The 112,861-nt window shown below is 72.6% G+C and carries 109 protein-coding genes, 2 tRNA genes, 1 pseudogene and 1 riboswitch (2 of these 113 running past the window's edge); of the genes and pseudogenes, 70 read left to right on the top strand and 42 right to left on the bottom strand.

Features of this window, described 5'->3' with window-relative positions; all coding sequences use genetic code 11:
- Positions 1-430 carry the 5' portion of a hypothetical protein gene (locus ACIGNX_RS04960; protein WP_396536413.1) on the bottom strand. Its footprint begins 356 nt before the window's first position, so the window shows 430 of its 786 coding nt (coding positions 1-430); its start codon is at positions 428-430; the stop codon falls past the left edge of the window.
- A 60-nt stretch (positions 431-490) separates the two neighbouring features.
- Entirely contained in the window at positions 491-1,699 is a 1,209-nt protein-coding gene (locus ACIGNX_RS04955) for a GNAT family N-acetyltransferase (RefSeq protein WP_396536411.1), read from the bottom strand.
- 85 nt (positions 1,700-1,784) lie between these two features.
- Between ACIGNX_RS04955 and ACIGNX_RS04950 the strand changes: the two genes are divergently transcribed.
- Complete coding sequence (locus ACIGNX_RS04950; protein ID WP_396536409.1) at positions 1,785-2,501, top strand: maleylpyruvate isomerase family mycothiol-dependent enzyme; 717 nt, start codon at positions 1,785-1,787, stop codon at positions 2,499-2,501.
- Between the two features lie 142 nt (positions 2,502-2,643).
- Here ACIGNX_RS04950 and ACIGNX_RS04945 read toward each other — a convergent pair whose 3' ends face one another.
- Together ACIGNX_RS04945 and ACIGNX_RS04940 are read right to left on the bottom strand one after the other, a co-directional pair.
- The gene (locus tag ACIGNX_RS04945; protein WP_396536407.1) at positions 2,644-2,988 is read right to left on the bottom strand and encodes a VOC family protein; all 345 of its coding nucleotides are present in this window, start codon (positions 2,986-2,988) and stop codon (positions 2,644-2,646) included.
- A gap of 607 nt (positions 2,989-3,595) precedes the next feature.
- Positions 3,596-3,666: transfer RNA gene (locus ACIGNX_RS04940), tRNA-Gly, on the bottom strand.
- Between the two features lie 61 nt (positions 3,667-3,727).
- Between ACIGNX_RS04940 and ACIGNX_RS04935 the strand changes: the two genes are divergently transcribed.
- Both ACIGNX_RS04935 and ACIGNX_RS04930 read left to right on the top strand, forming a co-directional pair.
- A tRNA-Pro gene (locus ACIGNX_RS04935) sits at positions 3,728-3,801 on the top strand.
- A 57-nt stretch (positions 3,802-3,858) separates the two neighbouring features.
- The gene (locus tag ACIGNX_RS04930) at positions 3,859-4,023 is read left to right on the top strand and encodes a hypothetical protein (protein ID WP_396536405.1); all 165 of its coding nucleotides are present in this window, start codon (positions 3,859-3,861) and stop codon (positions 4,021-4,023) included.
- Here the strand turns inward: ACIGNX_RS04930 and ACIGNX_RS04925 are convergent.
- Together ACIGNX_RS04925 and ACIGNX_RS04920 are read right to left on the bottom strand one after the other, a co-directional pair.
- Positions 4,020-4,271 (bottom strand): hypothetical protein, encoded by a 252-nt coding sequence (locus ACIGNX_RS04925; protein ID WP_396536403.1) that lies wholly within the window; start codon positions 4,269-4,271, stop codon positions 4,020-4,022. The two genes, ACIGNX_RS04930 and ACIGNX_RS04925, sit on opposite strands and share 4 nt — an antisense overlap.
- A gap of 90 nt (positions 4,272-4,361) precedes the next feature.
- Positions 4,362-5,267 (bottom strand): LysR family transcriptional regulator, encoded by a 906-nt coding sequence (locus ACIGNX_RS04920; protein ID WP_141978685.1) that lies wholly within the window; start codon positions 5,265-5,267, stop codon positions 4,362-4,364.
- A 1,163-nt stretch (positions 5,268-6,430) separates the two neighbouring features.
- Between ACIGNX_RS04920 and tig the strand changes: the two genes are divergently transcribed.
- From tig to ACIGNX_RS04895, 5 genes are all read left to right on the top strand, one after another.
- Entirely contained in the window at positions 6,431-7,783 is a 1,353-nt protein-coding gene (tig, locus tag ACIGNX_RS04915; RefSeq protein ID WP_396536401.1) for a trigger factor, read from the top strand.
- A 142-nt stretch (positions 7,784-7,925) separates the two neighbouring features.
- Complete coding sequence (locus ACIGNX_RS04910; RefSeq protein ID WP_396536986.1) at positions 7,926-8,504, top strand: ATP-dependent Clp protease proteolytic subunit; 579 nt, start codon at positions 7,926-7,928, stop codon at positions 8,502-8,504.
- 35 nt (positions 8,505-8,539) lie between these two features.
- On the top strand, positions 8,540-9,166 hold the full coding sequence (locus ACIGNX_RS04905; protein WP_396536399.1) for an ATP-dependent Clp protease proteolytic subunit: 627 nt from the start codon (positions 8,540-8,542) through the stop codon (positions 9,164-9,166).
- 208 nt (positions 9,167-9,374) lie between these two features.
- Positions 9,375-10,655 carry an ATP-dependent Clp protease ATP-binding subunit ClpX gene (clpX, locus tag ACIGNX_RS04900; RefSeq protein ID WP_396536397.1) on the top strand — a complete coding sequence of 427 codons (1,281 nt, stop codon included), beginning with the start codon at positions 9,375-9,377 and terminating at the stop codon, positions 10,653-10,655.
- A gap of 1 nt (position 10,656) precedes the next feature.
- The gene (locus ACIGNX_RS04895) at positions 10,657-11,244 is read left to right on the top strand and encodes an RBBP9/YdeN family alpha/beta hydrolase (protein WP_396536395.1); all 588 of its coding nucleotides are present in this window, start codon (positions 10,657-10,659) and stop codon (positions 11,242-11,244) included.
- A 47-nt stretch (positions 11,245-11,291) separates the two neighbouring features.
- On the opposite strand, the gene ACIGNX_RS04890 is transcribed toward ACIGNX_RS04895, so the two are convergent.
- Genes ACIGNX_RS04890 through fdhD form a run of 3 tightly spaced genes read right to left on the bottom strand, consistent with a single transcriptional unit; the run spans position 11,292 to position 14,205 of the window.
- The gene (locus ACIGNX_RS04890) at positions 11,292-12,158 is read right to left on the bottom strand and encodes an alpha/beta hydrolase (RefSeq protein ID WP_396536393.1); all 867 of its coding nucleotides are present in this window, start codon (positions 12,156-12,158) and stop codon (positions 11,292-11,294) included.
- A 59-nt stretch (positions 12,159-12,217) separates the two neighbouring features.
- Entirely contained in the window at positions 12,218-13,384 is a 1,167-nt protein-coding gene (locus tag ACIGNX_RS04885; protein ID WP_396536391.1) for a CaiB/BaiF CoA transferase family protein, read from the bottom strand.
- A complete protein-coding gene (gene fdhD, locus ACIGNX_RS04880) occupies positions 13,381-14,205 on the bottom strand; it encodes a formate dehydrogenase accessory sulfurtransferase FdhD (protein ID WP_396536389.1) in 825 nt (274 codons plus the stop codon). The genes ACIGNX_RS04885 and fdhD overlap by 4 nt, the downstream gene beginning before the upstream one ends.
- Positions 14,206-14,319: 114 nt before the next feature.
- Here fdhD and ACIGNX_RS04875 point away from each other — a divergent pair, with 114 nt between their 5' ends.
- Positions 14,320-15,840: a phytoene desaturase family protein gene (locus tag ACIGNX_RS04875; protein WP_396536387.1), complete on the top strand. Its 1,521-nt coding sequence runs from the start codon at positions 14,320-14,322 to the stop codon at positions 15,838-15,840.
- A 68-nt stretch (positions 15,841-15,908) separates the two neighbouring features.
- Here ACIGNX_RS04875 and ACIGNX_RS04870 read toward each other — a convergent pair whose 3' ends face one another.
- The 3 genes from ACIGNX_RS04870 to ACIGNX_RS04860 all read right to left on the bottom strand — a co-directional run bounded on the left by ACIGNX_RS04870 (position 15,909) and on the right by ACIGNX_RS04860 (position 19,813).
- A complete protein-coding gene (locus ACIGNX_RS04870) occupies positions 15,909-16,382 on the bottom strand; it encodes a hypothetical protein (RefSeq protein ID WP_396536385.1) in 474 nt (157 codons plus the stop codon).
- A 42-nt stretch (positions 16,383-16,424) separates the two neighbouring features.
- The gene (locus ACIGNX_RS04865) at positions 16,425-18,719 is read right to left on the bottom strand and encodes an FdhF/YdeP family oxidoreductase (protein WP_396536383.1); all 2,295 of its coding nucleotides are present in this window, start codon (positions 18,717-18,719) and stop codon (positions 16,425-16,427) included.
- 197 nt (positions 18,720-18,916) lie between these two features.
- The gene (locus tag ACIGNX_RS04860; protein WP_396536381.1) at positions 18,917-19,813 is read right to left on the bottom strand and encodes a hypothetical protein; all 897 of its coding nucleotides are present in this window, start codon (positions 19,811-19,813) and stop codon (positions 18,917-18,919) included.
- Between the two features lie 200 nt (positions 19,814-20,013).
- Between ACIGNX_RS04860 and ACIGNX_RS04855 the strand changes: the two genes are divergently transcribed.
- Genes ACIGNX_RS04855 through ACIGNX_RS04845 form a run of 3 tightly spaced genes read left to right on the top strand, consistent with a single transcriptional unit; the run spans position 20,014 to position 24,403 of the window.
- Positions 20,014-22,650 (top strand): valine--tRNA ligase, encoded by a 2,637-nt coding sequence (locus ACIGNX_RS04855; protein ID WP_396536379.1) that lies wholly within the window; start codon positions 20,014-20,016, stop codon positions 22,648-22,650.
- Entirely contained in the window at positions 22,647-24,011 is a 1,365-nt protein-coding gene (locus tag ACIGNX_RS04850; protein WP_396536377.1) for a bifunctional folylpolyglutamate synthase/dihydrofolate synthase, read from the top strand. Before ACIGNX_RS04855 ends, ACIGNX_RS04850 begins: the two co-directional genes overlap by 4 nt.
- Entirely contained in the window at positions 24,008-24,403 is a 396-nt protein-coding gene (locus ACIGNX_RS04845) for a DUF4233 domain-containing protein (RefSeq protein WP_396536375.1), read from the top strand. Before ACIGNX_RS04850 ends, ACIGNX_RS04845 begins: the two co-directional genes overlap by 4 nt.
- A gap of 3 nt (positions 24,404-24,406) precedes the next feature.
- On the opposite strand, the gene ACIGNX_RS04840 is transcribed toward ACIGNX_RS04845, so the two are convergent.
- Entirely contained in the window at positions 24,407-24,844 is a 438-nt protein-coding gene (locus tag ACIGNX_RS04840; RefSeq protein ID WP_396536373.1) for a DUF488 family protein, read from the bottom strand.
- Positions 24,845-25,061: 217 nt separating this feature from the next.
- Here ACIGNX_RS04840 and pulA point away from each other — a divergent pair, with 217 nt between their 5' ends.
- Positions 25,062-30,587: a pullulanase-type alpha-1,6-glucosidase gene (pulA, locus tag ACIGNX_RS04835; RefSeq protein WP_396536371.1), complete on the top strand. Its 5,526-nt coding sequence runs from the start codon at positions 25,062-25,064 to the stop codon at positions 30,585-30,587.
- Between the two features lie 103 nt (positions 30,588-30,690).
- Positions 30,691-31,101 (top strand): nucleoside-diphosphate kinase, encoded by a 411-nt coding sequence (gene ndk / locus ACIGNX_RS04830; protein ID WP_396536369.1) that lies wholly within the window; start codon positions 30,691-30,693, stop codon positions 31,099-31,101.
- Positions 31,102-31,149: 48 nt separating this feature from the next.
- Here ndk and ACIGNX_RS04825 read toward each other — a convergent pair whose 3' ends face one another.
- Positions 31,150-31,740 (bottom strand): GNAT family N-acetyltransferase, encoded by a 591-nt coding sequence (locus ACIGNX_RS04825; RefSeq protein WP_396536367.1) that lies wholly within the window; start codon positions 31,738-31,740, stop codon positions 31,150-31,152.
- Positions 31,741-31,796: 56 nt separating this feature from the next.
- Here ACIGNX_RS04825 and ACIGNX_RS04820 point away from each other — a divergent pair, with 56 nt between their 5' ends.
- The 4 genes from ACIGNX_RS04820 (at position 31,797) to ACIGNX_RS04805 (ending at position 36,377) form a co-directional block, all read left to right on the top strand.
- Positions 31,797-32,717: an ABC transporter ATP-binding protein gene (locus ACIGNX_RS04820; protein ID WP_396536365.1), complete on the top strand. Its 921-nt coding sequence runs from the start codon at positions 31,797-31,799 to the stop codon at positions 32,715-32,717.
- A gap of 1 nt (position 32,718) precedes the next feature.
- Positions 32,719-33,507, top strand: a complete 789-nt coding sequence (locus tag ACIGNX_RS04815) for an ABC transporter permease (protein WP_396536363.1) — start codon at positions 32,719-32,721, stop codon at positions 33,505-33,507.
- Complete coding sequence (locus ACIGNX_RS04810; protein WP_396536361.1) at positions 33,504-34,346, top strand: ABC transporter permease; 843 nt, start codon at positions 33,504-33,506, stop codon at positions 34,344-34,346. The genes ACIGNX_RS04815 and ACIGNX_RS04810 overlap by 4 nt, the downstream gene beginning before the upstream one ends.
- A 66-nt stretch (positions 34,347-34,412) precedes the next feature.
- Positions 34,413-36,377: a TIGR03960 family B12-binding radical SAM protein gene (locus ACIGNX_RS04805; protein ID WP_396536359.1), complete on the top strand. Its 1,965-nt coding sequence runs from the start codon at positions 34,413-34,415 to the stop codon at positions 36,375-36,377.
- 25 nt (positions 36,378-36,402) lie between these two features.
- Here ACIGNX_RS04805 and ACIGNX_RS04800 read toward each other — a convergent pair whose 3' ends face one another.
- Entirely contained in the window at positions 36,403-37,887 is a 1,485-nt protein-coding gene (locus ACIGNX_RS04800; protein ID WP_396536357.1) for a S8 family peptidase, read from the bottom strand.
- A 257-nt stretch (positions 37,888-38,144) separates the two neighbouring features.
- On the opposite strand from ACIGNX_RS04800, the gene ACIGNX_RS04795 reads away from it, so the two are divergent.
- From ACIGNX_RS04795 to proB, 6 genes are all read left to right on the top strand, one after another.
- Positions 38,145-38,888 carry a TIGR03936 family radical SAM-associated protein gene (locus tag ACIGNX_RS04795; protein ID WP_396536355.1) on the top strand — a complete coding sequence of 248 codons (744 nt, stop codon included), beginning with the start codon at positions 38,145-38,147 and terminating at the stop codon, positions 38,886-38,888.
- Between the two features lie 191 nt (positions 38,889-39,079).
- Entirely contained in the window at positions 39,080-42,301 is a 3,222-nt protein-coding gene (locus ACIGNX_RS04790; RefSeq protein WP_396536353.1) for a translation initiation factor IF-2 N-terminal domain-containing protein, read from the top strand.
- Positions 42,302-42,564: 263 nt separating this feature from the next.
- On the top strand, positions 42,565-42,879 hold the full coding sequence (rplU, locus tag ACIGNX_RS04785; protein WP_053722830.1) for a 50S ribosomal protein L21: 315 nt from the start codon (positions 42,565-42,567) through the stop codon (positions 42,877-42,879).
- 14 nt (positions 42,880-42,893) lie between these two features.
- Positions 42,894-43,157, top strand: coding sequence for a 50S ribosomal protein L27 (gene rpmA / locus ACIGNX_RS04780; RefSeq protein ID WP_073889563.1), 264 nt, complete (start codon positions 42,894-42,896; stop codon positions 43,155-43,157).
- 98 nt (positions 43,158-43,255) lie between these two features.
- On the top strand, positions 43,256-44,713 hold the full coding sequence (gene obgE / locus ACIGNX_RS04775; RefSeq protein ID WP_396536350.1) for a GTPase ObgE: 1,458 nt from the start codon (positions 43,256-43,258) through the stop codon (positions 44,711-44,713).
- Positions 44,714-44,727: 14 nt separating this feature from the next.
- Complete coding sequence (gene proB, locus ACIGNX_RS04770) at positions 44,728-45,840, top strand: glutamate 5-kinase (RefSeq protein ID WP_396536984.1); 1,113 nt, start codon at positions 44,728-44,730, stop codon at positions 45,838-45,840.
- A 3-nt stretch (positions 45,841-45,843) separates the two neighbouring features.
- Here the strand turns inward: proB and ACIGNX_RS04765 are convergent, their stop codons facing one another.
- Positions 45,844-46,230: a hypothetical protein gene (locus ACIGNX_RS04765; RefSeq protein WP_396536348.1), complete on the bottom strand. Its 387-nt coding sequence runs from the start codon at positions 46,228-46,230 to the stop codon at positions 45,844-45,846.
- Positions 46,231-46,312: 82 nt separating this feature from the next.
- Between ACIGNX_RS04765 and ACIGNX_RS04760 the strand changes: the two genes are divergently transcribed.
- On the top strand, positions 46,313-46,759 hold the full coding sequence (locus tag ACIGNX_RS04760; protein WP_396536346.1) for a MarR family winged helix-turn-helix transcriptional regulator: 447 nt from the start codon (positions 46,313-46,315) through the stop codon (positions 46,757-46,759).
- Here ACIGNX_RS04760 and ACIGNX_RS04755 read toward each other — a convergent pair.
- The 3 genes from ACIGNX_RS04755 to ACIGNX_RS04745 form a co-directional block, all read right to left on the bottom strand.
- A complete protein-coding gene (locus ACIGNX_RS04755) occupies positions 46,756-48,033 on the bottom strand; it encodes an MFS transporter (protein WP_396536344.1) in 1,278 nt (425 codons plus the stop codon). The genes ACIGNX_RS04760 and ACIGNX_RS04755 overlap by 4 nt on opposite strands.
- Before the next feature lie 193 nt (positions 48,034-48,226).
- On the bottom strand, positions 48,227-48,763 hold the full coding sequence (locus ACIGNX_RS04750) for a GNAT family N-acetyltransferase (RefSeq protein WP_396536342.1): 537 nt from the start codon (positions 48,761-48,763) through the stop codon (positions 48,227-48,229).
- 22 nt (positions 48,764-48,785) lie between these two features.
- Positions 48,786-50,864, bottom strand: a complete 2,079-nt coding sequence (locus ACIGNX_RS04745; protein WP_396536340.1) for a RecQ family ATP-dependent DNA helicase — start codon at positions 50,862-50,864, stop codon at positions 48,786-48,788.
- A gap of 141 nt (positions 50,865-51,005) precedes the next feature.
- Between ACIGNX_RS04745 and ACIGNX_RS04740 the strand changes: the two genes are divergently transcribed.
- From ACIGNX_RS04740 to ACIGNX_RS04675, 14 genes and pseudogenes are all read left to right on the top strand, one after another.
- Positions 51,006-52,271, top strand: a complete 1,266-nt coding sequence (locus ACIGNX_RS04740; protein WP_396536339.1) for a glutamate-5-semialdehyde dehydrogenase — start codon at positions 51,006-51,008, stop codon at positions 52,269-52,271.
- Complete coding sequence (locus ACIGNX_RS04735) at positions 52,229-52,837, top strand: TetR family transcriptional regulator (protein ID WP_396536337.1); 609 nt, start codon at positions 52,229-52,231, stop codon at positions 52,835-52,837. The genes ACIGNX_RS04740 and ACIGNX_RS04735 overlap by 43 nt, the downstream gene beginning before the upstream one ends.
- A 36-nt stretch (positions 52,838-52,873) precedes the next feature.
- Positions 52,874-54,070 (top strand): cytochrome P450, encoded by a 1,197-nt coding sequence (locus ACIGNX_RS04730; protein WP_396536335.1) that lies wholly within the window; start codon positions 52,874-52,876, stop codon positions 54,068-54,070.
- 4 nt (positions 54,071-54,074) lie between these two features.
- Complete coding sequence (locus tag ACIGNX_RS04725) at positions 54,075-54,296, top strand: ferredoxin (RefSeq protein ID WP_396536333.1); 222 nt, start codon at positions 54,075-54,077, stop codon at positions 54,294-54,296.
- A gap of 121 nt (positions 54,297-54,417) precedes the next feature.
- Positions 54,418-55,602: a cytochrome P450 gene (locus tag ACIGNX_RS04720; protein WP_396536331.1), complete on the top strand. Its 1,185-nt coding sequence runs from the start codon at positions 54,418-54,420 to the stop codon at positions 55,600-55,602.
- A gap of 4 nt (positions 55,603-55,606) precedes the next feature.
- Positions 55,607-55,828, top strand: a complete 222-nt coding sequence (locus tag ACIGNX_RS04715; RefSeq protein WP_396536329.1) for a ferredoxin — start codon at positions 55,607-55,609, stop codon at positions 55,826-55,828.
- A 197-nt stretch (positions 55,829-56,025) separates the two neighbouring features.
- Complete coding sequence (gene nadD, locus ACIGNX_RS04710; RefSeq protein WP_396536327.1) at positions 56,026-56,619, top strand: nicotinate-nucleotide adenylyltransferase; 594 nt, start codon at positions 56,026-56,028, stop codon at positions 56,617-56,619.
- A 70-nt stretch (positions 56,620-56,689) separates the two neighbouring features.
- Positions 56,690-57,076, top strand: coding sequence for a ribosome silencing factor (gene rsfS / locus ACIGNX_RS04705; protein WP_396536325.1), 387 nt, complete (start codon positions 56,690-56,692; stop codon positions 57,074-57,076).
- Positions 57,073-57,687 carry a histidine phosphatase family protein gene (locus ACIGNX_RS04700; RefSeq protein WP_396536323.1) on the top strand — a complete coding sequence of 205 codons (615 nt, stop codon included), beginning with the start codon at positions 57,073-57,075 and terminating at the stop codon, positions 57,685-57,687. Before rsfS ends, ACIGNX_RS04700 begins: the two co-directional genes overlap by 4 nt.
- On the top strand, positions 57,684-58,415 hold the full coding sequence (octT, locus tag ACIGNX_RS04695; protein WP_396536321.1) for a diglucosylglycerate octanoyltransferase: 732 nt from the start codon (positions 57,684-57,686) through the stop codon (positions 58,413-58,415). Before ACIGNX_RS04700 ends, octT begins: the two co-directional genes overlap by 4 nt.
- Positions 58,416-58,426: 11 nt before the next feature.
- Positions 58,427-59,269 carry a DegV family protein gene (locus ACIGNX_RS04690; protein ID WP_396536319.1) on the top strand — a complete coding sequence of 281 codons (843 nt, stop codon included), beginning with the start codon at positions 58,427-58,429 and terminating at the stop codon, positions 59,267-59,269.
- A gap of 86 nt (positions 59,270-59,355) precedes the next feature.
- A complete protein-coding gene (locus ACIGNX_RS04685) occupies positions 59,356-60,078 on the top strand; it encodes a ComEA family DNA-binding protein (protein ID WP_396536317.1) in 723 nt (240 codons plus the stop codon).
- A 28-nt stretch (positions 60,079-60,106) separates the two neighbouring features.
- A complete protein-coding gene (locus ACIGNX_RS04680; protein WP_396536315.1) occupies positions 60,107-60,265 on the top strand; it encodes a hypothetical protein in 159 nt (52 codons plus the stop codon).
- A gap of 61 nt (positions 60,266-60,326) precedes the next feature.
- A pseudogene (locus tag ACIGNX_RS04675) lies at positions 60,327-62,597 on the top strand (DNA internalization-related competence protein ComEC/Rec2); the annotation flags it as partial.
- A 728-nt stretch (positions 62,598-63,325) separates the two neighbouring features.
- Here the strand turns inward: ACIGNX_RS04675 and thrC are convergent.
- Complete coding sequence (gene thrC, locus ACIGNX_RS04670; protein WP_396536313.1) at positions 63,326-64,588, bottom strand: threonine synthase; 1,263 nt, start codon at positions 64,586-64,588, stop codon at positions 63,326-63,328.
- Positions 64,589-64,599: 11 nt separating this feature from the next.
- A riboswitch (SAM riboswitch) is annotated at positions 64,600-64,714 on the bottom strand.
- A 95-nt stretch (positions 64,715-64,809) separates the two neighbouring features.
- On the opposite strand from thrC, the gene holA reads away from it, so the two are divergent.
- On the top strand, positions 64,810-65,793 hold the full coding sequence (holA, locus tag ACIGNX_RS04665; RefSeq protein ID WP_396536311.1) for a DNA polymerase III subunit delta: 984 nt from the start codon (positions 64,810-64,812) through the stop codon (positions 65,791-65,793).
- A gap of 233 nt (positions 65,794-66,026) precedes the next feature.
- On the opposite strand, the gene rpsT is transcribed toward holA, so the two are convergent.
- Together rpsT and ACIGNX_RS04655 are read right to left on the bottom strand one after the other, a co-directional pair.
- Positions 66,027-66,287: a 30S ribosomal protein S20 gene (rpsT, locus tag ACIGNX_RS04660; protein WP_396536309.1), complete on the bottom strand. Its 261-nt coding sequence runs from the start codon at positions 66,285-66,287 to the stop codon at positions 66,027-66,029.
- Positions 66,288-66,413: 126 nt separating this feature from the next.
- Positions 66,414-68,693, bottom strand: a complete 2,280-nt coding sequence (locus ACIGNX_RS04655) for a glycoside hydrolase family 3 N-terminal domain-containing protein (RefSeq protein ID WP_396536307.1) — start codon at positions 68,691-68,693, stop codon at positions 66,414-66,416.
- A 164-nt stretch (positions 68,694-68,857) separates the two neighbouring features.
- Between ACIGNX_RS04655 and ACIGNX_RS04650 the strand changes: the two genes are divergently transcribed.
- Positions 68,858-69,661 carry a sulfite exporter TauE/SafE family protein gene (locus ACIGNX_RS04650; protein ID WP_396536305.1) on the top strand — a complete coding sequence of 268 codons (804 nt, stop codon included), beginning with the start codon at positions 68,858-68,860 and terminating at the stop codon, positions 69,659-69,661.
- On the opposite strand, the gene ACIGNX_RS04645 is transcribed toward ACIGNX_RS04650, so the two are convergent.
- From ACIGNX_RS04645 to ACIGNX_RS04635, 3 genes are all read right to left on the bottom strand, one after another.
- Complete coding sequence (locus ACIGNX_RS04645; RefSeq protein WP_396536303.1) at positions 69,630-70,409, bottom strand: VOC family protein; 780 nt, start codon at positions 70,407-70,409, stop codon at positions 69,630-69,632. The two genes, ACIGNX_RS04650 and ACIGNX_RS04645, sit on opposite strands and share 32 nt — an antisense overlap.
- An 87-nt stretch (positions 70,410-70,496) precedes the next feature.
- The gene (locus tag ACIGNX_RS04640; RefSeq protein WP_396536301.1) at positions 70,497-70,712 is read right to left on the bottom strand and encodes a hypothetical protein; all 216 of its coding nucleotides are present in this window, start codon (positions 70,710-70,712) and stop codon (positions 70,497-70,499) included.
- Between the two features lies 1 nt (position 70,713).
- Positions 70,714-71,637, bottom strand: a complete 924-nt coding sequence (locus ACIGNX_RS04635) for an SPFH domain-containing protein (protein ID WP_396536299.1) — start codon at positions 71,635-71,637, stop codon at positions 70,714-70,716.
- Between the two features lie 122 nt (positions 71,638-71,759).
- Here ACIGNX_RS04635 and ACIGNX_RS04630 point away from each other — a divergent pair, with 122 nt between their 5' ends.
- The 3 genes from ACIGNX_RS04630 to ACIGNX_RS04620 are packed head-to-tail and all read left to right on the top strand — an operon-like array spanning position 71,760 to position 73,714.
- A complete protein-coding gene (locus tag ACIGNX_RS04630; RefSeq protein WP_396536297.1) occupies positions 71,760-72,869 on the top strand; it encodes a winged helix DNA-binding domain-containing protein in 1,110 nt (369 codons plus the stop codon).
- Positions 72,870-72,873: 4 nt separating this feature from the next.
- On the top strand, positions 72,874-73,332 hold the full coding sequence (locus ACIGNX_RS04625) for a GNAT family N-acetyltransferase (RefSeq protein ID WP_396536295.1): 459 nt from the start codon (positions 72,874-72,876) through the stop codon (positions 73,330-73,332).
- A gap of 13 nt (positions 73,333-73,345) precedes the next feature.
- Complete coding sequence (locus ACIGNX_RS04620) at positions 73,346-73,714, top strand: VOC family protein (protein ID WP_396536293.1); 369 nt, start codon at positions 73,346-73,348, stop codon at positions 73,712-73,714.
- On the opposite strand, the gene ACIGNX_RS04615 is transcribed toward ACIGNX_RS04620, so the two are convergent.
- Together ACIGNX_RS04615 and ACIGNX_RS04610 are read right to left on the bottom strand one after the other, a co-directional pair.
- Complete coding sequence (locus ACIGNX_RS04615) at positions 73,691-74,287, bottom strand: class I SAM-dependent methyltransferase (protein ID WP_396536291.1); 597 nt, start codon at positions 74,285-74,287, stop codon at positions 73,691-73,693. The genes ACIGNX_RS04620 and ACIGNX_RS04615 overlap by 24 nt on opposite strands.
- Before the next feature lie 82 nt (positions 74,288-74,369).
- The gene (locus ACIGNX_RS04610) at positions 74,370-74,804 is read right to left on the bottom strand and encodes a type II toxin-antitoxin system PemK/MazF family toxin (protein ID WP_396536289.1); all 435 of its coding nucleotides are present in this window, start codon (positions 74,802-74,804) and stop codon (positions 74,370-74,372) included.
- Positions 74,805-74,953: 149 nt separating this feature from the next.
- On the opposite strand from ACIGNX_RS04610, the gene lepA reads away from it, so the two are divergent.
- Both lepA and ACIGNX_RS04600 read left to right on the top strand, forming a co-directional pair.
- The gene (gene lepA, locus ACIGNX_RS04605) at positions 74,954-76,801 is read left to right on the top strand and encodes a translation elongation factor 4 (protein ID WP_396536287.1); all 1,848 of its coding nucleotides are present in this window, start codon (positions 74,954-74,956) and stop codon (positions 76,799-76,801) included.
- A gap of 116 nt (positions 76,802-76,917) precedes the next feature.
- The gene (locus ACIGNX_RS04600) at positions 76,918-77,493 is read left to right on the top strand and encodes a Uma2 family endonuclease (RefSeq protein WP_396536285.1); all 576 of its coding nucleotides are present in this window, start codon (positions 76,918-76,920) and stop codon (positions 77,491-77,493) included.
- 55 nt (positions 77,494-77,548) lie between these two features.
- Here ACIGNX_RS04600 and ACIGNX_RS04595 read toward each other — a convergent pair whose 3' ends face one another.
- Positions 77,549-77,770: a hypothetical protein gene (locus ACIGNX_RS04595; protein ID WP_396536283.1), complete on the bottom strand. Its 222-nt coding sequence runs from the start codon at positions 77,768-77,770 to the stop codon at positions 77,549-77,551.
- 131 nt (positions 77,771-77,901) lie between these two features.
- Complete coding sequence (locus ACIGNX_RS04590; RefSeq protein WP_396536281.1) at positions 77,902-78,327, bottom strand: phosphohydrolase; 426 nt, start codon at positions 78,325-78,327, stop codon at positions 77,902-77,904.
- 108 nt (positions 78,328-78,435) lie between these two features.
- On the opposite strand from ACIGNX_RS04590, the gene ACIGNX_RS04585 reads away from it, so the two are divergent.
- The 3 genes from ACIGNX_RS04585 to ACIGNX_RS04575 all read left to right on the top strand — a co-directional run bounded on the left by ACIGNX_RS04585 (position 78,436) and on the right by ACIGNX_RS04575 (position 82,830).
- A complete protein-coding gene (locus tag ACIGNX_RS04585) occupies positions 78,436-79,941 on the top strand; it encodes a chitinase (RefSeq protein ID WP_396536279.1) in 1,506 nt (501 codons plus the stop codon).
- A 190-nt stretch (positions 79,942-80,131) separates the two neighbouring features.
- Positions 80,132-81,169: an NAD(P)H-dependent flavin oxidoreductase gene (locus tag ACIGNX_RS04580; protein WP_396536277.1), complete on the top strand. Its 1,038-nt coding sequence runs from the start codon at positions 80,132-80,134 to the stop codon at positions 81,167-81,169.
- Between the two features lie 17 nt (positions 81,170-81,186).
- Positions 81,187-82,830 carry a DUF885 domain-containing protein gene (locus ACIGNX_RS04575; RefSeq protein WP_396536275.1) on the top strand — a complete coding sequence of 548 codons (1,644 nt, stop codon included), beginning with the start codon at positions 81,187-81,189 and terminating at the stop codon, positions 82,828-82,830.
- Here the strand turns inward: ACIGNX_RS04575 and ACIGNX_RS04570 are convergent.
- Complete coding sequence (locus ACIGNX_RS04570; protein ID WP_396536273.1) at positions 82,801-84,237, bottom strand: amino acid permease; 1,437 nt, start codon at positions 84,235-84,237, stop codon at positions 82,801-82,803. The two genes, ACIGNX_RS04575 and ACIGNX_RS04570, sit on opposite strands and share 30 nt — an antisense overlap.
- Positions 84,238-84,367: 130 nt before the next feature.
- Positions 84,368-85,336: a zinc-binding dehydrogenase gene (locus ACIGNX_RS04565; protein ID WP_396536271.1), complete on the bottom strand. Its 969-nt coding sequence runs from the start codon at positions 85,334-85,336 to the stop codon at positions 84,368-84,370.
- 68 nt (positions 85,337-85,404) lie between these two features.
- On the opposite strand from ACIGNX_RS04565, the gene ACIGNX_RS04560 reads away from it, so the two are divergent.
- Genes ACIGNX_RS04560 through ACIGNX_RS04550 form a run of 3 tightly spaced genes read left to right on the top strand, consistent with a single transcriptional unit; the run spans position 85,405 to position 86,386 of the window.
- Positions 85,405-85,641 carry a hypothetical protein gene (locus ACIGNX_RS04560; RefSeq protein ID WP_396536269.1) on the top strand — a complete coding sequence of 79 codons (237 nt, stop codon included), beginning with the start codon at positions 85,405-85,407 and terminating at the stop codon, positions 85,639-85,641.
- Between the two features lie 11 nt (positions 85,642-85,652).
- Positions 85,653-86,120 carry a ribonuclease domain-containing protein gene (locus ACIGNX_RS04555; protein ID WP_396536267.1) on the top strand — a complete coding sequence of 156 codons (468 nt, stop codon included), beginning with the start codon at positions 85,653-85,655 and terminating at the stop codon, positions 86,118-86,120.
- A complete protein-coding gene (locus tag ACIGNX_RS04550; protein ID WP_396536265.1) occupies positions 86,117-86,386 on the top strand; it encodes a barstar family protein in 270 nt (89 codons plus the stop codon). The genes ACIGNX_RS04555 and ACIGNX_RS04550 overlap by 4 nt, the downstream gene beginning before the upstream one ends.
- A 21-nt stretch (positions 86,387-86,407) precedes the next feature.
- Here the strand turns inward: ACIGNX_RS04550 and ACIGNX_RS04545 are convergent, their stop codons facing one another.
- On the bottom strand, positions 86,408-87,181 hold the full coding sequence (locus ACIGNX_RS04545) for an enoyl-CoA hydratase-related protein (protein ID WP_396536263.1): 774 nt from the start codon (positions 87,179-87,181) through the stop codon (positions 86,408-86,410).
- 62 nt (positions 87,182-87,243) lie between these two features.
- Here ACIGNX_RS04545 and ACIGNX_RS04540 point away from each other — a divergent pair, with 62 nt between their 5' ends.
- Together ACIGNX_RS04540 and ACIGNX_RS04535 are read left to right on the top strand one after the other, a co-directional pair.
- Positions 87,244-87,867: a DJ-1/PfpI family protein gene (locus ACIGNX_RS04540; RefSeq protein WP_396536261.1), complete on the top strand. Its 624-nt coding sequence runs from the start codon at positions 87,244-87,246 to the stop codon at positions 87,865-87,867.
- On the top strand, positions 87,864-88,346 hold the full coding sequence (locus ACIGNX_RS04535) for a MarR family winged helix-turn-helix transcriptional regulator (protein WP_396536259.1): 483 nt from the start codon (positions 87,864-87,866) through the stop codon (positions 88,344-88,346). Before ACIGNX_RS04540 ends, ACIGNX_RS04535 begins: the two co-directional genes overlap by 4 nt.
- A 205-nt stretch (positions 88,347-88,551) precedes the next feature.
- Here ACIGNX_RS04535 and ACIGNX_RS04530 read toward each other — a convergent pair whose 3' ends face one another.
- Genes ACIGNX_RS04530 through ACIGNX_RS04490 form a run of 9 tightly spaced genes read right to left on the bottom strand, consistent with a single transcriptional unit; the run spans position 88,552 to position 96,833 of the window.
- Positions 88,552-89,283, bottom strand: a complete 732-nt coding sequence (locus tag ACIGNX_RS04530; RefSeq protein WP_396536257.1) for a sirohydrochlorin chelatase — start codon at positions 89,281-89,283, stop codon at positions 88,552-88,554.
- Entirely contained in the window at positions 89,280-90,152 is an 873-nt protein-coding gene (locus ACIGNX_RS04525; protein ID WP_396536255.1) for an ABC transporter permease, read from the bottom strand. The genes ACIGNX_RS04530 and ACIGNX_RS04525 overlap by 4 nt, the downstream gene beginning before the upstream one ends.
- Entirely contained in the window at positions 90,139-90,927 is a 789-nt protein-coding gene (locus ACIGNX_RS04520; RefSeq protein WP_396536254.1) for an ABC transporter ATP-binding protein, read from the bottom strand. The genes ACIGNX_RS04525 and ACIGNX_RS04520 overlap by 14 nt, the downstream gene beginning before the upstream one ends.
- Before the next feature lie 21 nt (positions 90,928-90,948).
- Positions 90,949-92,028: an ABC transporter substrate-binding protein gene (locus ACIGNX_RS04515; RefSeq protein ID WP_396536252.1), complete on the bottom strand. Its 1,080-nt coding sequence runs from the start codon at positions 92,026-92,028 to the stop codon at positions 90,949-90,951.
- 23 nt (positions 92,029-92,051) lie between these two features.
- A complete protein-coding gene (locus tag ACIGNX_RS04510) occupies positions 92,052-93,395 on the bottom strand; it encodes a sulfate adenylyltransferase subunit 1 (RefSeq protein WP_396536250.1) in 1,344 nt (447 codons plus the stop codon).
- Positions 93,396-94,301: a sulfate adenylyltransferase subunit CysD gene (cysD, locus tag ACIGNX_RS04505; protein ID WP_396536248.1), complete on the bottom strand. Its 906-nt coding sequence runs from the start codon at positions 94,299-94,301 to the stop codon at positions 93,396-93,398.
- A complete protein-coding gene (locus ACIGNX_RS04500) occupies positions 94,298-94,999 on the bottom strand; it encodes a phosphoadenylyl-sulfate reductase (protein ID WP_396536246.1) in 702 nt (233 codons plus the stop codon). Before ACIGNX_RS04500 ends, cysD begins: the two co-directional genes overlap by 4 nt.
- Entirely contained in the window at positions 94,996-95,154 is a 159-nt protein-coding gene (locus tag ACIGNX_RS04495) for an Insertion element protein (RefSeq protein WP_123743578.1), read from the bottom strand. Before ACIGNX_RS04495 ends, ACIGNX_RS04500 begins: the two co-directional genes overlap by 4 nt.
- Positions 95,151-96,833: a nitrite/sulfite reductase gene (locus ACIGNX_RS04490; protein ID WP_396536243.1), complete on the bottom strand. Its 1,683-nt coding sequence runs from the start codon at positions 96,831-96,833 to the stop codon at positions 95,151-95,153. Before ACIGNX_RS04490 ends, ACIGNX_RS04495 begins: the two co-directional genes overlap by 4 nt.
- 288 nt (positions 96,834-97,121) lie before the next feature.
- On the opposite strand from ACIGNX_RS04490, the gene hemW reads away from it, so the two are divergent.
- Complete coding sequence (gene hemW / locus ACIGNX_RS04485) at positions 97,122-98,336, top strand: radical SAM family heme chaperone HemW (RefSeq protein WP_396536241.1); 1,215 nt, start codon at positions 97,122-97,124, stop codon at positions 98,334-98,336.
- Here hemW and ACIGNX_RS04480 read toward each other — a convergent pair whose 3' ends face one another.
- Positions 98,337-99,071, bottom strand: a complete 735-nt coding sequence (locus tag ACIGNX_RS04480) for a GNAT family N-acetyltransferase (protein WP_396536239.1) — start codon at positions 99,069-99,071, stop codon at positions 98,337-98,339.
- Between the two features lie 109 nt (positions 99,072-99,180).
- On the opposite strand from ACIGNX_RS04480, the gene hrcA reads away from it, so the two are divergent.
- From hrcA to ACIGNX_RS04405, 15 genes are all read left to right on the top strand, one after another.
- On the top strand, positions 99,181-100,203 hold the full coding sequence (gene hrcA / locus ACIGNX_RS04475) for a heat-inducible transcriptional repressor HrcA (protein WP_396536237.1): 1,023 nt from the start codon (positions 99,181-99,183) through the stop codon (positions 100,201-100,203).
- Positions 100,204-100,285: 82 nt separating this feature from the next.
- Positions 100,286-101,437, top strand: a complete 1,152-nt coding sequence (gene dnaJ / locus ACIGNX_RS04470; RefSeq protein WP_396536235.1) for a molecular chaperone DnaJ — start codon at positions 100,286-100,288, stop codon at positions 101,435-101,437.
- Positions 101,434-102,168: a 16S rRNA (uracil(1498)-N(3))-methyltransferase gene (locus ACIGNX_RS04465; RefSeq protein ID WP_396536233.1), complete on the top strand. Its 735-nt coding sequence runs from the start codon at positions 101,434-101,436 to the stop codon at positions 102,166-102,168. The genes dnaJ and ACIGNX_RS04465 overlap by 4 nt, the downstream gene beginning before the upstream one ends.
- A gap of 179 nt (positions 102,169-102,347) precedes the next feature.
- Complete coding sequence (locus ACIGNX_RS04460; protein WP_396536231.1) at positions 102,348-103,058, top strand: alpha/beta hydrolase family protein; 711 nt, start codon at positions 102,348-102,350, stop codon at positions 103,056-103,058.
- A gap of 146 nt (positions 103,059-103,204) precedes the next feature.
- Positions 103,205-103,546: a histidine triad nucleotide-binding protein gene (locus ACIGNX_RS04455; RefSeq protein WP_396536229.1), complete on the top strand. Its 342-nt coding sequence runs from the start codon at positions 103,205-103,207 to the stop codon at positions 103,544-103,546.
- Positions 103,547-103,713: 167 nt separating this feature from the next.
- On the top strand, positions 103,714-104,790 hold the full coding sequence (locus ACIGNX_RS04450; RefSeq protein WP_396536227.1) for a PhoH family protein: 1,077 nt from the start codon (positions 103,714-103,716) through the stop codon (positions 104,788-104,790).
- A 5-nt stretch (positions 104,791-104,795) separates the two neighbouring features.
- Complete coding sequence (gene ybeY / locus ACIGNX_RS04445) at positions 104,796-105,350, top strand: rRNA maturation RNase YbeY (RefSeq protein WP_396536225.1); 555 nt, start codon at positions 104,796-104,798, stop codon at positions 105,348-105,350.
- A 14-nt stretch (positions 105,351-105,364) separates the two neighbouring features.
- On the top strand, positions 105,365-106,663 hold the full coding sequence (locus tag ACIGNX_RS04440) for a hemolysin family protein (protein ID WP_396536223.1): 1,299 nt from the start codon (positions 105,365-105,367) through the stop codon (positions 106,661-106,663).
- Positions 106,656-106,988, top strand: coding sequence for a cytidine deaminase (locus ACIGNX_RS04435; RefSeq protein ID WP_396536221.1), 333 nt, complete (start codon positions 106,656-106,658; stop codon positions 106,986-106,988). Before ACIGNX_RS04440 ends, ACIGNX_RS04435 begins: the two co-directional genes overlap by 8 nt.
- Before the next feature lie 240 nt (positions 106,989-107,228).
- The gene (gene era, locus ACIGNX_RS04430) at positions 107,229-108,125 is read left to right on the top strand and encodes a GTPase Era (protein ID WP_396536219.1); all 897 of its coding nucleotides are present in this window, start codon (positions 107,229-107,231) and stop codon (positions 108,123-108,125) included.
- Positions 108,126-108,878 (top strand): DNA repair protein RecO, encoded by a 753-nt coding sequence (recO, locus tag ACIGNX_RS04425; protein WP_396536217.1) that lies wholly within the window; start codon positions 108,126-108,128, stop codon positions 108,876-108,878. It abuts the gene before it with no gap.
- A gap of 52 nt (positions 108,879-108,930) precedes the next feature.
- Positions 108,931-109,749: an isoprenyl transferase gene (locus ACIGNX_RS04420; protein WP_396536215.1), complete on the top strand. Its 819-nt coding sequence runs from the start codon at positions 108,931-108,933 to the stop codon at positions 109,747-109,749.
- A complete protein-coding gene (locus ACIGNX_RS04415; protein ID WP_396536213.1) occupies positions 109,750-110,175 on the top strand; it encodes a YbjN domain-containing protein in 426 nt (141 codons plus the stop codon).
- Positions 110,175-110,447: a hypothetical protein gene (locus ACIGNX_RS04410; protein ID WP_396536211.1), complete on the top strand. Its 273-nt coding sequence runs from the start codon at positions 110,175-110,177 to the stop codon at positions 110,445-110,447. Before ACIGNX_RS04415 ends, ACIGNX_RS04410 begins: the two co-directional genes overlap by 1 nt.
- A 63-nt stretch (positions 110,448-110,510) precedes the next feature.
- Positions 110,511-112,861, top strand: the 5' portion of a protein-coding gene (locus ACIGNX_RS04405; protein WP_396536209.1) for a P-loop NTPase fold protein. 340 nt of this gene lie beyond the right edge of the window; the window shows 2,351 of its 2,691 coding nt (coding positions 1-2,351); its start codon is at positions 110,511-110,513; its stop codon lies beyond the right edge, outside the window.

Here is a 112,861-nt window from a genome sequence, read left to right as displayed (position 1 = left end):
AGGCCGCGTACCGGTGGCCCTCGACCGTGACGTCGCGCTCCTCCGACACCGCGCCCGCGCGGCTCTGGCCGGTGAGGTCGGGCAGCTCGGGACCGGGGTCGAGGTCCATCGCGACCCGGGCGGCCCGCACGTAGTACAGGCCCTCCATCGCGGTCTGCGTGACCAGGCGGCACTGCTCCACCGTGCGCGCCTGCTCCATCTGCGACCCGGCCGCGGTGAACCGCTCGGACGCGTCGGCCATCGCCTGCTGCGACGCCACGTCCGTGCCGGTCAGGTTCATCACCTGCCCGCCGAGCCGCTCCACCCAGCGCCGCGCCTCGGCCTGGGCGTCCTCCAGCTCGCGACGGCGCTTCTCGGCGGCGGACCGGGCGGAGTACCAGACCGCGCCCACCAGGACCAACAGCACGAGCAACACGATCGTGGTGGTCATCGACCCTCCCTGCTTGGTCTCCGGAGAACGAGGCGCACCGGACCGGGGTTCCCCCGACGGTCAGAACACCTCCGGGCAGTGAGGCTCACGATCACCCGAAAAGGCATGTGAGAGGGCCTTGAGCGCACCCTCGGTGACCTCACTCACCCGTTGTGCCCGGGCCAGGGTCGTCAACTTCGTCCCGCCGAGGTACGCGGCACCCAACGCCTGCACGTCCAGCACCACGTCAGGCGCGTCGTCCACCCGCTGCACGGTCGCCACGCCGTCCTTCACCGCGAACCGCCACCGGCCCGCGTTCCAGGGGCAGAACCCGTCCGCCACCTCCAGCACGACGTCCACGTCCGAGCCGTAGCGGCGCTGCGCGAGCGCGCGGTCGACGTCCACGACCCGCACCCACAGCGAGTCCGACCGGCCGCGCAACGCCAGCCGCGAGTCCTCCAGCAGGTGGACCACGGGGTCGTCGGCCGCCGTGTACGACTTCAGCTCGCCCACCATGTCGAGGTCCAGCAGGTACCGGTAGAGCGCCGCGTACGCCTCGTCCGTGCGCGCCGCGATCTCCCGCAGGTGCAGCTCGTTGCGCGGACCGCGCTCCTGCCAGTCCGGCTTGACGCGGTAGACCGCGTAACCCTCGGGGTGCAGCGCGAAGCGGTAGGCGGTCAGCCCGTCGCGGTCGTGCTCGGCGTCGGCGAACTGGTGGTCCCAGGCGGCGTCCGTGCGGCTCAACCAGCCCGTCCGACCCGGCCGCACGTCCTCGTAGACCGCCCTGGCGAACGGCATCGCCTCCTCGCGCGGCACCTCCCGCACCCGGTCCTCGCCGACCGACGCCCCGGGGTGGAACCGCGCGCCCCGCGGGATCTCCAGCCGGGTGAACTCCGCCGCGAGGCCGTACCCGAACCGGGGGTAGATCGCCGCTTCCGACGCCCACAGCGCGGCGATCGCCTCGCGTCCCTCCTCGTGCAGGCCGTGCAGCTGGGCCCGCATCACGCGCGTGAGCACGCCGCGGCGGCGGTGACCCGGCAGCACGGCCACCCCCGTGACCGCCGCGACGGGGTGCGGACCCGCGCCCGGCAGCGTGATGTCGCGGGTCTGGATGCCGCCACCGCCGATCAGCTCGTCGCCGTCGAACACCCCGCGGTGCCGTTCGGGCTCGAACAGGCCGCGCCACCGTTCGAGCCGGTCTTCCGCGCTGTCCAACAGGAACGCCGAGTTGACGACCCGCTGGAAGGGCGCGAGTTCGTCCGCGGTGAGGGTGCGGAGGGTGAGCGTCATGGTCCGTTCATACGCCGGTCGCCGGTAGGGCGCGACGCGGACCAGGGGGTCGCGGCGCGGTGGGGCGGTGCGCGATGCTGCGCGGATGGACGCCCACACGTTGGCCGACGCGCTGCGCGTCGAAGCCGAAGCGCTGGCGGTCGCCGCCGAACGCGCGCCACTCGACCGCGACGTGCCGGCGTGCCCGGGGATGACGGTCCGCGACCTGGTCGCGCACGTCGGCTCGATCCACCGCCTGGTGCCGCGCTGGATCGCCGACGGCGGTCGCCCGGCTGGGTGGGAGTGCTCGCCGGACGACGACCTGATCGCCTGGTACCGGGCCGGGGTGGTGGCGCTGCTCGCGGTGCTGGACCCGTCCCGTGCCGCCTCGCCCGCGGCCACGTGGTGCCCGTGGGACGGGACGCTCGTGTTCTGGGTGCGGCGGATGGCGCACGAGACGGCGGTGCACCGGGTGGACGCGCAGGCCGCGACCGGTGCGGCGGCGCCGTTGGCGGACGGGCTGGCGGCGGACGGCATCGACGAGGTGCTGCGGTTGTGGCTGGGCTGCCACCAGCCGCCCGGCGCGCACACGTCGGGGCGGGCCGTGACGCTGCGCGTGCCGGGCCGGGAGTGGACCGTGGCGCTGCACGAGGGGGTGGTCGACTACCGCGCGTCGGCCGGGGCGGCGGCCGTGGTCAGCGGCACGCCGTCCGCCGTGGACCTGTGGTTGTGGGGGAGGGCGGGGGAGGAGCACGTGTCGGTGGAGGGGGATGTCGCGGTGGTGCGCGCGCTGCGCGCCGCCGTCGCCGCCGCGACGCAGTGATCCGGAGGGGGTCGGGGGCGCACACTGTGCGCGTGGCGAAGCTGCGCGTGATCCTGAGGTGCCTGGTGTCGTTCACCATCGGCGTCCTCATGGTGGTGCTCGCGATCCGCTTCGGCGAGGCGCTGTGGCGTGCCGTGGCGCGCTACTGAGCCGGGCTGACGAAGCAGAACTCGTTGCCCGCCGGGTCGAGCATGACCTGGAAGCTGCCCTGCTCGTCGGTCCGCACGTCACCCCGCGGCGTCGCCCCGAGCGCGACAGCGGCGCTCCTCGCGGCGGCCAGGTCGTCCACGGCCACGTCGAGGTGGAGCCGGTTCTTCACCGCCTTGGGTTCGGGCACGGGTTGGAAGGAGATCCGGGGCCACCCGGGCGGGACGACGTGCGCCCACCCGTGCGCGCGTTCGACGGGTTCGCCGCCGAGGAGGCCGGCCCAGAAGCGCACGAGACGTGCCGGTTCGAGGCAATCCACGACGATCTGGTTCAACCGCATGATCCCATGATGAGCCGCCCGGGAAAGGCACGGGACATCGGCCCGGGAAAACAGGCGCCGCAACCTTCGAGGAATTCGGCTCCCTGACCCCTCCTGCGCCCACCACCTGCGGATTCACCGCGTTTTCGGGTTGCGGGAAGCGCCCAGGCCCTACCCTTGCTTCCCGCAACCGCGCGACGAGTCCGCACGTGCCAGAGGGTTGTCGGCAACAACTCGTCGCCGGGAGCATAAAGCCCTGCGAACCAGGACGGTCAAGCCGACGGGCATCCCCGAAAGCGTGAATCGCACTCGACGACATCCCGTCGGGGCAACGAATTCCGCCGATCCCCGCGGCTTCCGCACTACGGCGTGGGATCGCTTCCACGGAGTTCGGCCAGTCACTCGGCCAACTGCTCCGGGCCGTGCAGGTGCTCCCCGCCCGGCCCACCGGTCGACCTCGTCCCAACTGGCCGCACCGCTCAACAACCGCCCGAACTGCCGCTCGACATCAGCGCGCGAAGGTGGCTCCAACCCCCTGCCGCGGAGTACGACCGTCGGCACCGGGGACGTGTCACAAACCGTCCACTGAGGACGCCCGGCGGGATGTCGACCCGCGGGGGAGGAAGAGAGCGGGTGACGGGAATCGAACCCGCATGACCAGCTTGGAAGGCTGGGGCTCTACCATTGAGCTACACCCGCACCGCACCCACCGGGGTGGGCGCGTGGTCAGCTTAGCCGGTCGCGATAGGCTTGGGTGGACCGGGGCGTGGCGCAGTTTGGTAGCGCACCCGCTTTGGGAGCGGGGGGTCGCAGGTTCAAATCCTGTCGCCCCGACGGTCGCCCTGGCCGGCCTCCGGTTGGTCAGGGCCCTCCCGCGGGTAGTCCCCGCCCATGACGACGACACCGTTCGAGCCCGACCCCGGGTTCGGCGAGCCCCGCATCGCCGCCGCCGACCCCGGCCAGGGCGCACCCGATCCCGCCACCGGCTTCGGCGTGGAGGGCGAAGAGCCCGACGGCACCGACGACAAGCCCGGGGGCGACCCCGAGGGCGACTAGGCCCCCAGGTCGTTCACCGCGGTGGAGATGGTGGCCGCCTGGCGTTCCAGCTCGACGTCCGACGTCGACTCGTCGACACCGCGGCCCAGCAGCTCCGCCCTCGACAGCAGCAGCAGCGCACCGCGGTACGGGTCTGTGTCGAGGTCGTCCACCTGGACGACCTCGACCCGGCCCTCCACCTGGACCAGGGTCGGGTCCGGCAGGTCCGAGGTGAGCAGGGCTCGCAGGTCACTCGCCTTCACGGTCATGCGTTCGTCCTACCCGGCACCCGGGAAGCGAAACGCGGGCCGTTCTTGAGCACGCCCGCGCCCGGGTGCTCAAGAACGGCTCCCCCAGTGTCAAGCAGGCGTCGCCACCTGCTCGCTGACCACCTGCGCCGCCGCCGACACGAGTGCCGTCACCGACGGGTTGGTGGAGTTGTCCTGCCGCCACGCGAACTGGGTGTACACCCGGAACGGGGGCACCCAGGGCAGCCGGCAGAGCCTGCCGTCGGCGAGCTCAGCCGCGACCGTCACCTCGGGGACGAGCGAGATCCCCAGACCCGAGGCGACCGCCCGCTTGGCGGCGTCGATGGAGTCCAGCGCGAGCACCGGCGACTTCGACTCCGCTTCCTGGAGCCCCAGCGCCTGCTCGAACTGCTCGTAGTAGCTGGCACCGTTCTCGGCCCGGATGAGCGTGCTGCCCCGCAGCTCGTCCTCGGTGATTACCGAACGCCTGGTCAGGGCGTGGGTCGGGCCGGCGACCATGACCAGCGGCTCCGGGCACAGCACCGTCGTCTCCAACCCCTCGCGGGGCTCCACGGAGCCGATGAAGAAGGTGCAGTCCAGCCGCCCCTCACGCACCGAGGTCAGGTTCGCCTGGGTGTTGCGCGAGTGGAGTGAGATCTGGACGCTCGGGTACCGCCAGCACATGTACTCGATCAGTGGTAGCAGACGGTAGTCGGTCAGGCTCTGTGCGCTGCCGATGACCAGCTTGCCGTGCGGCTCGCCGTTCATCGTGATGGCTTTCCTGGCCTTGTCGGTCAGGGTGATGATGTTCCGGGCGAAAGGCAACAGCTCGACACCGGCAGAGGTCATCTGGATGCCGCGCGGAAGTCGCCGGAACAGCGGCACGCCGAGGGTCTCTTCGAGTGCCTTGATCCGAGTGGTTATAGTGGGTTGTGAGCAATTCAGCGTGGCGGCTGCCTTGGTGAAGCTGCCCGTTTGAACCACAGTTGTGAACGCCAAAAGCTGACGCGTCTCCATGGAGCTCCCCAACGGTGCGTTTAAGTGGTCCACGATGAGGTCGACAGGGGACGGCATCGTGATCTCTCGTACGTGGCGGCAGTCGATCTGGCTGCGCTTCCGCGAGCGCGTGGCCAGTGGTTGATCAACATCGCCGCGCTACCGCGAGGGGTGGGACGCGGTGTCCGGCAAGTGGTCCCGAGGTCCGTCGGACCCCGAAGTCACAGCCGGCGCCCTGAGACGGTCCTGGTTTAGTGTTCGGCAGCGGCGGAATGGATCTCATGGGGTCATCGGCACCTTGTCTGGTAGGTGGTTAAAGAGCTCGATGACATTGTCTCGCTCGTTCCTGTCGGTCCCGGTTGCCGGTTGCGTCCGCTGCTGACCCCCCAGAACGTCCGGCAACCTGAATTATCGCTGGTCCAACATGCGGATCCGGGCGTCACGCTACCTGAAACCCACACTAATGGACTACGGCGGTTGGAGTCATCTCGACCCGTGAAACTTTTCCGTCGAGCGCTACTCCAAACGGCCTCAATTCACTCTTTGTGGTGAACCTCCCCTCGCAGGCGGTTGCCGACTGTTAGTCGTCTCTACGGCATACGTGTTACACGACCTCGCGGTGACCTCGCTCGGTGATGACGCGCTCCGCCGTGGTCACGGCTCCCAGTGCCACTCGAACGGCCTAACGGATCGCCCTGTCGATCGACCGTTGGGCGGCATAGGTACCACCGATCCGCCTCTGGCGAAGCCGCGAAAATGCGGTCTCACTGCCCGGTCACCGTGCGTCGGGACCCTCGCGAACCGCCCGCCCGCCCCCGGTCACACCGTCGCGGCGCACCGCCGAAGGCGGGTTAGGAACCAGCGTTGTGATTTTCACCGCCCCCGCCGGAGGCTCGGAGGGGCGGCGCGGACAGCCCCGTCCAGCGACACGGACGGGTGATCCGAACGGGCGTGATTCCACGCATATCAGGAATTCCCGAAGTGTCCCTGTTAAGTGATTCCCGCCGACGGGGTATTGCCCGGACATTGGCCCCGGCGGTCCCGTCACGCCCGGTTGCGGCACCCGGAGCCGGGGTGCTAGCGCCACGCCGTCGGCCGACCGCCTAGACTCAGGCGGAATCCCGGCGCGCCCCGACGCGTTCCCGGGGTGTTCCGCACGTCCTGCCCGTTACGAGGAGACCACGTTGAAGAGCACCGTCGAGCACCTGAGCCCGACGCGGGTCCGGATCAACGTCGAGGTGCCGTTCGACGAGCTCAAGTCGGACTTCGACCGCGCGTACCGCAAGCTGGCCAAGCAGGTCCGCATCCCCGGCTTCCGCCCCGGCAAGGCACCCGCCCGCGTGCTGGAGAGCCGCATCGGCCGCGCGCCCGTGCTGGACGAGGTCGTCCAGGAGGCCATCCCGGCCAAGTACCTGGAGGCCGTCAATTCCGGTGAGCTGCGCACCCTGGGCCGCCCCGACTTCGAGGTGACCAAGATCGAGGACGGCGAGTCCCTCGCGTTCACCGCCGAGGTCGACGTCCGCCCCGAGATCACCGTCCCCGCCTTCGGCGAGCTGTCCGTCACCGTCGACGACCAGGAGGTCACCGACGAGGACGTGGAGACCCAGCTGGACGAGCTGCGCGCCCGGTTCGCGACCCTCACCGGCGTCAAGCGCCCGGCCGAGAACGGCGACTTCGTCGTGGTCGACCTGTCGGCGACCGTGGACGGCGAGGAGGTCGAGGAGGCCAAGACCACCGGCCTGTCCTACGAGATCGGCTCCGGTCAGCTCGTGGAGGGCATCGACGAGGCCCTCATCGGCGCCGCCGAGGGCGAGTCGAAGCAGTTCACGACCACCCTGGTCGCCGGCGAGCACGCGGGCCGCGACGCCGAGGTCACCGTGGTGGTGAACTCGGTCAAGGAGCGCCAGCTCCCCGAGCTGGACGACGAGTTCGCCCAGCTCGCGAGCGAGTTCGACACGCTGGACGAGCTGAAGGCCGACCTGCGCACCCGCCTGGGCCGCGTGAAGAAGATGCAGCAGGGCGTGCAGGCCCGGGACAAGGTGCTGGAGGCGCTGCTGGCCAGCGTCGAGGTGCCGCTGCCCGAGGCCGTCGTGCAGAGCGAGGTCGAGGCGCGGGCGCACGACGCCATCCACGCCCTGGACCACGACGAGGCCCGCTTCGCGGAGTGGCTGGCCGAGCAGGGCCAGACCCAGGAGCAGTTCGACGCCGAGGTGCGCGAGGCCTCCGAGCAGGCGGTCAAGACGCAGCTCGTGCTCGACGCCATCGCCGACGCCGAGCAGCTCAACGTGACCGACGCGGAGCTGACCGAGCGGATCATCTACCAGGCGCAGCGGTTCGGCATCAGCCCGGACGAGTACGTCAAGCGGGCCCAGCAGTCGGGCCAGCTCGGCGCGATCTTCGCCGACGTGCGCCGCGGCAAGGCGCTGGCGTCGGTCGTGCGCCAGGCCACGGTGACCGACGCGGCGGGCAACGAGCTGGACCTCGACGAGCTCTTCGGCGAGGTCAAGCCCGCCGAGGAACCCGCGAACGCGGAGTGAAGCCCTGAGCGAACGCGGGCGGTGTCGGGACGTCGACGCCGCCCGCCTTCGTTAAGGTCGTTGCTACGAGACTCTTTTCGCACAGCAAGTCGGCACAGTAAGGCAGGCAGACGTGACGCAGCACTCTTTCTCGGAGCCCGTGATGCGAGCGGCCTCGGGGATGAACCTCAACGACTCGGTCTACGAGCGTCTGCTCCGCGAGCGGATCATCGTCCTGGGCACGCAGGTCGAAGAGAACATCGCCAACCAGATCGTGGCCCAGCTCCTCCTCCTCGCCGCCGAAGACCCGGAGAAGGACATCACCTTCTACATCAACTCGCCCGGCGGCTCCGTGACCGCGGGCATGGCGATCTTCGACACGATGCAGCTGATCGAGCCGGACGTGGCCACCTACGCCATGGGCCTGGCCGCGTCGATGGGGCAGTTCCTGCTCTCCGCGGGCGCCCCCGGCAAGCGGCACGCCCTCCCGCACGCGCGCATCCTCATGCACCAGCCCTCCGCCGGCGTCGGCGGCACGGCCGCGGACATCGCCATCCAGGCGGACATGCTCACCCGCACCAAGCACGAGATGGCCGAGCTGATCGCCCAGCACACCGGTCAGCCGGTCGAGCGCATCATCGCCGACTCCGACCGCGACCGCTGGTTCAACGCCCAGGAAGCCCTGGAGTACGGCTTCGTGGACAAGGTGATCACCCGCGCCAGCCAGGCGTCGACCAACTGACCGCGACCAGAGCACCAGCCACCAGGAGACCTGAAGTGAGCCAGTTCCACGCGCCGCAGTCCCGGTACGTGCTCCCGTCGTTCGTCGAGCGGACGAGCTACGGCATCAAGGAGTCCAACCCGTACAACAAGCTGTTCGAGGAGCGCATCATCTTCCTCGGCGTGCAGGTGGACGACGCGTCGGCCAACGACGTGATGGCCCAGCTGCTCGTGCTGGAGTCGGAGGACCCCGACCGCGACATCCTGATGTACATCAACTCGCCGGGTGGCTCGTTCACCTCGCTGATGGCCATCTACGACACCATGCAGTTCGTCCGCCCCGACATCCAGACCTACTGCCTGGGCCAGGCGGCCTCGGCGGCGGCCGTGCTGCTCGCGGCGGGCACCCCCGGCAAGCGGCACGCGCTGCCCAACGCCCGGATCCTGATCCACCAGCCGGCCACCGAGGGCGTCTACGGGCAGGTCTCCGACCTGGAGATCCAGTCCAACGAGATCCAGCGCGTGCGCCGCCTGCTGGAGACCACGCTCGCCAAGCACACCAGCCGCACGCCGGAGCAGGTGCGCCAGGACATCGAGCGCGACAAGATCCTCACCGCCGATGAGGCCAAGGCCTACGGCATCGTCGACAGCGTGCTGCCGTACCGGAAGCTCTCGGCGAAGTAAGTCGCGGCGTGGTGCCCGACACGCCGAGCCGACCAGGGGTCCTGCCCGGTTCGGCGTGTCGGGGGCACGCTGGTCCTCCCGCACAGGCGGGTAGGGCAGGTACCGTCGAGGGGAACGGGCGGATCCCGCGCCCAGCGGGCACCCGCCACATCAGCAGTCAGGCGCACTTCACCAGGTCGTGCGCCGGAGGGGACAGAGGTCAGCGGTCATGGCACGTATCGGTGACGGCGGCGACCTGCTGAAGTGCTCTTTCTGCGGCAAGAGCCAGAAGCAGGTGAAAAAACTCATCGCCGGACCGGGTGTCTACATCTGCGATGAGTGCATCGACCTCTGCAACGAGATCATCGAGGAAGAGCTCGCGGAGGCAGGCGACGTCAAGCTCGACGAGCTGCCCAAGCCCGCCGAGATCCACGAGTTCCTCGACCAGTACGTGATCGGCCAGAACGAGGCCAAGCGGACGCTCTCGGTGGCGGTCTACAACCACTACAAGCGCATCCAGGCAGGTGACCGCGGGCGCGAGGGCCGCGACGACGGCGTCGAGCTCGCCAAGTCGAACATCCTCATGCTCGGGCCGACCGGGTGCGGCAAGACCTACCTGGCCCAGACGCTCGCCAAGATGCTGAACGTGCCGTTCGCCATCGCGGACGCCACGGCGCTGACCGAGGCGGGCTACGTGGGCGAGGACGTGGAGAACATCCTTCTCAAGCTCATCCAGGCGGCGGACTACGACGTCAAGCGCGCCGAGACCGGCATCATCTACATCGACGAGGTCGACAAGATCGCTCGAAAGAGTGAAAACCCGTCGATCACGCGGGACGTGTCGGGCGAGGGCGTGCAGCAGGCGCTGCTGAAAATACTGGAGGGCACGACGGCCTCGGTGCCGCCGCAGGGTGGTCGCAAGCACCCTCACCAGGAGTTCATCCAGATCGACACGACGAACGTGCTGTTCATCGTGGCGGGCGCGTTCGCGGGCCTCGACAAGATCATCCAGGACCGGGTGGGCAAGCGCGGGCTCGGCTTCGGCGCCGAGGTGCGCACGAAGGCCGAGGTCGACGCGGCGGACTACTACGCCGAGTCGATGCCCGAGGACCTGATCAAGTTCGGGCTCATCCCGGAGTTCATCGGCCGGTTGCCGATGGTCGCCAGCGTCACGAACCTGGACAAGGACTCGCTGGTCCGCATCCTCACCGAGCCGAAGAACGCGCTGGTCAAGCAGTACCAGAAGCTGTTCGAGATGGACGGGGTGGAGCTCGAGTTCACCCGGACGGCGATGGAGGCGGTCGCGGACCAGGCGATCCTGCGGGGCACGGGCGCGCGCGGCCTGCGGGCGATCATGGAAGAGGTCCTGCTGCCGGTGATGTACGACATCCCCAGCCGCTCGGACGTCGCCAAGGTCGTCATCACGGAGCAGACCGTGAAGGAGAACGTGAACCCGACCATCGTGGCCCGGCAGCCGTCGCGCCGGGAGCGCCGCGAGAAGTCGGCCTGAGTTGTCCCTCCCGCACACGCTGATCCTGCACGGCCTGGGCGGCTCCGGGCCCGAGCACTGGCAGAACTGGCTGGCAGGCGAACTGGCCCACCACGGCGGGGTGGTGGACCTGCCCCGGTTCAGCTCGCCGGACGCGCCGCGGCTGTCGGCGTGGCTGGACGAGCTGCGGTCGCACCTGGCCGCGATGCCCGCTTCGGGTGAACGGGTGGTCGTCGCGCACTCGCTGGCCGCGCTGCTGTGGCTGCACCACGCGGCCGGGTCGTTCGACGAGTCGTTGCGGGTGGACCGCGTGCTGCTGGTCGCGCCGCCCGCCCCGGACTTCGACGGCGAACCGCTGATCGCGGAGTTCCTGCACCCCGAGGTGGGGCCGACGCTCGCGCGCAGGGCGGCGGTGTCGACCAGGCTGGTGGCGGGCGAGGGCGACCACTACTGCACGTTGGCGCAGGCCAAGGAGCTGGCCGAGGGGCTGCGGGTGGACCTGGACGTCATCGTGGGCGGTGCTCACCTGAACGTGGACGCGGGCTACGGCGAGTGGCCCGCGGTCCTGAAGTGGGTGCGCAGCGGTCGGGTGCCGCTCACCCCGCGCTGACCGTCACCCGGAAGAGACCGTCACCCGGAAGAGGGACGGCGAGGGCCCTACCTCGGGACGCGCTTGCCCAGGAAGCGGATCACGTCGGGCACGACCTTGCGGTACAGGGTGTCGTCGTGGCCGCCGGGGGTGATGGAGGCGACGGCGGGCTTGGCGGCGGCGATGAACCGCCGCGTGCCCGTGAGGAACGGGTCGCGGTCGCCCGCCCAGACGCCCACGGGCACGTCGCCCAGCTTGTCGAGGTTGCGCAGCGGGTCGAGGGCGGCCCACTGGTCCGGGCCGCTGAACGCGCGGCGCTTGGCCATCTCCGCCCAGTCGGTGAGCAGGGCGGGCGCGATGGCGGCGACGGCCCTGGCGGGCTCACGGCGCTCGGCGCGCCTGCGGGCGTAGAGCAGCGCGCCGAAGCCGCCCATCGACACGCCGGTGCAGGCGAACGGGGCGCCGAAGCCGCGTTCGGCCAGCCAGGCGGGCACCTCGTCGAGCAGCATGGCCATGGGGTCGTCGCCCGGCACGTTCTCGTGCCAGTAGTGGTCGTCGCCGTCCACGGACACGAAGCCGAACGGCGGCACCTGGCCGCGGGCGACGGCGGCGACCAGCGCCTCGGCCGTGCCGCCCGGCGCGGCCTGGCGGGCGTTGCCCCGGCGGCCGTGCAGCAGGACCGACATGGGCAGGCCCCGGGTCGGGACGCCCGGCGGGACCATCGTGAGCAGGTCGACGTCACGGCCCCGGCAGCGGGAGCGGACGCGCTCGACGGTGACGACGGCCCGCCGCACGGTCGGCACCGGTCCCGCGACGCCCAGCGCGTGCCTCAGCGCCTCGCCGAAGGGCGCGTCGCCGTGCAGCGCGGCGGTCGCGCCCGTGGCCGCGAGGGCGCCACCGCCCAGCGCGGCGAGCACCGTTCGCCTGGTGACCATGGCCATCCCCCTCGACGCAGCCCTTCCACCACATCGCCTCGAGCGTGACCGGTGTTTCCTCAGATCGCCGAACGGGCTCGCAGGTCCGCGATCCGCTCCGGCGGGTAGCCGAGGTCGCGCAGGACGTGGTCGGTGTGCTCGCCGAGGGCGGGCACGGGTTCGGGCGCCCACCCCCAGGCGGTGGAGTCGACCGGTGGGCGCAGCGCGGTGACGCCGCCGCCGGGCACCGGGACGGTCGTGCGGCGGTCGCGGGCGGTGAGCTGGGGGTGTTCCGGCAGGTCGGCGACGCTGCGGGTGAGGGCGGCGGGCACGTCGGCGTCGTCCAGCGCCCGCAGGAGGCCCTCGGTGGTCCAGGCGGTGAAGTCCAGCTCGGCGTGCAGGGCCGGCCGGTGGGCCACGCGGGAGGCGACGGTGGTGAAGCGGGGGTCCTCGGCGAGGTCGGGGCGGTCGAGCAGCCGGCAGAGGCGACGCCACTGCGGGTCGTTCTGCACGGCCAGGTGCACGGTGCCGTCCGCGCACGGGAACGGGCCGTACGGGGCGATGCTCGGGTGGTGCGCGCCCGTGCGCGGCGCGGCCCGACCGGTGCCCGCCGCGTACAGCATCGGCTGGTGCATCCACTCGGCCATGGCCTCGAAGAGGGTGAGCCGCAGCGTCGCCCCCTCGCCGGTGCGGGAGCGGTGCAGCAGGGCGGCCAGCACGGCGGCGTGCAGCTGCACGCCCGCGGCGATGTCGGCCACCGAGATGCCGGCGCGGGCGGTGACGTCGTCCTGGCCGGTGAGGGCGATGAGGCCCGCCTCGGACTGCACCAGGGCGTCGAACGCCTTGCGGGTCGCGTACGGGCCGGGGTCGCCGTACCCGGACAGCTCCCCGACCACGAGCTCGGGCTTGGTCCGGCGCAGCGAGTCGGCGTCCACACCCAGTCGACGCGCGGCGGCGGGTGAGAGGTTGCACAGCACCACGTCGGCGGCGGCGACCAGGTCCCGCACGACCTCCCCGGCGGCCGGGTGCTTGAGGTCGAGCGCGAGGGACTGCTTGCCGGCGTTCGCCCAGGCGAAGTACGAGGACACCTCGCCGCACGCGGAGTCGTAGTGGCGGGCGAAGTCGCCCCCGCCCGGCCGCTCCACCTTGATCACGCGGGCGCCGAGGTCGGCCAGCAGGCGGGTGGCGTAGGGGACGGCGACGGCCTGTTCGAGGCTGAGGACGGTCACGCCGTCCAGCGGTCTCATGCGGTGACCCGGTGGTGGCCCGTGTAGACGTTCATCGAGTCGCCGCGCAGGAAGCCCACGAGGGTGATGCCCTGCTCCTCGGCCAGGTCGGCGGCCAGGGAGGACGGGGCGGAGACGGCGGACAGCACCGGGATGCCCGCCATGGCGGCCTTCTGCACGAGCTCGAACGACGCCCGGCCGGACACCATGAGCACGACGCCGGCCAGCGGCACCCTGCCGTTCAGCACGGCCCAGCCGACGACCTTGTCCACCGCGTTGTGCCTGCCCACGTCCTCGCGGACGACGAGGGCCTCGCCGGAGGTGGTGAAGAGGCCCGCCGCGTGCAGGCCGCCGGTGGCGGTGAAGACCTTCTGGCGCGCCCGCAGGGCGTCCGGGAGGCCCGCGAGGACGTCCACGTCGACGGTGGCGGCGTCGGCGGCGGGGGAGTGGGCGGTCTTCAGCTTGACCGCGTCGAGGGCCGCCTTGCCGCACACGCCGCACGACGAGGTGGTGTAGAAGTTGCGCTCCACGCCCGGGTCGGGTGGCGCGACGCCGGCGGCGAGGGTCACGTCGAGCACGTTGTAGGTGTTGCGGCCGTCCGGCCCGGCGCCTTCGCAGAAGCGGGCGACCGAGACGTCCTCCAGGCCGGTGATGACGCCCTCGCCGAGCAGGAAGCCGTGCGCCAGCTCCACGTCGTGGCCGGGCGTCCGCATCGTCACGGTCAGCGGCTTGCCGCCCACCCGCAGCTCCATCGGCTCCTCAGCGGCCAGCGCGTCCACCCGTTTGCGGGACGTCCGCCGCGCATACGTGACCACTGGACGACGCACGGTGACCCGTCCCATCGCGACTCCTCCTCCAAGTACCCGCGAACCACCCACCAGGTTACGGACGTGGCCGACAGCGGGTCGCCGAACAGCGGCCACCGGCCACCGCGACCACTGGCTAGAGTCGGCCGGGTGGATACCTACGACGTGGTGGTGGTCGGCGGCGGGCACAACGCGCTGGTGGCGGCCGCCTACCTGGCACGGGCGGGCCGCACGGTGCTGGTGCTGGAGAAGCTGGACCACGTCGGCGGCGCGGCCGTGAGCGAGGAGGCGTTCCCGGGGGTCCCGGCGCGGCTGTCGCGGTACTCGTACCTGGTCAGCCTGCTGCCGGACCGGATCGTGGCGGACCTGGGGCTGCGGGTGGCGTTGCGGTCGCGCTCGGTGTCCTCCTACACCCCGGCTGGTGACCTGCTGGTCGAGCGCGCGCCCGGCGAGGCCACGGCGGCGTCGTTCCGGGCGTTGACGGGCTCGGACGTCGAGTGGGAGCGGTGGCGTCGCTGGTACGACGACCTGGAGGTGCTCGCCGAGGCGTTGTCGCCGACGCTGCTGGAGCCCCTGGTGTCGCGCAAGCACGCGCGGGTGCACGTGGACGCCGTGGCGCGGACGCGGTTGTGGGACCAGGTCGTGGAACGGCCGATCGGCGAGACGCTGGAGGAGCTGTTCGCCGACGACGTGGTGCGCGGGGTCGTGGCCACGGACGCGTTGATCGGCACGCACGCGTCGCTGCACGACCTGAAGGCCAACCGCTGCTTCCTCTACCACGTGATCGGCAACGGCACGGGCGAGTGGCAGGTGCCCGCGGGCGGCATGGGCTCGGTGACCGGCGAGCTGCTGCGGGTGGCGCGCGAGGCGGGCGCCGAGGTCGTGACGCGGGCCGAGGTGACCAGGGTGGACGCGGACGGCGCGGAGGCGGAGGTCGAGTACGACGGGCGGGTCGTGGGCGCGCGGTTCGTGCTGTCCGGCGTCGCCCCGTCCACACTGGACCGGCTGCGGGGCCGTCCGGCGGCACCGGTCGCCGAGGGCTGCCAGGTGAAGGTGAACATGCTGCTGGAACGGCTGCCGCGGTTCCGCAGCGGCGTGGACCCGCGGGTGGCGTTCGCCGGCACGCTGCACGTGGACGAGTCGTACGGGCAGCTGGAGGCCGCGTACCGGGAGAGCGCGGCCGGGCGGGTGCCGTCGGTGCTGCCCGCGGAGATGTACTGCCACACGCTGACCGACCCGTCGATCCTCGCGCCGGAGCTGGTGGAACGGGGCTGGCACACGTTGACGCTGTTCGGCCTGCACACGCCGGCGGCGTTGTTCGAGCCGGACAACGACGGGCTGCGCGACGCGCTGGTCGGCCGCTACCTGGCCGGGTTGAACGCCCACCTGGTGGAGCCGGTCGAGTCCTGCCTGGCGAAGGACGCCGACGGCCGGCCGTGCCTGGAGGTCCGCACGCCGCTGGACCTGGAAGCCGAACTCGGCCTGCCGCGCGGCAACATCTTCCACGGCGAGCTGGCCTGGCCGTTCGCCGAGCAGGAGGACGAGGTGGGCCGCTGGGGCGTGGAGACCGACGTGGCGAACCTGTTCGTCTGCGGCGCGGGCGCCCGGCGCGGCGGCGGGGTCAGCGGGATCGGCGGCCACAACGCGGCGATGGCCGTGCTGGAGCGGTGAGGCCGTCCCGGAGCGGTGAGGCAGTGCCTGAGCGGCGCGGCGAGGTCCTGGAGCGGTGAGGCGCGGCCTCAGAGGCCGGCGAACAGCGTGTCGACCAGCCGCTGGGCCCGGTCGGCGGTGGCGCCCGTGGTCACGGTGATCGCAACCGCGCCCGCGCGGGCGGCGACGGCGGTCAGCACGACCTCGCCCGTGACGGCCGTGGCGCGGTAGCCCTCGTCGTGGAAGCCGGGCAGGTCGGTGACCTGGCCGTGCTCCTCGCGACCCCTGGCGAACGACGCCGCGTCCGCGCCGGTCTCGAAGCGGACCTCGGTGGTGCCGCCCTCGTAGGCGCAGCGCACGACGTTGCCCGCGATCGTCTGACGCGGGTGGTTGAGCCGCTGGCCCAGCGCCGTGCCGACCACGTCCGCGGGTGCGGCCGCGCAGGTCAGGACCGTCGAACCGGCCACCGCGGAGGAGGGCGGCGGCCCGGCGGCGGGCGGGTCGGCGGGTGGGCCGGTGCACGCGCAGAGCGCGAACAGCGCCACGACGGGCACGGTCCTCATCACGTGCGTGGGTTCGCCCGAACGGCCTCCGGCGTTACGCGGTCAGTCGACGACCCGCTCCAGCCGCACCACGATCGACTTGGACGTCGGCGTGCCGGACACGGTGGCCGTGGAGTCCAGCGGCACCAGCGCGTTCGCCTCCGGGAAGTACGCCGCCGCGCAGCCGCGCGCGGTCGGGTAGGACACCACCCGGAACCGCTCGGCACGCCGCTCGGTCACGCCCGTCGGGTCGTCGGGCCACTCGCTGACCAGGTCCACGTGCTGCCCGTCGAGCAGGTCGAGCACGTCGAGGTCCTCGGGGCTGACGAACACGACCCGCCGGCCGTCCTTCACGCCCCGGTAGCGGTCGTCCAGGCCGTAGATCGTGGTGTTGAACTGGTCGTGGCTGCGGATGGTCTGCAGCAGCAGCCGACCCGGCGGCACCCGCAGCACGGTCAGGTCCTCGACCGCGAAGTGCGCCTTGCCCGACCGGGTGCCGGTGAACTCGCGGGCATCGCGCGGTGCGTGCGGCAGCACGAAGCCGTCCGGGCGGCGCACCCGGGCGTTGTAGTCGGCGCAGCCGGGCACCACCCGCGCGATCCGGTCGCGGATCAGGTCGTAGTCCTTCTCGAACTCCTCCCACGGCACCGGGTGGTCGGGGCCCAGCACGGCCCGCGCCAGCCGGCACACGATGGACACCTCCGACAGCAGCCGGTCACTGGCGGGCGCGTGCCGGCCGCGCGAGCGGTGCACCACCGACATCGAGTCCTCGACCGTCACGAACTGCTCGCCGGTGTGCTGGACGTCGCTCTCGGTGCGGCCCAGCGTGGGCAGGATCAGCGCCGTGCGGCCGTGCACGACGTGCGACCGGTTCAGCTTGGTCGACACGTGCACGGTCAGGTCCAGCCCGCGCATGGCCGCCTCGGTCACCGCCGTGTCCGGGGTGGCCGCGACGAAGTTGCCGCCGACGGCGAAGAACACCTTCGCCGCGCCGTCGCGCATCGCCCGGATCGACGCCACCGTGTCGAGGCCGTGCTCGCGCGGCACCTCGATGCCGAACTCGGCCTCCAGCGCCGACAGGAACTCCTCCGGCATCTTCTCCCAGATGCCCATGGTCCGGTCGCCCTGCACGTTCGAGTGGCCGCGCACCGGGCACAGCCCCGCGCCGGGCTTGCCGATCATGCCGCGCAGCAGCGCCACGTTCGCGATCTCGCGGATCGTCGGCACGGAGTGCTTGTGCTGCGTCAACCCCATGGCCCAGCAGAAGATCGTGCGCCGGGACTCCGCCAGCGCCCGCGCGAACCCCTCCACCTGCGCGCGGGGCAGGCCGGTGGCCGCGTCGACCGACTCCCAGTCCAGCCGCCGCACGTGCTCGGCGTACTCGGCGAACCCGTCGGTGAAGCCCTCCACGAACTCGCGGTCCACCGCGTCCCACGACAGCAGCAGGTTGCCCGCGGCCTGGAACAGCGCCTGGTCGCCGCCCAGCCGGATCTGCAGGAACTCGTCGGCCAGCTTGGTGCCCGCGCCCACCAGCCCGCGGGCGTTCTGCGGGTTCTTGAACCGCAGCAACCCCGCCTCCGGCAGCGGGTTCACCGCCACGATCCTCGCGCCGCCCCGCTTGGCCTCCTCCAGCGCCGAGAGCATCCGCGGGTGGTTCGTGCCCGGGTTCTGCCCCACCACCACGATCAGGTCCGCGCGGGCGAAGTCGTCGATGCTCACCGAGCCCTTGCCGATGCCCGTGGTCTCCGACAGCGCCGCGCCCGAGGACTCGTGGCACATGTTCGAGCAGTCGGGCAGGTTGTTCGTGCCGAAGGAGCGCACCAGCAGCTGGTACAGGAACGCGGCCTCGTTGCTGGTGCGGCCGGAGGTGTAGAAGACGGCCTCGTCCGGGCTCGCCAGGGCGTTGAGGCGTTCGGCGATGAGGTCGAACGCGTCCTGCCAGCCGATCGGCTCGTAGTTCGTCGCGCCCTCGCGCAGCACCACCGGCTCGGTGATCCGGCCCTGCTGCCCCAGCCAGTAGTCGGTCCGCCCGGCCAGCTCGGCGACCGGGTGCGCGGCGAAGAACTCCGGGCCGACCCGACGCCTGGTGCCCTCCTCGGCCACCGCCTTCGCGCCGTTCTCGCAGAACTCCGCCAGCTTGCGGTGCCCCTGCGGCTCCGGCCACGCGCACCCCGGGCAGTCGAACCCCTCCCGCTGGTTGAGCAGCTTCAACGCGGTCACCGTGCGGGTCACGCCCATCTGCTCGACCCCGCGCTTGAGCGACACGGCCACGCCGGGGATGCCCGCCGCCCACCGCTTGGGCTCGCTCACGTCGAGCTGCGACTCGTCGATGTCCTGCCGGGGAGGGGTGCGGTCCATAACCCCATAGTGTGCCGCCGGCGCGCCCCGCGCGAGCGCGCCGGCGGTCTGTCCGATCGCCGGTCGCGCCGACCGCCGGCACGGGCCCCAAGGGGTTGTGAACGGCCCGTGCGCCGGCGTCATCACCTGCGACGACCCCGGTGATCACGCTCATTGTGAGCGGCATCACGTTGGTGCGAATCGGCCGACCGGGTGACCTAGTCGGGGCAGCCGTCGGCCGGCGACGACGGCGAGCCGAGGTCGAAGTCGAGGCCGGGCGGCAGCGACGGCTCGGAGAACGCGGGCGCCAGGAACCCCCGCTTCGCGCTCGAACACGCGATCGAGTGAAACGAGCCCGCCGACGCGTCCGCCCACAGCCCGGTCACCCCGGGACCGCCCGAGCGCACCGAGTAGCGCACCCGGAACCGCGACGACGCCACGACGTCCAGCGGTCCCCGCACCGCCTCCGGCCGGTCCGGCGTGAACGCGTAGGCGAACGCGTAGTCCGTCCGCACCGCCAGCTCGCCCTCCGGGCCGACCTCGGCCACCATCTCGCCGCGCACCTTCGGCTCCGCCTCCGACAACCGCGCGGTCCGGTCCACCCGCGTGGCCACCAGCGCCGCCTCGCCGTCGTTGCGGCCGTCGAACAGCACCCGCAGCGACTCCCGCAGGTCCGGCGCGAACAGCCCGAAGAACGGCTCCAGGTCGTGGTCGCGCACCACCCGCCGGTCCACCCGCGCCGCGACCACCGCCTCCCGCACCCGCCGGTACGCGTCCGCGACCTGCTCGGGGGAGTACCCGCCCACCGCGACGGCCTCGGGTTCGACCACGCCCGCCGCGCCGTCGGCCCACCCCGCCGCCGACGTGCCCGCGAACGGCTCGTCGGGGTCCACCGCCGCCCGGCCCGACGGCCCGCCCGACCCCGACTCCACCACGGCCCAGCCCAGCAGCACGGCCGCCACCACGATCGCCAACCCCACCCAGAACCGCCGCGGCCGCCGCGGCAACGACCGCAGCCTCCGCAGCCGGGCCTCGCGCTCGGCCCGCCGCACGGCGTCACGCGCCCACCTGCCGTCCCGCAGGTCGGGGTGGTCCTCGATCCGGTACTCGTCCACGTTCCCCCTACTCGCCGAGCCTCACCTGAAGGCGTTACCACCCGGCGGTGGAGTTGTCGACACGGACGGTCACCGCCGGCACGGCATCCCGCGCGGCGCTGCGGCCGGCGGCGCGACCGCGGACGAGTCCGCGTCCCGACGCGTGCCGCTAGCAGGTATCTGATTAGAAGTCGATACCCGCGCATCCGTAGACTTCGACCGTGACTGAGACCCCCACCGCACCGCAGCGCTCCGAACTCCCGCCGGCGTGGAACCCGGCCGAGGTAGAGGCCGGGCTGTACGAGCGGTGGGTCGAGCGCGGCTACTTCACGGCCGACGCGACCAGCGACAAGCCGCCGTTCACCATCGTGCTCCCGCCGCCGAACGTCAACGGCAGCCTGCACATGGGCCACGCGCTGAACCACAGCGTCATGGACGCGCTCACCCGCCGCCGCCGCATGCAGGGCTACGAGGTCCTCTGGTTGCCCGGCACCGACCACGCGGGCATCGCCACCCAGACCGCCGTCGAACGCGCCCTCGCCGGCGAGGGCAAGTCCCGCCACGACGTGGGCCGCGACAAGTTCGTCGAACGCGTCTGGGAGTGGCGCGAGGAGGTCGGCGGCAGGATCCTGGGCCAGATGCGCCGCCTCGGCGACGGCGTCGACTGGACGCGCGTCCGCTTCACCATGGACGAGGGCCTGTCCCGCGCCGTCCAGACGATCTTCAAGAAGCTCTACGACGACGGCCTCATCTACCGCGCCGAGCGCATCATCAACTGGTGCCCGCGCTGCCAGACCGCGCTGTCCGACATCGAGGTGGACCACTCCGAGGACGACGGCGAGCTGGTCTCCATCCGCTACGGCTCCGGCGAGCGCTCCATCGTGGTCGCCACCACCCGCGCCGAGACGATGCTCGGCGACACGGCCGTCGCCGTGCACCCCGAGGACGAGCGCTACCGCCACCTCATCGGCACCGAGGTCGAGGTGCCCCTGACCGGCCGCTACGTGCCCGTCGTCGCCGACGAGCACGTCGACCCGGCGTTCGGCACCGGCGCGGTCAAGGTCACGCCCGCGCACGACCCGAACGACTTCGAGATCGGTCAGCGCCACGACCTGCCCGCGCTCACCGTCATGGACGGGCGCGGGGTGATCACCGCGCGCGGCCCGTTCGAGGGGCTGGACCGCTTCGAGGCGCGCCCCGCCGTCGTCGCCGCCCTCCGCGAGCAGGGCCGCATCGTCTCCGAGAAGCGCCCCTACAAGCACTCCGTGGGCCACTGCTCGCGCTGCGACACCGTCATCGAGCCCCGCCTGTCGATGCAGTGGTGGGTCAAGGTCACCCCGCTCGCCGAGGCCGCCGCCGAGGCCGTCCGCGACGGCCGCACGACGATCCACCCGCCGGAGCTGAACAAGCGCTACTTCGACTGGGTCGAGAACCTCAACGACTGGTGCATCTCCCGCCAGCTGTGGTGGGGCCACCGCATCCCGGTCTGGTACGGGCCCGACGACGAGGTCGTGTGCGTCGGCCCCGACGACGAGCCGCCCGGCGAGGGCTGGGTCCAGGACGAGGACGTCCTCGACACCTGGTTCTCCTCCGGCCTGTGGCCCTTCTCCACGCTCGGCTGGCCCGACCGGACCGCCGACCTGGCGAAGTTCTACCCGACCAGCGTGCTGTCCACCGGCTACGACATCCTGTTCTTCTGGGTCGTCCGGATGATGATGTTCGGCCGGTACGCGATGGACGGCGAGCAGCCGTTCGACCACGTGTTCCTGCACGGCCTCATCCGCGACCAGCACGGCAAGAAGATGTCGAAGTCGCGCGGCAACGGCATCGACCCCATCGACTGGATGGACGCCTACGGCGCCGACGCCACCCGGTTCACGCTGCTGCGCGGCGCGAACCCCGGCTCCGACATGGCGCTGGCCGACGAGTGGGCCGCGGGCTCCCGCAACTTCACCACGAAGCTGTGGAACGCGTCCCGGTTCGCCCTGAACAACGGCGCCACCGTCGACCGGCCCGTCCCGCCGCGCGACGAGCTGACCGACGCCGACCGGTGGATCCTCGACCTGCTCGACGCCCTCGTCACCGAGGTCGACGGCCACTTCGAGGCGTTCCAGTTCGCCAAGCTCAGCGAGGCGCTCTACCACTTCACCTGGGACGAGTTCTGCGACTGGTACCTCGAGCTGGCCAAGGTGCAGCTCGCCGAGGGCGGCGCCCGCGCCGAAGCCACCCAGACCGTCCTCGGGCACGTCCTCGACGTGCTGCTGCGGCTGCTGCACCCGCTCACGCCGTTCATCACCGAGACGCTGTGGACCACGCTGACCGGCGGCGAGTCGCTCGTCGTCGCCGACTGGCCCGTGCCCACCGGCGCGGCCCGCGACGACGTGGCGGCCACCCGGGTCGAGGGCCTGAAGAAGCTCGTCACCGAGATCCGCCGCTTCCGCTCCGACCAGGGCCTGAAGCCCGGTCAGAAGGTCGCGGGCAAGGTGCGCGGCGCGTGCTGCGTCGACCTGCTCGACCAGGTCCCGGCCGTGCGGTCGCTGACCCGCATGACCGAGCCCGGCGACGACTTCGCCGCCGGCGTCTCGCTCGACGTCGGCCTGCCCAAGGGCACCGTGAAGGTCGAGCTGGACCTGTCCGGTGCGATCGACGTCGTGGCCGAGCGCAAGCGCCTGGCCAAGGACCTGGCGGTCGCCGAGAAGGAACGCGCCCAGTGCGAGGGCAAGCTCGGCAACGCGTCGTTCCTCGACAAGGCGCCGGCCGACGTCGTCGCCAAGATCCAGGCGCGCCTGGCCGCCGCCAACGCCGAGATCGACCGCATCCACGCCCGCCTCGAGACCCTGCCGCAGGACAACTCGTGACCGGCTTCGAGACGGGCGCGCTGGAGGAGCTGCGACAGGTCGAGTCGGAGCTGAACACCCGCTGGCCCGAGACCAAGATCGAGCCGAGCCTCGACCGCATCCGGGCGCTGGCCGACATTCTGGGCGACCCGCAGGCGTCCTACCCGGTGGTGCACGTGGGCGGCACCAACGGCAAGACGTCCACGTCCCGGATGATCGACGCGCTGCTGACCAGGATCGGCCTGCGCACCGGCCGCTACACCAGCCCGCACCTCCAGCTCGCCACCGAGCGGATCAGCGTCGACGGCGCGCCCATCAGCCCCGAGCGGTACGTGGAGATCTACCGCGACGTCGAGCCGTACCTGTCGATCGTCGACGCGCGCGGCGACGTGCCGATGAGCAAGTTCGAGGTGCTCACCGGCATGGCGTTCGCCGCGTTCGCCGACGCGCCGGTCGACGTGGCCGTGGTCGAGGTCGGCATGGGCGGCTCCTGGGACGCCACGAACATCGCCGACGGCCGGGTGGCCGTGATCACGCCCATCGGGCTGGACCACGTCGAGTACCTGGGCGGCGACCTGGCCGGCATCGCGCGGGAGAAGTCCGGGATCATCAAGCCCGGCGCCGTGGCGCTGCTGGCCAAGCAGGAACCGGCCGTCGAGCAGGTGCTGCTGCGCCGGTGCGCCGAGGTCGACGCCACCGTCGCCCGGCTCGGGTCCGAGTTCGGCGTGATCCAGCGCGACATCGCCGTGGGCGGCCAGATGCTGCGGTTGCAGGGGCTCGCCGGCGAGTACGACGAGGTGTTCCTGCCCCTGCACGGCGCGCACCAGGCCGCCAACGCCGCCCTCGCGCTGGCCGCCGTGGAGGCGTTCTTCGGCGCGGGGGCCGACCGGCAGCTCGACGTGGAGGCCGTGCGCGAGGCGTTCGCCACCGCCACCTCCCCGGGCCGGCTGGAACGCGTCCGCACCGCGCCGACCGTGCTGGTCGACGCCGCCCACAACCCGCACGGCGCGGAAGCCCTGGCCAAGGCGCTGGACGAGGAGTTCGGCTTCCGCAAGCTCGTCGCCGTCGTCGGCGTGATGCAGGAGAAGGACGCCGTCGGCATCCTCGGCGCGCTGGAGCCGGTCGTGCAGGAGGTCGTCCTGACCGCCAACTCCTCGCCCCGCGCCATGGACCCGGACCTGCTGGCGGGTGTGGCCGTCCCGATCTTCGGCGAGGACCGGATGGTCGTGCGGCCGCACCTGGACGACGCGATCGAGGAGGCCGTGCGGCTGGCCGAGGAGGGCGACGACGGGGACGTCATGTCCGGCGGCGGTGTCGTGGTGACCGGCTCGGTCGTCACGGCGGGCGACGCGCGGGCGCTGTTCGGCAAGGAGCCGTCGTGACGACGCCCGCGCCCGCCCCCGCGCCGAAGAAGGACCCGATGAAGTCCTTCCGCGGCATCATGGCCGGCACGCTCATCCTCGAGGTGATCGTCGTCGCCCTGGCGCTGCCCGTGGTGGCGAAGCTGGCCGGCGGCGTCGGCACCGGGACCGGGTACCTGGTGCTCGGGCTGATCGTGGCGCTGATCGGCACGTGCGCGCTGCTCAAGCGCCCGTGGGCGGTCTACGTGATCGTGGCGGTCCACGTCGTGATGGTGGCGTCGTGGTTCGCCCTGACCGCGCTGGGCGGGATCGGCGTGGTGTTCAGCCTGGTCTGGGTGTACCTGCTGTGGCTGCGGCGGGACGTGGCCAAGCGCATGGCCGAGGGCAGGCTGCCGAGCCAGCAGCAGCGCTAGCCCTCAGGCCAGGTGCTCGACGGAGACACCGCCCCAGCGCTCCGCCAGGTACTCGGCGACCAGGCGGCGGTGGCAGTGGTCCGGCGCGTCCTCGCTGCACAGCAGCACCGCGTCGGCCAGCGCCTCCCGGGGGACGGAGCGCTCGACGCCGCGGTCCCGCAGCAGGTCCAGGAACCCGGCCGCGTACGCGGGCCAGCCGCTGCCGTGCTTGCGGTAGTCGTCGAGCAGGGGCCGGGTGGGCGCGAGGTCGAGCCGGTGGGCGTAGCCCATCCCGCACAGCTCCCGCGCGAAGTACCGCAGGTCGTCCCGCTTGGCGAAGCCGGCGAGCTGGGAGACGTTGTTGAGCCGGACGTCCACCACCTTGTCCGCGCCGGACGCGCGCAGGAGACCGAAGAACTCCTCGGCGGACTTCTTCGTGAACCCGATGGTGTACAGCTTCATGCCGTCTCCGAACGCGTGCGGTCCTCGTCGTACAGGTACCCGGGCATCGCCGTCGAGGTCACCTTAAAGGCCTAACCCGATTAACGGTGGCGCAAGGCTCTGCAAGCACTTGCAGCCGTCTGGGCCTTGTTCGGCCGTGGACCGCCGTGGTTTTGTGCACTCCGTCCCGAGCAGTCGCCCGGGGCGGGTTGCAAGTTCTTGCGACAAGGAGGTCGCGATGCGTCGGGCCGTCGCCGCGCTCATCGCCCTGGCCGTTGTGCCGTTCGTGCCACCACCCGCCGGCGCCGCGCCCGAAGTGGCGCGGCGGCTCGCGGTGGGCGCCGTCACCGACCTCGCGCCGGGGGTGCGGGGCGAGGACCGGGCGCTGGCCAGGGACGCGCTGCGCTCCGACCTGTCCGGCGAGCGGTTCTACTTCGTGATGCCCGACCGGTTCGCCAACGGCGACCCGCGCAACGACCGCGGCGGCACGGCGGAGACCGACCGGCTCAAGACCGGCTACGACCCGGCCGACAAGGGCTTCTACCACGGCGGCGACCTCAAGGGCCTGCGTGACAAGATCGGCTACCTGGACGACCTGGGCGTCACCGCGATCTGGATGACGCCCATGTTCACCAACCGGTGGGTGCAGGGCTCGGGCGACGACGTCTCGGCCGGCTACCACGGCTACTGGACCACCGACTTCACCCGGCTCGACCCGCACTTCGGCACCACGAACGACATGCGGCGGCTCATCCAGGACGCCCACCGCCGGGGCATCAAGGTCTTCTTCGACATCGTCGCCAACCACACGGCCGACCTGATCGACTACGCCGAGGGCGGGCACGACTACGTCACCACGGGCGCGCAGCCCTACCTGGACGAGCGGGGCGAGCCGGTCGACATCGCCGAGATCGCGGGCCGGGAGCCGTTCCCGAAGCTCACCGCGCCGTACACGCCGGTGGTCAAGGGCGAGAAGACCCCGGCCTGGCTGAACGACCCGCAGCTCTACCACAACCGCGGCGACTCGACGTTCAGCGGCGAGTCCAACGAGTACGGCGACTTCTTCGGCCTGGACGACCTGATGACCGAGCACCCCGCGGTCGTCAAGGGCATGAAGCGGATCTTCACGAGCTGGATCGACACCCTCGGCATCGACGGCTACCGGGTGGACACGGTCAAGCACGTCAACATGGAGTTCTGGCAGGCCCTCGCGCCGCACGTCAAGCAGTACGCGGCGATGCGCGGCAAGAAGGACTTCTTCGTCTTCGGCGAGGTGTTCGACGCCGACCCCGCGTTCACCTCCCGCTACACCACCACCGGCCGCATGCAGGCCACCCTGGACTTCCCGTTCCAGAGCGGCGCGGCCCGGTTCCTGTCCGGTCAGGGCGCGGCCCGGCTCGGCGAGGTGCTGGTCGAGGACGACCGGTACACCGACGCCGACTCCAACGCCTCCTCCCTGCCGACGTTCCTGGGCAACCACGACATGGGCCGCATCGCGTGGATGCTGCGCGAGAGCCGGCCGGGCATCTCCGAGGCCGAGCTGCTGGACCGCCTGGAGCTGGGCAACGCGCTGATGTACCTGTGGCGCGGCAACCCGGTCGTCTACTACGGCGACGAGCAGGGCTTCGCGGGCACCGGCGGCGACAAGCTGGCCCGCCAGGACATGTTCGCCTCCAAGACCCCCGAGTACGCCGCCGAGGACCTGGTGGGCAGCGACCGCACCGGCGCGGTGGACAACTTCCGCACCGACCACCCGCTGTACCGGCAGCTCCGGGACCTGGCGAAGTTCGTGGACGCCGACCCGGTGTGGCGCGAGGGCAACCAGGCGCTGCGCCTGACCCGGGGCGACGTGATCGCGTTCAGCCGCACGGCCCGCACCCGGCAGGTCGAGCACCTGGTGGTCGCCAACGCCGGCACCGCGCCCGCGACCGTGGAGGTCCCCGCGGCCGGCAAGGGCTACCGGCCGATCTGGCCCTCCGCCGGCTCGCAGGTCAACGCCTCCGGCGGCACGGTGAAGGTGACCGTTCCCGCCCTGTCCGCGCTGGTGCTCAGGTCGACCGGGAAGATCCCGTCCGCCGCGCCGACGCCCACGCTCGCCGTGCCCGCGACCGGCACCGTGCTGACCGACCGGGTCGAGCTGCGCGCCGACGGCGTCACCTCGCCGTACGCGCAGGCCACGTTCGCCGCACGGGTCGAGGGGCAGCGCGACTGGCAGGTCCTCGGCACTGACGACGCCGCGCCCTACCGGGTGTTCGCCGACCTGGCGAAGCTGCCCGGCGCGGCCGCGGGCGGGAACGTCGAGCTGCGCGTGGTCGCCAAGGACGCCGAGGGCGCGCTGGGCGCGGACGGTGCGAAGGTCGGCCTGGTCGCCGCGCCCGTCGTGGAACCGCCGACCGCCGTCACCCCGGACTGGCTGGTGGTGCACTACAACCGCCCGGCGGGCGACTACGACGGCTGGGGCCTGCACGCGTGGGGCGACGTCGAGGACGCGCCGACGTGGGACGCGCCGCTGCCGTTCGCGGGTGAGACGCCGTTCGGCCGGTTCGCCTGGGTCAAGCTCAAGCCGGGCGCGCGCTCGGTCGGCATCATCGCCCACCGCGGCGACCAGAAGGACACCGACGCCGACCGGTTCGTCGACCCGGGCGCCACGGCCCAGGTGTGGCTCAACCAGGGTCAGACCGCCGTGCACGCGAGCGAGGTGGCCGCGACCGGTCGGGCGGTGGTGACGCACACCGGTGACCCCACGGGGCTCGTGGTGCGCGCCGGCGGCGTCGACCACCCGTTCACCGGGGGAGTGGCGACGATCCCGGCCACCGCGCCCGTCGACTTCTCCGTGGTGCGCGGCGGCGCGGTCGAGGCGACCGGTCGCACCGCCGGGCACGCGTGGGTCGGCGGTGACCGGGTGTTCGCGAGCCTGGCCGCCGCGCAGAACCGCGCGGTGATCCACTACAACCGGCCCGACGGCGACTACGCCGACTGGACGCTCTACCACTGGACGGGGTCGCTGGAACCCAGCCCCGGCTGGAACCAGTCCCGCGTGCCCGACGGCTCCGACCGGTTCGGCGTGTACTGGTCCGTGCCGCTGGAGCCGGGCGCGGCGGGGCTGAGCAACATCATCCACAAGGGCGACGCGAAGGACCCCGGCCCCGACCAGTTCCTCGACGTCGCCGGCACCGGCCACGAGGTCTGGTACGTCTCCGGCTCCACCAGGCCGGACGGCTCGATCTCGTACGTGCTGCCGCCCTCCGGCGGTGCGGGCGTGGACGACGACCTCACCAAGGCCAAGGCCGTCTGGGTGACGAAGGACCTGGTCGTGTGGGACGTGCCGGTGGTGCCGTCCGACGGCTACCGGCTGGAGCACGACGGCAAGGTGCTGCGGCTGGAGCCGTCGGCGGAGCCGGTGCCCGCGAAGTTCCCGCACCTGCGCGGCAAGCCGGTGTTCCGGGTGCGTGACGGCGCCCGGCTGGACGAGGCGTTGCGCGGCAGGCTGTCCGCCGTGCACGTCGACTCCGGCGGCGGGCTGCGCCACCGCACGGGCGTGCAGATCGCGGGCGTGCTGGACGACCGGTACGCCGCCGCCGCGACCGCGCTGACCTACGGGCCGACGTTCGCCGGCGACCGCGTGACCGCGCGGCTGTGGGCGCCCACGGCGTCGTCGGTGAGGCTGAAGCTGTACGACCAGCCGTCCGGCGACCCGGTTAAGACCGTGGACCTGGTGCGGGACGACGCGTCCGGCTCGTGGTCGGCGTCCGGGCCGTGGCGCGACAAGTTCTACCTGTTCGAGGTCACCGCGGCCGGTCGCACGGTGACGGTCACCGACCCGTACTCGGTGGCGCTCGCGGTGAACTCGACGCACTCGCAGTTCGCCGACCTCGGCGACGCGCGCACCATGCCCGCCGGGTGGGCCGGGCACGTAGCCCGCGGCCTGGACGACGACCCGACCGAGCACGGCATCACCGAGCTGCACGTCCGCGACTTCTCGATCGGCGACACGTCCGTCCCGGAGGCCGAGCGCGGCACCTACAAGGCGTTCACGCACCCGTCGTCGGCCGGCATGGCGCACCTGCGCGAGCTGGCCGCCGCCGGGCTGGACACCGTGCACCTGCTGCCGACGTTCGACATCGCCACCATCCCGGAGAAGCGGGCGGACCAGCAGCGCCCGGCGTGCGACCTGGCGTCGCTGCCCGCCGACTCCCCGGCGCAGCAGTCGTGCGTGACCGGCGCCGCCGCGAAGGACGGCTTCAACTGGGGCTACGACCCGTTCCACTACGACGTGCCCGAGGGCTCCTACGCCACGGACGACGCGCAGACCGGGTGGGCGCGCTCCGTGCAGTACCGCGAGATGGTGAAGTCGTTGCACGACAACGGCAACCGCGTGGTGGTGGACGTCGTCTACAACCACACGGCCGCCTCCGGCGACGCGCCGACGTCCGTGCTCGACAAGGTCGTGCCCGGCTACTACCAGCGGCTCAACGCCGACGGCACGGTGGCGGACTCGACGTGCTGCGCCAACACCGCCACCGAGAACGCCATGATGGGCAAGCTCGTCGTGGACTCCGTGGTGCGGTGGGCCCGCACGTACAAGGTGGACGGGTTCCGGTTCGACCTCATGGGCCACCACCCGAAGGCGAACGTCCTGGCCGTGCGCGCGGCGCTGGACGCGCTGACCGTCGAACGCGACGGCGTGGACGGGCGCAAGATCCGGATCTACGGCGAGGGCTGGGACTTCGGCGAGGTCGCCGGCAACGCCCGGTTCGAGCAGGCCACGCAGGCGAACCTGGCCGGGACGGGCATCGGCACGTTCAGCGACCGGCTGCGCGACGCGGTGCGCGGCGGCGGCCCGTTCGACGCGGACCCGCGCGTGCAGGGGTTGGCCTCGGGGCTCGCGGGCGACCCGAACGGCTCCCCGACCGGCGGTGACGCGGCCGCGCGGCTGGCCAACTACACCGACCTGGTGAAGCTGGGCATGGCGGGCAACATGGCGTCGTACCGGTTCCGGGCCACCGGCGGCGGTGAGGTGGCGGGCCGTGACGTGCCGTACAACGGCTCGCCGGCCGGGTACACGGGCGCGCCGGCCGACGTGATCACGTACGTCGACGCGCACGACAACGAGACGCTGTTCGACTCGCAGACCTTCAAGCTGCCGGTCGGCACGTCCATGGCGGACCGGGTGCGGATGCAGAAGGTCGCGCTGGCGCCCGTGCTGCTGGGCCAGGGGCAGCCGTTCCTGCACGCGGGCGCGGAGTTCCTGCGGTCGAAGTCCCTGGACCGCAACAGCTACGACTCCGGCGACTGGTTCAACCGCTACGACCCGTCGTTGCGGGACAACGGCTTCGGCCGCGGCCTGCCACCGGCGGCCGACAACGAGGACAAGTGGCCGTACGCCGCGCCCCTGCTGGCCGACGGCGCCCTGAAGCCCTCGCCGGCCGACATGCGGACCGCCGTGGACAACACGCTGGAACTCCTCCGCATCCGCAAGTCGTCGCCCCTGTTCACCTTGAACGACGCGGCGCTGGTGCAGCGGAAGCTGTCGTTCCCGGCGGCCGAACCGGGCGTCGTGGCGGCCCTGCTGGACGACACGGCGGGCCCGGACGCGGACCCCGCCCTGGACGGCATCCTGGTGATCGTCAACCCGTACCCGACGGGCAAGTCGGTGGCGGTACCCGGCAACTGGCGCAACCACCCGCTGAGCGGCGACAAGGCCACCGTCGCCAACGACGCGATCACCGCGCCCGCCCGCTCGGTGGTCGTCCTGACCCGCTAGCCGTGCGGCCGCTCGGCCATCACGGGTGGTGGGAGGTCGTGGTCAGAGCCCCGTTACCCTTCACCCAGTCGCACAAATCCCGTACGAAGGAGTACCGACCGCCGTGAGCGAGCGCACCCTGGTCCTGGTCAAGCCCGACGGCGTCAGCCGCGGCCTGGTCGGCGAGGTCATCTCCCGCATCGAGCGCAAGGGCCTGCACCTGGCCGCGCTGGAACTGCGCACCGTGGACCGCGCGACCGCCGAGCAGCACTACGCCGAGCACGACGGCAAGCCGTTCTTCGGCGACCTGGTCGAGTTCATCACCGGCGGCCCGCTCGTGGCGCTGGTGGTGGAGGGCACGCGGGCGATCTCGGCGTTCCGCCAGCTCGCCGGCGGCACCGACCCGGTCGAGAAGGCCACCCCCGGCACGATCCGCGGCGACTTCGGGCTGGAGGTCCAGTTCAACCTGGTCCACGGCTCGGACTCGCCGGAGTCGGCCGAGCGCGAGATCAAGCTCTGGTTCCCGAGCCTCTGAACGACCGCCCGACGGCCCGGCCACCCGCGCGGTGACCGGGCCGTCGCGCTACCGGCCCACCGCCGACCGCGCGGGCGAGGAGCCCAGGCCGCCCGGGGCCGAGCCGTGCAGCACGACGCCCTCCCGGTAGCCCAGCGGCAGGTACATGCGCACCTCGTCGAAGCGCACGTCGCCGACCGCGATGACGTTCGGCAGGCGACCCCACTCGCGGAAGCCCAGGCTCTCGTAGAGCTGGATCGCGCCGTGGTTGTTGCCCCGCACGCCCAGCGTCAGCACCTCCAGCCCGGCGGCACGCGCGTGCTCGACCACCGCGCCCAGCAACCGCGCGCCCAGGCCGAGACCGCGCGCCGCCGGGTGCGCCGTCACCCGGCGCACCTCGGCCATGTGCTCGAACACCTCGCCGTCGGACCGCCGCCACGTCGCCGTGCCCCGCAGCACACCGTCCACACGCGCCACGACGAGCGCACCGTCCCGCGGCGACCCGAGCACGGTGTCCAGCCACGCGTCGGTCTCCGCCCGCCCGGGCGGTGACGTCCAGCCGATCGCGCCGCCCGCGGCCACGACGGCGTGCAGCACCTCGTGCACTTCGGACCGAAGTCGCTCGTCGGCCACCACCGGCCGGTCCAGCTCGATCTCCACGGCGCCACCCTAAAACGGTTCCGGGAATGTCGGACCTCGCCGCTACCGTGACGAACGTGACCCCCACCCTCGTCCACGCCAAGGGCCTGACCAAGCACTTCGGCTCGTTCCAAGCCGTCCGGGGCATCGACGTGGAGGTGAGCAAGGGCGAGGCGTTCGGCTTCCTCGGCCCCAACGGCGCCGGCAAGTCGTCCACGATGCGGATGGTCTCGTGCGTGTCGCCGCGCACCGGCGGCGAGCTGCGCGTGCTGGGCATGGACCCGAACATTGACGGCCCGCGCATCCGGGCCCGCATCGGCGTGGTGCCGCAGCAGGACAACCTCGACACCGAGCTGACCGTGCGGCAGAACCTCCAGGTCTACGGCCGCTACTTCGGCCTGTCCCGGGCGGCGGTGCGCGAGCGCGCCGTGGAGCTGATGGAGTTCGCACAGCTCAGCGATCGCGCCGAGGCCGAGGTGGAGCCGCTGTCGGGCGGCATGAAGCGGCGGCTCACGATCGCCAGGTCCCTGGTCAACGACCCGGAGCTGCTCCTGCTGGACGAACCGACCACGGGCCTGGACCCGCAGGCGCGCCACCTGCTGTGGGACCGCCTGTTCCGGCTCAAGCAGTCCGGCGTCACGCTCATCATCACGACGCACTACATGGACGAGGCCGAGCAGCTGTGCGACCGGCTGGTGGTGATGGACGGCGGTCGGATCGCGGCCGAGGGCTCGCCGGCCGAGCTGATCCGCCGCTACTCGACCAGGGAGGTGCTGGAGCTGCGCTTCCCGCCGGGCGAGCAGAGCGCCGCCGAGGTGCGCGACCTGGCCGACCGGGTGGAGGTCCTGCCCGACCGGGTGCTGCTCTACACCTCCGACGGCGAGGCGGCGCTGGCCGCGGCGCACGCGCGGGGCGTGCGGCCGGTGTCCAGCCTGGTGCGCCGCAGCACGCTGGAGGACGTCTTCCTGCGCCTGACCGGCCGGACGTTGGTGGACTGACATGAGCGCGCACGTCGTCGGGGGGTGGCGCGCCGCGTTCCTCGCGGTGGAGCACCACTGGACCTGGTACCGCCGCAACTGGCGGGCCACGGTGATCTCGAACTTCCTGCAACCGGTGCTGTTCCTGCTCGCCATGGGCGTCGGGTTCGGCTCCCAGGTGCGCGACGGCGCGGCCACCGGCGGCCACCCGTACCTGGTGTTCCTCGCGCCCGCCCTGCTGGTGATCACCGCCGTGCAGAACGCGGTGTTCGAGTCCACGTGGGCGGTGTTCTCGTCGTTCAAGTGGCAGCGCACGTACCTGGCGATGGCGTCGACCCCGGTCACGCCCGCGCAGGTGCTGCACGGCCAGCTGCTGTGGATCGCGCTGCGCCTGGCGTCGAGCACCGCCGTGTTCCTGGCCGTCGCGGCGGCCCTCGGCGCGATCACCAGCCCCGCGGCGGTGCTGGCCGTGCCGTTCGCGACGCTGGCGGGCATGGCGTTCAGCGCGCCCGTGGTCGCCTTCGCCGCCACCCGGGAGAAGCCGGACTCGTTCAACGCGGTCTTCCGCTTCCTGGTGGTGCCGATGACGTTGTTCACCGGCGGCTTCTTCCCGCTGAGCCAGCTGCCGGGCTGGCTGCACCCGCTGGCCTGGGTCACGCCGGTCTGGCACGGCATCGAGCTGGCCCGCGGCGCGACGTTCGGCACCCTGCGCCCGCTGCCCGCCCTGGGCCACGTCGCCTACCTGACCGCCCTGCTCGCCGTCGGCGTGGTCCTGGGCCGCCGCTACTTCCACCGGAGGCTGGCCGTATGACCAACGAGACGGTCACCCGGCCGCCCGCACCGCGCGCCGAGGCCGGCCTGCTGTTCCGGATCGTCCCGCCGGGGCTGTACGCGGGCCGCGCGCACGTCCTGGTCGAGCGCTCGTACCTGGTCAGCACGCGTGCCTGGATGTCGGTGCTCTCCGGGTTCTTCGAGCCGCTGTTCTTCCTGTTCTCCCTCGGCTACGGCCTGGGGCAGCTCGTCACCACCGTGGACGGCCCCGGCGGGCCGGTGCCCTACGCCGTCTTCGTCGCGCCCGCGCTGCTGGCCGCGTCGGCGATGAACGGCGCGGTGTTCGAGGCGACGTTCAACCTGTTCTTCAAGTTCAAGTACGCGAAGACCTACGACGCCGTCCTGGCCACCCCGCTCGGCCCGGTCGACATCGCCCTCGGCGAGGCCACCTGGTGCCTGATCCGCGGCGGCCTGTACTCGGCCGGGTTCATCGTGGTCATGCTCGGGTTCGGGCTGATCGGCTCGCCGTGGGCGCTGCTGGCGCTGCCCGCGTGCCTGCTGGTCGCGCTGGCGTTCGCGGCGGTCGGCATGGCGGCGGCCACGTTCATGCGCTCGTGGCACGACTTCGACCTGGTGCAACTGGCCGTGATGCCGCTGTTCCTGTTCTCGACCACGTTCTACCCGCTGTCGGTCTACCCGGGCTGGTTGCAGGCCGTGGTCCGCTGCACGCCGCTGTACCACGCGATCGAGCTGATGAGGGCCCTGACCACGGGTTTCGTCGGCTGGGGGGTGCTGGCGCACGTCGCGTACTTCGCGGTGATGGCGGTGGTCGGGGTGGTCGTCGCCGCGCGCCGGCTCGGCAGGCTGCTGCTGACCTGACCCGCGCCCGTCCGCCGGCGGACCGCTCCTCCGACGCGGCGCCCCGATGCCGTTACCCTGGTCGGCGTGAGTGTCGAGTCGGTCTTCCCCGCGCTGGAGCCACTGCTGCCGAGGGTGTCCAAGCCGGTGCAGTACGTCGGCGGGGAGCTCAACGCCACCGTGAAGGACTGGGACGCCGCCGCGGTGCGATGGGCGCTGATGTACCCGGACGCCTACGAGGTGGGCCTGCCGAACCAGGGCGTCATGATCCTGTACGAGGTCCTCAACGAGCAGCCGGACGTGCTGGCCGAGCGGACCTACGCGGTGTGGCCCGACCTCGAGGCGCTGATGCGCGAGCACGGCGTGCCGCAGTTCACCGTGGACAGCCACCGGCCCGTCGGCGCGTTCGACCTGCTCGGCGTCAGCTTCGCCACCGAGCTGGGCTACACGAACCTGCTCAACGCGCTCGACCTGGCCGGCGTCCCGATCCACGCGGCCGACCGCACCGAGGATCACCCGATCGTGGTGGCCGGTGGGCACGCGGCGTTCAACCCGGAGCCGATCTCGCCGTTCGTCGACGCGGCGGTGCTCGGCGACGGCGAGGAAGCCGTCCTGGAGATCACCGACATCGTCCGCGCGTGGAAGGCCGAGGGCCGTCCCGGCGGGCGCGACGAGATCCTGACCAGGCTCGCCGAGACCGGCGGCGTCTACGTGCCGCGGTTCTACGACGTGGAGTACCTGCCCGACGGCCGCATCCAGCGCGTGGTGCCCAACCGCGAGCGCGTGCCGTACCGGGTGTTCAAGCGGACCACGATGGACCTCGACGCGTGGCCGTACCCGAAGCAGCCGCTGGTGCCGCTCGCGGAGAGCGTGCACGAGCGGATGAGCGTGGAGATCTTCCGCGGCTGCACGCGCGGCTGCCGGTTCTGCCAGGCGGGCATGATCACCCGCCCGGTGCGGGAGCGGTCCATCGAGGGCGTCGGCGCGATGGTCCAGCGCGGCCTGGAGGCGACCGGGTTCGAGGAGGTCGGCCTGCTGTCGCTGTCCAGCGCGGACCACTCGGAGATCGCCGAGATCACCAAGGGCCTCGCCGACCGCTACGAGGGCACGAACACGAGCCTGTCGCTGCCGTCGACGCGGGTCGACGCGTTCAACATCGACCTGGCCAACGAGCTGTCCCGCAACGGCCGCCGGTCGGGCCTCACGTTCGCCCCGGAGGGCGGCAGCGAGCGCATCCGCCGCGTGATCAACAAGATGGTGTCGGAGGAGGACCTGATCCGCACCGTCAGCGCGGCGTTCGGCGCGGGCTGGCGGCAGGTGAAGCTGTACTTCATGTGCGGCCTGCCCACCGAGACCGACGACGACGTGCTGCAGATCGCGGAGATGGCCAAGAACGTCATCCGCGCCGGTCGCGAGGTCTCCGGCCGCAAGGACATCCGCTGCACGATCTCCATCGGCGGGTTCGTGCCCAAGCCGCACACCCCGTTCCAGTGGGCCGCGCAGTGCGACCCGGACACGGTGGACGACCGGCTGCGCAAGCTGCGCGAGGCGGTGAACTCCGACCGCGCCCTGGGCCGCAACATCGGCATGCGCTACCACGACGGCAAGCCGTCGCTGATCGAAGGGCTGCTCTCGCGCGGCGACCGGCGGGTCGGCCTGGTGATCGAGCGGGTGTGGCGCGAGGGCGGCCGGTTCGACGGCTGGTCCGAGCACTTCTCCTACGAGCGCTGGGTGCGGGCGGCCGAGGCGGAGCTGACGCCGCTGGGCGTCGACCTGGCCTGGTTCACCACCCGGGAGCGCGAGGAGCTGGAGGTCCTGCCCTGGGACCACCTCGACTCCGGCCTGGACAAGGAGTGGCTCTGGGCGGACTGGCAGGACGCCCTGGACGAGCGCGAGCAGGACGACTGCCGCTGGACGCCGTGCTTCGACTGCGGCGTGTGCCCCGCGATGGGCACCGACATCGAGGTGGGCCCCACCGGTCGGACGCTGCTGCCGATCTCGCCGGTCGGCAAGGGCTCCCCGGTGCGCAACCCGGCGCTGGCGAAGGGCTGACGGGTCGGGCCCGACCGGGCCCGGCCTACTCCCGCACGGCGGCCACCGCGTCGACCAGGCCGTGGCCGTAGAAGCCGTTGTACTCGGAGTGGCCCATGCAGTACGCGTCCTGCACGCCCGTGCCGTTGAGGTCGTAGTCCGCCGGGCACGACAGCGTCTCGGCCCGCGCGTTCAGCATCTTCGACAGGTCCACCGCGGTCGCCCGGGGGTGCGTGGACGCCAGCAGCGCCGCCACCCCCGACACGTGCGGCGCGGCCATCGACGTGCCGCACGAGTAGTCGTACCCGGCCGCCGGCACGGTCGACAGCACGCACCCGCCGCGCCCGTCGTCCGGCGACTGCCTGCGGTCGCCGCCCGGCGCGGTCAGGTCCACCGCGCCCAGCCCGTAGGAGCTGTACCCGGCCTTCACCTTGTCCGCGCCCACCGACGACACCGCCACCACGTTGCGCAGCTGCGCCGGCAGCACCAGGCACGTGTTGTCCACCGGCCGCGGCTTCACGTCGTCCGGCGCGGCGTTGGTCGGGCTCTGCGCGTCGCGGCCCGGCTTGGTCAGGTCGGCCGCCGTGTTGCCCGCCGCGGCCACCGTGAGCACCCCGCGCGCGGACGCGTGCTCCACCGCCCGCCGCACCGCCTCGTACACCACGGCCTGGCCCTGCTGGTCCTGGCAGGTGAACACCCACGGGTCGATGAAGTAGCTGTTGTTCGTGATGGTCATGCCCCGTTCGGCGGCCCACATGAACCCGCACACCGCGTACTCGGGGTAGATGAACCCGGCGTCGTCCACGACCTTCACCGACGCGATCCGCACGCCCGGCGCCACGCCCGTCGTGCCCACGCCGTCGTCGGCCGCCGCGATCGTGCCCGCCACGTGCGTGCCGTGCCCGGACGTGGTCGGCGCCCACGCGGCCGGCGACGGGTCCGCCACGCCGGTCGTGCAGCCGGCCGACAGCGCCGGGTCCAGCGCCCCGGCCAGGTCGGGGTGCGCCGGGTCGATGCCCGAGTCCAGCACGCCCACCACCACGTCCCGGTTGCCCCGGCTCACCGCGTGCGCCTCGGCCGCGCGGATCAGGTCCATGTCCCACTGCTCGGCCGTGCGGTCCACCGCACCGCCCGACGCGCGCGCCCCGGTCGTCTCGTCGTCCTTCTTCTTCGCCCTGGCCGGAGCGCCGTCGCGCTTCGACAGGCCGTCCGCCTGCGCGCTGTACGCCCGGTCCAGGCCGACGCGCTGCCCGAACCTCGGGTCCGACGACACGGCCACGGCCACGGCGATCTGCGGGTAGTAGTGGGCGGTGGTGCCGCACGCGGCGGCGATCCGCGCGTCGGCCAGCGGCGCGCTGGTGCCCGGGTCGAACACGACCAGGTAGCGCAGCGTCGGACCCGGCTGCACGCAGTCCACGGCGGGCGCGGGCCCGGCGGGCTCGGCGGTGGCGGGCGCGGTCACCGACAGGCAGCCGGTCGCGAGCAGCGCCGCGCTGACCGCGGCCGCTCGGGCGCGGCGGTGCAGAGGCACGGGGGACCTCCAGGGCTGTACCGGTGACGGGGGACCGTCGACCCGACCTCGGGCGAACCGTCGATCGAGTGCTGATGCCGGACCGTAGCCGGCTGCGGCGGAGCAGACAAGCGCGACGGTGCCGAACGGGGCCACGGTACCGTCCTGCCGGAGTAGGAGCGTGGACCGTTGGGGTGTCGACCCCGTCACGGGCCACCAGGGAACCAAGGGGAGCAGCCCTGAGCCGCCAGCAGCAGCCCAACCCGTCGGCCGCACCAGTGCAGAAGCTCCGCCTGCGCTACGCCAAGCGCGGTCGGCTGCGGTTCACGTCACACCGTGACATCGCGCGCACGTTCGAGCGCGCGCTGCGACGGGCGGGCGTCCCCATGGCCTATTCCCAGGGCTTCAGCCCTCACCCGAAGGTGTCATGGGTGGGTGCGGCGCCCACGGGCGTGGCCAGCGAGGCCGAGTACGTCGAGGTGTCCGTCGTCGACCGGGTGGACCCCGACGCGCTGCGGGCCGCGCTGGACGCCGTGCTGCCGCCCGGCCTCGACGTGCTGGAGGTCGTCGAGTCGTCCGGCGGCACGCTGCCCGAGCGGATCGAGGCGAGCGCCTGGCGGGTGGAGCTGCCCGGCGTGTCGCCCGAAGAGCTGGCCGAAGCCGCCGCCGCGCTCATGGCCGCCGCGTCCGTGCAGGTCGAGCGCCTGACCAAGGACGGCAAGAAGGTCGTGGACGTGCGGCCGGCCATCGTGTCGGCCCAGGTCGAGGCTCCTCCGGCCGCGCATTCGAGCGATGCGGGACACGATGCACGGGATTTGTCACAGCCGTGTGGGATACTCGTGACGGTCGTACGGCAGACAACACCTACCGTGAGACCCGACGACGTGCTGAGTGCGCTCCGAGTCGTCGCCGACCTGGTTCCGCCGGTCCCCGCGAAGGCGACCCGGATGGCGCAGGGGCGGCTGGACGATGACGGCGGCCTGGTCGACCCGCTTGCCCCGGACAGGGCGGCGGAGGTCTGACCGGGCGGTGATCGGAGCGGCGCTGACGGCGTCGTCGAAGGAGTTATGGGACCTGCTGTGCCGCGCGCCCCACGGGCGGGCGCCACAGCGCGAGGCAAGGATTCCCGCCGCCAGCCGCGGCGGTGAGTGGACAAGAGAGGCCCCTGCGCGGCCGCGTCGACAAGGACGCGCCCGGGGGCGGAGGAGCTGCATTGTCGAACACGGAAAAGCCTGCCGGCCCCGCCGGCGGGGGTAACGCCACATCCGGGCACCCCGACCTGGGCGACCTGCCGGCCAAGCTGCGGGTGCACGCGCTGGCCAAGCTGCTCGGCGCGAGCAGCAAGGACGTGGTGGCCGCCCTCGCCGACCTGGGCGAGACGGTGAAGGGCGCGCAGTCCAGCGTGAGCCGGGACCTCGCGCTGAAGGTCGCCGAGAGCCTCCTGAACTGGGACGACATCGTCACCGGTGAGGTGGACGAGCAGCACGAGGAGCCCGTGGCCGTGGCCCGCGAGGTCGCGCCGCTCGTGCCGCTGTTCGCGCCGCCGTCCGCGGTGTTCCTGCCGCCGACCCCGGTGGTCAAGCAGGCCCCGGTGAGCCGGGACGAGGACCTCGACGACACCGAGGACGACTCCGACGAGCACGCGTCCGCCGACGACGCCGGTGACGAGGGCGAGGGCCGCCGCCGCCGTCGTCGTGGCCGGCGTGGCCGCGGTCGCGGCAAGGGCGTCGGCGAGGACAACGGCGAGGACGAGACCGGCGAGGAGCAGGTCGAGGCCGCCGAGGCCGAGGCCGAGCCCGCCGACGAGGCGTCGGCCGACGAGGAGGGCGCGGGCAGCCGTCGTCGCCGCCGTCGCCGTCGCCGCAAGACCGGCGCCGACGAAGAGGCCGCGCCGAACGAGGACGACCCGCCGAACACGGTCGTGCACGTCCGCGAGCCGGCCCGCGACGCCCGCGACGACAAGGCCGACTCGGAGGCCGCGCAGAACGAGGTGCGCAGCGTCCGCGGCTCGACCCGGCTGGAGGCCAAGCGCCAGCGCCGCCGCGACGGCCGCGAGGCGGGCCGCCGCCGTGCCCCCGTGCTGTCCGAGGCCGAGTTCCTGGCGCGCCGCGAGGCCGTGGAGCGCACGATGGTCGTGCGCGAGCGCGGCGACCGCACGCAGATCGGCGTGCTGGAGGACGGCGTCCTGGTGGAGCACTTCGTGACCTCGTCGGGCAGCGGTTCGCTGGTCGGCAACGTCTACCTCGGCCGGGTGCAGAACGTGCTGCCCTCGATGGAGGCGGCGTTCATCGACATCGGCCGCGGTCGCAACGCGGTGCTGTACGCGGGCGAGGTCGACTGGGACGCGGCCGGCCTGGAGGGCAAGGCCCGCAAGATCGAGCAGGCGCTCTCCACCGGCGACAGCGTGCTGGTGCAGGTCACCAAGGACCCGGTCGGCCACAAGGGCGCGCGGCTCACCACGCAGATCAGCCTGCCCGGCCGGTTCCTGGTGTACGTGCCCGGCGGCGGCGCGACCGGCATCAGCCGCAAGCTGCCCGACAACGAGCGCAAGCGCCTCAAGGACATCCTCAAGCGCGTGGTCCCCGAGGACGCGGGCGTCATCATCCGCACCGCCTCGGAGGGCATCGCCGAGGAGGAGCTGGCCCGCGACGTGACCCGCCTGCAGGCGCAGTGGCAGGTCATCAAGGAGAAGGCCGACGCGCCCAGGGCCCAGTCCCCGCAGCTGCTGTACGAAGAGCCGGACCTGCTGGTGAAGGTCGTGCGCGACCTGTTCACCGAGGACTTCTCGGCGCTCATCGTCCAGGGCTCGGACGCGTGGGAGACCATCGACGCCTACGTGCGGCACGTCGCCCCGGACCTGCAGGAACGGCTGCGCAAGCACGTGGGCAACAGCGACGCGTTCACCGAGTACCGCATCGACGAGCAGCTGCTCAAGGCGCTGGACCGCAAGGTCTGGCTGCCGTCGGGCGGCTACCTGGTCATCGACCGCACCGAGGCGATGACGGTCATCGACGTCAACACCGGCAAGTTCACCGGATCGGGTGGAAACCTCGAGGAGACGGTGACCCGGAACAACCTGGAGGCGGCCGAGGAGATCGTCCGGCAGCTCCGGTTGCGCGACATCGGCGGCATCATCGTCATCGACTTCATCGACATGGTGCTGGAGTCGAACCGCGACCTGGTGCTGCGCCGGCTGACCGAGTGCCTGGGCCGCGACCGCACCCGCCACCAGGTGGCGGAGGTGACGTCGCTCGGGTTGGTCCAGATGACCCGCAAGCGGGTCGGCACGGGCCTGCTGGAGGCGTTCTCGACCACCTGCGAGCACTGCCGCGGGCGGGGCCTGGTCGTGACGACCGAGGCCGTGCACTCGCACGGCAACGGCAACGGCGGTGGCAACGGCGGCGGGCAGTCCCAACAGCAGGGCGGCGGTCGCAAGTCGCGCCGGGGCAAGCACGTGGACGTGCCGGAGCCGGTGGCCGAGCAGACCGTGGAGCCGACCGAGGAGCCGGAGGCCGTCGCCGAGCAGCCGACCTCGTCCGACCCCGTGGCCGCCGTGGTGGAGGAGGAGGCCGCGCCGGAAACCCCGAAGCGCGACCGCCGCCAGCGCCGCCGCGCCCGCCGCGAAGCCGGTGCCGTGGTCAAGCACGGTGACGAGCAGGCGACCGAGGCCCCCGCCGCTCCGGCCACCCCGGTCGAAGCGCCCGCGGTCGAAGTGCCCGCGGTCGAAGTGCCCGCGGCCGAGGCGGCCACCGCTTCCGCGCCCACCGGCACGACGGCTGCCGAGCCCGCCACCGCCGACGCCGGTGCGACCGGTCACCCCGGGTCGCCGGCCGACCAGCCGGCTCAGCCCGAGCCGACCGGTCACGTCGACCGGCCCGCCTCCGAGCAGCCCGCTCAGACGGACCCGGCCGACGTCGAGCCGGCCGACGTCCAGCCGACCGGTCGAGTCGCCACGCCGTCGGCCGAGCAGGCGGGCCAGGCCGCGCCGACCCCGGCCGAGTCGACCGGTCAGGTCGACCCGACCGTGCCCGGCCAGTCCGGTCAGGCCGCGCCGGCCCGGGTCGAGTCGACCGGTCAGGGTGACCCGACCGCGGCCGACCGGGCGGGTCAGGCCGCACCGGCGCAGGTCGAGTCGACCGGTCAGGTCGAACCGGCTCCGGCTCCCGTGAAGGTCTCCGGCCGCATCCAGTCGGGTCGGGCCAGGGCGTCCGCTCAGGCCGACCAGACCGCCCAGCAGGCCGAGCCGGCCCGGGTCGAGCCGACCGGTCGGGTCCAGGCGGCTCCGGTCGAGTCGACCGGTCAGGGTGACGCGGCCCAGGGCGAGCAGGCGCTCAACGGCCAGCCCACCCCGCCGGCCGCCCCGCGCCGCCGCACGGCCCGCCGTGCCGCGTCCCGCCCCGCCGGCCCGCCCCTGGGCGCGGGCAAGGAGAGCTGACCACCCCGTCACACCCCGCTCGAACTCGCCGAACCGCCGCCCGGAAAGCCGGGGCGGCGGTTCGGCGGGTTCGGCCCGGGTGCCCTGGTGACCAGCGCGAACGTGGTTGGCCGACCCCGGTTTGACCACGCCGTGCACCGCCACGTAACCTGATACGCGGCCCGCCGTCCGGTGGGCCCTGTCGCGTGAAGCCCAGCTCGCAAGCACCACAGCAGAGGCGCGCGCGATCCCGTCCCGTCGAGCAGCAGGAGACTTCCGTCCCGATGTACGCGATCGTCAAGACCGGCGGCAAGCAGTACAAGGTGGCTGTCGGCGACGTCATCGAGGTCGAGAAGCTCGAAGGCGAGCCGGACACCGAGATCACCTTCGCGGCGCCGCTCCTCGTTGTGGACGGCGACGACGTCACCTCCGCGGCAGACGCCCTGGCGAAGTTCTCGGTGACCGGCAAGGTCGTCGAGCAGACCAAGGGCCCCAAGATCCGCATCCACAAGTTCAAGAACAAGACCGGCTACCACAAGCGCCAGGGTCACCGCCAGAAGCTGACCCGCGTCGAGGTCACCGGCATCACCGGTAAGTGAGGATCTGACTAGCCATGGCACACAAGAAGGGTGCGTCCAGCTCCCGCAACGGCCGTGACTCGAACCCCCAGTACCTCGGGGTCAAGCGGTTCGGCGGTCAGGTCGTCAAGGCCGGCGAGATCCTGATCCGCCAGCGCGGCACCAAGTTCCACCCCGGCGTCAACGTCGGTCGCGGCAAGGACGACACGCTGTTCGCGTTGGCGCCCGGTGCGGTCGAGTTCGGCACCAAGCGCGGTCGCAAGACCGTGAACATCGTCCCGGTCGAGGCTGCTGCCTAAGCACTCTCGGACGACGACGGAACGACCTCTGGACGAGGGGCGGGACCGGTGCATTCCGGGTCCCGCCCCTCGTTGCTTCGTTAGGAAAGGAAATCCCCGTGTCCCGCTTCGTCGACCGGGTCGTCATCCACGTCGCCGCAGGTGACGGGGGCAACGGGGTCGCGTCCGTGCACCGCGAGAAGTTCAAGCCGCTCGGGGGTCCCGACGGCGGCAACGGCGGCAAGGGCGGCGACGTCGTGCTCGTCGTCGACTCGCAGGTCCACACGCTCCTCGACTTCCACTTCCGCCCGCACGCCAGCGCCGGCAACGGCAAGGGCGGCCAGGGCGGCAACCGCGACGGCGCGAACGGCGCGGACCTCGAGCTCCGCGTGCCCGACGGCACGGTCGTGATGACGCCCGAGGGCGAGGTCGTCGCGGACCTCGTGGGCGAGGGCACCCGGCTCATCGCGGCCCAGGGCGGTCGTGGCGGCCTCGGCAACGCCTCCCTGGCGTCCAAGGCGCGCAAGGCACCCGGTTTCGCGCTGCTGGGCGAGCCCGGCGAGGCGCACGACCTCGTGCTGGAGCTGAAGTCCGTCGCCGACGTCGGCCTGCTCGGCTTCCCGTCGGCGGGCAAGTCGTCGTTGATCTCGGTGCTGTCCGCGGCCAAGCCGAAGATCGCCGACTACCCGTTCACCACCCTGGTGCCGAACCTGGGCGTCATCACGGGTGGTGAGACCGTCTTCACCATGGCGGACGTGCCCGGCCTGATCCCCGGCGCGTCCGAGGGCAAGGGCCTCGGGCTGGACTTCCTGCGCCACATCGAGCGCTGCGCCGTGCTGGTGCACGTCGTCGACTGCGCCACGTACGAGGCGGACCGCGACCCGCTGTCCGACATCGACGCGCTGGAGGCGGAACTCGCCAAGTACACCCCCTCCCTGGCCGACGACCTGGCCGAACGACCGCGCGTCGTGGTGCTGAACAAGGTCGACATCCCGGAGGCGCGGGAGCTGGCGGAGCTGGTGCGGCCGGACATCGAGGCACGCGGCCTGCCGGTGTTCGAGGTGTCCACGGCCAGCCGCGAGGGCCTGCGCGAGCTGACGTTCGCGTTGGCGCGCGTGGTGGAGGAGTACCGGGCGTCGCGGCCGAAGCAGGAGTCGACCCGGATCGTGCTGCGGCCCAGGGCCGTGGACGACCAGGGCTTCACCGTGGTGGAGGACCCGCAGACCGAGGGCGGCTTCATCGTGCGCGGCGAGCGGCCCGAGCGGTGGATCCGGCAGACCGACTTCAGCAACGACGAGGCCGTCGGCTACCTGGGCGACCGGCTCGCGCGCCTCGGCGTCGAGGAGGCGCTGGTCAAGATGGGCGCCGAGCCCGGCTGCCAGGTCACCATCGGCGACCTGGTGTTCGACTGGGAGCCGTCGACGCCCTCGGGCATCGCGATGACGATGAGCGGGCGCGGCACGGACGCGCGGCTGGAGGCCAACAACCGCGTCGGCGCGTCCGAGCGGCTGGCGGCGAAGAAGGCCCGCCGCATCCCCGGCACGTACGACGAGTTCGAAGAGGACGACGACGAGTGATCGGTTCGGTGGCGGTGTCGCAGGCCCGGCAGGCGGTGTCCGCGGCGTCGCGGGTCGTGGTGAAGGTCGGGTCGTCGTCGCTGACCACCGCCGAGGGCGGCCTGGACCGGTCACGGCTGGACGCCCTGGTGGACGCGGTGGCGGCGCGGTGCGCGGCGGGCAGCCAGGTCGTGCTGGTGTCGTCGGGCGCGATCGCGGCGGGGCTCGCGCCGCTGGGCGTGACGCGGCGGCCCCGGGACCTCGCCACGCAGCAGGCGGCGGCGAGCGTCGGGCAGTTGGCGCTGGCGCACGCGTACGCGAACTCGTTCGGGCGGTTCTCGCTGACCGTCGGGCAGGTGCTGCTGACCGCGGACGACGTCGTGCGCCGGTCGCACTACCGCAACGCCCAGCGCACGTTCTCCCGGCTGCTGGCGCTGGGCGCGGTGCCGGTGGTGAACGAGAACGACACGGTGGCCACCGCGGAGATCCGGTTCGGCGACAACGACCGGCTGGCGGCGCTCGTCGCGCACCTGGTCGGGGCGGACGCGTTGTTCCTGCTCTCCGACGTCGACGCGCTCTACGACGGCGATCCGCGCCTGCCGGGCGCGCAACGCGTCACCGAGGTGGCGGGCGCGTCCGATGTGGACGGTGTGCGGGCCGGTTCGGTCGGCGCGTCGGGGTTGGGCACCGGCGGCATGGCGTCGAAGCTCGCCGCGGCCCGGTTGGCGGCCTCCGCGGGCATCCCCGTGCTGCTGGCCGGTGCGGCGGACGCGGCCCGGGCGCTGAGCACCGCGGACGTCGGCACGGCGTTCGCGGTGACCGGCCCGAGGTTGTCCGCACGCCGCTTCTGGCTGGGGCACGCGGCCGACGCGACCGGCAGGTTGGTGCTGGACGACGGCGCGGTGGCCGCGGTGGTGGGCCGCAGGCGGTCCCTGCTGGCGGCCGGCATCACCGGTGTCGAGGGGGCGTTCGAGGCCGGTGACGTGGTGGAGCTGGCCGACCTGTCCGGGCACGTGGTGGCGCGGGGCGTGGTCGGGTTCGACGCGACCGAGCTGCCGTCGTTGATCGGCCGCAAGACGAGCGACCTCCCGGCCGAGCAGCGCCGAGAGGTCGTGCACGCCGACGACCTGGTGCCGTTGCGCGCCTGACGGTCAGGCCCGGTCGCGCAGCCACCGCCCGGCCGCCCGCCAGATGGCGTGCGGGTCGCCGTCGTCGGTGTGCCAGGTGGTGGCGCGGGTGACGCCGAGGTCCCGGTACCGCCGCATGACGGCGACGTGCGCGGGCAACCCGACGAACCCGCGCAGGCCCGCGCGGTCCCGCCACACCGACACCGAGCCCATGCGCCCGCGCAGCGGTTCGGCCCACAGCCACAGGCCGACCGCGCCGTTCAGCCGCGGCCACTCGCGGCCCAGGGCGATCCCGGACCGGTAGGCGCCAGGTGTGTGCCGGAGCCCGGTGAGGGTGAACTCCGTGACGCTGACCAGCACCGGCCCGGTGAAGCCCCCATCCGGCCCGGTGATCCACTTGCTCCTCAGCACGATCGCTCCCCCCATCGCCGCCAATCGTCTCGACCCAAGATAGTTGTAAATACAGACGATTTCGAGTGGCTACCATCACCGCATGGCTGAGGAGGAGCGGCAGGACCTCGCCGCGCTGCTGCACCGGCTCACCAAGGCGCTCGTCGCCGCGGAGCTGCCGTTGCTGGAGCGGCACGGCCTGGGCATGTGGTCCTACGTGGTGCTCACCGAGCTGGCCCGCGGTGCCGCGCCCACGCAACTGGCGCTGGCCAGGGCGGTCGACGTGGACAAGACCAAGATGGTCTCGATCATCGACGGGATGGAGACCGCCGGGCTCGTCTCACGCCGCCCCGACCCGGACGACCGGCGGGCACGCATCATCGAACCGACCGCCGAAGGGCGCAAACGGTTGCGCGCCGCCCGTGCCGCCATCCGGCGCATGGAGGACGACTTCCTGGCGGACCTGCCGCCCACCCGGCGCACCGCGTTCCTCGCCGCGTTGCGAGACCTCTCCGGCGCGCCGTCGGCCCGGTTGACCGGCGGGGCTTAACGCAGCTCGCTGCCCTTCGTCTCGGGCATCGTGAGGATCGCGAAGAACGCGATGGCCGCGCCCGCCGCGACGTAGAAGAAGAACGTGGTGCCCGGCAACCACTGGATGACCAGCGGTGCGGTGCCGCCGAACAGCGCGACGGTCAGGTTGTACCAGGACCCGATGCCCAGGGCGCGCAGCTCGGTCGGGAACAGCTCGCTCATCACCGCGGGCGCGACCGACGTCATGGCCGTGTAGAGGCCCAGGCCCACGCAGAACACCAGCAGCAGGTTGCCCACGCCCGGCCCGATGAGCGTGGACAGCGGCACCACCAGCACCGCCGTCGCCGCCGACCAGACCAGCAGTTGCGGCTTGCGCCCCACCCGGTCCGACAGCGCGCCCATCGGGTACTGGAGGGCGACGAACAGGGCGGTCGCGATCGACAGTGCCAGGAACACGTCCACCGCGTCCGCGCCCCGCTTGGTGACCGCGAACGGCGTCAGGGCGCTGAAGAACGTGTAGTAGCACAGCGTCGACAGCATGCTGAAGCCCACGAGCCGCCCGACCGCCTTCGGGTGCTCGCGCAACGTCGTCAGCAGCGGACGCCTGAGCTGCCGCGCCCGGATCTTGTTGTGCTCGAACTGCTCGGTCTCCTCCAGGCTGCGCCGCAGCCACAGGCCGACCAGCCCCAGCGCACCGCCGATCAGGAACGGGATGCGCCACCCGTACGACGCCAGCTGCGCGGCGTCGAGCGTGCGCGCCAGCACGAACCCGAGCAGCGACGCCACCAGCACCGCGGTCCCGGTGGAGATGTAGAAGAACGCCGAGTACCGCCCCCTCCGCTCCGGCGGCGCGATCTCCGCCAGGTACGCCGAGGCGTTCGAGACCTCACCGCCCAGCGACAGTCCCTGCGCGACGCGGGCGAGCAGCAGCAGGACCGGCGCGAACCACCCGACCTGCGCGTAGGTGGGCAGTACCCCGATGGCCACCGAACCGCCCGCCATCAGGATGATCGTCAACAACATCGCGGTCCGCCGCCCGCGCAGGTCGGCGAACCGGCCCAGCAGGTACCCGCCCAACGGCCGGAAGAAGAACGCGATCGCGTACGCCGCGAGCGTGTTGATCAACGCGAGCCGGGGGTCGTCCTTCGGGAAGACCTGGGTGGCGAAGTAGATGCTGAACGTCGCGTAGATCGTCCAGTCGTACCACTCGATGGCGTTGCCGATGCTCGCCGCGACCAGCTTGCGGACGGGCAGGCGGTGCCGGTTTCCGGATTCCGTCTCCAGGGCGGCCATGGTTGGACACAACCACACCACCCCGGAACCCGGTAGGTGGTTCACCGAACCGGCCGACCCACCTCCGCTCCCGCTCCGCGGAGACGTCCCCCTTCCTCTGACCGGCCCGTGCCCCGGCGCCGCGCCGGCTCCGTTCACCGATGGCCGCGGGGCGCCGCGTCGCACCGCCCCGCGTGGCGCGGACCTCCCGTCGTCACGGCGTCCGCGCGAACCACTCCACTGTCAGCAAGCCGAACAGCAGGTCGTCCGTCCACTCCCCCTTCAGCCACGTGGCCTGGACCCGGTGCCCCTCCTGCCGGAACCCGAGCCTGCTCAACAGCCGCGCCGACCGGACGTTGCGGGCGTCGCACTCCGCCGACACCCGGTGCAGCCCGCGCACCTCGAACAGGTACTCCAGCAACCGCCCCACGGCTTCCGCCGCGTACCCGCGCCCCTGGTGCGCGGTCGCCAGCGTGTACCCGAGGTCGGCCTGCATCCGGTTCTCGTGCAGGCCCACGCCCACGTCGCCGACGAGCACCCCGTCCACCTCGACCGCGAACTGGTACCAGCCCGGCGCGGTCGGGTCGGCGGCCGCCAACTCCCGCACGAACTCCTCGGCCTGCGCCAAGGAGAACGGTGCCTCCCAACCCTGGTACCTCGCCACGTCCGGGTCCGACCGGTACGCGGCGAGCGCCGGCGCGTCCGCGGCCGTGAAAGGCCGCAGCACCATCCTTTCCGTCGTCAGCCTCACCCCGTCGCTCCCGCCCCTCTCCTCATGCCGTCACCGCCAAGGCGAACGGCAGCACCGCCGACGCGCCCGCCCGCCGCAACAAGCGCGCCGCCACCGTCATCGTCCACCCCGTGTCCACTTGGTCGTCCACCAGCAGCACCGGTCCGTCCACCCCGGACAGATCCGGCACGTCGGCCTCGCGCACCAGCCCCGCCAACCGCTGCGCGCTGTTGGCCCGCCGCGGCGCCTCGCCCAACCACACCCGACCGAGCAGCGGGAGCCTGCCCACGCCCGCGATCCGCCGTCCGAAGCTGCCGACCAGCTCCGGTCTGGTGCGCGACCCGACCGTCACCACGCCGACCGGCCGCTCGTCCCAATCCCACGCGGCCAGCACCTTGACGCACGCGGCGAACACCTCGTCCGGGATCTCCCGATCCCCGTTGGCGAACAACGACCGCAACCGGTTGCCCCAGCCGATGTCGGTCAACCGCCCCAACGCCCGACCCGACGCCGCCACCTCGCCCGCCGGGATCCTGCCCGACAACGACACCCCGGCCGCCGCCATCCCGGTCGGCCACATCTTGCGCGGCTCCACCTCCACACCCGGCCGCAGCAGCCGTTCCCGCGCCGCCGACGCCGCCGCGTCCGACACCTCCGCCGACGGTCGCTGCCCCGTGCAGTTGTCGCACCGCCCGCACGGCGCCGCGTGCGGGTCGTCCAACTGCCGCAACAGGAACTCCATGCGGCACCCGTCCGTGGCCAGGTAGTCCAGCACCGCCTGCCGCTCCACCCGGCGCGCCGCCTCGATCCGCTCGTACCGCTCGGCGTCGTAGGACCACGGCTGCCCCGTCGACACCCACCCGCCGCGCACCCGCCGCACGGCGCCGTCCACGTCGAGCACCTTCAGCACCACCTCCAGCCGGGTGCGCGACAGCTCCACCAGCGGCTCCAACGCCGCCGTCGACAGCGGCCGGTCGGCGGGCAGCGCGTCGAGCACCTGCCGCACCACCCGTTCCGGCGGGAACGCCAGCGACGCGAAGTACGCCCAGATCTCCTCGTCCTCGGGGCCGGGCAGCAGCAGCACCTCCGCCCGCTCCACGCCACGCCCCGCGCGGCCGATCTGCTGGTAGTACGCGATGGGGGAGGGCGGCGCGCCCAGGTGCACCACGAACCCCAGGTCCGGCTTGTCGAACCCCATGCCCAGCGCCGACGTCGCCACCAACGCCTTGACCCGGTTGGCCTGCAGGTCCTCCTCGGCCCGCTGCCGCTCGGCCGGGTCGGTGCGCCCCGAGTACGCCGCCACCCGGTACCCGCGCTCCCGCAGGAACGCCGCCACGTCGTCCGCCGAGGCCACCGTGAGCGTGTAGACGATCCCCGAACCGGGCAGCTGCTCCAGCCGTTCGGCCAGCCACCCCAGCCTCGCCTCGGCGGTCGGCAGCCGCAGCGCCGACAACCGCAGGCTCTCCCGGTCCAGCGGCCCGCGCAGCACCACCGTGTCCGACCCCGCCCCGAGCCCCAGCTGCTCGGCCACGTCGCGCACCACCCGGTCGTTGGCCGTGGCCGTCGTCGCGAGCACCGGCACGCCCGCCGGCAGTTCGGTCAGCAACGTCCGCAACCGCCGGTAGTCCGGCCGGAAGTCGTGGCCCCAGTCGGAGATGCAGTGCGCCTCGTCCACCACCAGCAGGCCCGCCGACGCGGTCAGCGCCGGCAGCACCGCGTCCCGGAAGTCGGGGTTGTTCAACCGCTCCGGCGACACCAGCAGCACGTCGACCTCGCCGGACGCCACCCGGTCCTGCACGTCCTGCCACTCGTCGGTGTTGGCCGAGTTGATCGTCGCCGCGTGCACGCCCGCCCGCGCGGCGGCCTCGACCTGGTTGCGCATCAGCGCCAGCAACGGCGACACGATCACCGTCGGCCCCTCGCCCAGGGACCGCAGCAACGCCGTCGCGATGAAGTAGACGGCGGACTTGCCCCACCCCGTGCGCTGCACCACCAGCGCCCGCCGCCGCTCGGCCACCAGCGCGCGGATCGCCGTCCACTGGTCCTCCCGCAGCACGGCCCGAGGGCCCGCCAAAGCCCTCAGCCGCTCCTCGGCCAGTTCCCGCAGTGCGCCGTCGTCCATGTGCCACACAGTGGCAGACGGCCCCGACAACCTGGACACCTGTGCGACCCTCCCGGCTCGGCTTCACCCGATCGTGCTGGCCCGTCCGTTCCTCGGGAACCTCGGCGACAGCCACGACCGGGTGACCGTAGGCTGGATGACGTGACTGATGACCTGCGCGAACAGGTGCACGCCGCGGCCCGGCGCGCCCGCGTCGCCGCCAACGAGCTCGTCCTCGCCACCCGGCAGAGCAAGGACGCCGCACTGCACGAGATGGCCTCGGCGCTGCGCACCCGCGCCACCGAGGTGCTGGAGGCCAACGCCAAGGACCTGGAAGCCGGCCGTGCCGCCGGCCTCACCCGGGGCCTGCTCGACCGCCTCACGCTCACCGAGGCGCGCATCGAGGGCGTGGCCGGGGGCCTGGAGACGGTCGCCGGCCTCGCGGACCCGATCGGCGAGGTGCTGCGCGGCTCGATCCTGCCCAACGGCCTGGAGCTGAAGCAGGTCCGCGTCCCGATGGGCGTGGTCGGCATGGTCTACGAGGCCCGCCCGAACGTCACCGTGGACGCCGCAGGCCTGGCGCTCAAGTCCGGCAACGCGGCCCTGCTGCGCGGCTCGTCCACCGCCGAGCACTCGAACACCGCGCTGGTCGCGATCCTGCGCGACGCGCTGGAGACCGCGGGCCTGCCCGCCGACGCCGTGCAGCTGCTGCCGTGCCACGACCGCGCCTCGGTCACCCACCTCATCACCGCGCGCGGCCTGGTCGACCTGGTGATCCCGCGCGGCGGCGCGGGCCTGATCAACGCCGTCGTGCAGCAGGCCACCGTGCCGACCATCGAGACCGGCGTGGGCAACGTGCACGTGTACGTGGACGCGAGCGCCGACCTCGACATGGCGCAGCGCATCGTGCTCAACTCCAAGACCCGCCGCACGAGCGTGTGCAACGCGGCCGAGTCGCTGCTGGTGCACGCGGCCGTCGCGGACGAGTTCGTGCCCCGCATCACCGAGGCGCTGAACGCGCAGGACGTCACCATCCACGGCGACGAGCGGTTCGCCCGCGACCCCCGGGTCCAGGCCGCCACCGACGAGGACTGGGACACCGAGTACCTGTCGCTGGACATCGCCGCCCGCGTGGTCGGCTCCATCGACGAGGCCATCGCCCACATCGCCGAGCACGGCTCCGGCCACACCGAGGCCATCGTCACCGGCGACCTGAACGCGGCCCGCCGGTTCACCGCGCGCGTCGACGCGGCGGCGGTCATGGTCAACGCCTCCACCGCGTTCACCGACGGAGGCGAGTTCGGCATGGGCGCGGAGATCGGCATCTCCACGCAGAAGCTGCACGCCCGCGGCCCGATGGGGCTGACCGAGCTGACCTCGTCCAAATGGGTCGTCTGGGGCGAGGGGCACGTCCGGCCGACGTCGTGAGCAGACCCCGGGACGCCGCCGCGACGAAGGCGGCGTTGCTGGACGCCGCCACGGCGCTGTTCGCCGAACGCGGGTACGACCGCACCACGGTGCGTGACATCGCGCGCGAGGCGGGCGTGAACCAGGCCCTGCTGTTCCGCTACTACGGCAGCAAGGACGCCCTGTTCGCGACCGTGCTCGCCACGCGGAGCCGCGAGCTGCTGGAGGACTCGCCCGCCGAGCACCTGCTGCGCAACGTGCTGCTGCGGGTGATGGAGGAGAAGCCGAGGCGCGAGGACCACCCGTTGTACGCGGTGCTGCGGTCCTCGCACCACGACTCGGCGGCGGAACTCGTGCGGCGGCAACTGGGGGAGGAGTACGCGCGCGCTCTCTCCTCCCTGACGAACGCCGACGACGCGGAGCTGCGAGGGGACCTCGTCCTGGCGTGGGTCGTGGGCATCGGCGTGCTGCGCGGGTTGTTCGGCAAGCAGCCCCTCGCGGACGCCGACCCGGAGACCGTCGCGACCCTGGTGGCGCGGGCGGCGTCCGTCCTGCTGGAACACGCGAACCCGGTTGACGGTGCGTGACGACCTGCCTACTGTCGGATGTAAGCGAGTGCTTACATGGGGGTACCGATGCAGACCAGGTCCTATCCGTTCGCCGAACTCGACCACCTCCGGATCAACCCGACGTACTTCGAGCTGCAGCGGGACGAGCCGGTGGCCCGGGTGCGCCTGCCGTACGGCGGCGAGGCGTGGCTGGCCACCCGCTACGAGGACGTCAAGACCGTGCTGGCCGACCCGAGGTTCAGCCGCGCGGCCGTGATGGAGCCCGGCGCCGACGTGCCGCGCACCCTGCCCGTGATGCCGACCGAGACTTCCATCCTGAGCATGGACCCGCCGGACCACACCCGGTTGCGCAAGCTGGTCGCGAAGGGGTTCACCGCCCGCCGCACCGAGCAGCTGCGGGAACGCGCCCAGGAGATCGTGGACGGCCTGCTGGACGCGATGCGGGAGCAGGGGCCGCCCGCCGACCTGGTCGAGGCGCTGGCCATGCCGCTGCCCATCACGATCATCTGCGAGATGCTGGGCGTGCCGTTCGAGGACCGCAAGCAGTTCCGGGCCTGGTCGGAGGCCGCGGTGGCGATCACCGCGTTCACCCACGAGGAGATCACGGCGGGCCGCGAGGCGCTGCGCGCCTACATCAGCGAGCTGATCGCCCACAAGCGCGCCGAGCCGGCCGACGACATGCTGTCCGTGCTGATCGCCGCACGGGACAACGAGGACCGGCTCAGCGAGGAGGAGCTGATCTCGTTCGGCGTGACGCTGCTGGTGGCGGGCCACGAGACCACCGCCAACCAGATCGGCAACTTCGTGTTCCAGCTGCTGCGCGCGCCCGAGCGGCTGGAGGAGCTGCGCACCGACCCGTCGCTGGTGCCGGCGGCGGTCGAGGAGCTGCTGAGGTTCACCGCTCTGGGGGGCTCGGCGGGCTTCCCGCGCATCGCGACCGCCGAGGTGGAGCTGTCCGGCGTGACGATCAAGCCCGGTGACGCGGTGTTCGTCAACAACGTCACCGCCAACCGCGACCCGGCGGTGTTCGCCAACCCCCACGAGCTGGACTTCCACCGCGAGCACAACCCGCACATCATGTTCGGCCACGGCGCGCACCACTGCATCGGCGCGCCCCTGGCCCGGATGGAGCTCCAGGTCGCCATCGGGACGCTCGTCTCGCGCTTCCCGGGCCTGCGGCTCGACGGCGACGTGACGTTCAAGAAGGGCCGGCTCATCCGCGGCCCGCAGGCCCTCCCGGTGAGGTGGTAGACCCATGAGCGAGTGGACGATCTCGGTCGACCGCGGCGCGTGCCTGGGCACGGGCATGTGCACGTCGATCGCGCCGGACCACTTCCGGCTGGAAGGCGGCACGTCGACGCCGGTCGACCCGGAGGTCGAGCCGGACGACGCGGTGGTCGACGCGGCCGAGTCGTGCCCGATGGAGGCGATCCTGGTGCGTTCGGCGGACGGGACCGTGCTCGCGCCGGAGCTGTAGCCGCGGGGCTCCGCAGCGCCGCCGCGCGAAGCCGTAGCGGCGTCGCGGAGCACACCCCGCGGCACGCGGTCGGGTACCTACTGTCAGGACCAGGTGCTCACCGGCAGTGGGGGATCTCGCGATGGCGGCCAGGCCCTACCCGTTCCCCGAACCCGACGACCTCGTCGTCCACGAGACCTACCTCCAACTCCAGCGGGACGAGCCGGTGGCGAGGGTGCGCCTGCCGTACGGGCGGGAGGCCTGGCTGGTCACCCGCTACGCCGACGCGAAGGTCGTGCTGGCGGACCCGAGGTTCAGCCGCGCGCCGGTGATGGACGCCGACTACGACCCGCCGCGGACCATGCCCGAGGTGCCGGCCATCACCACCATCCTCAGCATGGACCCGCCGGAGCACACCCGGCTGCGCCGCATCCTGGCCAAGGCGTTCACCGCCCGCCGCACGGAGCAGTTGCGCGAACGCGCCCAGCGGATCGTGGACGACCTGCTGGACGCGATGGTCGACCAGGGCCCGCCCGCCGACCTGGTCGACGCGCTGGCCATGCCGGTGGCCATCACGTTGATCAGCGAGATGCTGGGCGTGCCGAAGCTGGACCGGGTGAAGTTCCGCGAGTGGTCCGACGCGGCCGTGGCGATCACCGCGTTCACCGTGCCGGAGATCGAGGCCGGGGCGGCGGCGCTGCGCGCGTACATCCGCGAGCTGGTCGAGGACAAGCGCGCGCACCCGGCCGACGACATGCTCACCGTGCTGGTGCACGCGCACGACAACGACGACCGGCTGACCGAGGAGGAGCTGGTCTCGTTCGGCGTCACGCTGCTCATCGCCGGCCACGAGACCACGGGCAGCGAGATCGGCAACTTCGTCCACCAGCTGCTGACGCACCCGGACCGGCTGGCCGAGCTGCGGGCGGACCCGGGCCTGCTGCCCGCCGCCGTGGAGGAGCTGCTGCGGATCACCAAGCTGTCCGGCGCGCCGGGCTTCCCCCGGATCGCCACCGCCGACGTGGAGCTGTCCGGCGTGACGATCCGCGCCGGCGAGGCGGTGTTCGTGGACGGGCTGGTGGCCAACCGCGACCCGGCGGTGTTCCCGAACCCCCACGAGCTGGACTTCCACCGACCGCACAACCCGCACTTCGCGTTCGGGCACGGCGTGCACCACTGCATCGGCGCGCCCCTGGCAAGGATGGAGTTGCAGGTCACCATCTCGACCTTGCTCAATAGGTTCCCGCACCTGGAGTTGGCCGGCGACGTGGTGTTCAAGAAGGGCAGGCTGGTGCGAGGCCCCGAACGCCTACTGGTGAGGTGGTAGACCCATGAGCGAGTGGACGATCGAGGTCGACCGGGGAGCGTGCCTGGGCACGGGCATGTGCACGTCGATCGCGCCGGACCACTTCCGGCTGGAAGGCGGCACGTCGCGGCCGGTCGACCCGAACGTGGACCCCGACGACGCGGTGATCGACGCGGCCGAGTCGTGCCCGATGGAGGCGATCCTGGTGCGTTCGGCGGACGGCACCGTGCTCGCCCCGCAGCTGTGAGGAAAATATTCCAGCCGATCGCGTCATAGTCGCCTGACGTGCGCGTCCCCCCACCGCGCGGCCCTGGTTTCGGGGTGGGCCGCGCGGTCCGCGCCGCAGCCCGCTCCCCCGGGGCCGCGACGGGGCGACGAGTGCGCGGGCGGCCTTTCGGGGAGCGACCGGCCGCCCGCGCACCACCCGAACTAGGCTCACGTCCCATGTCGAACCGGCGGATCGGGGTCATGGGCGGCACCTTCGACCCGGTGCACCACGGCCACCTCGTGGCCGCCAGCGAGGTCCAGGCCCGCTTCGAGCTCGACGAGGTGGTCTTCGTGCCCACGGGCCAGCCGTGGCAGAAGAGCGAGCGGGAGGTCAGCCCCGCCGAGGACCGCTACCTGATGACGGTCATCGCCACCGCGTCCAACCCGCGGTTCTCGGTCAGCCGGGTGGACATCGACCGACCGGGGCCGACCTACACCGTCGACACGCTGACCGACCTCAAGCGGAGCCACCCGGACGCGGACCTGTTCTTCATCACCGGCGCGGACGCGTTGGAGCAGATCCTGTCCTGGCGGCGCGCCGACGACGTGTTCGGCCTCGCCCACTTCATCGGTGTCACCCGACCGGGTTATGAGCTGGTCGACACCCACCTGCCGCCGGGCGCGGTGTCGCTGGTGGAGGTGCCCGCGATGGCCATCTCCTCGACCGCCGTGCGGGACCGGACGGCCTCCGGCCTGCCCGTCTGGTACCTCGTCCCCGACGGTGTCGTGCAGTACATCAGCAAGCGCCGGCTTTACTCGATGCCGGACTGAGCCGGGGACGCCGGTACCCTCATTGACTCGTGCGGGCGTAACGGCGCCCGCCGGTGTGATGAGGAGTGACGTGGCAGCCACCGACGAGGCACGACGGTTGGCGCTGGTCGCCGCGAGCGCGGCGGCCGACAAGAAGGCGCACGACGTGATCGTGCTCGACGTGTCCGACCAGTTGGTGATCACCGACTGCTTCGTGATCGCCTCCGCTCCGAACGAGCGGCAGGTGGGCGCGATCGTGGACAACGTCGAGGAGAAGATGCGCGAGGCCGGGCGCAAGCCGGTCCGCCGCGAGGGCGCGCGCGAGGGCCGGTGGGTCCTGCTCGACTTCGTGGACGTGGTCGTGCACGTCCAGCACGTCGAGGAGCGCACGTTCTACGGCCTGGAGCGGCTGTGGAAGGACTGCCCGCGCATCGAGTTCGACGCCGGGCCCCCGGCCGACGAGGTCGCCGAGGTATGACCCTGAACCGGCTCGTGCTGTGGCGGCACGGTGAGACCGACTACAACGCGACCGGCCGCATGCAGGGCCACCTCGACTCGGCGCTGACCGAGACCGGGTGGAACCAGGCGCGGTTCGCGGTGCCGGTGCTCGCCGGGTTCACGCCCGAGTTGGTGGTCGCCTCCGACCTGCGCCGGGCCCGGGACACGGCCACCGTGTTCACCGAGGTCACCGGCGTCGGGCTGCGCGTCGACCAGCGGCTGCGCGAGACGCACCTGGGCAAGTGGCAGGGGCTGACCTCGGCCGAGATCGAGGTGGAGTGGCCGGGCGCGCTGGACCTGTGGCGCGCGGACGGCACCCTGGCCCCGCCGGACGGCGAGACGCGCGTGGAAGTGGCCGAGCGCGCGCTCGCCGTGGTCGACGAGGTGGACCGGGAGTACTCGGGCACGGTCATGCTGTGCGCGCACGGTGGCCTGATCAGCGCGTTGACCGGGCGGTTGCTGGAGCTGCCGGTCGACCGCTGGGCGCTGCTGGGCGGCATCGGCAACTGCCACTGGACGGTGTTCGCGCGCCGGCCGCAGGGCGACGGCAGGTGGCGGCTGTCGTCGTACAACGCCGGAATCACCCGGTGAGGTTGCTCGTCCTCGGCGATTCGCTCTCGTTCCACGGTCCGGAGGGCCCGCTGCCCGCCGACCACCCGCGGTTGTGGCCGAACGTCGCCGCGTCCGCGTTGGGCGGGCACGCGGAGCTGGCGGCGGGGTTCGGCTGGACCGCCCGTGACGCCTGGTGGTCGTTGACCGGCGACCCGCGGGTGTGGTCGTTGCTGCCGCGCACGGACGTCGTGGTGCTGGCCGTGGGGCACATGGACACGCTGCCGTCGCCACTGCCCACCTACCTGCGGCAAGGGCTGCGCTACCTGCGCCCGGACGGGCTGCGGCGGCGCGCGCGGTCCGGGTACCGGACGTTGCAGCCGGTGCTGTCGCGGGCGTTCCGCGGGTACCCGGTGGCGCTGCCGCCCCGCCTGACCGTGCGTTACCTGGACGACTCGGTGCGTGCCGTGCGGGCGCTCGCTCCGGGCATCGGGGTGGTCGGGATGACGCCTTCGGTGCACTGTTCGGCGGCCTACGCGGGTGTCCACAGCGGCCGTGCGGCGGGCGAGCGCGCGCTGCGCGAGTGGGCGTGTGGGGCGGACGTGCCACTGCTGGACGTGCCGCCGCTGGTGGCCGAGCACGTGCGGTCGCGCAGGGGCAACCCGGACGGCATGCACTGGGGCTGGGAGGGCCACGAGCTGGTCGGGCGGGCCGTGGCGGAACTGATCAGGTCCGTGGCGGTCGGCCACCCGGGTGCGGGGGAGCCGTAGTCTCGGCACTCGTGTCCACCACGATCGTCACCGACTCCACGGCGTACCTGCCCGAGGGGTTCGCCGAGCGCAACGGCATCCGGGTCGTGCCGCTGCACGTGGCGGTGGACGGTCGCAGCAGGTTGGACGGGGTGGACTTCGGTCCGGCGGAGCTGGCCACCGCGCTGGGGGAGCACCGCCGGGTGACGACGTCGCGGCCCACGCCGGGGGAGCTGGCCGAGGTGTACCGGTCGGTGCTGGCGGGGGGTGCGGACGGGATCGTGTCCGTGCACCTGTCGCGCGACCTCTCGGGCACGTGGGAGGCCGCGCGGCTGGCCGCGGAGGAGGTCGACCCGACCCGGATCAGGGTGGTCGACTCGCGGGCCACGGGCATGGGCCTGGGCTTCGCCGCCCTGGCCGCGTGCGCCTCCGGGGGTGACGCCGCGCACGCCGAGGAGGCCGCGGTGGCCGCCGCGGACCGGATCCGGATGTTCTTCTGCGTGGAGACGCTGGACCATCTGCGCCGGGGCGGGCGGATCGGCGCCGCCGCCGCGCTGGTCGGCACCGCGCTGGCGGTGAAGCCGCTGTTGCACGTGGACGACGGTCGGATCGTGCCGTTGGAGAAGGTGCGCACGATGAGCCGGGCGATCGGGCGCCTGGTGGACCTGGCGGCGTCGGCGGCGGGTTCCGGCCGGGTCGGGCTGGCTGTCCACCACCTGGCCGCGCCGGAGCGCGCGGCGGAGCTGGCGACGTTGCTGGACGAACGGGTGCCGGGCTCGACCGGATGCCTGATCTCCGAGGTCGGGGCGGTGATCGGGGCGCACACCGGGCCGGGGGTGCTGGGCGTGGTGGTGCTGCCCGGCGGGCTGCCCTGACCGTCGTTATCCATCATTCGGCGAGTTGTCCACAGATCGCGAACAAGCCCGTCCCGCGCTGCTCCACCCGGCCTAACGTCGACCGCATGTTCGACAAGAACCCGGAAACCACGACCGCCCGCCTGAAGGCCCTGATCGCCCAGGGGCGGGGCAAGCACCGCGCCGAGGACTCGGAAACGCTGGTCTTCGTCTCGTCCGCCGGCGCGGACCCACCCCACCCCTTGCGTCACCTGGTGCGGCGCTGGTTGCCCGAGCCCGCCCTCCCGCACCGCCGCAGGATCCTGCTGGCAGGCGTCATGGCCGGTGTGGCGCTGGTGGTCGCCCTGGCCCTGTGGTGGCAGCGGCCCGTGCCGGAGAGCCCGCCCGCCCTGCCGGTGGCCGAGGCCGCCGCCGTCACCAGGGCCGAGGAACAGCTGATCGTCAACGTGGTGGGCCTGGTGCCGACGCCGGGCCTGGTGACGGTCCCGAACGGCTCCCGGGTGGCCGACGCGCTGCAAGCGGCGGGCGGAGCCGCGCCGGGTGCCGACCTGACCGCGCTCAACCTCGCCCGCAAGGTCACCGACGGCGAGCAGATAGCCGTCGGCATCCCGGTGCCGCAACCCACCGAAGCGGCGACCGCGCCGCTGAACCTCAACACCGCCACGAAGGACCAGCTCGACGCGCTGCCCGGGGTCGGCCCGGTGACGGCGCAACGGATCATCGACCGGCGGCAGAAACAGGGTCCGTTCACCTCCCTCAACCAACTGGGCGAGGTCGAGGGCATCGGCGACGCGAAACTCGCCAAGCTCCGCGACCTGGTCCGCCTCTAGCCACCTCCCATTCATTCCTGGAGCACCGATGACCGTCCCCGAGAAGCCCTCGACCGTCGCCTTCACCAACCAGCGCCTGACCGACACCGGCCGTTCTCGACGCCTGCCCGGCCGCGTCCGTCGGGTGATCCGAACCGCCGTCACCCGTCTCACCACCTTGTCGAGGTTCCGCTGGACGGGTTCCTGACCATCCCGAAGCCCGCACTCGACCGCACGCCGGCGTGAGCACTTGATCGGAGGACGGAGCCGTGAACCCCAGGGCGCACCTCGTGCCGGCGGCCCTCACCGTGTGGGCGACGGCCCTGGCCGGGCTGTTGGTCGCGTGGTGGCTGGCCCTGGTGGTCGGTCTGGTCGCCGCGGTGCTCGGTGGCGTTCTCCTGCGCCGGTGGCGGCCCGCCGCGGTGGCCGTGGCGGTCGCCGCTCCGGTGGCGGCCTGCTGGATCGGGGCCCAGGCGCACGCAGCGGTCCACCACCCGTTGCGGGCGGCGGCGGTGAGCGGGGCGACCGCGACCGTCCACTTCGAACTCGACAACCGGCCGCACGGCTTGCGCAGCAGTGGTTTCGGCTCACGTGCCGGTGGTGTCGACATGGTGCTGGTGCGGGGCACGCTCGCCGAGGGCGGCAGGATCACCGTGCTCGCGCCGGCTCCCCGGTGGCGTGATCTGTTGCCGGGCCAGGAGGTGACAGCGCGCGGCACCCTCGTCCCGCCCCGCGGTGGCGACCTGACGGTGGCGGTGCTGCGGGTGCGCGGGCCGCCGCAGGACGTGACCGGAGCACCCGTGTGGCAACGGGTCGCCGAGGATCTGCGATCCGGGTTGCGCGGCGCGAGCACGGCTCTCGACCCGGAACCGGCGGGGCTGCTGCCCGCGCTGGTGGTGGGTGACACCTCGGGCCTCCCACCGAGGGTCGTGGAGGAGTTCCGCACGGCCGGGTTGGCGCACGTGCTGGCGGTCAGCGGGGCGAACCTGGCGATCCTCTGCGGGGCGGTCCTGTTGCTGCTGCGGCTGTTGCGGGTCGGACCGCGGGGCAGTGCGGCGGGTGCGATGGCGGCGCTGGTCGGGTTCGTGGTGCTGGCCGGGCCGGAGCCGAGCGTGCTGCGGGCCGCCGTGATGGGCGCGGTGGCGTTGCTCGCGCTGGTGCTGGGGCGGGAGAGGTCGGCGGTGCCGGCGCTCGCGGCCGCGGTGGTGGTCCTGGTGCTCTACGACCCGGAGCTGGCCACCGAGCCGGGGTTCGGGTTGTCGGTGGCGGCGACGGCGGCGTTGGTGCTGCTCGGGCCGAGGTGGGCCGCCGCCATGAAGGAGCGGGGCGTCCCGGCGGGCTTCGCCGAGGCGCTGGCGGTGCCGGTGGCCGCGAACCTGGCGACCGCGCCGCTGGTCGCCGGGCTCTCCGGCCAGGTGAGCCTGGTCGCGGTGGTGGCGAACCTGCTGGTCGCCCCGGTCGTGGCGCCGGCGACCGTGCTCGGGGTGCTGGCCACCGTGGTGGCACCGCTGCACGAGCCGTCGGCACGGCTGGTGGTCGAGGTGGCCGGTCCGGCGGTGGGCTGGCTGATCACCGTGGGCAGGCACGCGGCGGCCGTGCCGGGTGCGGCGGTCGGGTGGCCCGGCGGCTGGGGTGGCGGGGTGTTGTTGGCCGTCGTGCTGCTGCTCGGCTGGGTGGTCCTCCGGCTCCGGCGGCTCCGGACGCTGGTCGTGGCGGCCGCGGTCGGCGCGGTGGTGGTGATCGTGCCGCTGAACGTCGTCTCGCCCGGTTGGCCGGCCGCCGGCTGGTCGGTCGTGGCGTGTGACGTGGGGCAGGGCGACGCGGTGGTCCTGGCCACCGCCGAGCGGGACCGGGCGGTGCTGGTGGACACGGGGCCCGACCCGGTGCCGGTGCTGTCGTGCCTGCGCCGGTTGGGGGTGCGACGGATTCCGTTGGTGGTGCTCAGCCACCTGCACGCCGACCACGTCGGTGGGTTGGCGGCGGTGCTGGCGGAGCGGGAAGTGGGCGCGGTGGCGGTGGGGCCGTCGCGACAGCCCGGGTGGGCGTGGGAGGAGGTGACGGGACAGGCGCGGGCGGCCGGGGTCCGCGTGGTCGAGCTGGGCGCGGGGCAGCGGTTGGGCTGGCCGGGGCTGGACCTCGACGTGCTGGGACCGCGCGGGCGCCCGGTGGGGGACGAGAACACGGCGGTCAACGACGGGTCGCTCGTGCTGCGGGCCTCCACCGCGGCGGGGCGGGTGTTGCTGACCGGCGACATCGAACTGGCCGGGCAGGCGGACCTGCTCGGTGGGCACGTGGACCTGCGGGCCGACGTGCTCAAGGTGCCGCACCACGGGTCTCGGTACTCGTCACCGGTGTTCCTCGCGGCGGTGCGGCCGCGGGTGGCGCTGGTGAGCGTCGGGGCGGGCAACCGCTACGGCCACCCCAGCCGGGTGCTGGTCGACGCGTTGGCGCGCCAGGGCGCGCTGGTGCTGCGCACGGACCGGGACGGCGACACGGCCGTCCTGGCAGGCCCGGACGGGCCGAGGGTCGCCCGCAGGGGCGGCGCGGATTCGAACAACGGACAAGGGGAGAACCATGAGGAACGACGTGTGGATCCGATTGCACTCCGGCTGGTCGCCGCGAGGCGACAACCGGGCCGTGGCGTGGGCGCTGTGGCAGCCCGGCTACACCGCCCAACCCTGGCCGCGCGACGAACTGCGGCCCGCTTTCACCTACTACGTGTGCGAGGACCTGCCCGGCGGCGGCGGTCGCGGCGTCGTGGCCAGGGCGACCGTCGTCGGCGTGGTCCGCATGGCGCAGGTGCCGTCGGCGGACTCGGCCTACCGCCTGGTCGCCGACGCGCTGTTCGACGCCGACCTCGTCATACCCCCGGAGGAATGGCACTCGGAGCGCTACAACCAGGACAAGGCGGAACGTCCGTGGCCACAACTGCTGACCGCGTGGCGGGTGATCACCGAACCGGTCGGCCCGCACGTCCTGCCGGAACTGGCTGCCTTCCCCCGAACGGGTTGGCTGCGCTCCTCGAGGATCGCCCTGTGACCGCCACCACGACGACACCACGGCCACCACCCGAACCGCCCCCGACGAGCGCCCTGCCAACGGACCGGTACCCCACAACCCGGCCGCCGCCAAAGCTTCGACCGCTGCCGAGTCGCTGGCCGCCGCGGTCCGGAGCGCCGACGCACCGGGGCCGGCCGCACCGCCGGGCGGACGGTCGGCCGGGGGCCGGCATCCGTGGGTCGGTCCCCGACCGGGTGGTCCGGTGGGGTCAGTCCTGGAGGGCCTTCAGGACGGCCTCGGCGGACGGGGGGACGTTGGCGCGGGGGCCCACCCGGTCGCCCAGGGCGTCCAGGGTCTTCAGGCCGTCGCCGGTGATCAGGAGCACCGTCTCGCCGTCCGGGTCCAGTTGGCCGGTCTCGATGAGCTTCTTCGCGGTCGCGACGGTGACGCCGCCGGCGGTTTCGGCGAAGATGCCCTCGGTCCGGGCCAGCAGGCGGATGCCCTCGACCACCTCTTCGTCGGTGACGTCCTCGATCGCGCCGTTGGTGCGGCGGACGGCGTCCAGCACGTAGGGGCCGTCGGCGGGCGCGCCGATCGCCAGCGAGCGGGCGATGGTGTCCGGGCGGACGGGGGTGACCACGTCGTGGCCGGCCTTGAAGGCGGACGCGACGGGGGAGCAGCCGGTGGCCTGCGCGCCGAACACGCGGTACGGGGTCTGGTCGACCAGGTCCAGTTCGCCCAGTTCGCGGAACGCCTTGTCGACCTTGGTCAACTGCGAGCCGGAGGCGATGGGCACCACGACCTGGTCGGGCAGCCGCCAGCCGAGCTGCTCGGCGACCTCGTACCCGAGCGTCTTGGAGCCCTCGGCGTAGTAGGGGCGGACGTTGACGTTGACGAACGCCCAGTCCTCGTGCTCGGCGGCCAGTTCCTGCGCCAGCCGGTTCACGTCGTCGTAGTTGCCGTCGACGGTGATCAGGTTGCCGTCGTAGACGGCGGTCATGAGGATCTTCGCCTGCTCCAGCGTGGACGGCACCAGCACCACCGACCGCCAACCCGCGCGGGCCGCGGCGGCGGCGACGGCGTTGGCCAGGTTGCCGGTGGACGGGCAGGCCAGGACCTTGAAGCCCAGTTCACGGGCGGCGGCGAGGGCGACGCCGACGACGCGGTCCTTGAAGGAGTGGGTCGGGTTGCCGGTGTCGTCCTTCACCCACACCTTGCGCACGCCGAGGGCCTTGGCGAGGCGGTCGGCCTCGACCAGGCGGGTGCCGCCGGGGTTGGTGTTGGGGTGCGACTCGACGGTGGAGGGCACGGGGAGCAGGCTGCGGTAGCGCCAGATGGACCGGGGGCCCGCCTCGATGTCCTCGCGGCGGACCCGGCCGAAGTCGTAGGCCACTTCCAGCGGCCCGAAACACTCGAGACAGGCGTATTCGGCGGCGAGCGGCGTCTCGTGGCCGCATTCGCGACACGACAGCGCGCGAGCGGGACCGAGGTCGAAGGAGGTGGTGGCCGAGGGCACAGTGACAGAAGTCATCGCGAGGTATCTCCTCATCTTTCCCGCGTCGCGGGTCGGAATTGGCACCGTGGTCGCACAGCGGACGCTGCGCGACGGGTTGCCGGGGCTTCTTCGGGCCGATCCCTCTGCCCCTCTGGATGAGCGGTATTCAGTTGTGGCTTCAACTTACGTCACGATCCCGATCCGTAGCCAGAGACGTCCACCATCCGGACGTCGGTCGGCCGTGGGAGGATCGCGGCGTGAGTGCGCCCGCTGAGACGCCCGACGCCGTGCACCTGGTCGTCGGCGAGGAGGAGTTGCTGGTCGAGCGCGCGGTGCGCGGTGCGTTGGCGGTGGCGCGCAAGGCCGACCCGCAGGCGGACCTGACCCGGGTCCGCGTGACCGATCTCACCCCTCCCGAGCTGGCCGAACTGGTCAGCCCGTCGCTGTTCGCCGAGGGGCGGGTGGTCGCGCTGGAGGCCGCGCAGGAGTGCGGCAAGGAGATCGCCGACGCCGTCGTCGCCTACGCCAAGGCGCCGGCGGACGGGGTGACGCTGGTGGTCGTCCACAGTGGCGGCGGGCGCAGCAAGGTGGCCAAGGAGCTGCCGGCGGCGCTGCGCAAGGCCGGCGCGCGGGTCACCGAGTGCCCGAAGATCACCAAGGCGGCGGACCGCGAGGCGTTCGTGCGCAACGAGATCCGCGCGGCGGGTGGCGGGAAGGCCGATCCGGAGGCCGTCGCGGCGCTGATCGAGGCGGTCGGGTCGGACCTGCGCGAGTTGGCGGCGGCGGCGTCGCAGCTCGTCGCGGACACGGGTGGCAAGGTCGACGCCGAGGCCGTTCGCCGCTACCACCGGGGCCGGGCCGAGGTGACCGGGTTCGCGGTGGCGGAGAAGGCCGTGATGGGCGACCGGGCCGGTGCGCTGGAGGCGCTGCGGTGGGCGCTCCAGCTCGGCGTGCCGCACGTGCTGGTCGCCGACGCGCTGGCCGACGCGGTGCGGACGATCGCGCGGGTGTCGGCGGTCGGTCGCGGCGACCCGTTCAAGCTGGCGGGAGAGCTGGGCATGCCGCCGTGGAAGGTGAAGAAGGCCCAGGGCCAGTCGCGTGGCTGGGAGGACCGGGGGCTCGCGGCGGCGATGGCGGTGGTCGCGGACCTGAACGCCGACGTCAAGGGGGTCGCGGCCGACTCCGGCTACGCCCTGGAGCGGGCCGTGCTCAAGATCGTCGCGGCTTACGAGCGGCGCTGAGACGCGGAGCCGCGACGCGGTGCTGGGCGGGCGGCGCTGGACGAGTGGTGCTGAGCGAGCGGCGCTGGGCGGGCGGCGCTGGACGAGTGGTGCTGAGCGAGCGGCGCTGGACGAGTAGTGCTGAACGAGCGGTGGTGCGGCCGGGGGGCGCGGGGACGGCGCGCGAACGCGCAGGCACGAAAAAGCGCCGCCCACCCCGTGCGGGATGGGCGGCGCTTCGACGTCGGACCAGATCAGATCTGGTTGGCGCGCCGCGCCAGCGCCGACTTCTTGTTGGCGGCCTGGTTGGCGTGGATGACGCCCTTGGTGACGGCCTTGTCGAGCTTGCGGGAAGCCTCCCGCGCCAGCGCGACGGCCTTCTCCTTGTCACCGGCCTCGGCGGCCTCACGGAACTTGCGGATCGCGGTCTTGAGGGACGACTTGACGGCCTTGTTGCGCAGGCGCGCCTTCTCGTTCGTCTTGATCCGCTTCAGCTGGGACTTGATGTTCGCCACGCGAAAGCCACCTTTTCCTCGGTCTCGGAGTCGCACCGCGCCTGTCACCGGCTCCGCCCCGCGAGGGGCGGTCTTCCTCCACAGCGGAATGCCGCGCGGTACGGCGGAGAAGGATATCAGGGCAGCTCACCGCACCGTGAATCGAGCCCTCCCGTCGCCGACCACGACCTCGTAACCGCCCTTGGCGACCTCCGGCTTGTCCGTGCCGTCGACGTCACCCGGCGTCACGGCGAGCCGCCGCACGTCGAACGCCACCTCGACCGCCCGCGACTCGCCCGCCTTCAACGCCACGCGGGTGAAGCCGACCAGGCGCTTGTCCGGTGTGAGCACCTTGCTCACCGGCTGGTGCACGTACACGGGCACGACCAGCGCGCCGTCCCGCGAACCGGTGTTGGCCACGGTCACCGACACGGTCACCCGGTCCTCCCGCCGCACCTCCGCGGACTTCACCGTCGGCGCGGACGTGGTGAACGTCGTGTACGACAGGCCGTGCCCGAACGCGAACGCCGGGTCGTACCCCGAGCCCGCCACCGTGTTCGCCCCGCGCAGCTGGTCGTAGGAGAACGGCTGGTCGCCGACCGACTTGGGCCACGACACCGGCAGCTTCCCGCTCGGGTTCACCTCGCCGAACAGCACGTCGGCGATCGCGCCGCCGCCCTCCGAGCCCGGCAGCCAGCCCGCGACCAGCGCCGGGGCGTCCGCCACCGCGCCGAGCACCTGCGGCCGGCCGGTCAGCAGCACCACCACGACCGGCTTGCCCGTCGCGCGCACCGCGGCCACCAGGCCCTGCTGCTCGGCCGTCAGCGCGGGCTCCTCGGTGTCCGCCTCGCCCTCCGCGCCGGGGTCCTCGCCGAGCACGACCACCACGGCGTCGGCGTCGGCGGCCTGAGCCACGGCGTCCGCCTGGGTCGGAGCGCCCACCACGTTCGCGGACGGCGCGGCGGCCTTGATGCCCTGGAGCACGGTCACCGCCTGCGGCGGCGGCGACCCGGCGGGCACGCCTTGCCAGCCGACCGACCAGCCGCCCAGCTGGCGGGCCACGGAGTCGGCCGCGTCACCGGTCACCACGAGCTTGCGCGCGCCGGTCGACAGTGGCAGCACGCCGTCGTTGCGCAGCAGCACGGCGCTCTCCGCCGCCGCCCGGCGGGCCAGCGCCCGGTCCGCGCCGTTGACGATCGCGTCGGCCTTCTCGACGTCCACGAACGGCTTCTCGAACAGCCCGAGGCCGAACTTGAGCTTCAGGATACGCCGCACGGCCTCGTCGATCCGCTTGCCGGGGATCGCGCCGCCGCGCACGCCCGCGAGCAGCCCCGCGGTGAACCCGGCCGCGTCGGAGGGCTCCATCGCCATGTCCACGCCCGCGTTGACGGCCATCGCGATGGCCTCCTCGTAGTCGGCCGCCACGTGGTAGCGGTCGACCAGGAACCGGATGTCCTCCCAGTCGGTGACCGCCACGCCCCGGAACCCCATCCGGTCGCGCAACTGGGTGGTCAGCAGGTACTTGGACGCGTGCGCGGGCACGCCGTTCACCGCGCCCGAATTGATCATCACGGTGCCGACGCCCGCGTCGAACTGCGGCTGGAACGCGGGCAGCACGGTGTCCTGGAGGTACCGGACGGGCAGTTGCGCGGGCGCCCGGTCGTGGCCGTTGAACGGCTCGGAGTAGCCCGCGAAGTGCTTGGCCGTCGCGGTGAGCCGGGCAGTGCCGTCGGTCGGCTCGGACTGCTGCCCCCGCACGTTCGCCGCCGCCAGCGTGCCGGCCAGCACCGGGTCCTCGCCGTAGGTCTCGTAGTAGCGGCCCCAGCGGGTGTCGCGGGCGATGTCGGACACCGGCGCGAAGTTCCAGAACACGCCGGTGGCGCGCATGGCCCGGCCGGTGGACGCGCCGAGCTGCTCCAGCAGCTGCGGGTCCCACGTGGCGCCCAGGCCGATCTGGTGGGGGAACATGGTGGCGCTGAGCACGTTCGAGTGGCCGTGCACGCCGTCCGCGCCGTAGATCAGCGGGATGCGCAGCCTGCTGTGGTCCAGCGCGTACTTCTGGACGGCGTTGGTCATCTCCGCCCACGCGCGGGGCGTGTTCGGGTTCGGCGCGTCCCCGCCGCCGGACAGGATGGAGCCGACCTTCGCGTCCTCCAGCACGGCCTTCATGCAGTCCTCGCGCAGCGGACCGGGGTTCCACTCGCAGTTGCCGCGCAGCTTGCCCAGCCGGATCTGGGTCATCTGGCCGACCTTCTCCTCCAGGGTCATCCGCCTGAGGAGGCTGTCGACCCGGCGGTCGACCGGCGCCCGCGCGTCCTGGTAGTCCTGTCCGGACGGCTCGATGATGCCGCTCGCCTGCGCGCCGGTGACCAAGAGGGCCACCGCGACCAGCGCCGCCACCGCGGTCCGCTTGCGGGATCTCAACACCGAGAACCTCCTGCGTGGATCGGGAACGCCGGGGATCACCCTTCCCGCGTGATCTGGCGCACAACAGGGCTGAACGGGCTATTTGGGAGCGTTCCCACATCGCGGACCTGCGGCGGAGAACGTCCTGCTCAAAATCGGTACAAGCGTCCTATTACGCTGGACGGGTGACCGCCGCCCTCGACTGGCCCGGCTTCGGCCAGATCTCTCTCGCCGCCCTGCTGTTCCTCTGCCTGGCCGCCGCCCTCGCGGGCGCGGTCGACGCGGTGGTGGGGGGCGGCGGGCTCGTGCAGCTGCCCGCGCTGCTGCTCATCGCCCCCGGTGGCCAGCCGCTGTACGCGCTGGCCACCAACAAGGTCGCCGCCGTGGTCGGCACGGCGGCCGCGGTGCGCACCTACGCCCGCCAGACCCCGGTCGACTGGACGTCGGCGGTGCCGATGGCGGTGGCGGCGTTCGCCGGGGCCGTGGGCGGCGCGGCGTTCGCGGGCGCGCTGCCGCCCGGGGTGCTGAACGGCGTGGTGCTCGTCGCGCTCGTCGGCGTCGGCCTCTACACGTGGCGCAAGCCGGAGCTGGGCGTGGCCGAGGAGCCGAGGTTCCCGCGCTTCGCGCAGATCGGCGTGATGGCCGTGGGCGGGGCGGTGATCGGCTTCTACGACGGCCTGGCCGGACCCGGTACGGGCGCATTCCTCGTGTTCCTGCTCGTGGGCCTGGTCGGGTTCGCGTTCCTGCGCGCCTCGGCCACGGCCAAGGTCGTGAACGTGGCCACGAACCTGGGTGCCCTGCTGTACTTCGTCCCGGCGGGCAAGGTGTTGTGGGGCTTGGGCGTGGTGCTCGCGCTGTGCAACGTGGCCGGCGCGGTGTTCGGCGCGCGGCTGGCGGTCCGGCGCGGGTCGGCGTTCGTGCGCCGGGTGTTCCTCACCGTCGTGGTGGCGCTGGTGGTCAGTCTGGGGTGGAAGGCGGCGGTTGGATGACCCGGAACGTCGCGCCCATCGGGTCGCCGACCGTGGTGAACCGGCCGAACCGCGACTCGACCACGTCGCCGACCGTGACGCCGCCCAGCTCGACCACCCTCCTGGCCGCCGCGTCGGCGTCGGCGACCGCGAAGTAGGTCATCCAGTGCGGCGGGATCTCGGCCGGGATGTCGTTGGACATCCCGAACACGCCCGCCACCGCCCGGCCGTCGACCCGCAGCTGCGTGTACGGGAAGTCGGGCAACGGGTCGAGCCCCACGCCGAACACCTGCCGGTAGAACTCGGCCGCGCCGAACGGGTCCCGGGTCGCCAGCTCGTTCCACACCACCGCGCCGGGCTCGTTCACCACGTACGCGCCGATGTGCGTGCCGGCCTCCCACAACCCGAACGCCGCGCCGCACGGGTCGACCGCGATCGCACCGCGCCCCGGCCCGCCGGTGTCGAACTCCGGCACGAGCACCTTGCCGCCGTTGGCGTTGAGCGCCTCCAGCGACTCGTCCAGGTCGTCGGTGGCGAGGAAGGTCGTCCACACCACGGGGAACATCGCGTCCGACGGCATCTCGCCGAACCCCGCCACGGGCCGCCCGCGCACCAGGGCCATCGTGTAGTGTCCGGTCTCCGGGCCGCCGACCTCGAAGTCCCAGCCGAACAGGCCGCCGTAGAACTCCGCGGTGGCGGCGCGGTCGGTGGTCATCATGTCGACCCACGCGGGCGTGCCCGGCGCGTACGGGGAGTCCCTCTCGCTCACCCGGCCCACCGTCGCACCGGTCGGCGGCCTCCGCGAGTCGATCACGGCGAACGCCGCCGGCGCGGTGGTCGCGCCGACGGCGTCGGACTACTGGTCCCGGTCCTGCCCGTCGGTCTTGCGGGGGCGGCCCCGCCTGGGCGGGGCGGCGGCGCCGTTGGGCAGCCTGCCCGCCTCGGCGAGCGCGCGGCGCAGCAGGAACTCGATCTGCGCGTTGGTGCTGCGCAGCTCGTCGTTCGCCCACCTCGTCAGCGCGTCGTGCACCGCCGGGTCGAGGCGCAGCAGGACGCTCTTGCGCTCGCCCACCTCAGGTGTACAGCGACCCGGCGTTGACCACGGGCTGGGTGGATCGGTCGCCGCAGAGCACGACCAGCAGGTTGGACACCATCGCCGCCTTGCGCTCCTCGTCCAGTTCCACCACGTCCTCCTCGGCGAGCCGGTCCAGCGCGAGCTGCACCATGCCGACCGCGCCCTCCACGATCCGCGACCGCGCCGCGACCACCGCGCCCGCCTGCTGGCGCTGCAACATCGCCTGCGCGATCTCCGGAGCGTAGGCCAGGTGCGTGAGGCGGGATTCGATCACCTTCACGCCGGCCGCCTGCACCCGGGCCGCGATCTCCACCGACAGCGTCTCGGTGATCTCGTCGGCGTTCTCCCGCAGCGACAGGCCCGTCCCGTCGTGGTTGTCGTAGGGGTAGCTGGTGGCGATGTGCCGCACCGCGGTCTCGGTCTGGATGCCGACGAACCGCACGAAGTCGTCGACCTCGAACTTCGCCCGCGCGGTGTCCTCGACCTGCCAGACCACCACGGCGGCGATCTCGATCGGGTTGCCGTCGGCGTCGTTGACCTTCAGCGTCGCGGTCTCGTGGTTGCGGATCCGGGTCGACACCTTCACCTTCGTGGTGAACGGGTTGGCCCAGCGCAGGCCGTCCTCGCGGACGGTGCCGGTGTAGCGGCCGGCGAACTGGAGCACCCGCGACTCGCCCGGCGCGACGGTGAACAGCCCGGCGCTGACGGTGATCGAGGCCGCGAGCAGCAGGGCGCCGCCCACGATCCCGGGCACGCTCGGCCCGTCGTCGCCGGGGATCGAGCCGAGGGCCAGGACGGCCGCCCCCAGCAGCGCGCCGACCACCACGGCGGCCAGCACGCCCCACCCGGAGACCGATCTCGCCCCCCGCTCCCGGACCACCGGAGCCGGCATCCGCACCGCCACGTCCGTCGCCACGTCCATCTCGCACCCCTCGTCGTTCATATCCCTCGCTTAGCAAAGTGATATCACTTTTTCGCGGGCGCGGGCAAGCCGCCCCACATCGAGGACCGGGGGTGACCGCGATGGCTCCTACGGTGGGCGTCATGACCCCGGTTCTGAGCCGCCGCGCCCTCGGCCGCGCCACCCTGGCCCGCCAGTTCCTGCTCGACCGGACCGCGGCGGCGGTGCCCGAGGTCGTCGCCCACCTGGTCGGGTTGCAGGCCCAGACGCCGCACACCTGGTACACGGGCCTGTGGTCGCGCGTCGCCGACTTCACCCCCGGCCGGGCGGCGGACCTCCTCCTGAACCGCGAACTGGTGCGCATGGCCGTGATGCGGTCGACGATCCACCTGGTCACCGCCCGGGACGCGCTCGCCCTGCGCCCGGCGGTCCAACCCGTGCTCGACCGCGGGCTCACCCGCGACCACACGCGCGGCCGGGACGGGCGCGAGCTGGACGTGGGGGCCGTGGTCGCCGCCGCACGGGCGCTGCTGGCCGAGAAGCCCCGCACCCAGAAGGAGGTGGGCGCGCTGCTGCACGAGCGGTGGCCCGGGCACGCGCCCGGGTCCCTCGCCCACGTGGTCCGGTGCCTGGTGCCGCTGGTGCAGGTCCCGCCACGCGGGGTGTGGGGCCGCAGCGGTCCGGTCGCGCACACCACCCCGGAAGCCTGGCTGGGCGCGCCCGCGGCGGACGAGCCGCGCCTGGCCGACCTGGTGCTGCGCTACCTCGCCGCCTTCGGACCGGCGACGGTGAAGGACGTGCAGACCTGGTCCGGCCTCACGAGGCTGCGCGAGGTGGTCGAGCGGCTGCCGCTGCTGCGGTTGCGCGACGAGGACGGCCAGGAGCTGTTCGACCTGCCCGACGCGCCCCGGCCGGACGAGGACGTGCCCGCGCCGCCGCGGTTCCTCTACGACTACGACAACCTGCTGCTCTCGCACGCCGACCGCCGCCGGGTGGTCACCGGCGACGTGCGGGCGCAGAACTACGACCCGCACGGCCCCGTGCCGCAGTTCTTCCTGGTCGACGGCGTCACGGCGGGCGACTGGAGGCTGCACCGCGGCAAGGGCGTGGCCACGCTGGAACTGCGGCCGTTCCACCGGCTGCCCGACCCCGACGAGGTGGAACGGGAAGCCGCCCGGCTGCTGGCGTTCCTCGCGCCGGACGCGCCGCGGCACGAGGTGCGGACAACCTCCCCGGCGGCGCCGCGTCCTTGACACCATGGGGACGATCACCGTGCGCCCGCCGCGGGCGGAGGACAGGTGGCCGCTGGTCGACGTCTACGTCAAGGCCCGGCGCAGCTACTACGAGGGCCACGTGCCCGAGGCCGAGCTGGCCGAGTGGGAGCGGTCCGCGCGGGCCACCGGCTACGCCTTCGACAAGCCCGACCGGGTGTGGCTGTGCGCCGAGCTGGACCACGCGTTCGCCGGGTTCGCCCTGGTCACGTCCGGCGGCGCGCTCCTGCAGCTCCAGGTGGACCCGCGCTGCTGGGGCCGGGGTGTCGGCCACGCGCTGCACGAGGCGGCGATGGCCGAGCTGCGCGACCTCGGCGTGCGGACGGCGACCCTCGACGTGTTCGCCGAGAACCACCGCGCCCGGCGCTTCTACGCCGACCACGGCTGGCGCGAGGTCGACCGCGAGGGCGACCACGTGCGAATGGCGCTCGCGCTGCGCGTGTGATCGCCTGGACGTCGTGGAGATCCTGAGCAGCCGCGTCCTCGTCCGCTCCCGAGACCCGGAGCGCGCCCGGGCGTTCTACCGCGACGTGCTGGGCCTGGCGGTCCACCGGGAGTTCCCCGGCGGCACGGTGTTCTTCCTCGGCCAGGGGTTCCTGGAGGTCTCCGGCTCCGCCGCCGAGGACCCGACCGGCGCCACGCGGCTGTGGTTGCAGGTGCGCGACCTGCGGCGGGCCGCCGAGGAGCTCGCCGCCCACGTCGTGCGGCCCGTCCGGCGGGAGGCGTGGGGCCTGGACGAGATGTGGGTCGCCGACCCGGACGGCAGGCTGATCGCGCTCGTGGAGGTCCCCGCCGACCACCCGCTACGCCGGGACGTCCGCCAGTAGCCGCACCGCGGGCCCGACCACGCCGCCGTACTGGTGCAGGGACGTGCGCACCCCGGTGAACCCGGCCGCCTCGGCCTCCCGGATCAGGTCGTACTCGGAGGTGTCCAGCGACCGCCGGTTCACCGAGACGACCAGCCTGCCGCCGGGCCGCAGCACCCGGAACAGCTCGTGGAACGCGGCCGGCCGGTTGCCCCACAGCGGGAGGTTGTTCACCGAGACCACGACGTCCACCGAGCCCTCGGGCTGACCGGTCCGCGTGGCCGCGCCCTCGCGCAGCTCGACGCGGCCGGCCACGATCAGCTCCGCGCACCGCGTGCGGGCCTCGTCCAGCATGACCTGCGACGGGTCCACGCCGATGGCCTTGAGCGCGCGCTCGCCGGCGAGCTTGAGACCCACGCCCGGACCGGGGCCGAGCACCAGCACGACCTCCTCCGGCGTCGGCGCGGCCGCCTCGACGGCGTCCTCCTCCACCTTGGCGTTCAGCACGGCCATGACCCGGCCGCCCAGCTCGCCGACCTTGCCGCGCGGGTGCCCGAACGCCGCGTCCAGCGCCTTCATCAGGTTGTTCGCCATGCCCCCAGCGTCGTCGGCACGCGGCCCGGCGGCATCGGGGATCGCCCCGAGACGCGTCCGGGACCTCCCCGGTCCGCGGGCCTCAGCGCCAGCCGAGCCGCCGCAGCGCGGCCTCGACCAGCGCGAACCGCTCCGGCTCCAGCACCGAGCCCTCCCGGCGGAGGTCGTCCTCGTCCAGCTCGAACACCCGGTCGAGCCGCACGTAGGAGTTCCGGCCGTCCCGGTCCCAGCGGCCCGGGCCCAGGTCGAGGCAGTCGTCGGCCTCGTGCGGGTCGGGCGTCCTGCTGGTCAGCATCAGGCCGAGCAGCGCCCGCCCGTGGCGGCCGACGACCAGCAGCGGCCGGTCCTTGCCCCGGCTCGGGTCCTCCTCGTAGGGGACCCACGCCCACACCACCTCGCCCGGGTCGGCCAGGCCGTCCAGGTCGGGTGAGTACTCCAGGGTGGCCGCCACCGCGGCCGTGTGGACCTCGCGCACCGCGCCCTTGGCCGGGCGGGCGTCTTCACCGTTCGCACGCACGGCGGGCAGCTTATGGCCTCGGTCACGCCGGTGCGGGACGCCACGGCGGCCCGACATGAGATGCTTGTCTGGTTGAACCGGGCCCCCGGCCTTGTCCAGTTCGCTCCAGTTCGTGTAGGCCCCCCGTCCTTCGTGTGCGAGGAACCTGAGTGACCACGTTCGCCGACCAGACGTTCACGCCTCCGGAGCTGATCCGGAACTTCTGCATCATCGCGCACATCGACCACGGCAAGTCGACCCTGGCCGACCGCATGCTGCAGCTCACCGGCGTGGTCGAGGAGCGAGCCATGCGCGCGCAGTACCTCGACCGCATGGACATCGAGCGGGAACGCGGCATCACGATCAAGGCGCAGAACGTGCGGCTGCCCTGGCAGGTCGAGGGCCGGGACCACGTGCTGCACATGATCGACACGCCCGGTCACGTCGACTTCACCTACGAGGTCTCCCGCGCCCTGGAGGCGTGCGAGGGGACCGTGCTGCTGGTCGACGCGGCCCAGGGCATCGAGGCGCAGACGCTGGCGAACCTGTACCTGGCGATGGAGAACGACCTCACCATCATCCCGGTGCTGAACAAGATCGACCTGCCCGCGGCGGACCCGGACAAGTACGCCAAGGAGCTGGCGCACATCGTCGGGTGCGAGCCGGAGGAGGTGCTGCGCGTCTCGGCCAAGACCGGCCTGGGCGTCGGCGACCTGCTGGACGAGGTCGTGCGGCGGGTGCCCGCCCCGGTCGGCGACGCCGACGCACCGCCCCGCGCGATGATCTTCGACTCGGTGTACGACACCTACCGCGGCGTGGTGACCTACATCCGCGTGGTCGACGGCAAGATCACCCCGCGCGAGCGGATCAAGATGATGTCCACCGGCGCGACGCACGAGCTGCTGGAAGTCGGCATCATCTCGCCCGAGCCCAAGCCGAGCCGCGGCCTGGGCGTCGGCGAGGTCGGCTACCTCATCACCGGCGTGAAGGACGTGCGCCAGTCGAAGGTCGGCGACACCGTGACGTGGGACAAGAAGGGCGCGACCGAGCCGCTGGCCGGGTACCGCGAGCCCAAGCCCATGGTCTACTCCGGGCTGTACCCGGTCGACGGCTCGGACTACCCGATCCTGCGCGAGGCGCTGGAGAAGCTGCAGCTCAACGACGCCGCGCTGACGTTCGAGCCGGAGACGTCGGCCGCACTCGGGTTCGGCTTCCGGTGCGGCTTCCTCGGCCTGCTGCACCTGGAGATCACCCGCGACCGGCTGGAGCGCGAGTTCAACCTGGACCTGATCTCCACCGCGCCGAACGTCGTCTACCGCGTGGTGATGGACGACGGCACCGAGCACGTCGTGACCAACCCGTCGGACTGGCCGGACGGCAAGCGCGCCGAGGTCTACGAGCCGGTCACCAAGTGCACCATCATCGCGCCCAGCGACTACATCGGCGCGATCATGGAGCTGTGCCAGTCCAAGCGCGGCCAGCTCGCCGGCATGGACTACCTGTCCGAGGACCGCGTCGAGCTGCGCTACACCATGCCGCTCGGCGAGATCATCTTCGACTTCTTCGACTCGCTGAAGTCCCGCACCCGCGGCTACGCCTCGCTGGACTACGAGGAGGCGGGCGAGCAGGACGCGGACCTGGTCAAGGTCGACATCCTGCTGCAGGGCGAGCCGGTGGACGCGTTCAGCGCGATCGTCCACAAGGACCACGCCTACGGGTACGGCACGAAGATGGCCAGCAAGCTGCGCGAGCTGATCCCGCGGCAGCAGTTCGAGGTGCCCATCCAGGCGGCCGTCGGCGCGCGCGTGATCGCCCGCGAGACCATCCGCGCGATCCGCAAGGACGTGCTGGCCAAGTGCTACGGCGGTGACATCACCCGCAAGCGCAAGCTGCTGGAGAAGCAGAAGGAGGGCAAGAAGCGGATGAAGATGGTCGGCCGGGTCGAGGTGCCCCAGGAGGCCTTCGTCGCCGCGCTGTCCACCGACGACTCCGGCGGCAAGGACAAGGGCAAGAAGTAGGACCACCGGCCAACTCCGGGCCGACCGGCACATCTTCGGGTGACCCGGTCGGCGCGGAGCCCGTCTTCGCCGGTTCCCCCTGCCGTGGTTGGCGCACCAACCGGGAGGAGGGAACCATGACCGTCATGGCGCATGACCACGGCGGACGTCCCTACACGGTCGAAGACCTGGAGGGGATGCCCGATGACGGCCGGCGGTACGAACTCATCGACGGGACGCTGCTCGTGGGCCCGGCGCCCGGCGCGCGCCACCAGAGGGTGGTCGCGAGGCTGGTCGTGGTCATGGAGCAGGCCTGCCCGGATGACCTGCTCGTGTTCCCCGCGCCGTTCGCGGTGCGGACGTCCGCGACGAACGAGCTGCAGCCCGACCTCCTCGTGACCCGCCTGGAGGACGTGACCGAGAAGCTGCTGCCCGTCGCGCCGCTGCTGGCGGTGGAAGTGCTCTCGCCGAGCACGGCGCTGAACGACTTCAACAGCAAGAAGGCGGCCTACGAGCGCCTGGGGGTGCCCGCGTACTGGGTGATCGACCCCCGGGAGCCGAAGCTGATCGCGTTCGAGCTGGACGCCGCGGGCCGCTACGAGCAGGTGGCCGAGGTGAAGGGGGAGGACCAGTTCGACGCCGTGCTGCCGTTCCCGGTCCGGGTGGTCCCGGTCGAGCTGCTCGGCACCTTGCGCGACCGGCCCTTGGAATGACGGAAGGGCCCTCAGGACGCCCCTGTCCTGAAGGCCCTCGAAGGGGATCGGCGGCTCAGCTGTGGTTGCGGAGCATGCCGTTGAGCGCGTGGCGGCGGAGGATCGCTTCGATCTCACGCGCCTCGTGGCTCGAGTGTCGGGCCAGGATGGCTTCCATGTCCATCCGGGCGCTCGGGGTGTCGTAGGCGGCCAACTCGCGGTTCAGTTCCGCTTCGCGCTTGCGGATCTGCCGCCGGGTGGCGAAGTACGTGCGAACGGTCTCGAGAACGTTGGTCATGTCGCCTTTCGGTCGTTCTTCTGTATCGGTTCACCTACCATGATGCCGCACGTCAGGGCCTTGTGGGGCCGGTTTTGGCGTGATCTCCACCGCAACTGTCACGGGCACGTGACGACGGGGCGAAGCGGGCGTCACCGGCCCAGGACGTCGAGGGCTTTCGAGTACTTCGCCCGCAGTCGCTCCCGGGTGGCCGGGTCGAGCGCGGCGAGCCGCGGCGGCGAGGTGTTGTCGGCGATGTCGGCCCGCTTCACGACCACGGCGACCGGGTCGGCCAGCACGCGGGCCAGGTAGTCCTCCTGCGACTCGCCGTCGCGGTGGCTCAGCGCCAGCACGGTGGCCACGACCGGCGGCGGGCACCCGGCCGCGAGCAGGTCGTCCGCCGTGACGGAAGTGTCCTCGACCACGTCGTGCAGCACGGCCGCCATGCGCGCGTGCTCGCCGGACACCCGTCCCATCACGCGCAGCGGGTGGCCGATGTAGGGCTGACCGGACTTGTCGACCTGCCCGTCGTGGGCGGCCCGCGCGATCCGGATCGCGTCATCAACCGTGAACGTCACCGGATCATTGTTCACACCTTGACAAAGCGCAGTGGTCTAGTCCATTTTTCGAGTGGCCCGCGTCACCTGTGCTGGGCTTTGGCCGCCGACGAGAACGTGGAGGTGGACGTGGTTCCGAGGACGAGACGCGCTCTGGGCGCGGTGCTGGCGGGTCTGCTGGCCATCGCGGGCCTGACCCTGGTGGTCGTGGGCAGCGCGTCGGCCGCCAACCTGGTCGCCAACCCCGGCTTCGAGAGCGGCACGAGCGGGTGGACGTGCGCCGCGGGTGCGACGGCGGTCACCACGACGAAGCGCAGCGGCACGCAGGCGCTGGCCGCCACCCCGTCCGGTCAGGACAACGCGCGGTGCTCCCAGACGATCACCGTGCAGCCCAACACCGCCTACAAGCTGTCGGCGTGGGTGCAGGGCAGCTACGTGTACCTCGGCGTGACGGGGACCGGCAGCGGCGACAAGAGCACGTGGACGCCGGGCTCGACCGGCTTCAGCCAGCTCTCGCTGGACTTCACCACCGGCGCGAGCAGCAGCGTCACGATCTACCTGCACGGCTGGTACGGCCAGCCGACGTTCTACGCCGACGACGTGAGCCTGGACGGCCCCGGCACCCCGCCGACGAGCACGACCACCACGTCGTCGACGACGTCGTCGACGAGCACCACCACGACGACCACGACCACCACGACGACGAGCACCACCACGACGACGACGAGCAACCCGCCGAACCCCGGCCTGCCCAAGCACGTGCTGACCGGCTACTGGCACAACTTCGACAACGGCTCCCGCGTGCTCAAGCTCGCCGACGTGCCGACCACCTACGACATCGTGGCCGTCGCGTTCGCCGACGCCACCACCACCCCGGGCGCGGTCTCGTTCACCCTCGACCCCACGCTGTCGAGCAAGCTCGGCGGCTACACCGACGCCCAGTTCAAGGCCGACGTGCGCACGCTGCAGTCCCGGGGCCAGAAGGTGATCATCTCGGTCGGCGGTGAGAAGGGCACGATCAGCGTCGGCAACTCCACGGCGGCGACCAACTTCGCCAACAGCGTGAAGACGCTGATCACGAACTACGGGTTCGACGGCGTGGACATCGACCTGGAGAACGGCGTCAACTCGACCTACATGGCGCAGGCGCTGCGGGCGATCAACGCGGCCGGCGGCAAGGTGCTCACGATGGCGCCGCAGACCATCGACATGCAGTCGACCGGCCAGGAGTACTTCAAGCTGGCGCTGGCCGTGAAGGACATCCTCACGGTGGTCAACATGCAGTTCTACAACTCCGGCTCGATGCTGGGCTGCGACCAGAAGGTCTACTCCCAGGGCACGGTCGACTTCCTCGTCGCCCTGGCCTGCATCCAGCTGCAGAACGGCCTGCGCCCCGACCAGGTCGGCCTGGGCCTGCCCGCCTCGCCGTCGGGCGCGGGCGGCGGCTACCAGTCGCCTGCCAACGTCAACGCGGCGCTGAGCTGCCTGGCCAAGGGCACGAACTGCGGTTCGTTCAAGCCCTCGCAGACCTGGCCCGGCATCCGCGGCGCGATGACGTGGTCGATCAACTGGGACGCGGCCAACAACTGGCAGTTCGCCAACACGGTGGCGCCGCACCTGGACACGCTGCCCTGACCCGACCGCACGTGGGTGCGGGACTCCCGCGGGAGTCCCGCACCCACGTCGCGTGAGTCCTACGTCCAGCTCCCGTGAGTCCTACGCCCAGGACCCCCGAGTTCAACGCTCGGGAAGCGGCGTTTCGCCGGTGGACCCCCCGGACCTGCCGTTACGTGACCGCGGTGGTGCCGGGGGTTAGGGTCGGGCCATGCTGGACCGACTGGAAGTGCCCGTCATCGCCGCGCCGATGGCCGGCGGGGCGTCCACGCCCGCGCTCGTGGCCGAGGTGGGCCGCGCGGGCGGCCTCGGCTTCCTGGCCGCCGGCTACCTGTCGGTCGAGGCGGTCGCCGAGCAGGTCGCCGCGACCACCGCGCTGACCGACCGGCCGTTCGGGGTGAACCTGTTCGTCCCAGGCCCCCGTTCCACCGCCGACCTGTCCGGCTACCGCGACCGCGTCAGGGCGCAATCGCCGACCGAACCGGGCGAACCGCGGTGGGACGACGACTCCTACGCCGCCAAGCTCGAACTCGTGATGGCGCTGCGCGTGCCGGTGGTGTCGTTCACGTTCGGCCTGCCCCGGGTCGAGGACGTGCACCGGCTGCACGCGGCCGGCTCCACGGTCGTCGTCACGGTCACCACACCGCGCGAGGCCGCGCAGGCCGCCCAGGTGGGCGCGGACGCGCTGTGCGTGCAGGGCAGCGACGCAGGCGGCCACCGCGGCACGTTCGTCGACGACGGCGTCTCGCCCGGCGGCGGCGACCTGTTCGGCGTGCTGGCGGCGCTGCGGCTGGTGCGCGCCGAGGTCGACCTGCCGCTGATCGCCACGGGCGGGCTGGTGCACGGCGCGGACGTTGCCGCCGTCGTCACGGCCGGCGCGGTCGCCGCGCAGCTGGGCACCGCGTTCCTGGCCACCCCCGAGGCGGGCACGTCGGCGGCCCACCGCCAGGCCCTCGCCGAAGGAACCCGCCGCACGGCGTTGACCAGGGCGTTCAGCGGACGCCCGGCACGCGGCCTGGTGAACCGGTTCCTGGAGGAGAACCAGGACCGGGCGCCCGCCGCCTACCCGGAGGTGCACCACCTGACCCGGCCGGTGCGGGCCTCCGGCGACCCCGAGCTGATGTCGTTGTGGGCCGGGCAGACCTACCCGCTGGTCCGACCGGCCCCGGCCGCCGAGGTGGTGGCCCGGTTGGTCGCCGAGGCGCGCGAGGCCCTTTCCTCGGCGATCACGCGATTTTCCCCCGCCTAGCACCACAGAATGTCGGCGTGGCCACCGCGCGCGAGCTCGCCGACGAGATGCTGACCCTGGTCCTGGACGCCGATCCCGTCATGGCGACGCTGCTCGGCGTCCCGGGCTGGGACGACCGGCTGCCCGACCCGAGCGTCGAGGGCGGACGCGTGCTGCGCGCCCGTGCCGAGGACATCGCACGCCGGACACGTGCCGAGGACGACGACCCGGTGACTCGCGCGGTCGTCGCGCAGCAGGCGTGGAGCCTGGTGCACCGCCTCGACTCGCACCTGGTCGAGCACACCCACGCCGAGGGGATCAGCGCGCCGCTGGCCGTGCTGCTGGGCACGCTGCCGCTGATCCGCCCGACCGACGACCGGGCGGCGCAGGCGTACCTGACCCGGCTGTCGTCCCTGCCCGCCTACCTGGAAGCGCTGACCCGGCGGCAGCGCGAGTCCACCCGCCGTCCGCTGGAGCACCTGGTGCGGGCCGCGATCCACCGCCTCGACCGCTACCTGGCCGAGGAGGACGACCCGCTCGCCGCGCCCGTGAGCGGCACGCGGTTCGCCGACGGGTGCGCACGGGTGCTGGACGGGGCCGTGCGCCCCGCCGTCGCGCGCTACCGGGACTTCCTGCGCGCCGAGGTGCTCGACCGCGGCCGGGGCGAGGACCGGCCGGGCCTGTGCTGGCTGCCCGACGGCGACCTGGTCTACGCCGACCTGGTGCGTACGTACACCACGACCGACCACACGCCCGAGGAGCTGCACCGGATCGGGCTGTGCCTGGTCGAGGAGCTGGACCGCGAGTACGAGGAGGTCGGCGGCCGGGTGTTCGGCCAGACGACGGCCGCGGACGTGCGCGCCCGCCTGCTCGCCGACCCGCGGCTGCGGTGGGGCGGCCCGGACGACATGGTGGCGCTGGCGACGAAGACCGTCGCCCGGGCGGAGGAGGCGGCGGGGGACTGGTTCGGCGCGGTGCCGCGAGGGCGGTGCGCGGTGGCCGCGGTGCCCGGCGCGGAGGCGCCGAACGCGCCGTCGGCCTACTACGTGGACCCGGCGATGGACGGCTCCCGCCCCGGCACGTACTTCGTCAACACCCACCGGGCCGAGCAGCGCGAGCGGTTCAGCGCCGAGTCCACCGCGTTCCACGAGGGCGTGCCCGGCCACCACTTCCAGATCGCGCTCGCCCAGCAGCTGCCGGACCTGCCGCTGCTGCGCCGGTTCGCGTCCGTCGAGGCGTACCTGGAGGGCTGGGCGCTCTACGCCGAGCGGCTGGCCGACGAGATGGGCCTCTACAGCGACGACGTGGCACGGCTGGGCATGCTGTCGCGCGACTCGCTGCGCGCCGCCCGGCTCGTCGTGGACACGGGGCTGCACGCGATGCGCTGGACCCGGCAGCAGGCCGTGGACTACCTGCGCGCCAACGCCGTGCTGCCCGACGTGGACGTCTTCTCCGAGGTGGACCGGTACACCGAGAACCCCGCGCAGGCGCTGTCCTACATGGTGGGGCGGCTGGAGATCCAGCGCCTGCGCGGTGAGGCGGAGCGGCGGTTGGGCGACCGCTTCGACATCAGGGCGTTCCACGACCTCGTGCTGGGCGGCGGGCCGCTGCCGATGGCCGTGCTCGCCGACGTGGTCGACCAGTGGTGCGGCTCAGTCCTCGGCGGGGCGGTTGAGGGCTGACCTGCGCCGGCTGTAGGCGAAGTAGACGACCAGGCCGAGGACGAACCAGATCGCGAAGCGCAGCCAGGTCTCCGGCGCCAGGAACGTGATCAGCCACAGCGAGAACACCACGCCGATGATCGGCACGACCGGCATGCCCGGCGTCTTGAACGTGCGCGGCAGGTTCGGCTGCTTGTACCGCAGCACGATCACCGCGACGCAGACCACCACGAACGCCAGCAGGATGCCGATGTTGGTCAGCTCCGCGGCCGCGGCGATGGGCAGGAAGCCCGCGATGACGGCGGACGCGACGCCGAGCACCCACGTGGTGCGCGTGGGCACGTGCTTGACCGGGTGCGTCTTGGCGAACCACCGGGGCAGCAGGCCGTCGCGGGACATGGAGTAGCCGACCCGCGCCGCGCCCATCAGGAACGTGAAGAGGACCGTCGTGATGCCCAGCACCGCGCCGACCGAGATGATGATGCCCAGCGCGGGCAGGCCGATGTCGGCGAACGCCGTGGCGAACGCGCTCTCGGCGTCCACGTCCTTGTAGTTGACCATGCCGGTGAGCACGAGGCACGCCAGCACGTACAGCACCATCGAGATGGCCAGCGAGTAGACGATCGCCTTCGGCATGTGCTTCTGGGAGTCCTTGGACTCCTCGGCGGCGGTGCTCATCGCGTCGTAGCCGAACACCGCGAAGAACACGGTGGCCGCGCCGGTGAACGCGCCGGAGAGGCCGAACGGGAAGAACGGGTCGTAGTTGGCGGTGTTGATGTGGAACGCGCCGACCACGATCACCAGCAGCACCACCGCGACCTTGAGGTACACCAGGGTCGTCTCGAAGCGGGCCGCGTTCTTCATGCCCAGGTTCAGCACGAACGCGATCAGCAGGCACAGCAGCACGGCGAACAGGTTCACCTTGTAGCTGCCCGCCGCGACGCCGGGGCCCTCGGTGCCGGGTGCGCCGAGCATCCACACCGGCAGGTCGACGCCGAGCAGGTTCAGCAGCTCGTTGAAGTAGCCGCTGATGCCGATCGCCACCACGGCGACGATCGCGGTGTACTCCAGCAGCAGGTCCCAGCCGATGAACCAGCCGACGATCTCGCCGAGCACGGCGTAGCCGTAGGTGTAGGCCGAGCCGGCCCGGGGGATCAGGCCCGCGAACTCCGCGTAGGAGAACGCGGCGGCGGCGCTGGCGATGCCCGCGAGGAGGAACGAGATCAGCACGGCGGGGCCGGCGGTCTTGTTCGCCACGGCGCCCGCCAGCGAGAAGATGCCCGCGCCGATGATGCCGCCGACGCCGATCGCGGTGAGCTGCCACAGCCCCAGCGTGCGGGTCAGCCCCGTCCTCTCGTCACCGATCTGCTCGATCGGCTTGCGGCGGAAGACCCCGCTGCCCCGGCCGAACCCGTCCTGCACCGTCATGCGCCCAGCTCCCTCGGTGGTGTGGTGTGCGGCGAACCGTACGCCGGTCGATCGTGACCCGGTTTGTTCGATCACACCATTCGGGTGAGCGCTTTTTGTGCTGTCGAACGATTGAACTACGGGCTGCCGCTCACTCCCGGGTGAAGACGATCTTGCCGGCGGTCTCGCCGTCGAGCATCGCCCGCAGGCCCTCCTCGACCCGCTCGAACGGCAGTTCCGCGCCGATCTGCGGGCGCACGCCCGTCAGGTCGCAGAACGAGAGCAGGTCCGCCAGCTCCTCGCGCGTGCCCATGGTCGAGCCGACCACCCGCAGTTGCAGGAAGAACAGCCGGGGCAGCTCGGCCGCCGACGCGTCACCGCTGGTCGCGCCGGAGATGACGAGCGTCCCACCCGGCTTGAGCGCCTTCATCGAGTGCGACCAGGTGGCCTTGCCGACGGTCTCGAACACGGCGTCCACCCGTTCAGGCAGGCGCGCGCCCGACTCGAACGACCGGTGCGCGCCCAGGGTCTCGGCCAACGCGCGCTTCTCCTCCGTGCGGCCGGTCACCCACACCCGGAACCCCGCCGCACGGCCCAGCTGCACCAGCGCCGTCGACACGCCACCGGACGCGCCCTGCACCAGCATGGTCTGCCCCGGCCGCAGGCCCGAGTTGACGAACAGCATCCGGTACGCCGTGAGCCAGGCCGTGCCCATGCACGCCGCCTCGGCGAAGCTCAGCCCCGCGGGCTTCGGCAGCACGTTGCGCCTCGGGACGACGACGTGCTCGGCGAACGTGCCCTGGTGCTTCTCGGTGAGCAGGGTGCGGCGCGGGTCCAGCGTCTCGTCGCCGGACCAGTCCGGGTCGCCGATCACGGAGTGCAGCACGACCTCCGTGCCGTCCTCCAGCACGCCCGCGCCGTCGCAGCCCAGGATCATCGGGAACTGCTCCGGCTTGATGCCGACGCCCCGCAGCGTCCACAGGTCGTGCATGTTCAGGCTGGCCGCCCGCACGGCCACCTTCACCCAGCCCTCGGGCACCTCGGGCTCCGGTCGCTCGCCCACGCGCAGCGCGGCGATCGGGTCTTGCGGGCTCGGCTCGGCAGCGTAGACGGCGAACATGCGGGCAACTTACCCATGCGTAGTGATCCGTGTGCGGTGAAGCGCGTCACCCGTCTAGGCTCGACGGCGTGGTGGACGCGTTCGGGCAGTGGTGGGACGGCGTGGAGCTGTGGCTGGCGCAGCTCGCGTTCCCGTTCCAGTTCGGGCTGCTCATGTGCGTGCTGCTGCCGTTGTCGCTGGGGCTGGCCCGGTTGATCGACCGGGTCGTGGACAACGCCTCGACCAGGTTCAACCCGGTGCCGAAGGTGCCGCCGGCCGCGGTCGCCGCGCAGCCCCCGGACGGTGGGCCGGGTGAGCCTTCGTAGGCTCTGCGACCGTGACTCCCGCCCGGCGGCTCTCCGTCGCACTGCTCGGCCTGATCGCGCTCGTCGTGGTCGGCTACTTCGCCAAGGACTTCGGCGGCACGTCGTCGGACCCCGCCCCGGCTTCGGTGCCGGCTTCGGCTTCGGCTTCGGTCCCGGCTTCCGCGCCGGTTTCGGTGCCGGGCGCGGCCTCGGGGCTCCCGGTGAAGCCGCTGTCGAGCCTGCCCGAGCAGGTCAGGGCGACGTGGGAGCTGATCGGCAGGGGCGGGCCGTTCCCGCACCCGCGCAACGACGGCGTGGCGTTCCAGAACCGGGAGAAGCGGCTGCCCGCCAAGCCGGCGGACTACTACCGGGAGTACACCGTGCCGACACCGGGCAGTGACGACCGCGGTGCGCGCAGACTCGTCACGGGGTCGTCCGACGAGGTGTACTACACGGCCGACCACTACGAGTCGTTCGTCGTCGTGGACGTGAGGAAATGACCTACCGACACGTGGTGCGCCGGGGCGCGCACTCGAAGCGCGCGGCCATCGACGCCATCGCGGACGCGTTGAGCTTCCCCGCCTGGGCCGGGCGCAACCTGGACGCGCTGTACGACTGCCTGACCGACCTGTCGTGGCTGCCCGAGGGGGAGCACGTGCTGGTGTGGGAGGGCGGGAACGCCGAGGTGGAGGCCGTGGTGGCGGAAGCGGCGGCGCGCACCGCGGAGCTGGGCGACCGCGTGCTGACCGTCGACCGCACCGGCTGAGGCGTCCCCGCCCCCGGCCGGTCAGTCCGTCGGCACCCACGAGGGCTTGCGCTTGCCCACGAACGCGGCGATGCCCTCCTGGCCCTCGGGGCCGCCGAAGTGCCGTGCGGACAGGGCCAGCATGTCGGCGAACACCTCGCCCAGGTCGCTCGACCGGGGCTGCTGGAGCATGCGCTTGGTGGCGGCCAGGGCGTTCGGCGCGCCGAGGGCGAGCATGTCGGTGTAGCGGGTGACCTCGGCGTCGAGGTCGTCGGCGGGCACGGCGGAGTTGATCAGGCCGATGGCGACGGCCCGGGGTGCGGCGAACGTCTCGCCGGTCAGGAACAGCTCGTGCGCGGCCCGGGGCAGCAGGCGCGGCAGCACCGTCACCGAGATCACCGCGGGCACCACGCCGATGCGCACCTCGCTGAACGCGAACGTGGCCGTGTCGACGGCGATGGCGACGTCGCACGCCGCGACGAGGCCGACGCCACCCGCGCGGGCCGGTCCGGCCAGCCGGGCCACCACCGGCTTCGGGCTGGTCCAGAGCCGTTCCAGGATCGCCGGGAACTCGTTGACGCCCTGCTGGTCGGCGCTCGCGCCGCCGGCTTCCTTGAGGTCCATGCCGGAGCAGAACACCGGTCCGGTGTGGGTCAGCACGATCACGCGCACGGCGTCGTCGGCCGCGGCGGTCTCCAGGTGACCGGTCAGCTCGGCGCGCAGCCGTGCGGACAGGGCGTTGCGGTTGTGGGGGGAGTCCAGCGTGATCGTCGCGATGCCACGCCGCACCTCGTAGTGGACCAGCTCGTCTGCCATGGGCGGCACTCTACGATCCCGGATTTCTTGACAGTGTGCTGTCAAAATGACAGAGTGCTGTCATGAAGACGGAGACGGTCCACCTCGCTGTGTACGACGCGCTGGCCGACTGGGAGTTCGGGTACGCGACGGCGCAGATCAACACCCCGCAGTTCCAGAAGAACCCGGGGCGGTACCGGGTGCGCACGGTCGGCGCGACGCCCGACCCGGTGACCTCGATCGGCGGGCTGCGGATCACGCCGGACACCGTGCTGGCGGACGTGGACCCGGCGGACAGCGCGATGCTGGTCCTGCCCGGTGCGGGGACGTGGGCGAGCGGGGCGAACGCTGCGTTCGCGGTGGCGGCGCGGCGGTGGCTGGACGCGGGCGTTCCGGTGGCGGCGATCTGCGGTGCGACGGTGGGGCTGGCGGCGGAGGGCCTGCTGAACACGCGGGCGCACGGCGGCAACGCGGTGGAGGAGCTGTCGGCGGTGCCCGGCTACACCGGCGCGTCGTGGTTCGGCGGTGAGCGGGCCGTCCGGGCGGACGGGCTGATCACGGCCGGTGCGGCGTCGGCGTTGGAGTTCGCCCGTGAGATCTTCGCGGAGCTGGACCTGTACGAGCCGGCCGTGCTGGAGGCGTGGTACGGGCTGTACCGGACGGGTGACCCGGCGTGGTTCGGCGAACTCGTGGCCGCCGTCTCGTGAGCGGGGTCGAGCCGCGCACCGAGGCGGGGGACGTGCTGACCGAGGTCATCATGCGCACGTTCCGGCTCTACGGCGGCTTCCTGGAGGCGGCGGAGGTGATGACGAAACCGGTGGGGCTGACGGCCGCGTGGTGGCAGGTGCTGGGTGCCGTGCTGCGGCAACCGCTGCCGGTGTCGGGCATCGCCCGGGAGATGAGCCTGACCAGGCAGAGCGTGCAGCGGATCGCCGACCTGCTGGTGGCGAAGGGCCTGGCCGAGTACCTGCCGAACCCGGCGCACAAGCGGGCCAAGCTGTTCCGCCCGACGGCGGCGGGTTACGAAGCCGTGTCCCGCCTGGCCGAGGCCCAGCACGCGTTCACCAACCGCATCTCGGCCCAGGTGGACCTGGACGACCTCCGCACCACCCTGAAGGTGATGGACCGCCTGGTCGCCGCCCTGGACTCCACCCCACCCCGTGAGTCGTCCCCCCAGCCCTCGTGAGTCGTACCTCCAGGTCTCGTGAGTCCTACGTCCAGGTCTCGAGAGTCCTACGTTCGCGTACCCCGAGTTCAACGCTCGGACGTACCGCCCGGTATGCCGAGTGTTGAACTCACGGGCGCTGAACGTAGGACTCTCGCGGCCTGAACGTAGGACTCACGGGCGCTGGAGGTACGACTCACGAGACCTGAAGGGACGACTCTCGCGGTTAGGCGGTGGCGGGGAGGGTGGTGGCCAGGGCGGCCTGGTAGCGGTGGAGGACCAGTTCGGCGACCTCCGGGTCCGGGCCCAGCGGTGGGGCGACGACGGCGTCCGGGCCCGCCAGGCGGGCCACCCGGTCCGGCAGGAAGCCCGGGGCCAGGAACCACGACGCCACGGCGATGCGCCGGGCACCCCGGGCGCGCAGCCGCGCCACGGCGGTCGGCACGTCCGGCTGCGCCGCCGACGCGAACGCCGCCTCCACGCCCGCCCACCCGGCGCCCGCCGCCCACCGCGTGGCGATGGACGACACCAGCGCGTTCGCCGGGGCGTGCGACGACCCCGCCCCCGCCAGCACCACGCCCAACGTCCGGTCGCGCGACCGCACGCCCACCGACGCCAACCGGCGCAACGCCGCCGACTCCAGGCGTGGGTCGGGCCCCAGCACGTCCGCGATCGCCACGTCCAGCGACGGCACGCGCGCGTCCGCCACGGCACCGGGCACGTCCACCCGCGCGTGGTACGCCCGACCGAGCAGCAACGGCACGACCACCGCCGAACGGTGACCGTCCGCACGCACCCCGCGCAGCACGTCACCCAGCAGCGGGACGGACAGGTCCAGGAACGACCCCCGCACGTCCACCGACGGGGCCAACGCCCGCACCACGTCCAACAACTCGTGCACCACCGCCGCCGAACGCGGGTCCCGACTGCCGTGCGCCACGGCCACCAACGCCGTCACAGCGCACCCGTCAACCCGCGCGCCCGCAGCACCGCGCGCTCCAACGGCCGGAACACCAGCAGCTCGATGCCCACGCCCACCAGCAGGATCAGGAAGATCGCCGCGATCACCATCGAGATGTCGTTCAACGCCGACCCGTTGTGCAGGTACTGCCCGAGGCCCTCGCCGAGCTGCGGCGACGTGGCGATGATCTCCGCCGCCATCAGCGACCGCCAGGAGAACGCCCACCCCTGCTTCAACCCGGCCAGGTAACCCGGCAGCGCGGCCGGCAGCAGGATGTGCCGCGCCGACGCCAGCCGACCCGCGCCCAACGCCTGCCCCACCCGCGGCAGCAGCGGCGGGATCTGGTCCACGCCCGCTACCAGGCCGTTCGCGATCGACGGCACCGAGCCCATCAGCACGACGAAGTAGATGGTCGCGGGCGTCGCGCCGAACCACAGGATGCCCGCGGGCACCCACGCCACCGACGGCAGCGACTGCAGCCCGGTCAGCAGCGACCCGATGGCCGCCCGCACCACTCGCACCTTGGCGATCAGCAGCCCGAGCGGGGTGGCGATCACCACGGCGGTGAGGAACCCGAGCACGGCCCGGCTGACCGAGGTCCACAGCACCTCGAACGCCCGACCGGTCCGCACCGCCTCGGCCACCGCCGCCCACACCGCGGCCGGTGACGGCAGCTGGTACTCCGGCCACAGCGCCGCCGCCCACAGCGCCTGCCACGCGCCGAGCAGCAGCGCGAACGCGATCAGCGGCGGCACGGCGGTCCGCACGAACCGCCTGCCGGCGGACGGCCGCCGCTCCTGCGACGGCGCGTCCAGGGCGTCGAGGCCGGCGCCCACCGCCGCGAGGTCGGTGTCAAGCTGCGGCATGACCGCTGATCACCTCTCTCAAGTGGGACGTGATCTCCTCGATGACGGCGGGTTCGTCGCAGTCCTCGGTGGACCACTCGCGCACCACCCGACCGGGCCGGGACGACAGCAGCACGACCCGCTGGCCCAGCCGCACGGCCTCGCGCACGTCGTGCGTGACGAACAGGATCGCCGTCGACGTCTCCCGCCACACCCGCACCAGCTCCGCCTGGAGCACGTCGCGGGTGATGGCGTCGAGCGCGGCGAACGGCTCGTCCATCAGCAGCAGGCCGGGCGTGCCGTCCTCGGCGCTGCCCAGCGTGGACGCCAGCGCCCGGGCCAGCGCCACGCGCTGCCGCATGCCGCCGGACAGCTCGTGCGGGCGCTTGTGGCCCGCGTCGACCAGCCGCACGAGCGACAGCAGCTCGCTGGCCTTCTCCCGCCGCGGCCCGCGCTTCACGCCCGCGAGCCGCAGCGGCAGCTCCACGTTGCGCGCCGCGGTCAGCCACGGCATGAGCGCGGCCTCCTGGAACATCACCGCGGGCCGGGACGTGGTCAGCTCGATGCCGCCGGAGGTGGGCGCGTCCAGCCCGGCGACCAGGTTGAGCAAGGTCGACTTGCCGCAGCCGGACGCGCCCAGCAGGCACACGAACTCGCCCGGGGCGACCCGCAGGTCCACCCCGTCGAGCGCGACGACGCCCGCGGCGCCGTGGCCGAAGACCTTGCGGACCCCGGACAAGGTCACCGCGGCGTCCAGGACGGACGCGGACGCCGGTGTCTCAAGCGTGGCGGTCATGGTGTGCCTGCCTTCCTCGAGTTACTTCTTGTCCAGCCCGGCGGTGTCCACGGTCGGCTTGCCCGCCGCCGTGAGCACCTTGTTCAGCAGGGTGAAGTCGGCGAGCCCGGCCACGTTCGCGGCCTCCTTGGACACCCCGGCCGTCACGGCGTCCTTGGCCAGCTGCGGGAAGCTCTTGGCCTGCGGGTCGACGGTCAGCTGGATGTTGTCGAACGCCCGGTCGAGCACCGGCTCGCCCAGCGACTTGCCGGTGAGGTCCTTGAGCGCCTTGTTGACGATCTGCTTGGCCTCGACCTTGTTGTTCGACGCGAAGTCGGTGGCGGCGAGGTGGCCGCGCAGCAGCGCCTCGACCGTCTGCGGGTGCTCCTGGAGGAACTTGGTGCGCACCAGCAGCACCGTGGTCGGGAACTTGCCGCCCTCCCACAGGTCCTTCTCGTCGACGAGCACCTTCGCGCCCGCGTCCAGCACCAGCCGCGACGACCACGGCTCCGGCGCCCACGCGCCCTGCACGTCGCCCTTCTTGAACAGGTCGAGCGACTGCGAGTTCTCCGTGTTGGTGACGTTGACCTGGTCCGCGCCCGCGCCGACGGCGAGCTTCTGGTCCGACAGCCACTTCTTCAGCGCGACGTCCTGCGTGTTGCCGAGCTGCGGGGTGGTGATGACCTTGCCCTTGAGGTCGGCCGCCGAGGCGATCTCGGGCTTGACGACCAGCTGCGCGCCGCCGGACGTGGCGCCGGAGATCAGCCGGACCGCCTCGCCGTTGGACTTGGCGTAGGCGTTGATGGCCGGGCCGGAACCGATGAACGTCGCGTCCAGCGACTCGCCGAGCAGCGCGTTCACCGCCTCCGGGCCCGCGTTGAAGGTCTGGGTGGTGAGCTTGGTGTTGCCGAGTTCCTTGGTGAACAGGCCCTTGTCGACGCCGATGAGGGCGGCGGCGTGGGTCACGTTCGGGAAGTAGCCGAGGCGGATCTCCGCGGCCGCCCCCTTGTCCTGCGCGGGCGGAGGGTTGTCCGCGCCGCTGTCCGCCCGGGAGCAGGCGGTGAGGGCGAGGAGGGCGGTGGCGGCTATGGCCAGTGATCTGGTCAGGATGCGGCTGCTCACGGCGGCGGTTGGCCTTTCTGGGCTCAGGGACCGGGGGAGACGAGGGCGTGGCTGTCGGAACGGGCGGCGTCACCGCCCTCGGTACAGCTGTCCACGCCGTCCACCTCCGGCAGCGGCGCGCCCACGAGCCCGGCGGCCAGCGTGCTGCCGTCGGCGGCGTCGATGACCAGGAACGCACCGGTGCGTCGGTCCACGGCGTAGTCGTCCACGGGGATGGGTTCGGCGGTGCGCACGGCGACCTGGCCGATCTCGTTGAGCGACAGCGAGCCGGGCGCGTCGGTGCTGGCGAGCTTCTGCTCGTCGAACCGGGTGCGCAGCTCGGTGACGATGGCCTGCACGGTCCGGGTGCCGTGCTTGACCAGCACGCGGGCGCCCGGGGTCAGCGCCTTCTCGGACAGCCAGCACACCGTGGCCTCGAACTCGTCGGTGACCCGCGGCGGGTCGCCCGCGGCGGCGATCAGGTCACCGCGCGCGATGTCGAGGTCGTTCGCCAGCAGCAGGGTCACCGACTGGCCCGCCGAGGCCTCCGGCAGCGGGCCGTCGGCGGTGTCGATGCCCGTCACGGTGGAGCGCAGCCCGGCGGGCAGCACGGCCACCTCGTCACCGACCCGCACCGTGCCGGCGGCGACCTGGCCCGCGTAGCCGCGGTAGTCGGGGTGCTCGGGCGTGCGGGGGCGGATCACGTACTGCACCGGGAAGCGGAACGGCGCGTCGTGCGCGTCCGGCTCCACCGGCACCGACTCCAGGTGCTCCAGCAGCGTCGGGCCGGAGTACCAGGGCGTCCGGTCGGAGCGCTCCACCACGTTGTCGCCCGCCAGCGCCGACACCGGGATCTCGACCACGGCGTCCTCGGCGTACCCGAGGGCGGTGGCGTGGGCGGTGAACTCCTTGGCGATGCGGGAGAACGTCACCTCGTCGAAGTCCACCAGGTCGATCTTGTTGACGGCCAGCACCAGGCGCGGCACGCCCAGCAGCGCGAGCACCGCCGCGTGCCGCCGGGTCTGCTCGATGACGCCCTTGCGCGCGTCGACCAGCAGCACGCCGAGCTGCGCGGTGGACGCGCCGGTCACCGTGTTGCGGGTGTACTGCACGTGGCCGGGGGTGTCGGCGAGCACGAACGAGCGCTTGGGCGTGGCGAAGTAGCGGTAGGCCACGTCGATCGTGATGCCCTGCTCGCGCTCCGAGCGCAGGCCGTCGACCAGCAGCGACAGGTCGGGCGTCGCCAGGCCGCGGTCGGCGCTGGCGCGGTGCACCGCGTCGAGCGTGTCGGCCAGCACCGACTTGGTGTCGTACAGCAACCTGCCGACCAGCGTGGACTTGCCGTCGTCCACGCTGCCCGCCGTCGCCAACCTCAACAGGTCGCTCATCTAGAAGTAGCCCTCCCGCTTGCGGTCTTCCATGGCGGCCTCGGACAGCCGGTCGTCCGCGCGGGTCGCGCCGCGCTCGGTGAGCCTGCTGGCCGCGACCTCGGCGATCACCGCCTCGATGTCGGCGGCGTCGGACTCGACCGCGCCGGTGCACGACCCGTCGCCCACGGTCCGGTAGCGGACGGTCTTCTCGACCAGCTCCTCGCCCGCGCGCGGACCGCCCCACGGCCCCTCGGCCAGCCACATGCCGTCGCGCAGGTACACCTCGCGCCGGTGGGCGTAGTAGATCGACGGCAGCTCGATGCCCTCGCGGGCGATGTAGTGCCACACGTCCAGCTCGGTCCAGTTGGACAGCGGGAACACGCGGACGTGCTCGCCGGGGCGGTGCCGGCCGTTGTAGAGGTTCCACAGCTCCGGGCGCTGCCGGCGCGGCTCCCACTGGCCGAAGGCGTTGCGGAGGCTGAAGATCCGCTCCTTGGCGCGGGCCCGCTCCTCGTCGCGGCGACCGCCGCCGAACACGGCGTCGAACCGGTGGTCGGTGATGGCGTCGAGCAGCGGCACGGTCTGCAGCGGGTTGCGGGTGCCGTCGGGGCGCTCGGCGAGCCTGCCGTCGTCGATGTAGTCCTGCACCCTGGCGACTTCCAGCCGCAGCCCGTGCCGCGCCACGACCCGGTCGCGGAACTCGATGACCTCGTCGAAGTTGTGCCCGGTGTCGACGTGCAGCAGCGGGAACGGCACCGGCGCCGGCCAGAACGCCTTGACCGCCAGGTGCAGCAGGAGGGTGGAGTCCTTGCCGCCGGAGAACAGGATCACCGGCCGGTCGAACTCGCCCGCCACCTCGCGGAAGATGTGGATCGCCTCGGACTCCAGGCGGCCCAGCGTGTCGAGAGCTGTCGCGGTCGTCATCCGTGCAACCCGCATTCGGTCTTGGCCAGGCCCGCCCACCGGCCGCTGCGGGCGTCGGCGCCCGGCAGCGGCTTCGCGGTGCACGGCGCGCAGCCGATGGAGGGGTAACCGGCCTGCACCAGCGGGTTCTCGAGGATGCCGTGCTCGGCGATGTAGGCGTTGAACCGCTCGTCGGACCAGGGCGCGATCGGGTTGACCTTGACCAGCCCGTTGCGCTCGTCCCACTGCACGATCGGCGTGTTCGCCCTGGTGGGGGCGTCCACGCGGCGCACGCCCGTGACCCAGGCGTCGTAGTTCTTCAGCGTCCGCTGCAACGGGATGACCTTGCGCAGTTGGCAGCACCGGTTGGGGTCGGTCCGGTTGAGCGGGCCGAACTCCGCCTCCTGGTCGGCCACCGACTGCTCGGCCGCCGCGTTGACGATGTGCACCCCCGGGTAGACCAGGTCCACGGCGTCGCGCGTGCCGATGGTCTCCGCGAAGTGGTAACCGGTCTCCAGGAACAGCACCTCCACGTCCGGCTTGACCTTGGTCGCCAGGTCGACCAGCACGGCGTCCTGCATGTTCGACGCGACGATCCAGCTCTCGCCGAACGTGCGGGCGGTCCACGCGAGGGCCTCCTCGGCGCTGGCGTCCGCCAGCTCGACCGAAGCGGCCTCGGCGATCACCTTCAGTTCCTCGACCCGGGTCGGGGCGGTCATCGCTGCACCTCCTGAGGAAGGTTGAGACCAACGAACTTGACGGTGAACACGCGACGGCAGGAGGCGCACAGCCACGAGTGGCCGGGCTCCTCCTGCGGACGGAGGTCCTCGTCGCCGCAGTACGGGCAGTAGAAGGGCGTCGCGCGCTCGCTCACTTGAGATCACCCTCGTCCGCGCGGGCGACCCACTGGGCGAACCGCTCCCCGGGCTCCCGCCGGGCGACGAAGTTGCGCACCACGCGCTCGACGTAGTCCGACAGCTCCGTGGCGGTGACCTTGTGGCCGCGCAGCTTGCGGCCGAAGCCCGCGTCCAGGCCGAGCCCGCCGCCCAGGTGCACCTGGAAGCCCTCGACCTGCCTGCCGTCGGCGTCGGTGACGATCTGGCCCTTGAGCCCGATGTCCGCGGTCTGGATGCGGGCGCAGGAGTTCGGGCAGCCGTTGATGTGCACCGAGATCGGCTCGGTCACGCCCGCCACGACGTCGGCGAGCCGGGACTCCAGCTGCGACACCAGGTCGACCGCGCGGGCCTTGGTCTCGACGATCGCGAGCTTGCAGAACTCGATGCCGGTGCACGCCATCACGCCCCGCCGCCACGGCGAGGGCTCGGTCTGCAACCCCAGCTTGGCCAGGTCCGCCTGGAGGGCCTTGACCTCCGACCCGGGCACGTCGAGCACCACGAGCTTCTGCTGGGGCGTCAACCGCACCCGGCCCGACCCCGCCCGTTCGGCGACCTTGGCGACCTCGACCAGCGTGGAGCCGGACACCCGGCCCGCGATCGGGGCCGCGCCGACGTAGTGGAGGCCGTCCTTCTGCCGGTGCACGCCGATGTGGTCGCGGGGGATCGCGGGCACCTCGGGCGCGGGGCCGTCGACCAGCCGGCGCTTGAGGTACTCCGTCTCCAGCACCTCGCGGAACTTCTCGACGCCCCAGTCGGCGACCAGGAACTTGATCCGGGCGCGGTGCCGCAGCCGGCGGTAGCCGTAGTCGCGGAAGACGCTGACGACCCCCTCCCACACGTCCGGCACGTCGGCCGCGGGCACCCACGCGCCCAGCCGCTGCCCGATCATGGGGTTGGTGGACAGGCCGCCGCCGACCCACACGTCGAAGCCGGGCCCGTGCTCGGGGTGCTCCACGCCGACGAACGCCACGTCGTGGATCTCGTGCGCCACGTCGGGCAGGCCGGAGATCGCGGTCTTGAACTTGCGCGGCAGGTTCGCGAAGCGCGGGTCGCCGATGTAGCGGCGCAGGATCTCCTCGATCGCGGGCGTGCCGTCGAGCACCTCGTCCTCGGCGATGCCCGCGACCGGCGAGCCGAGGATCACGCGCGGGCTGTCGCCGCACGCCTCCATCGTGGTCAGGCCCGCCTCCTCCAGCTTGCGCCAGATCGTCGGGACGTCCTCGATGCGGATCCAGTGGTACTGCACGTTCTGCCGGTCGGTGATGTCGGCGGTGTCGCGCGCGTAGGTCTGGGACAGCTCGCCGATCAGCGCGAGCTGCTGCGTGGTGAGCCGACCGCCGTCGATGCGCACGCGCAGCATGAAGTACTCGTCGTCCAGCTCCTCCGGCTCCAGCGTCGCCGTGCGACCGCCGTCGATGCCGGGCTTGCGCTGGGTGTAGAGGCCGTACCAGCGGAACCGGCCGCGCAGGTCGGCCGGGTCGATCGAGTCGAAGCCGCCGTGGGCGTAGATGTTCTCGATCCGCGACCGGACGTTGAGCGGGTTGTCGTCCTTCTTGCTCCGCTCGTTCGGGTTCAGCGGCTCGCGGTAGCCCAGCGCCCACTGCCCCTCACCTCGGCGCTGCTTGGCGCGCTGAGGCGTCGTCGTCGGGGGGACCATCCTCGTCCTCCGGGGGTTTCGGGGCGCTGGTGCGCGTGCGAGTCCCGGTGGATCCGTGGCGGGGTCTCGTCAGCGCACCCGGCGCCGACGGGAAAAAGGCAGGCGCGGGTTATGCCGAACGACGGCACATCGCGCTGGAGACACGCCGGAAGTCGACGTGGCGGCGGACCACCAGGCGCACTCCGGTCGATGTCATGTCGGTCAGCGTGCCACGCGTCCATCCCGTGGTCCACCGCCATCCGCATCGTGGGACGGGGTTGCGCTGCCGGTAGATGGGACAATGGCGGCATGCCCTCCGCCCTGCCCCACGGCGACCCCGCGCCCCCCGACGGCTCGCTGCCCGCCTCCGCCCTCACCGGCCTGGGGGACCGACCGTTCGGGGTGTACGTGCACGTCCCGTTCTGCGCGACGCGGTGCGGCTACTGCGACTTCAACACCTACACCGCCGGTGAGCTGGGCAGCTCCGCGTCGCCGGCGTCCTGGCTGGACGGGCTGCGCCGGGAGTTGGACCTCGCGGCGACCGTGCTGGGCGCCCCGCCCGCGGCGGACACGGTGTTCGTCGGCGGCGGCACGCCGTCCCTGCTCGGCGCGGCGAAGCTCGGCCAGGTGCTGGACGCCGTGCGGTCGTCGTTCGGCCTCGCGCCCGGCGCGGAGGTCACCACGGAGTCCAACCCCGAGTCCACCTCGCCCGACTTCTTCGCGGCGATCCGTGACGCGGGTTACACCCGCGTCTCCCTCGGGATGCAGTCCGCCGCGCGGCACGTGCTCGCCGTGCTGGACCGCGCGCACACGCCGGGCCGCCCGGTCGCCGCCGCGCTGGAGGCCCGTGCCGCCGGGTTCGAGCACGTGAACCTCGACCTGATCTACGGCACGCCCGGCGAGTCGGTCGACGACCTGCGGGCGTCGCTGGACGCCGTGCGCGACGCGGGCGTGGACCACGTCTCGGCCTACGCCCTGATCGTCGAGGAGGGCACCGCGCTGGCCCGCCGGGTGCGCCGCGGCGAGCTGCCCGTGCCCGACGACGACGTGCTCGCCGACAAGTACGAGCTGATCGACGCGACCCTGAGCGCCGAGGGCCTGACCTGGTACGAGGTGTCGAACTGGGCCGCCTCGCCGGAGGCCGAGTGCCGGCACAACCTGCTGTACTGGCAGGGCGCCGACTGGTGGGGCGCGGGTCCCGGCGCGCACAGCCACGTCGGCGGCGTGCGCTGGTGGAACGTCAAGCACCCGGCCAAGTACGCCGAGCTGCTGGCCGCCGGCACGTCACCCGCCGCGGGCCGGGAGGTCCTCGGCGCGGACGACCGCAGGGTGGAACGCGTGCTGCTGGAGCTGCGCCTGGCCACCGGCCTGCCGCTCGACGCCCTCGACCCGGAGGGGCGGGAGAAGGCGAGGACCGCAGCCGACGACGGCTTGCTCGACCGGTCCGCCCTCGACCGCGGCCGCTGCGTGCTCACCGACCGGGGCAGGCTGCTCGCCGACGCCGTCGTGCACCGGCTCACCTGATCACCGGAGGCTGACCGACGCGGAGTGGCCGATCGTCCGGTAGCCCAGCGGCCCGTACAGCCGGGTGACCTTGTCGTCCGGCTCCGTCTCCAGGAACGGCGTGCAGCCCGCGTCGAACACCCGCGCGGTGAGGTCCGCGCAGACCGCCGAGACGATCCCGCGCCGGCGGAACGCCGGCAGCACCCCGATCCCGGCCACCTGCGCCAGGCCGTGCCGGGGCGCGGTGAACGCGCCCGCCCCGGCCGGCTCGCCGTGCAGCCGGGCCAGCACGACGACCCCGTCGTCGCGCAGCAGCGACCGCTGCCGCGCCACGTCGTCCGCGTCGGCGGTCCTGCCCACGCCGAACGCCGTGTTCTGCACCACCGACACCGCCAGCAGGTCCTCGTCCGAGGTCACCGCGTCGACGGTCAGCCCGGCGGGCGTCGGCGGGGGCGTCAGCGTGTCGATCGCCATCAGCGGGAGCAGGTGGTCCACGGTGAAGCCGGCCGCTCCCAGCGCCGCGTCCACGAGCGGCGAGGGCAGCAGGTACTCCAGCCTCGGCGTGCGCGACCGGGCCCGGAAGGCCGCCACCAGCGCGTCGACCTCGGCCGGGGTCGGCGCCGCGCCTTCGTCGGGCACGGCGTAGTTCATGAGCGGGTCGTCGTCGTGCTCGTCGAAGCGGACCAGGAACGGCCCGACGCGCTCGGCGTCGGCCCTGATCACGTCACGCAGGGCGGCTTGCGCGCGGGAGAGCACACCCGACGCTACCCACGCGGCCGAAGCCCCGCGAGCGGGTTTTCCGATCCGGGCCCCAACCTCCGTAAACTCGGGGTGAAGCAGCCCGTCCGTCCTGGAGGTGACGTGCGTGAACGCCGATGAGCGCCGGTTCGAGGTACTGCGCGCGATCGTCGCCGACTACGTGTCGAACCAGGAGCCGGTCGGCTCGAAGGCCCTGGTGGAGCGGCACAACCTGGGTGTGTCGAGCGCGACCGTGCGCAACGACATGGCGTCGCTGGAGGAGGACGGGTACATCACCCAGCCCCACACCAGCGCCGGCCGCGTGCCCACCGACAAGGGGTACCGCCTGTTCGTGGACCGGCTCAGCGAGGTCAAGCCGCTGTCCACGCCCGAGCGCAAGGCCATCCAGAACTTCCTGGAAGGCGCCTACGACCTCGACGACGTGCTGCGCCGCAGCGTGCGGCTGCTCGCCCAGCTGACCCGCCAGGTCGCCGTCGTGCAGTACCCGACGCTGAGCCGCTCCACCGTCCGCCACATCGAGGTGCTGGCCATCACACCGGCCCGCCTGATGCTCGTGCTGATCACCGACACCGGCCGGGTGGACCAGCGCTCCGTCGACCTCGGCGACGTGATCAGCGAGGACAACGTGGCCCGCGTGCGCTCCATGCTCAACGGGGCCATGGTCGGCAAGCGCCTGTCCGACGCCTCCGCCGAGGTCGCGAAGCTGCCCGACGCCTCGCCCGGTGACCTGCGCGACATCGTGCTGCGGGTGAGCACGGTGCTGATCGAGTCGCTGGTCGAGCACCCCGAGGAGCGCCTGGTGCTGGGTGGCACCGCGAACCTCACCCGCAACGTGGCAGACTTCCCGGGTTCGCTGAGGCAGGTGCTGGAGGCGTTGGAGGAGCAGGTCGTGGTGCTGAAGCTGCTCGCCGCGGCCCGCGACCCCGGCCGGATCCTCGTGCACATCGGCGAGGAGAACGAAGCGGCCGAGATGCGCAGCACCTCGGTCGTGTCCATCGGCTACGGCAGCCGGGACAACCTGCTCGGCGGCATGGGCGTGGTCGGGCCGACCCGCATGGACTACCCCGGCACGATGGCGGCGGTGCGAGCGGTCGCCAACTACGTGGGGGAGATCTTGACCGGGCGGTGACGGCGGGGGAACACCGCGGTCCCGCAGGACGTTCCGCAAGCGAGCGGGCGCGTGTCGAAGCGCGTTCGCAGGAGGAAACACGGTGGCGAGGGACTACTACGGCACGCTCGGGGTCTCCAAGAACGCGACTCCCGACGAGATCAAGCGCGCCTACCGCAAGCTCGCGCGGCAGCTGCACCCGGACGTCAACCCCAACGAGGAAGCGCGCTTCAAGGAGGTGACCGCCGCCTACGAGGTCCTGTCGGACCCGAAGAAGCGGCAGGTCGTCGACCTGGGCGGCGACCCGTTGGAGCCGGGCGGCGGTGGGATGCGCGGCGGCGGCGACCCGTTCGCGGGGTTCGGTCTCGGCGACATCATGGACGCGTTCTTCGGCGCGGGCGGCGGTGGCGGGCGCGGGCCGCGCAGCCGGGTGCAGCCCGGCTCGGACGCGTTGATCCGGCTGTCGATGACGCTGGAGGAGTGCGCGGCGGGCGCGTCGCGCGAGCTGACCGTGGACACGGCCATCCTGTGCGACCGGTGCGTCGGCAGCGGGTGCGCCGAGGGCTCCTCCCCGGTCCGCTGCGACACGTGCGGCGGTCGGGGCGAGGTGCAGTCGGTGCAGCGCTCGTTCCTGGGCCAGGTCGTCACGGCCCGGCCGTGCCCGGTGTGCCGCGGCCTCGGCGAGGTCATCCCGGACCCGTGCCTGCAGTGCGCGGGCGAGGGCCGGGTGCGCTCGCGGCGCACCATCTCGGTGCAGATCCCGGCCGGTGTGGCCGAGGGCATGCGGGTGCGGCTGGCGGGCCAGGGCGAGGTCGGCCCCGGCGGCGGCCCGGCCGGCGACCTCTACGTCGAGGTCGAGGAGGTGCCGCACGAGGTCTTCGAGCGCGACGGCGCGAACCTGCACTGCTCGATCCGCATCCCCATGACGACCGCCGCCCTGGGCGCGGTGCTGCCGCTCCAGACGCTGGACGGCGAGGAGGAGCTGGAGATCGAGCCGGGCACCCAGCCGAACACCGAGCTGGTGCTCACCGGCCGGGGCATGCCCCGGCTGCGCTCCAGCGGGCGCATCGACGGGCGCGGCGACCTGCACGTCCACCTCGAGGTCGTGACGCCGGCCAAGCTCGACGCCCGGCAGGCCGAGCTGCTGCGGGAGCTGGCCGCCCTGCGCGGCGAGGACGAGCCGACGCTCGCGCACAACGGCAAGGGCGTCGGCGGCCTGTTCTCCCGCCTGCGCTCCGGCCGCAACCACCGGTGACGCTGCCGGTCTTCCTGGTCGCCGCGCTGCCGCCCGGTGACGAGGCCGTCCTCGACGGCCCCGAGGGGCGGCACGCGGCCACCGTGCGGCGGTTGCGCGCGGGGGAGGAGCTGGTGCTCTCCGACGGCACCGGCGCCCAGGCGCGGTGCGTGGTCGTGGAGGCGCTCAAGGACGCCCTGCGGCTGCGCGTCGCCGAGCGCTGGGTCGTGCCGGAGCCGTCCGTGCGGGTGGTCGTGGCGCAGGCCCTGGTGAAGGGCGACCGGGGCGAGCTGGCCGTGGAGCTGGCCACCGAGGCCGGCGTGGACGGCGTCGTGCCGTGGCGCGCCTCGCGCTGCGTGACGAAGTGGGAGGACGGCCCGCGCGGGGCGAAGGCCCTCGAGCGCTGGCGCGGCACCGCCCGCGAGGCGGCCAAGCAGGCCCGCCGGGCGCGCGTGCCGTCGGTCGCCGAACCCGTTTCGACGTCCGGGCTCGCGCGACTCGTGGCGTCGTCGGCGGTTGCACTGGTTTTGCACGAATCCTCTTCGACCGCGATCGGATCGGTCCCGTTGCCCGCTTCGGGTGATGTGCTGCTGGTCGTCGGACCGGAAGGCGGCATCACCGACGAGGAATTGTCGACGTTGACCGGCGCGGGCGCCCGCGCGGTGCGACTGGGGCCCACCGTTCTGCGGGCGTCGACCGCCGCCGCGGTCGCTTTGGGTGCGCTCGGTGTGTTGACCGATCGCTGGCGGTAATTGGGCTTGCTCCCTTCTGGCGAACACCTGACACAGGGGTTACTCTCAGGGCAGAGGGGTTGCTTCGGCTTAACCGGACGGCCTCTCCGACCGACTCGCCGGACACCTCCCCCCTCGGTCCGGCGCTCGCCGCGTCGCGGTGGGGCGACCCCCAGGTCCCACCGCGACGCGGCTTCTTTTTGCTCGCGGAGAGGTGTCGATTGCGCATCGTCTACGGGCCGCACCCGAGCCAGTTCGGGGAGTTTTCCTCCCCGCCGTCCGGTGAATCGTTTCCGACCGTCGTGGTAATCCACGGCGGTTTTTGGCATCAGCGTTATGGGCTCGAACTCGGCAGGCCCTTGGCGGCCGACCTGGTGTCGCACGGCGTCGGTGCGTACACCATCGAGTACCGGCGGGTAACCGGCGGGGGCGGGTGGCCCGCGACCGGGGACGACGTCCTCGCCGCCCTCGACGCCCTCGACCCGGCGCTCGGCCCCGTCGTCACGCTGGGTCACTCCGCCGGTGGGCACCTGGCGGTCTGGGCGGCCGCCAGGCACCCCCGCGTGGTGGGCGCGGTCGCGCAGGCGGGCGTCCTCGACTTCCTCGCGCACCCGGCGATCACCCGCCGTGCGGCCGAACTGCTGGGCGGCACGCCCGCCGAGGTCCCCGACCGCTACGCCGACGCCTCGCCCGCCGCGCTGCTGCCGATCCCGAAACCGCTGGTCCTGGTGCACGGCGAGGACGACGAGGACGTGCCGTTCGAGCAGAGCGAGGCGTTCGCCCGCGCCTCGGGAGCCGAGCTGATCGCCCTGCCCGCCACCGGCCACATGGACCTGATCACCCCCGGCACCGCGGCCTGGGCCGCCTGCCGCACCGCCACCCTGGACCTGGCCGCCCGCACCCGAACGTAGAACTCGGGGGTCCCGAACGTTCGACACACGAGCCCCGAACGTAGGACTCTCGCGAGAGTCCTACGTTCAGAGCGCGAGAGTCCTGCGTTCGGGACCGGTGAGTTCAACGCTCGGGAAGGCCCGGCGGGTCGGTAGCCTGCGGAGCCATGTCCGACTGCCTGTTCTGCCGCATCGTCGCCCGCGAGATCCCGGCGACCGTGGTGCACGAGACCGACACCACGCTGGCGTTCCGCGACATCGCGCCCCAGGCCCCGACGCACGTCGTCCTGGTGCCCAAGGTGCACGCACCGGACGCCGTCGCCCTCGCCGCCGCCGCGCCCACCGTCCTGGACGACCTGTTCCTCGCCGCCGGCGAGGTCGCCAAGGCCGAGGGCGTCGCCGACACCGGCTACCGCCTGCTGTTCAACACCGGCGACCACGCGGGCCAGACCGTCTTCCACGCCCACCTGCACGTCCTCGGCGGACGACGGCTCGGGCCCCTCGCCTGAGCCGCCGCCACGACCGCCGCTACGACCGCCGCCCGCGACCGCCGGCCGTGTCCAACCCGTTCCCTACTCCGGTGCGGACTGTCGGTGGGGGCGGCTAGCATCGGGAGCGATAGGTCGTAACCCACCCGAGCACGGCGCGAACGCGCAGGAAGAGGGCCCGAGGCCACGTGGCCGGTACCGACGACAGCACGCCGCAGGCAGCCGCCACCGCGGCCGACGCCCAATCCAAGTTCGCCGTGCCCGACGGCGCGGTGCTCGCCCTGCTCGGGTCGCGCGACGAGAACCTCCGGCTCGCCGAGGAACTGCTGGTCGCCGACGTGCACGTGCGCGGGAACGAGATCACGCTCTCCGGTCAGCCGGCCGACGTGGCGTTCGCCGAACGCGTGTTCTCCGAGCTGGTCACGCTCGCCGGCCGCGGCCAGCAGATCGGCCCGGACACGGTCCGCCGCACGGTCGCGATGCTGTCCGCCGGCACCGCGGAGTCGCCCGCCGAGGTGCTGAGCCTCGACATCATCTCCCGACGCGGCCGGACCATCCGGCCGAAGACGCTGAACCAGAAGCACTACGTGGACGCGATCGACCGCAACACCGTGGTGTTCGGCATCGGCCCGGCGGGCACCGGCAAGACCTACCTGGCCATGGCGAAGGCCGTGCAGGCGCTGCAGGCCAAGCAGGTCAACCGGATCATCCTGACCCGGCCGGCGGTCGAGGCGGGCGAGCGGCTGGGCTACCTGCCCGGCACGCTGTACGAGAAGATCGACCCGTACCTGCGCCCCCTGTACGACGCCCTGCACGACATGGTGGACCCGGAGTCCATCCCGCGGCTGACCCAGGCGGGCACGATCGAGGTCGCCCCGCTCGCGTACATGCGCGGTCGCACGCTCAACGACGCGTTCATCATCCTGGACGAGGCGCAGAACACGACGCCCGAACAGATGAAGATGTTCCTCACCCGGTTGGGCTTCGGTTCCAAGATCGTGGTGACCGGTGACATCACGCAGGTCGACCTGCCCGGTGGGCAGCGCAGCGGCCTGAGGGTGGTCAAGGACATCCTCGAAGGCGTCGACGACGTGCACTTCTCCGTCCTGACCAGCAGCGACGTGGTGCGCCACCGCCTGGTCGCGGACATCGTGGACGCCTACGAGAAGTGGCAGGTCGAGCAGGACGAGGGCGACGCGGCGGACCGGCACCAGCACCACGCCGGACCCGGTGCGCGGTCGCGCGGGCAGCGCCGGGGACGATAGGCGCCGTGAGCATCGAGATCGCGAACGAGTCGGGCGTCGGCGTGGACGAGCCGTCCATCGTGGCCGCCGCCCGGTTCGCCCTGGACCGGATGGGCGTCAGCCCGTTGGCCGAGCTGTCCGTCCTGCTGGTGGAGCTGGACGTGATGGCGGACCTGCACCAGCGCTGGATGGACCTGCCCGGCCCGACGGACGTGATGGCGTTCCCGATGGACGAGCTGGACTCGGCCCGCCGCCCGGACGCTGCGGGCCTCGGCCCGGCGCTGCTCGGCGACATCGTGCTGTGCCCGGACTTCGCCAAGGACCAGGCCAAGAAGGCGGGTCACAGCCTGCTGGACGAGCTGCACCTGCTGACCGTCCACGGCGTGCTGCACCTGCTGGGCTACGACCACGCCGAGCCCGCCGAGGAGCGGGAGATGTTCACGCTGCAGAACCGCATCCTGGGCGACTTCCGCACGGCGGCGGCCGAGGCGGAGCGCAAGTCGGCGCAGCGCGAGGCCGACTCGAAGCTCCTCGGGGCGGTCGGCCTCGAGGACGCGGACCGGCCCGAGCCGACAGCCTGAAGGCGGTCGTGGCGATGGGCGGTTCCGCCGGCCTGCTGGTGCTGGCCGTGGTGTTGGTGTTGGCCGCGGGCGTGTTCGCGGGCGTGGACGCGGCGCTGGGCACGGTGTCGCGCGCCCGGGTCGAGGCGTTGCAGCGGCAGGGCCGCGCCGGCGCGGGGCAGCTGATCCAGCTGCTCGGCGACCGGCCGCGGCACGTGAACCTGCTGCTGTTGCTGCGCCTGGGCTGCGAGCTGGCGGCCACGGTGATCGTCACGGTGGTGTGCCTGCGGCTGATCACGAGCGAGTGGGTGGCGATGCTGGTCGCCGGCCTGAGCATGCTCGTGGTGTCGTACGTGCTGGTCGGCGTGGGTCCGCGCACGATCGGCCGGCAGCACCCGTACGCGGTGAGCCTGTTCGCGGCGGCGCCGATCCGGGTGCTCGGCCGCGTGCTGGGCCCGTTGAGCAGGCTGCTGATCCTGGTCGGCAACGCGATCACGCCGGGTCGCGGGTTCCGCGAGGGCCCGTTCTCCTCCGAGGTGGAGCTGCGCGAGCTGGTCGACATGGCCCAGGAGCGCGGCGTCGTGGACGAGGGCGAGCGGGAGATGATCCACTCGGTCTTCGAGCTGGGCGACACGATCGCGCGCGAGGTCATGGTGCCGCGCACCGAGATCGTGTGGATCGAGCAGACCAAGTCGATCCGGCAGGCGCTGGCCCTGTCGCTGCGCACCGGGTACACGCGGGTGCCGGTGATCGGCGAGAGCGTGGACGACATCGTCGGCGTGGTGAACCTCAAGGACCTGGTGCGGCTGACGCTGGCCGAGCAGCCGAACGGCACGTCGGTGGCCGAGGTGATGAAGCCCGCGTCGTTCATCCCGGACTCGAAGCCGATCGCGGACCTGCTGCGGGAGATGCAGCTGTCGCGCAACCACCTGGCGGTCGTCGTGGACGAGTACGGCGGCACGGCCGGGCTGCTCACGATCGAGGACATCCTGGAGGAGATCGTCGGCGAGATCACCGACGAGTCCGACACGGACGACCGGCCGCCGGTGGAGCACCTGGACGACGGTTCGGTGCGGGTCAGCGCCCGGTTGCCGGTGGACGACCTGGACGCGCTGTTCGGCACGGAGCTGGACGACCACGAGGTCGAGACGGTCGGCGGCCTGCTGGCGCAGCGCCTGGGCCGCGTGCCGCTGCCGGGCACGGAGGCCGAGATCGCGGGCCTGCGGATGCGGGCCGAGGGCGGCAAGGACGAACGCGGGCGGATGCGCATCACCACGGTGCTGGTGCGCCCGGCGCACAACGGCGACGACAGCGAGGGGACCACCGGTGAGTGACCTCGACCCCGAGGACCAGAAGATCGTCACGCTGGCGCGGTCGGCGCGGGCCCGCACGGGCGCGCCGGAGGGCGCCGCGGTGCGGGACACCGATGGCCGGACCTACGCGGCGACCACGATCGCGTTGCCGTCGCTGAAGCTGACGGCGCTGCAGGCGGCCGTGGCGGCGGCCGTGTCCAGCGGTGCGGAGGGCCTGGAGGCGGCGGCCGTGGTCACGGCGTCGGCCGAGGTCGACGCCGACTCGGTGGCGGCGGTGCGCGACCTGACCGCCGACGCCCCCGTGCTGCGCGCCGACGCGTCCGGCACCGTGCGGGAGACCGTGTGACGTGCCGCGGCGGCACGCCGGCGCGGTAGGCGATTGGTTGGGAGGCGGGGGCCGGCACGAGGTGATCCCCATCGCCGGCGCCCACGCGCGTCGGTCACCGGGTGGCGCACCGGCTGAGGTGGGCCCGGAGCGGAGGTCGAGGCCGTCGCCGACCGGCACGGGCGCTGCGTGGTCGCGCCCGAGCGGGCAGGCGGAGAGGGCTGGCGCGGCGCGGCCGGCGGGTGCGGGGACAATGGGTGGATGGATGGTTACCGCTCCGGGTTCGCGTGCTTCGTCGGCCGCCCCAACGCAGGCAAGTCGACGCTGACCAACGCGCTGGTCGGGACCAAGGTCGCGATCACGTCGAGCAAGCCGCAGACCACCCGGCACACCATCCGGGGCATCGTGCACCGCGAGGACGGCCAGCTGGTGCTCGTGGACACCCCCGGTCTGCACCGCCCCCGCACGCTGCTCGGCCAGCGCCTCAACGACCTCGTGCGCGAGACGTGGTCCGAGGTGGACGTGGTCGGGTTCTGCGTGCCCGCCGACCAGAAGGTCGGTCCCGGCGACAAGTTCATCGCCGCCGAGCTGGAGAAGATCGCCAAGCGCACCCCGGTCGTGGGCATCGTCACCAAGACCGACCTGGTGGGCCAGCAGCAGGTCGCCGAGCAGCTGCTGGCGCTGCAGAACGTCATGGACTTCGCCGACCTGATCCCGGTGTCCGCCGTGGACGGTTACCAGGTCGACACGCTCGCCGGGCTGCTGCTGGGCAAGCTGCCCGAGGGCCCGCCGCTGTACCCGGACGGCGAGCTGACCGACGAGCCGGAGCTGACGCTGGTCGCCGAGCTGATCCGCGAGGCCGCGCTGGAGGGCGTGCGCGACGAGCTGCCGCACTCGATCGCCGTCGTGGTGGAGGAGATGCTGCCGCGCGAGGGCCGCGACGACCTGGTGGACATCCACGCGAACGTGTTCGTGGAGCGCCCGAGCCAGAAGGCGATCATCCTCGGCCACCGCGGCGAGCGCCTCAAGCAGGTCGGCATCACCTCCCGCAGGCACATCGAGAAGCTGCTGGGCACGCGCGTGTACCTCGACCTGCACATCAAGATCGCCAAGGACTGGCAGCGCGACCCGAAGCAGTTGCGCAGACTGGGGTTCTAGGTGGCGAACCTCTACCGGGACACCGGGGTGGTCCTGCGCGTGCAGAAGCTCGGCGAGGCCGACCGGATCATCACGCTGCTCACCCAGCGGCACGGCAAGGTGCGCGCGGTGGCCAAGGGCGTGCGCCGCACCTCGTCCCGGTTCGGCGCCCGGCTGGAGCCGTTCGGGCACGTGGACGTGCAGTTCTACCCCGGCCGGTCGCTGGACGTGATCACGCAGGTGGAGACGCTGGACGCGTTCGGCGTGGTGCTGGTGGACGACTACCAGCGCTACACGGCGGCGTGCGCGGTGCTGGAGACCGCCGACCGGCTCACCGCCGAGGAGGGCGAGCCCGTGCTGCGGCTGTACCTGCTGGTCACGGGCGCGTTGCGGGCGCTGGCGGCACAGGAGCGGGACGCCTCGCTCGTCCTGGACGCCTTCCTCCTGCGCGCGATGGCGTTCGCGGGCTGGGCGCCGGCGGTGGACGAGTGCGCCCGCTGCGGCGACCCGGGCCCGCACCGGGCGTTCAACGTGCACGCCGGCGGCATGGTGTGCCCGCGGTGCCGTCCGCCGGGCAGCGCCACGCCGTCCGCCGACACGCTGCGCCTGCTCGCCGCGCTCCTGCACGGCCGGTGGGACGTGGTGGACGGCATCCCCGCGGGCGCGCGCCGGGACGCGAGCGGCCTGGTCGCCGCGCACCTCCAGTGGCACCTGGAGCGGCAGTTGCGCTCGCTGCCGCTGGTCGAGCGCAAGGCGCAGCCGGCCGACGGTTAGAGTCGCCGCCGGATCACCGAACCCTCCGAAGCTCACCCACGAGAGGACAGCCATGCTCCGCCGACGGCGGGTTGAGCGCGTCCAGCGCGTTCCCCGACCCCCGGAACCGCACCCCACCGGTGCGAAGCCGCCCGCGCTGCCCGCCGACCTCGTGCCCCGGCACATCGCGATCGTGATGGACGGCAACGGGCGGTGGGCCAACCAGCGCGGCCTGTCCCGCGTCGAGGGGCACAAGCGCGGCGAGGCCGTCGTGGTCGAGGCGGCCAAGGGCGCCATCGAGATGGGCGTGAAGTGGCTGTCGCTGTACGCGTTCTCGACCGAGAACTGGCGGCGCAGCCCGGAGGAGGTCCGCTTCCTCATGGGCTTCAGCCGCGACGTGATCCACCACCGCACCGACGAGCTGGACGAGCTGGGCGTGCGGGTGCGGTGGGCCGGTCGCCGGCCCAGGCTGTGGCGCAGCGTCATCAAGGAGCTGGAGGTCGCCGAGGAGCGCACGAAGGACAACGACGTGCTGAACCTGGCGATGTGCATCAACTACGGCGGGCGGGCCGAGATCGGCGACGCGGCGCGGGAGATCGCCCGGCTGGCCGCGGCCGGCGAGCTGAACCCGGACAAGGTGGACGAGCGCACCCTGGCCCGGCACATGTACCAGCCCGACATGCCGGACGTGGACCTGTTCATCCGGCCCTCCGGCGAGCAGCGCACGTCGAACTTCCTGCTGTGGCAGTCGGCGTACGCGGAGCTGGTGTTCCAGGACATCCTGTGGCCGGACTTCGACCGGCTGGACCTGTGGCGCGCCTGCGAGGCGTACGCCATGCGCGACCGGCGCTTCGGCGGCGCCGTGGACAAGCCCGACGTGGAGGATGCCTAAGTGACCGACGAAGACGCCAAGGTGACCGCGCAGCTGCTGACCGCGGCCCGCGAGGCGTTGGAGATGTTCCACGAGGTGCACGTCGACGACGACGGCGCGCTGAGCTTCCAGCACGGCGAGGTGCCGTGCGCGGTGCAGGCGATGCGGCTGGCCGAGGGCCTGACCGTGCTCAGCCTGACCTGCGTGGTGGCGTGGGACCTGCCCGACGAGCGCGACCTGGCCGTGTCCGCGGCCGAACGCGCCGGTCAGGGCCTGTTCGGCACGCTCGGCGTGGTGCACACCGAGCGCGGGATGGATGTGACGCTGCGCTACGCGTTCCCGGCGGAGGGGCTGAAGCCGGAGCCGTTGAGCACGCTGTTGATGTTGGTCGTGTCCACCGCCTCGCAGCTGCGCAACGAGCTGCTGGCCGGAACCGGGGGTGCCTGATGGCTGGTGTGATCGTGTACGAGCCCGACGACGAGTCGGACGTGGAGGGCCTGCCGTGGGCCATCACGTTCGAGGCGTCGGCGGGGGAGGAGTGGGCCTCGTTCGTGTGCGGCCCGTACGACCGTGACGACGCGGTGCGGCTGGCCGAGGAGGTGCTCGCCGCGAGCCGCGGCGTGACCGCCGTCGTGGAGCCGCTGCTGCCCGTGTCGGAGGCGGCGGACGTGCTGGCGACGATCGCCGAGCTGCGCGACGAGGAAGGCGACCCCGAGTAACCGAACGTCACTCCACCGGTACGGTCTGACGCTCAACGGGTGTCGACTCGACCGGGGGCAGTGGTGGGATCGCCGACCTTCCGCGAACTGGGTGTGGTGGACGGGGTGTCGGTGGCGGTCTGCGTCACCGACGCGCCGTGGGCGTTGGAGGTCGACGCCCTGGTCGTGTCGGTGGGCGGGAGCCTCGGCCAGTTGGGACTGGAGCTGGCGCAGCGGTTCCCTGCTTTCGCGACGGCGGTCAGGCGCCTCGACCTGTCCCGCATCCCGTCCTCGCGCCCCCGGGTCCTGGAGCCCGGCGAGCCGGGGCCGCTCCGCTTCGTGGTCCTGGCGTCCCCGCACGACGACCGCGGTGGGGTGGACGGCGACGCGGTCGGGAGCGCGACGCGGGCCGCCGTCCTCGCCGCCGCCCGCGCCGGTGCCGCCGGGGTCGGGGTACCGCTCCTGGCCACGGGCGTCCTCGGACTGCCGTTGGAGGACGTGGCGGCGATCGCGGTGCCCGCGGTGGCGGAGGCCCTCCGCACGTCGGGTCGGCGCGGGCTGCGCCGGGTCGTGCTGTTCGGCCGGGACGAGCGGCTCGCCGACGTCGTGGCACGGGAGTGGTCCGGTGACGTCCGTCCCGTCACCGCCGCGTTGGGCGACACCTCCACGGTGTCCGACGAGCTGGCCGGCGGGGTGTCCGGCGACCTGGTCGACCCGGCCGAGCCGATCCCCCCGGAACGCGACCGGCTCGGCGTGGGCCCCTACGTGTCGATGCTGGCGACGGTGATCGCCGAACGCGCCACCCCGACGCCGCTGTCCATCGGCGTGTTCGGCGACTGGGGCGCGGGCAAGAGCTTCTTCATGGGCCTGCTGCGGGGGCGGGTCGAGGAGTTGGCGGGCTCCGGTTCCCCGCGCTACTGCCACCGCGTCGTGCAGATCGGGTTCAACGCCTGGCACTACGCCGACACCAACCTCTGGGCGAGCCTCGCGGACGTGATCTTCCGGGCCCTCGCCGAACCCGACCCGGGACCGGAGCGGCGGCGCAGCGAGCTCCAGCGGTTGCTGGCCGAGAAGACCGACCGGCGGGTCGAGCTGGCCGAGGTGAACCAGCGGGCCGAGGCCGAGGTCGCGCGCCTGAAGGCCAAGGTGGACGAGGCGGAGCGGGAGCACGTCGCCGGGGCGCGCGACCTGCTCACCGCCCTGCGCGAGTCCACCGCGGTCCGGGAACGGCTCGACCGCGTCTGGAAGCGGATCGGTGTCACCGACGAGGTCGAGCAGGGCAGGCTGCTGTCCCGGCAGTTGCGGGAGGCCCACGCCGACGCCGTGGAGCTGCGCCGGTTACCGGGTGACCGCAACGGCAGGCTGGCGCTGGCGGCGTCGGCCGTGGTGCTCGGCGTCAGCGCCGCCGCCGGGTTGGCGGTCCCGCTGATCGCCGTGCTCGGCGGTGGGGTGAGCGCGCTCTTGGCCGCGATGGGCGGTGGGCTGCTCCTGCGCGCCCGCAACGGGCTCGGTGAGCTGCGGGCGATGGCCGAGGACGTCCGCGGCGGGCTCGACCGCGTCCACTCCGAGCGCGTGGCGCGGACGGTCGGGCAGCTCCGCGATGCCGAGGCGGACCAGGTGGTCGCCCGGGCGCAGCTGGACGAGGTGGTGGCGCGGGTCGGCGAACTCGGCCGGGAACTGGCCGACCTCGACCCGGCGCGCCGGCTCTCCGCGTTCGTGGGCGACCGCGCCGCGGGCGACGCCTACACCCGCGACCTCGGGGTCGTGTCGACGCTGCGCAAGGACTTCGAGCAGCTCGTGGCGCTGTTGGCGGACTGGCGGGCGCACCCCGACGCGGACCCCGAGACCCGACCCGTCGACCGGGTGGTGCTGCACATCGACGACCTCGACCGGTGCGGTCCGCGGCAGGTGGTGCAGGTGATGGAGGCCGTGCACCTGCTGCTGGCGATGGACCTGTTCGTCGTGGTGGTGGGCGTCGACCCGCGCTGGCTCGTGGGCTCGCTGCGCACCCACTACGCGGGCGTCCTGGACGACGCGGACGCGTCACCGCGGCGGGTGCTGCCCGAGGACTACCTCGAGAAGATCATCAACATCCCCTTCACCCTGCCCGACATGCCCGAGGGCGGCCTGGGATCGATCATGCGCGCCATGGTGGAGACCGACGCCGGCGCCTCCGGGGCGACACCCGCGACGCCCGCTCCACCGGTCGGGCACGGTCGGGCCGCGGAGCTGGTGATCGAGCCGGGCGCGCAGCTGGACGCACCGGGCCGACCGGCACCGGCCCGGCCGCTGACCGAACCGGAGCTGCGCTTCCTCGAAGCCCTGGAACCCCTGGTCCGCACCCCTCGCGCGGCGAAGCGGCTGCTCAACGTGTACCGGATGATCCGCGCCACGCGAGACCTCGGCGACGCGGCGCGCTTCCTCGGCGACGAGGA

Origin of the sequence: Actinosynnema sp. NPDC053489 (assembly GCF_044544865.1) — a bacterium.
In the GTDB taxonomy this organism is placed as follows: domain Bacteria; phylum Actinomycetota; class Actinomycetes; order Mycobacteriales; family Pseudonocardiaceae; genus Actinosynnema.
Note: the sequence above shows the minus strand (reverse complement) of the source record. Positions and strands in the feature narration are given on the sequence as shown.

What these genes read in the sequence shown, in the direction of transcription:
- ACIGNX_RS04955 (WP_396536411.1), bottom strand. Translation starts at nt 1,699, where the DNA reads ATGACGCTCACCCTCCGCACCCTCACCGCGGACGAACTCGCGCCCTTC.
- ACIGNX_RS04950 (WP_396536409.1), top strand. Translation starts at nt 1,785, where the DNA reads ATGGACGCCCACACGTTGGCCGACGCGCTGCGCGTCGAAGCCGAAGCG.
- ACIGNX_RS04945 (WP_396536407.1), bottom strand. Translation starts at nt 2,988, where the DNA reads ATGCGGTTGAACCAGATCGTCGTGGATTGCCTCGAACCGGCACGTCTC.
- ACIGNX_RS04930 (WP_396536405.1), top strand. Translation starts at nt 3,859, where the DNA reads ATGACGACGACACCGTTCGAGCCCGACCCCGGGTTCGGCGAGCCCCGC.
- ACIGNX_RS04925 (WP_396536403.1), bottom strand. Translation starts at nt 4,271, where the DNA reads ATGACCGTGAAGGCGAGTGACCTGCGAGCCCTGCTCACCTCGGACCTG.
- ACIGNX_RS04920 (WP_141978685.1), bottom strand. Translation starts at nt 5,267, where the DNA reads ATGGAGACGCGTCAGCTTTTGGCGTTCACAACTGTGGTTCAAACGGGC.
- ACIGNX_RS04910 (WP_396536986.1), top strand. Translation starts at nt 7,926, where the DNA reads ATGCGAGCGGCCTCGGGGATGAACCTCAACGACTCGGTCTACGAGCGT.
- clpX (WP_396536397.1), top strand. Translation starts at nt 9,375, where the DNA reads ATGGCACGTATCGGTGACGGCGGCGACCTGCTGAAGTGCTCTTTCTGC.
- ACIGNX_RS04890 (WP_396536393.1), bottom strand. Translation starts at nt 12,158, where the DNA reads ATGGTCACCAGGCGAACGGTGCTCGCCGCGCTGGGCGGTGGCGCCCTC.
- ACIGNX_RS04885 (WP_396536391.1), bottom strand. Translation starts at nt 13,384, where the DNA reads ATGAGACCGCTGGACGGCGTGACCGTCCTCAGCCTCGAACAGGCCGTC.
- fdhD (WP_396536389.1), bottom strand. Translation starts at nt 14,205, where the DNA reads ATGGGACGGGTCACCGTGCGTCGTCCAGTGGTCACGTATGCGCGGCGG.
- ACIGNX_RS04870 (WP_396536385.1), bottom strand. Translation starts at nt 16,382, where the DNA reads ATGAGGACCGTGCCCGTCGTGGCGCTGTTCGCGCTCTGCGCGTGCACC.
- ACIGNX_RS04865 (WP_396536383.1), bottom strand. Translation starts at nt 18,719, where the DNA reads ATGGACCGCACCCCTCCCCGGCAGGACATCGACGAGTCGCAGCTCGAC.
- ACIGNX_RS04840 (WP_396536373.1), bottom strand. Translation starts at nt 24,844, where the DNA reads ATGAAGCTGTACACCATCGGGTTCACGAAGAAGTCCGCCGAGGAGTTC.
- pulA (WP_396536371.1), top strand. Translation starts at nt 25,062, where the DNA reads ATGCGTCGGGCCGTCGCCGCGCTCATCGCCCTGGCCGTTGTGCCGTTC.
- ACIGNX_RS04815 (WP_396536363.1), top strand. Translation starts at nt 32,719, where the DNA reads ATGAGCGCGCACGTCGTCGGGGGGTGGCGCGCCGCGTTCCTCGCGGTG.
- ACIGNX_RS04810 (WP_396536361.1), top strand. Translation starts at nt 33,504, where the DNA reads ATGACCAACGAGACGGTCACCCGGCCGCCCGCACCGCGCGCCGAGGCC.
- rplU (WP_053722830.1), top strand. Translation starts at nt 42,565, where the DNA reads ATGTACGCGATCGTCAAGACCGGCGGCAAGCAGTACAAGGTGGCTGTC.
- rpmA (WP_073889563.1), top strand. Translation starts at nt 42,894, where the DNA reads ATGGCACACAAGAAGGGTGCGTCCAGCTCCCGCAACGGCCGTGACTCG.
- ACIGNX_RS04760 (WP_396536346.1), top strand. Translation starts at nt 46,313, where the DNA reads ATGGCTGAGGAGGAGCGGCAGGACCTCGCCGCGCTGCTGCACCGGCTC.
- ACIGNX_RS04755 (WP_396536344.1), bottom strand. Translation starts at nt 48,033, where the DNA reads ATGGCCGCCCTGGAGACGGAATCCGGAAACCGGCACCGCCTGCCCGTC.
- ACIGNX_RS04745 (WP_396536340.1), bottom strand. Translation starts at nt 50,864, where the DNA reads ATGGACGACGGCGCACTGCGGGAACTGGCCGAGGAGCGGCTGAGGGCT.
- ACIGNX_RS04735 (WP_396536337.1), top strand. Translation starts at nt 52,229, where the DNA reads ATGGGTCGTCTGGGGCGAGGGGCACGTCCGGCCGACGTCGTGAGCAGA.
- ACIGNX_RS04730 (WP_396536335.1), top strand. Translation starts at nt 52,874, where the DNA reads ATGGGGGTACCGATGCAGACCAGGTCCTATCCGTTCGCCGAACTCGAC.
- ACIGNX_RS04725 (WP_396536333.1), top strand. Translation starts at nt 54,075, where the DNA reads ATGAGCGAGTGGACGATCTCGGTCGACCGCGGCGCGTGCCTGGGCACG.
- ACIGNX_RS04720 (WP_396536331.1), top strand. Translation starts at nt 54,418, where the DNA reads ATGGCGGCCAGGCCCTACCCGTTCCCCGAACCCGACGACCTCGTCGTC.
- ACIGNX_RS04715 (WP_396536329.1), top strand. Translation starts at nt 55,607, where the DNA reads ATGAGCGAGTGGACGATCGAGGTCGACCGGGGAGCGTGCCTGGGCACG.
- nadD (WP_396536327.1), top strand. Translation starts at nt 56,026, where the DNA reads ATGTCGAACCGGCGGATCGGGGTCATGGGCGGCACCTTCGACCCGGTG.
- ACIGNX_RS04700 (WP_396536323.1), top strand. Translation starts at nt 57,073, where the DNA reads ATGACCCTGAACCGGCTCGTGCTGTGGCGGCACGGTGAGACCGACTAC.
- ACIGNX_RS04685 (WP_396536317.1), top strand. Translation starts at nt 59,356, where the DNA reads ATGTTCGACAAGAACCCGGAAACCACGACCGCCCGCCTGAAGGCCCTG.
- ACIGNX_RS04680 (WP_396536315.1), top strand. Translation starts at nt 60,107, where the DNA reads ATGACCGTCCCCGAGAAGCCCTCGACCGTCGCCTTCACCAACCAGCGC.
- thrC (WP_396536313.1), bottom strand. Translation starts at nt 64,588, where the DNA reads ATGACTTCTGTCACTGTGCCCTCGGCCACCACCTCCTTCGACCTCGGT.
- ACIGNX_RS04635 (WP_396536299.1), bottom strand. Translation starts at nt 71,637, where the DNA reads ATGGACGTGGCGACGGACGTGGCGGTGCGGATGCCGGCTCCGGTGGTC.
- ACIGNX_RS04630 (WP_396536297.1), top strand. Translation starts at nt 71,760, where the DNA reads ATGACCCCGGTTCTGAGCCGCCGCGCCCTCGGCCGCGCCACCCTGGCC.
- ACIGNX_RS04625 (WP_396536295.1), top strand. Translation starts at nt 72,874, where the DNA reads ATGGGGACGATCACCGTGCGCCCGCCGCGGGCGGAGGACAGGTGGCCG.
- ACIGNX_RS04615 (WP_396536291.1), bottom strand. Translation starts at nt 74,287, where the DNA reads ATGGCGAACAACCTGATGAAGGCGCTGGACGCGGCGTTCGGGCACCCG.
- ACIGNX_RS04600 (WP_396536285.1), top strand. Translation starts at nt 76,918, where the DNA reads ATGACCGTCATGGCGCATGACCACGGCGGACGTCCCTACACGGTCGAA.
- ACIGNX_RS04595 (WP_396536283.1), bottom strand. Translation starts at nt 77,770, where the DNA reads ATGACCAACGTTCTCGAGACCGTTCGCACGTACTTCGCCACCCGGCGG.
- ACIGNX_RS04580 (WP_396536277.1), top strand. Translation starts at nt 80,132, where the DNA reads ATGCTGGACCGACTGGAAGTGCCCGTCATCGCCGCGCCGATGGCCGGC.
- ACIGNX_RS04570 (WP_396536273.1), bottom strand. Translation starts at nt 84,237, where the DNA reads ATGACGGTGCAGGACGGGTTCGGCCGGGGCAGCGGGGTCTTCCGCCGC.
- ACIGNX_RS04565 (WP_396536271.1), bottom strand. Translation starts at nt 85,336, where the DNA reads ATGTTCGCCGTCTACGCTGCCGAGCCGAGCCCGCAAGACCCGATCGCC.
- ACIGNX_RS04550 (WP_396536265.1), top strand. Translation starts at nt 86,117, where the DNA reads ATGACCTACCGACACGTGGTGCGCCGGGGCGCGCACTCGAAGCGCGCG.
- ACIGNX_RS04545 (WP_396536263.1), bottom strand. Translation starts at nt 87,181, where the DNA reads ATGGCAGACGAGCTGGTCCACTACGAGGTGCGGCGTGGCATCGCGACG.
- ACIGNX_RS04540 (WP_396536261.1), top strand. Translation starts at nt 87,244, where the DNA reads ATGAAGACGGAGACGGTCCACCTCGCTGTGTACGACGCGCTGGCCGAC.
- ACIGNX_RS04525 (WP_396536255.1), bottom strand. Translation starts at nt 90,152, where the DNA reads ATGCCGCAGCTTGACACCGACCTCGCGGCGGTGGGCGCCGGCCTCGAC.
- ACIGNX_RS04520 (WP_396536254.1), bottom strand. Translation starts at nt 90,927, where the DNA reads ATGACCGCCACGCTTGAGACACCGGCGTCCGCGTCCGTCCTGGACGCC.
- ACIGNX_RS04510 (WP_396536250.1), bottom strand. Translation starts at nt 93,395, where the DNA reads ATGAGCGACCTGTTGAGGTTGGCGACGGCGGGCAGCGTGGACGACGGC.
- cysD (WP_396536248.1), bottom strand. Translation starts at nt 94,301, where the DNA reads ATGACGACCGCGACAGCTCTCGACACGCTGGGCCGCCTGGAGTCCGAG.
- ACIGNX_RS04500 (WP_396536246.1), bottom strand. Translation starts at nt 94,999, where the DNA reads ATGACCGCCCCGACCCGGGTCGAGGAACTGAAGGTGATCGCCGAGGCC.
- ACIGNX_RS04490 (WP_396536243.1), bottom strand. Translation starts at nt 96,833, where the DNA reads ATGGTCCCCCCGACGACGACGCCTCAGCGCGCCAAGCAGCGCCGAGGT.
- hemW (WP_396536241.1), top strand. Translation starts at nt 97,122, where the DNA reads ATGCCCTCCGCCCTGCCCCACGGCGACCCCGCGCCCCCCGACGGCTCG.
- ACIGNX_RS04455 (WP_396536229.1), top strand. Translation starts at nt 103,205, where the DNA reads ATGTCCGACTGCCTGTTCTGCCGCATCGTCGCCCGCGAGATCCCGGCG.
- ACIGNX_RS04440 (WP_396536223.1), top strand. Translation starts at nt 105,365, where the DNA reads ATGGGCGGTTCCGCCGGCCTGCTGGTGCTGGCCGTGGTGTTGGTGTTG.
- era (WP_396536219.1), top strand. Translation starts at nt 107,229, where the DNA reads ATGGATGGTTACCGCTCCGGGTTCGCGTGCTTCGTCGGCCGCCCCAAC.
- ACIGNX_RS04420 (WP_396536215.1), top strand. Translation starts at nt 108,931, where the DNA reads ATGCTCCGCCGACGGCGGGTTGAGCGCGTCCAGCGCGTTCCCCGACCC.
- ACIGNX_RS04410 (WP_396536211.1), top strand. Translation starts at nt 110,175, where the DNA reads ATGGCTGGTGTGATCGTGTACGAGCCCGACGACGAGTCGGACGTGGAG.